Annotated in this window: 116 protein-coding genes and 2 tRNA genes (1 of these 118 only partly in view); 59 read left to right on the plus strand and 59 right to left on the minus strand. The window is 49.0% G+C overall.

The features are described from left to right. Positions 1-1,177, minus strand: partial view of a serine/threonine-protein kinase gene (locus D082_RS08365; protein WP_028948101.1) — the 5' portion only. The gene continues 542 nt to the left of window position 1, outside the view; 1,177 of the gene's 1,719 nt are visible here — the first part of the coding sequence; the start codon lies at positions 1,175-1,177; its stop codon lies beyond the left edge, outside the window. A 291-nt stretch (positions 1,178-1,468) separates the two neighbouring features. Between D082_RS08365 and pheT the strand changes: the two genes are divergently transcribed. Then, positions 1,469-3,913: a phenylalanine--tRNA ligase subunit beta gene (gene pheT, locus D082_RS08370; RefSeq protein WP_028948100.1), complete on the plus strand. Its 2,445-nt coding sequence runs from the start codon at positions 1,469-1,471 to the stop codon at positions 3,911-3,913. A gap of 113 nt (positions 3,914-4,026) precedes the next feature. Here the strand turns inward: pheT and D082_RS08375 are convergent, their stop codons facing one another. The 7 genes from D082_RS08375 to D082_RS08405 all read right to left on the minus strand — a co-directional run bounded on the left by D082_RS08375 (position 4,027) and on the right by D082_RS08405 (position 10,777). Further along, a complete protein-coding gene (locus D082_RS08375) occupies positions 4,027-4,479 on the minus strand; it encodes a BLUF domain-containing protein (protein WP_028948099.1) in 453 nt (150 codons plus the stop codon). A gap of 131 nt (positions 4,480-4,610) precedes the next feature. Beyond that, positions 4,611-5,753, minus strand: a complete 1,143-nt coding sequence (locus D082_RS08380; RefSeq protein WP_028948098.1) for a response regulator — start codon at positions 5,751-5,753, stop codon at positions 4,611-4,613. Positions 5,754-5,947: 194 nt separating this feature from the next. Further along, positions 5,948-6,724: a bifunctional diguanylate cyclase/phosphodiesterase gene (locus D082_RS08385; protein ID WP_238546661.1), complete on the minus strand. Its 777-nt coding sequence runs from the start codon at positions 6,722-6,724 to the stop codon at positions 5,948-5,950. Positions 6,725-7,166: 442 nt separating this feature from the next. Further along, positions 7,167-8,843: an NAD+ synthase gene (locus D082_RS08390; RefSeq protein WP_028948096.1), complete on the minus strand. Its 1,677-nt coding sequence runs from the start codon at positions 8,841-8,843 to the stop codon at positions 7,167-7,169. A gap of 49 nt (positions 8,844-8,892) precedes the next feature. After that, on the minus strand, positions 8,893-9,612 hold the full coding sequence (locus D082_RS08395) for an NUDIX domain-containing protein (RefSeq protein WP_051738778.1): 720 nt from the start codon (positions 9,610-9,612) through the stop codon (positions 8,893-8,895). Positions 9,613-9,654: 42 nt separating this feature from the next. Continuing rightward, complete coding sequence (locus tag D082_RS08400; protein ID WP_028948094.1) at positions 9,655-10,518, minus strand: DNA-formamidopyrimidine glycosylase; 864 nt, start codon at positions 10,516-10,518, stop codon at positions 9,655-9,657. Positions 10,519-10,552: 34 nt separating this feature from the next. After that, entirely contained in the window at positions 10,553-10,777 is a 225-nt protein-coding gene (locus tag D082_RS08405; RefSeq protein WP_028948093.1) for a photosystem I reaction center subunit IV, read from the minus strand. Positions 10,778-11,259: 482 nt separating this feature from the next. Between D082_RS08405 and D082_RS08410 the strand changes: the two genes are divergently transcribed. From D082_RS08410 to D082_RS08425, 4 genes are all read left to right on the plus strand, one after another. After that, entirely contained in the window at positions 11,260-12,378 is a 1,119-nt protein-coding gene (locus D082_RS08410) for a hybrid sensor histidine kinase/response regulator (protein WP_028948092.1), read from the plus strand. 134 nt (positions 12,379-12,512) lie between these two features. Then, positions 12,513-13,562, plus strand: coding sequence for a type 2 isopentenyl-diphosphate Delta-isomerase (gene fni, locus D082_RS08415; RefSeq protein WP_028948091.1), 1,050 nt, complete (start codon positions 12,513-12,515; stop codon positions 13,560-13,562). Between the two features lie 106 nt (positions 13,563-13,668). Beyond that, on the plus strand, positions 13,669-14,577 hold the full coding sequence (locus tag D082_RS08420) for a CoA-binding protein (protein WP_028948090.1): 909 nt from the start codon (positions 13,669-13,671) through the stop codon (positions 14,575-14,577). A gap of 165 nt (positions 14,578-14,742) precedes the next feature. Then, positions 14,743-15,909, plus strand: coding sequence for a sugar phosphate nucleotidyltransferase (locus D082_RS08425; RefSeq protein WP_028948089.1), 1,167 nt, complete (start codon positions 14,743-14,745; stop codon positions 15,907-15,909). Positions 15,910-16,060: 151 nt separating this feature from the next. Here D082_RS08425 and D082_RS08430 read toward each other — a convergent pair whose 3' ends face one another. Further along, complete coding sequence (locus tag D082_RS08430) at positions 16,061-16,726, minus strand: HEAT repeat domain-containing protein (protein WP_028948088.1); 666 nt, start codon at positions 16,724-16,726, stop codon at positions 16,061-16,063. 26 nt (positions 16,727-16,752) lie between these two features. Then, positions 16,753-16,908 (minus strand): hypothetical protein, encoded by a 156-nt coding sequence (locus D082_RS18560; RefSeq protein WP_158506503.1) that lies wholly within the window; start codon positions 16,906-16,908, stop codon positions 16,753-16,755. Here D082_RS18560 and D082_RS08435 point away from each other — a divergent pair. After that, positions 16,901-17,200 carry a 2Fe-2S iron-sulfur cluster-binding protein gene (locus D082_RS08435; RefSeq protein ID WP_028948087.1) on the plus strand — a complete coding sequence of 100 codons (300 nt, stop codon included), beginning with the start codon at positions 16,901-16,903 and terminating at the stop codon, positions 17,198-17,200. The genes D082_RS18560 and D082_RS08435 overlap by 8 nt on opposite strands. Position 17,201: 1 nt before the next feature. On the opposite strand, the gene D082_RS08440 is transcribed toward D082_RS08435, so the two are convergent. Next, on the minus strand, positions 17,202-17,627 hold the full coding sequence (locus D082_RS08440) for an FHA domain-containing protein (RefSeq protein WP_028948086.1): 426 nt from the start codon (positions 17,625-17,627) through the stop codon (positions 17,202-17,204). 307 nt (positions 17,628-17,934) lie between these two features. On the opposite strand from D082_RS08440, the gene D082_RS08445 reads away from it, so the two are divergent. Both D082_RS08445 and D082_RS08450 read left to right on the plus strand, forming a co-directional pair. Next, positions 17,935-19,089, plus strand: a complete 1,155-nt coding sequence (locus D082_RS08445) for an alanine--glyoxylate aminotransferase family protein (RefSeq protein WP_028948085.1) — start codon at positions 17,935-17,937, stop codon at positions 19,087-19,089. 720 nt (positions 19,090-19,809) lie between these two features. Beyond that, positions 19,810-20,589 carry an SDR family oxidoreductase gene (locus tag D082_RS08450; protein WP_028948084.1) on the plus strand — a complete coding sequence of 260 codons (780 nt, stop codon included), beginning with the start codon at positions 19,810-19,812 and terminating at the stop codon, positions 20,587-20,589. Positions 20,590-20,703: 114 nt separating this feature from the next. On the opposite strand, the gene gloA is transcribed toward D082_RS08450, so the two are convergent. Further along, the gene (gene gloA, locus D082_RS08455; protein ID WP_028948083.1) at positions 20,704-21,102 is read right to left on the minus strand and encodes a lactoylglutathione lyase; all 399 of its coding nucleotides are present in this window, start codon (positions 21,100-21,102) and stop codon (positions 20,704-20,706) included. Positions 21,103-21,593: 491 nt separating this feature from the next. On the opposite strand from gloA, the gene D082_RS08460 reads away from it, so the two are divergent. The 3 genes from D082_RS08460 (at position 21,594) to serS (ending at position 24,021) form a co-directional block, all read left to right on the plus strand. Further along, positions 21,594-21,857, plus strand: coding sequence for a TIGR02450 family Trp-rich protein (locus D082_RS08460; protein ID WP_028948082.1), 264 nt, complete (start codon positions 21,594-21,596; stop codon positions 21,855-21,857). 31 nt (positions 21,858-21,888) lie between these two features. Further along, on the plus strand, positions 21,889-22,638 hold the full coding sequence (locus tag D082_RS08465) for a DUF1995 family protein (protein WP_028948081.1): 750 nt from the start codon (positions 21,889-21,891) through the stop codon (positions 22,636-22,638). A gap of 90 nt (positions 22,639-22,728) precedes the next feature. Beyond that, complete coding sequence (gene serS / locus D082_RS08470; protein ID WP_028948080.1) at positions 22,729-24,021, plus strand: serine--tRNA ligase; 1,293 nt, start codon at positions 22,729-22,731, stop codon at positions 24,019-24,021. A 245-nt stretch (positions 24,022-24,266) separates the two neighbouring features. On the opposite strand, the gene D082_RS08475 is transcribed toward serS, so the two are convergent. From D082_RS08475 to D082_RS08495, 5 genes are all read right to left on the minus strand, one after another. Continuing rightward, the gene (locus tag D082_RS08475) at positions 24,267-24,518 is read right to left on the minus strand and encodes a phycobilisome linker polypeptide (RefSeq protein ID WP_028948079.1); all 252 of its coding nucleotides are present in this window, start codon (positions 24,516-24,518) and stop codon (positions 24,267-24,269) included. A 138-nt stretch (positions 24,519-24,656) separates the two neighbouring features. Then, positions 24,657-25,532 carry a phycobilisome linker polypeptide gene (locus D082_RS08480; RefSeq protein WP_028948078.1) on the minus strand — a complete coding sequence of 292 codons (876 nt, stop codon included), beginning with the start codon at positions 25,530-25,532 and terminating at the stop codon, positions 24,657-24,659. 45 nt (positions 25,533-25,577) lie between these two features. Beyond that, positions 25,578-26,399: a phycobilisome linker polypeptide gene (locus D082_RS08485; RefSeq protein WP_028948077.1), complete on the minus strand. Its 822-nt coding sequence runs from the start codon at positions 26,397-26,399 to the stop codon at positions 25,578-25,580. 114 nt (positions 26,400-26,513) lie between these two features. Continuing rightward, on the minus strand, positions 26,514-27,002 hold the full coding sequence (gene cpcA / locus D082_RS08490) for a phycocyanin subunit alpha (RefSeq protein WP_028948076.1): 489 nt from the start codon (positions 27,000-27,002) through the stop codon (positions 26,514-26,516). Between the two features lie 110 nt (positions 27,003-27,112). Next, complete coding sequence (locus D082_RS08495; protein WP_028948075.1) at positions 27,113-27,631, minus strand: phycocyanin subunit beta; 519 nt, start codon at positions 27,629-27,631, stop codon at positions 27,113-27,115. Between the two features lie 819 nt (positions 27,632-28,450). Here D082_RS08495 and D082_RS08505 point away from each other — a divergent pair. The 3 genes from D082_RS08505 (at position 28,451) to D082_RS17725 (ending at position 30,039) form a co-directional block, all read left to right on the plus strand. Further along, entirely contained in the window at positions 28,451-28,714 is a 264-nt protein-coding gene (locus tag D082_RS08505) for a hypothetical protein (RefSeq protein ID WP_051738780.1), read from the plus strand. A 126-nt stretch (positions 28,715-28,840) separates the two neighbouring features. Then, complete coding sequence (locus D082_RS08510; RefSeq protein ID WP_028948073.1) at positions 28,841-29,659, plus strand: hypothetical protein; 819 nt, start codon at positions 28,841-28,843, stop codon at positions 29,657-29,659. Positions 29,660-29,838: 179 nt separating this feature from the next. Next, positions 29,839-30,039 (plus strand): hypothetical protein, encoded by a 201-nt coding sequence (locus tag D082_RS17725; RefSeq protein ID WP_071880788.1) that lies wholly within the window; start codon positions 29,839-29,841, stop codon positions 30,037-30,039. Between the two features lie 222 nt (positions 30,040-30,261). Here D082_RS17725 and D082_RS08515 read toward each other — a convergent pair whose 3' ends face one another. Next, entirely contained in the window at positions 30,262-31,824 is a 1,563-nt protein-coding gene (locus D082_RS08515) for a serine/threonine-protein kinase (protein WP_028948072.1), read from the minus strand. A gap of 76 nt (positions 31,825-31,900) precedes the next feature. Next, positions 31,901-32,344 carry a hypothetical protein gene (locus D082_RS08520; RefSeq protein WP_028948071.1) on the minus strand — a complete coding sequence of 148 codons (444 nt, stop codon included), beginning with the start codon at positions 32,342-32,344 and terminating at the stop codon, positions 31,901-31,903. A 247-nt stretch (positions 32,345-32,591) separates the two neighbouring features. Between D082_RS08520 and D082_RS08525 the strand changes: the two genes are divergently transcribed. Further along, positions 32,592-33,458 (plus strand): aspartoacylase, encoded by an 867-nt coding sequence (locus D082_RS08525; protein WP_028948070.1) that lies wholly within the window; start codon positions 32,592-32,594, stop codon positions 33,456-33,458. 81 nt (positions 33,459-33,539) lie between these two features. Here D082_RS08525 and D082_RS08530 read toward each other — a convergent pair whose 3' ends face one another. From D082_RS08530 to D082_RS08540, 3 genes are all read right to left on the minus strand, one after another. Next, positions 33,540-34,754 (minus strand): M20 family metallopeptidase, encoded by a 1,215-nt coding sequence (locus D082_RS08530; RefSeq protein ID WP_028948069.1) that lies wholly within the window; start codon positions 34,752-34,754, stop codon positions 33,540-33,542. A gap of 49 nt (positions 34,755-34,803) precedes the next feature. After that, positions 34,804-35,463, minus strand: a complete 660-nt coding sequence (locus D082_RS08535; protein ID WP_051738932.1) for a diacylglycerol/polyprenol kinase family protein — start codon at positions 35,461-35,463, stop codon at positions 34,804-34,806. Positions 35,464-35,572: 109 nt separating this feature from the next. Continuing rightward, positions 35,573-36,373, minus strand: coding sequence for an ABC transporter permease (locus tag D082_RS08540; protein ID WP_051738782.1), 801 nt, complete (start codon positions 36,371-36,373; stop codon positions 35,573-35,575). Positions 36,374-36,503: 130 nt separating this feature from the next. On the opposite strand from D082_RS08540, the gene D082_RS08545 reads away from it, so the two are divergent. Then, positions 36,504-37,283, plus strand: coding sequence for a photosystem II S4 domain protein (locus tag D082_RS08545; RefSeq protein ID WP_028948066.1), 780 nt, complete (start codon positions 36,504-36,506; stop codon positions 37,281-37,283). Between the two features lie 136 nt (positions 37,284-37,419). Next, a complete protein-coding gene (locus D082_RS08550; protein WP_028948065.1) occupies positions 37,420-40,221 on the plus strand; it encodes an A-adding tRNA nucleotidyltransferase in 2,802 nt (933 codons plus the stop codon). A 64-nt stretch (positions 40,222-40,285) separates the two neighbouring features. On the opposite strand, the gene phaP is transcribed toward D082_RS08550, so the two are convergent. The 3 genes from phaP to D082_RS08565 form a co-directional block, all read right to left on the minus strand. Next, entirely contained in the window at positions 40,286-40,555 is a 270-nt protein-coding gene (gene phaP / locus D082_RS08555) for a phasin PhaP (protein WP_028948064.1), read from the minus strand. A 341-nt stretch (positions 40,556-40,896) separates the two neighbouring features. Then, a complete protein-coding gene (locus tag D082_RS08560; RefSeq protein ID WP_038530566.1) occupies positions 40,897-44,295 on the minus strand; it encodes a hypothetical protein in 3,399 nt (1,132 codons plus the stop codon). A 355-nt stretch (positions 44,296-44,650) separates the two neighbouring features. Continuing rightward, positions 44,651-44,920, minus strand: a complete 270-nt coding sequence (locus tag D082_RS08565; RefSeq protein WP_028948063.1) for a hypothetical protein — start codon at positions 44,918-44,920, stop codon at positions 44,651-44,653. A 548-nt stretch (positions 44,921-45,468) separates the two neighbouring features. Between D082_RS08565 and D082_RS08570 the strand changes: the two genes are divergently transcribed. From D082_RS08570 to D082_RS08580, 3 genes are all read left to right on the plus strand, one after another. Next, a complete protein-coding gene (locus D082_RS08570) occupies positions 45,469-47,997 on the plus strand; it encodes a glycogen/starch/alpha-glucan phosphorylase (protein ID WP_028948062.1) in 2,529 nt (842 codons plus the stop codon). Between the two features lie 124 nt (positions 47,998-48,121). Then, complete coding sequence (cbiT, locus tag D082_RS08575; RefSeq protein ID WP_028948061.1) at positions 48,122-48,715, plus strand: precorrin-6Y C5,15-methyltransferase subunit CbiT; 594 nt, start codon at positions 48,122-48,124, stop codon at positions 48,713-48,715. A gap of 134 nt (positions 48,716-48,849) precedes the next feature. Next, entirely contained in the window at positions 48,850-49,731 is an 882-nt protein-coding gene (locus D082_RS08580) for a phosphatidate cytidylyltransferase (RefSeq protein WP_028948060.1), read from the plus strand. A gap of 112 nt (positions 49,732-49,843) precedes the next feature. On the opposite strand, the gene D082_RS08585 is transcribed toward D082_RS08580, so the two are convergent. Continuing rightward, positions 49,844-50,353 carry a hypothetical protein gene (locus D082_RS08585; RefSeq protein ID WP_238546662.1) on the minus strand — a complete coding sequence of 170 codons (510 nt, stop codon included), beginning with the start codon at positions 50,351-50,353 and terminating at the stop codon, positions 49,844-49,846. 192 nt (positions 50,354-50,545) lie between these two features. Between D082_RS08585 and cobS the strand changes: the two genes are divergently transcribed. Beyond that, positions 50,546-51,328: an adenosylcobinamide-GDP ribazoletransferase gene (gene cobS / locus D082_RS08590; RefSeq protein WP_028948058.1), complete on the plus strand. Its 783-nt coding sequence runs from the start codon at positions 50,546-50,548 to the stop codon at positions 51,326-51,328. An 83-nt stretch (positions 51,329-51,411) separates the two neighbouring features. Here cobS and D082_RS18565 read toward each other — a convergent pair whose 3' ends face one another. After that, positions 51,412-51,591, minus strand: a complete 180-nt coding sequence (locus D082_RS18565; protein WP_158506504.1) for a hypothetical protein — start codon at positions 51,589-51,591, stop codon at positions 51,412-51,414. Between the two features lie 183 nt (positions 51,592-51,774). On the opposite strand from D082_RS18565, the gene D082_RS08600 reads away from it, so the two are divergent. From D082_RS08600 to D082_RS08625, 6 genes are all read left to right on the plus strand, one after another. Further along, positions 51,775-52,581 (plus strand): hypothetical protein, encoded by an 807-nt coding sequence (locus D082_RS08600; protein ID WP_028948056.1) that lies wholly within the window; start codon positions 51,775-51,777, stop codon positions 52,579-52,581. Between the two features lie 39 nt (positions 52,582-52,620). Then, positions 52,621-53,526, plus strand: a complete 906-nt coding sequence (glyQ, locus tag D082_RS08605; protein WP_028948055.1) for a glycine--tRNA ligase subunit alpha — start codon at positions 52,621-52,623, stop codon at positions 53,524-53,526. Between the two features lie 68 nt (positions 53,527-53,594). After that, positions 53,595-54,455: a mechanosensitive ion channel family protein gene (locus tag D082_RS08610; RefSeq protein ID WP_028948054.1), complete on the plus strand. Its 861-nt coding sequence runs from the start codon at positions 53,595-53,597 to the stop codon at positions 54,453-54,455. Between the two features lie 192 nt (positions 54,456-54,647). Next, a complete protein-coding gene (locus tag D082_RS08615; protein WP_028948053.1) occupies positions 54,648-55,985 on the plus strand; it encodes a cell wall metabolism sensor histidine kinase WalK in 1,338 nt (445 codons plus the stop codon). Positions 55,986-56,097: 112 nt separating this feature from the next. Beyond that, positions 56,098-57,984, plus strand: a complete 1,887-nt coding sequence (gene ftsH4, locus D082_RS08620) for an ATP-dependent zinc metalloprotease FtsH4 (protein ID WP_028948052.1) — start codon at positions 56,098-56,100, stop codon at positions 57,982-57,984. Between the two features lie 62 nt (positions 57,985-58,046). Then, positions 58,047-60,179 (plus strand): ComEC/Rec2 family competence protein, encoded by a 2,133-nt coding sequence (locus D082_RS08625; RefSeq protein ID WP_028948051.1) that lies wholly within the window; start codon positions 58,047-58,049, stop codon positions 60,177-60,179. A 19-nt stretch (positions 60,180-60,198) separates the two neighbouring features. On the opposite strand, the gene D082_RS08630 is transcribed toward D082_RS08625, so the two are convergent. Together D082_RS08630 and D082_RS08635 are read right to left on the minus strand one after the other, a co-directional pair. Further along, positions 60,199-61,077: a lipid kinase gene (locus tag D082_RS08630; protein WP_028948050.1), complete on the minus strand. Its 879-nt coding sequence runs from the start codon at positions 61,075-61,077 to the stop codon at positions 60,199-60,201. A 69-nt stretch (positions 61,078-61,146) separates the two neighbouring features. Beyond that, complete coding sequence (locus tag D082_RS08635; protein ID WP_028948049.1) at positions 61,147-61,722, minus strand: thioredoxin family protein; 576 nt, start codon at positions 61,720-61,722, stop codon at positions 61,147-61,149. Positions 61,723-61,822: 100 nt separating this feature from the next. Here D082_RS08635 and ftsH1 point away from each other — a divergent pair, with 100 nt between their 5' ends. Together ftsH1 and D082_RS08645 are read left to right on the plus strand one after the other, a co-directional pair. Next, complete coding sequence (gene ftsH1, locus D082_RS08640; protein ID WP_028948048.1) at positions 61,823-63,823, plus strand: ATP-dependent zinc metalloprotease FtsH1; 2,001 nt, start codon at positions 61,823-61,825, stop codon at positions 63,821-63,823. A 117-nt stretch (positions 63,824-63,940) separates the two neighbouring features. Continuing rightward, positions 63,941-64,318 carry a hypothetical protein gene (locus D082_RS08645; RefSeq protein ID WP_238546663.1) on the plus strand — a complete coding sequence of 126 codons (378 nt, stop codon included), beginning with the start codon at positions 63,941-63,943 and terminating at the stop codon, positions 64,316-64,318. Positions 64,319-64,480: 162 nt separating this feature from the next. Here the strand turns inward: D082_RS08645 and D082_RS08650 are convergent, their stop codons facing one another. Beyond that, positions 64,481-64,924 carry a DUF6335 family protein gene (locus D082_RS08650; RefSeq protein WP_238546664.1) on the minus strand — a complete coding sequence of 148 codons (444 nt, stop codon included), beginning with the start codon at positions 64,922-64,924 and terminating at the stop codon, positions 64,481-64,483. Between the two features lie 161 nt (positions 64,925-65,085). Between D082_RS08650 and cobO the strand changes: the two genes are divergently transcribed. Continuing rightward, complete coding sequence (gene cobO / locus D082_RS08655) at positions 65,086-65,697, plus strand: cob(I)yrinic acid a,c-diamide adenosyltransferase (RefSeq protein WP_028948046.1); 612 nt, start codon at positions 65,086-65,088, stop codon at positions 65,695-65,697. Between the two features lie 30 nt (positions 65,698-65,727). On the opposite strand, the gene D082_RS08660 is transcribed toward cobO, so the two are convergent. Together D082_RS08660 and D082_RS08665 are read right to left on the minus strand one after the other, a co-directional pair. Further along, positions 65,728-65,943: a hypothetical protein gene (locus D082_RS08660; protein ID WP_028948045.1), complete on the minus strand. Its 216-nt coding sequence runs from the start codon at positions 65,941-65,943 to the stop codon at positions 65,728-65,730. A gap of 96 nt (positions 65,944-66,039) precedes the next feature. Beyond that, positions 66,040-67,320: a SpoIID/LytB domain-containing protein gene (locus D082_RS08665; RefSeq protein ID WP_238546665.1), complete on the minus strand. Its 1,281-nt coding sequence runs from the start codon at positions 67,318-67,320 to the stop codon at positions 66,040-66,042. A gap of 195 nt (positions 67,321-67,515) precedes the next feature. Here D082_RS08665 and D082_RS08670 point away from each other — a divergent pair, with 195 nt between their 5' ends. From D082_RS08670 to D082_RS08685, 4 genes are all read left to right on the plus strand, one after another. Continuing rightward, entirely contained in the window at positions 67,516-68,700 is a 1,185-nt protein-coding gene (locus tag D082_RS08670; RefSeq protein WP_010872566.1) for an NAD(P)H-quinone oxidoreductase subunit H, read from the plus strand. 62 nt (positions 68,701-68,762) lie between these two features. Next, positions 68,763-69,155 carry a hypothetical protein gene (locus D082_RS08675; RefSeq protein WP_028948043.1) on the plus strand — a complete coding sequence of 131 codons (393 nt, stop codon included), beginning with the start codon at positions 68,763-68,765 and terminating at the stop codon, positions 69,153-69,155. 11 nt (positions 69,156-69,166) lie between these two features. Then, positions 69,167-69,511, plus strand: a complete 345-nt coding sequence (locus tag D082_RS08680; RefSeq protein WP_238546666.1) for a hypothetical protein — start codon at positions 69,167-69,169, stop codon at positions 69,509-69,511. 37 nt (positions 69,512-69,548) lie between these two features. Next, a complete protein-coding gene (locus D082_RS08685; RefSeq protein WP_028948041.1) occupies positions 69,549-70,661 on the plus strand; it encodes a YheT family hydrolase in 1,113 nt (370 codons plus the stop codon). A 23-nt stretch (positions 70,662-70,684) separates the two neighbouring features. Here the strand turns inward: D082_RS08685 and D082_RS08690 are convergent, their stop codons facing one another. The 3 genes from D082_RS08690 to D082_RS08700 form a co-directional block, all read right to left on the minus strand. Next, positions 70,685-70,909 carry a hypothetical protein gene (locus D082_RS08690; RefSeq protein WP_028948040.1) on the minus strand — a complete coding sequence of 75 codons (225 nt, stop codon included), beginning with the start codon at positions 70,907-70,909 and terminating at the stop codon, positions 70,685-70,687. Between the two features lie 278 nt (positions 70,910-71,187). Next, entirely contained in the window at positions 71,188-71,478 is a 291-nt protein-coding gene (locus D082_RS08695; protein WP_028948039.1) for a 4a-hydroxytetrahydrobiopterin dehydratase, read from the minus strand. A 137-nt stretch (positions 71,479-71,615) separates the two neighbouring features. Beyond that, entirely contained in the window at positions 71,616-72,122 is a 507-nt protein-coding gene (locus tag D082_RS08700) for a DinB family protein (RefSeq protein ID WP_028948038.1), read from the minus strand. A gap of 142 nt (positions 72,123-72,264) precedes the next feature. On the opposite strand from D082_RS08700, the gene dnaN reads away from it, so the two are divergent. From dnaN to D082_RS08715, 3 genes are all read left to right on the plus strand, one after another. Then, positions 72,265-73,440: a DNA polymerase III subunit beta gene (gene dnaN / locus D082_RS08705; RefSeq protein ID WP_028948037.1), complete on the plus strand. Its 1,176-nt coding sequence runs from the start codon at positions 72,265-72,267 to the stop codon at positions 73,438-73,440. A gap of 137 nt (positions 73,441-73,577) precedes the next feature. Next, positions 73,578-74,372, plus strand: a complete 795-nt coding sequence (gene trpA / locus D082_RS08710; RefSeq protein WP_028948036.1) for a tryptophan synthase subunit alpha — start codon at positions 73,578-73,580, stop codon at positions 74,370-74,372. A 107-nt stretch (positions 74,373-74,479) separates the two neighbouring features. Continuing rightward, positions 74,480-74,929: a pentapeptide repeat-containing protein gene (locus D082_RS08715; protein ID WP_071880790.1), complete on the plus strand. Its 450-nt coding sequence runs from the start codon at positions 74,480-74,482 to the stop codon at positions 74,927-74,929. Positions 74,930-74,990: 61 nt separating this feature from the next. Here D082_RS08715 and D082_RS08720 read toward each other — a convergent pair whose 3' ends face one another. Genes D082_RS08720 through D082_RS08735 form a run of 4 tightly spaced genes read right to left on the minus strand, consistent with a single transcriptional unit; the run spans position 74,991 to position 78,463 of the window. Continuing rightward, on the minus strand, positions 74,991-75,368 hold the full coding sequence (locus D082_RS08720; RefSeq protein WP_028948034.1) for a DUF1622 domain-containing protein: 378 nt from the start codon (positions 75,366-75,368) through the stop codon (positions 74,991-74,993). Positions 75,369-75,392: 24 nt separating this feature from the next. Next, positions 75,393-76,568 carry an LL-diaminopimelate aminotransferase gene (locus D082_RS08725; RefSeq protein ID WP_028948033.1) on the minus strand — a complete coding sequence of 392 codons (1,176 nt, stop codon included), beginning with the start codon at positions 76,566-76,568 and terminating at the stop codon, positions 75,393-75,395. A gap of 42 nt (positions 76,569-76,610) precedes the next feature. Then, positions 76,611-76,910: an SH3 domain-containing protein gene (locus tag D082_RS08730; protein WP_028948032.1), complete on the minus strand. Its 300-nt coding sequence runs from the start codon at positions 76,908-76,910 to the stop codon at positions 76,611-76,613. Positions 76,911-76,957: 47 nt separating this feature from the next. Beyond that, positions 76,958-78,463 (minus strand): UbiD family decarboxylase, encoded by a 1,506-nt coding sequence (locus tag D082_RS08735; RefSeq protein ID WP_028948031.1) that lies wholly within the window; start codon positions 78,461-78,463, stop codon positions 76,958-76,960. A gap of 133 nt (positions 78,464-78,596) precedes the next feature. Here D082_RS08735 and D082_RS08740 point away from each other — a divergent pair, with 133 nt between their 5' ends. The 4 genes from D082_RS08740 (at position 78,597) to deoC (ending at position 81,997) form a co-directional block, all read left to right on the plus strand. After that, positions 78,597-78,980, plus strand: a complete 384-nt coding sequence (locus D082_RS08740) for a hypothetical protein (protein WP_028948030.1) — start codon at positions 78,597-78,599, stop codon at positions 78,978-78,980. 8 nt (positions 78,981-78,988) lie between these two features. Then, positions 78,989-79,321: a hypothetical protein gene (locus D082_RS08745; RefSeq protein WP_028948029.1), complete on the plus strand. Its 333-nt coding sequence runs from the start codon at positions 78,989-78,991 to the stop codon at positions 79,319-79,321. A 63-nt stretch (positions 79,322-79,384) separates the two neighbouring features. After that, on the plus strand, positions 79,385-81,232 hold the full coding sequence (gene cobJ / locus D082_RS08750) for a precorrin-3B C(17)-methyltransferase (RefSeq protein WP_051738783.1): 1,848 nt from the start codon (positions 79,385-79,387) through the stop codon (positions 81,230-81,232). 87 nt (positions 81,233-81,319) lie between these two features. Beyond that, complete coding sequence (gene deoC, locus D082_RS08755; protein ID WP_028948027.1) at positions 81,320-81,997, plus strand: deoxyribose-phosphate aldolase; 678 nt, start codon at positions 81,320-81,322, stop codon at positions 81,995-81,997. Positions 81,998-82,100: 103 nt separating this feature from the next. Here deoC and trpD read toward each other — a convergent pair whose 3' ends face one another. From trpD to D082_RS08780, 5 genes are all read right to left on the minus strand, one after another. Next, positions 82,101-83,153 (minus strand): anthranilate phosphoribosyltransferase, encoded by a 1,053-nt coding sequence (gene trpD, locus D082_RS08760; protein WP_028948026.1) that lies wholly within the window; start codon positions 83,151-83,153, stop codon positions 82,101-82,103. Between the two features lie 138 nt (positions 83,154-83,291). Beyond that, positions 83,292-83,365, minus strand: a tRNA-Pro gene (locus tag D082_RS08765). Between the two features lie 52 nt (positions 83,366-83,417). Next, positions 83,418-84,851 (minus strand): Ycf66 family protein, encoded by a 1,434-nt coding sequence (locus tag D082_RS08770; protein WP_028948025.1) that lies wholly within the window; start codon positions 84,849-84,851, stop codon positions 83,418-83,420. Positions 84,852-85,052: 201 nt separating this feature from the next. Beyond that, entirely contained in the window at positions 85,053-85,289 is a 237-nt protein-coding gene (gene rpmB, locus D082_RS08775; protein ID WP_010871496.1) for a 50S ribosomal protein L28, read from the minus strand. An 89-nt stretch (positions 85,290-85,378) separates the two neighbouring features. Beyond that, positions 85,379-85,966 carry a hypothetical protein gene (locus tag D082_RS08780; protein ID WP_028948024.1) on the minus strand — a complete coding sequence of 196 codons (588 nt, stop codon included), beginning with the start codon at positions 85,964-85,966 and terminating at the stop codon, positions 85,379-85,381. A gap of 133 nt (positions 85,967-86,099) precedes the next feature. Here D082_RS08780 and D082_RS08785 point away from each other — a divergent pair, with 133 nt between their 5' ends. From D082_RS08785 to D082_RS08830, 10 genes are all read left to right on the plus strand, one after another. Then, positions 86,100-86,822 (plus strand): heme oxygenase (biliverdin-producing), encoded by a 723-nt coding sequence (locus tag D082_RS08785; RefSeq protein ID WP_028948023.1) that lies wholly within the window; start codon positions 86,100-86,102, stop codon positions 86,820-86,822. A 216-nt stretch (positions 86,823-87,038) separates the two neighbouring features. Further along, positions 87,039-88,061 carry an oxygen-dependent coproporphyrinogen oxidase gene (gene hemF / locus D082_RS08790; protein WP_028948022.1) on the plus strand — a complete coding sequence of 341 codons (1,023 nt, stop codon included), beginning with the start codon at positions 87,039-87,041 and terminating at the stop codon, positions 88,059-88,061. A gap of 101 nt (positions 88,062-88,162) precedes the next feature. Next, a complete protein-coding gene (locus D082_RS08795) occupies positions 88,163-88,819 on the plus strand; it encodes a Uma2 family endonuclease (RefSeq protein WP_028948021.1) in 657 nt (218 codons plus the stop codon). 27 nt (positions 88,820-88,846) lie between these two features. Beyond that, positions 88,847-89,698 (plus strand): prolipoprotein diacylglyceryl transferase, encoded by an 852-nt coding sequence (gene lgt, locus D082_RS08800; RefSeq protein ID WP_028948020.1) that lies wholly within the window; start codon positions 88,847-88,849, stop codon positions 89,696-89,698. A gap of 53 nt (positions 89,699-89,751) precedes the next feature. Continuing rightward, positions 89,752-90,246, plus strand: coding sequence for a cupin domain-containing protein (locus D082_RS08805; RefSeq protein ID WP_028948019.1), 495 nt, complete (start codon positions 89,752-89,754; stop codon positions 90,244-90,246). 286 nt (positions 90,247-90,532) lie between these two features. After that, a complete protein-coding gene (locus D082_RS08810; RefSeq protein ID WP_028948018.1) occupies positions 90,533-91,006 on the plus strand; it encodes a photosystem I reaction center protein subunit XI in 474 nt (157 codons plus the stop codon). A gap of 81 nt (positions 91,007-91,087) precedes the next feature. Further along, positions 91,088-91,204: a photosystem I reaction center subunit VIII gene (locus D082_RS08815; RefSeq protein WP_028948017.1), complete on the plus strand. Its 117-nt coding sequence runs from the start codon at positions 91,088-91,090 to the stop codon at positions 91,202-91,204. Positions 91,205-91,358: 154 nt separating this feature from the next. Beyond that, complete coding sequence (ldpA, locus tag D082_RS08820) at positions 91,359-92,513, plus strand: circadian clock protein LdpA (protein ID WP_038531508.1); 1,155 nt, start codon at positions 91,359-91,361, stop codon at positions 92,511-92,513. A 175-nt stretch (positions 92,514-92,688) separates the two neighbouring features. Next, complete coding sequence (gene crtH / locus D082_RS08825) at positions 92,689-94,194, plus strand: carotenoid isomerase (protein WP_028948016.1); 1,506 nt, start codon at positions 92,689-92,691, stop codon at positions 94,192-94,194. Positions 94,195-94,256: 62 nt separating this feature from the next. Next, a complete protein-coding gene (locus D082_RS08830) occupies positions 94,257-95,039 on the plus strand; it encodes a D-alanyl-D-alanine carboxypeptidase family protein (RefSeq protein WP_028948015.1) in 783 nt (260 codons plus the stop codon). On the opposite strand, the gene D082_RS08835 is transcribed toward D082_RS08830, so the two are convergent. Then, complete coding sequence (locus tag D082_RS08835) at positions 95,023-95,568, minus strand: gamma carbonic anhydrase family protein (protein WP_193386656.1); 546 nt, start codon at positions 95,566-95,568, stop codon at positions 95,023-95,025. The two genes, D082_RS08830 and D082_RS08835, sit on opposite strands and share 17 nt — an antisense overlap. A 132-nt stretch (positions 95,569-95,700) precedes the next feature. On the opposite strand from D082_RS08835, the gene D082_RS08840 reads away from it, so the two are divergent. Continuing rightward, complete coding sequence (locus tag D082_RS08840; protein WP_028948013.1) at positions 95,701-96,141, plus strand: NUDIX hydrolase; 441 nt, start codon at positions 95,701-95,703, stop codon at positions 96,139-96,141. 59 nt (positions 96,142-96,200) lie between these two features. Here D082_RS08840 and D082_RS08845 read toward each other — a convergent pair whose 3' ends face one another. The 4 genes from D082_RS08845 to D082_RS18570 all read right to left on the minus strand — a co-directional run bounded on the left by D082_RS08845 (position 96,201) and on the right by D082_RS18570 (position 98,476). Beyond that, positions 96,201-96,638 carry an aspartate 1-decarboxylase gene (locus tag D082_RS08845; protein ID WP_028948012.1) on the minus strand — a complete coding sequence of 146 codons (438 nt, stop codon included), beginning with the start codon at positions 96,636-96,638 and terminating at the stop codon, positions 96,201-96,203. Between the two features lie 62 nt (positions 96,639-96,700). Further along, a complete protein-coding gene (gene mdh, locus D082_RS08850; RefSeq protein WP_028948011.1) occupies positions 96,701-97,675 on the minus strand; it encodes a malate dehydrogenase in 975 nt (324 codons plus the stop codon). Positions 97,676-97,712: 37 nt separating this feature from the next. Continuing rightward, the gene (locus tag D082_RS08855) at positions 97,713-97,931 is read right to left on the minus strand and encodes an NAD(P)H-quinone oxidoreductase subunit O (RefSeq protein WP_028948010.1); all 219 of its coding nucleotides are present in this window, start codon (positions 97,929-97,931) and stop codon (positions 97,713-97,715) included. A 386-nt stretch (positions 97,932-98,317) separates the two neighbouring features. Beyond that, the gene (locus D082_RS18570; protein WP_158506505.1) at positions 98,318-98,476 is read right to left on the minus strand and encodes a hypothetical protein; all 159 of its coding nucleotides are present in this window, start codon (positions 98,474-98,476) and stop codon (positions 98,318-98,320) included. Here D082_RS18570 and D082_RS08860 point away from each other — a divergent pair. From D082_RS08860 to D082_RS08885, 5 genes are all read left to right on the plus strand, one after another. Further along, the gene (locus D082_RS08860) at positions 98,475-98,702 is read left to right on the plus strand and encodes a DUF2811 domain-containing protein (RefSeq protein WP_028948009.1); all 228 of its coding nucleotides are present in this window, start codon (positions 98,475-98,477) and stop codon (positions 98,700-98,702) included. The genes D082_RS18570 and D082_RS08860 overlap by 2 nt on opposite strands. Continuing rightward, positions 98,699-99,283: an aminoacyl-tRNA hydrolase gene (gene pth / locus D082_RS08865; protein ID WP_028948008.1), complete on the plus strand. Its 585-nt coding sequence runs from the start codon at positions 98,699-98,701 to the stop codon at positions 99,281-99,283. Before D082_RS08860 ends, pth begins: the two co-directional genes overlap by 4 nt. Positions 99,284-99,348: 65 nt before the next feature. Next, positions 99,349-99,687 carry a 30S ribosomal protein PSRP-3 gene (locus tag D082_RS08870; protein WP_028948007.1) on the plus strand — a complete coding sequence of 113 codons (339 nt, stop codon included), beginning with the start codon at positions 99,349-99,351 and terminating at the stop codon, positions 99,685-99,687. 323 nt (positions 99,688-100,010) lie between these two features. Beyond that, the gene (locus D082_RS08875) at positions 100,011-100,766 is read left to right on the plus strand and encodes a Tic22 family protein (RefSeq protein WP_304413382.1); all 756 of its coding nucleotides are present in this window, start codon (positions 100,011-100,013) and stop codon (positions 100,764-100,766) included. A 235-nt stretch (positions 100,767-101,001) separates the two neighbouring features. Continuing rightward, positions 101,002-102,360 (plus strand): ABC transporter substrate-binding protein, encoded by a 1,359-nt coding sequence (locus tag D082_RS08885; RefSeq protein WP_028948005.1) that lies wholly within the window; start codon positions 101,002-101,004, stop codon positions 102,358-102,360. Positions 102,361-102,381: 21 nt separating this feature from the next. Here the strand turns inward: D082_RS08885 and D082_RS08890 are convergent, their stop codons facing one another. From D082_RS08890 to D082_RS08915, 6 genes are all read right to left on the minus strand, one after another. Further along, on the minus strand, positions 102,382-104,274 hold the full coding sequence (locus tag D082_RS08890) for a sodium:proton antiporter (protein ID WP_028948004.1): 1,893 nt from the start codon (positions 104,272-104,274) through the stop codon (positions 102,382-102,384). Between the two features lie 211 nt (positions 104,275-104,485). Further along, positions 104,486-104,556 (minus strand) — tRNA-Cys (locus tag D082_RS08895). A gap of 34 nt (positions 104,557-104,590) precedes the next feature. Then, positions 104,591-105,433, minus strand: a complete 843-nt coding sequence (gene map / locus D082_RS08900) for a type I methionyl aminopeptidase (protein ID WP_028948003.1) — start codon at positions 105,431-105,433, stop codon at positions 104,591-104,593. Between the two features lie 19 nt (positions 105,434-105,452). Further along, positions 105,453-105,809, minus strand: coding sequence for a ferredoxin-thioredoxin reductase catalytic domain-containing protein (locus D082_RS08905; protein ID WP_028948002.1), 357 nt, complete (start codon positions 105,807-105,809; stop codon positions 105,453-105,455). A 69-nt stretch (positions 105,810-105,878) separates the two neighbouring features. Beyond that, complete coding sequence (locus D082_RS08910; protein WP_028948001.1) at positions 105,879-106,775, minus strand: alpha/beta fold hydrolase; 897 nt, start codon at positions 106,773-106,775, stop codon at positions 105,879-105,881. A gap of 56 nt (positions 106,776-106,831) precedes the next feature. Next, positions 106,832-107,125: a hypothetical protein gene (locus tag D082_RS08915; RefSeq protein ID WP_238546667.1), complete on the minus strand. Its 294-nt coding sequence runs from the start codon at positions 107,123-107,125 to the stop codon at positions 106,832-106,834. Between the two features lie 293 nt (positions 107,126-107,418). Here D082_RS08915 and D082_RS08920 point away from each other — a divergent pair, with 293 nt between their 5' ends. Further along, positions 107,419-108,396, plus strand: coding sequence for a vitamin K epoxide reductase family protein (locus D082_RS08920; RefSeq protein WP_028948000.1), 978 nt, complete (start codon positions 107,419-107,421; stop codon positions 108,394-108,396). 130 nt (positions 108,397-108,526) lie between these two features. Here D082_RS08920 and D082_RS08925 read toward each other — a convergent pair whose 3' ends face one another. Together D082_RS08925 and D082_RS08930 are read right to left on the minus strand one after the other, a co-directional pair. After that, the gene (locus D082_RS08925; RefSeq protein ID WP_028947999.1) at positions 108,527-110,248 is read right to left on the minus strand and encodes a diflavin flavoprotein; all 1,722 of its coding nucleotides are present in this window, start codon (positions 110,246-110,248) and stop codon (positions 108,527-108,529) included. A gap of 125 nt (positions 110,249-110,373) precedes the next feature. After that, positions 110,374-111,123: a PHP domain-containing protein gene (locus tag D082_RS08930; RefSeq protein WP_038530600.1), complete on the minus strand. Its 750-nt coding sequence runs from the start codon at positions 111,121-111,123 to the stop codon at positions 110,374-110,376. Between the two features lie 310 nt (positions 111,124-111,433). Here D082_RS08930 and D082_RS08935 point away from each other — a divergent pair, with 310 nt between their 5' ends. Beyond that, positions 111,434-112,915, plus strand: a complete 1,482-nt coding sequence (locus tag D082_RS08935) for a DUF2779 domain-containing protein (protein WP_238546668.1) — start codon at positions 111,434-111,436, stop codon at positions 112,913-112,915. Positions 112,916-112,950: 35 nt separating this feature from the next. Here D082_RS08935 and ribH read toward each other — a convergent pair whose 3' ends face one another. Further along, positions 112,951-113,451, minus strand: a complete 501-nt coding sequence (gene ribH, locus D082_RS08940; protein WP_028947996.1) for a 6,7-dimethyl-8-ribityllumazine synthase — start codon at positions 113,449-113,451, stop codon at positions 112,951-112,953. Positions 113,452-113,574: 123 nt separating this feature from the next. Continuing rightward, positions 113,575-113,763 (minus strand): photosystem II reaction center protein PsbZ, encoded by a 189-nt coding sequence (gene psbZ, locus D082_RS08945; RefSeq protein ID WP_014407093.1) that lies wholly within the window; start codon positions 113,761-113,763, stop codon positions 113,575-113,577. Positions 113,764-114,013 lie beyond the last annotated feature (250 nt).

Genomic DNA, 114,013 nt, shown 5'->3' on the forward strand with positions numbered 1-114,013 from the left:
TAGAAGCAGGGCGTACCCTTGTGGTGGGGGAATCTACATCTTTAATTCTTTCCCTAGGAGCGTTAGGAGGCTTAGCAGTGCGGGTTTTAATGCCAGTGTTCAAGCTAGTGGAGCTAGGATCCTTTGGGTTAACACTAGTGTTCAATCTTGTGGATGGCTCCCCATAGTCTGAGGGAGAATTATTCCCGGTGCGGATGCCTGTTACCGGCTCATTACCCGCCCCAGTAAGGGTGGTGAAGGGAGTGGAGACCATACCTTGCATCATGCCATCTTCGTAAGGCAACATTTCCAGGGCATCCAACACCTGTTGGGCGCTCTTGTAGCGGTGGCGCACCGAAAGTTCCAACATTTTACGGATGATCTCGGCAAACTTGCTGGAGACAGTGACGTGTTTTTCCCAATCCATTTCCCCCGTTTGACTATTACAATCAATCTCCTTGGGAGTTTTACCAGTTAGTAAGTACAAACAAGTTACCCCGGTGGCGTAAATATCGCTGGCGTAAACGGGGCGCATCGCCATCTGTTCCGGGGGGGCAAAACCCGCTGTTCCCACCGCAAAAGCTGTCAAAGCCGTCTGAGCAGAAGTATTGGAAGCTAGGACTGAATCAATTTGATTTTTCACCGCCCCAAAATCAATTAGCACTAATTTTTGATCTGTCTGACGTCGAATCAGGTTAGCAGGTTTAATATCCCGGTGAATAACTTTTTGGGAATGGATGTAATCAAGAATAGGTAATATTTCCGTTAAAAACTGTTTAACACTGCCCTCGGTAAAGGTGCCATTCTTTTTCACTTCCTGGTGTAAATTATGACCCTTAACATATTCCTGAACTAAATAAAACTGTTGATCATCCTCGAAATAATCCAATAAACGGGGTACCTGGGGATGGTTACCCACCCGTCCGAGGGTTTGGGCTTCCCGCTCAAATAGCTCCTTCGCCATGCGGAATACATTAGGGTCATCAGTTTGGGGGCGTAACTGCTTGACCACGCAAATAGGGGTTCCCGGCAGTCCCACATCCGCCGCCGCAAAGGTGGCCCCAAATCCTCCTTTTCCGAGTAAGCCCAAGGTTTGGTAACGACCGTTGAGCCTCAGACTGCTCCCGCAGGCCTGACACACCTGTATGTTATTGGGGTTTTTGGGATGGGGACAATTGGGATTAACGCAAAAACTCATTCCGGTTCACCAGATGGTGTGATGTTGAGACAAACCTGTGCTTCGTCGAATTAGCTAAATTTTCTAAAAGTTAATTAATTTGAGTTATCAAGATAGTTAGGGCCATTCCATTTTAGGCTAGTTAGCGGGAAACGTTGGCCCATTGAGCCTCCACATCCATAAATTTGTTCCGAAAGGGGTAAAACATCCACTGGATTGGTCTAGGAGAATGCCTTCAGCGATACAATGGATCCCGCTGGCACCCCAGAAAACCAAGCAAGCATCAACGGAAATTAGTAGAAAAGGCAACCCATGCGTATCTCTGTCAACTGGCTCCAATCCCTGGTGAAACTGAATTTATCTCCGGAAGAGCTTGGGGAATTGCTGACGATCGCCGGTTTGGAAGTGGAAGAAATCGAGGACCGTCGGAGCTGGGCGGCGGGGGTTGTGCTGGGGCGGGTGATCTCCCGGGAGAAACACCCCAATGCCGATAAACTCAGTGTTTGCGTAGTAGATATTGGGGCAGAAGAACCTTCCACCATCGTCTGTGGGGCTGCCAATGTGCGTGCAGATATTTTAGTACCTGTGGCTACCCCAGGCAGTTATTTGCCTAAAGTGGATCTGAAAATTAAACCCGCTAAGTTGAGGGGCGTAAAATCCTCGGGCATGATCTGTTCCCTGGCGGAATTGGGACTGAGCAAGGAGTCTGAAGGTATTCATATTTTTCCGGACTTGGACTTATCCCTAGGTAGCCCGGTGGCTCCCCTACTGGGCTTAGACGATGTCATTTTAGAAATTAGTCCCACTGCTAACCGGGCCGATGCCCTCAGTATGGTCGGTGTAGCCCGGGAAGTGGCGGCCCTCACCGGGGGGAAGTTGAGTCTGTCGGAGGTGGAAGAAGTATCGGTATCCACCCAGGATTTACCCATTCAGCTGCAGGACACCCAAGCCTGTCCAGCCTATATAGGCACGGTGATCCGGGGGGTAAAAGTCGGCCCTTCCCCGGATTGGTTGCAACAAAGGCTACTGGCAGCGGGAACCCGTCCCATCAATAATGTGGTGGATGTGACCAATTACGTTCTGCTGGAATGGGGTCAGCCTCTGCATAGTTTTGACCAGGATAAGCTAGAAAGACTAACTGGGGACAATGGGCTCACTTTAGGTGTGCGGTTCGCCAAGGATGGAGAAACGTTGGTCACCCTGGATAACCAGGAACGAACACTGCATACCCGAAATTTATTAGTCACTGCCAATGATCAGCCGGTGGCGATCGCCGGGGTGATGGGGGGAGCGGCCACGGAGGTAGATGAAAATACCCAAAACATCGTGCTTGAATCAGCCCTATTTGACGGGGTAACCATCCGCAGATCCAGCAAAGCAATTAATCTCCGCAGTGAATCTTCCACCCGCTATGAACGGGGCGTTAACCAATGCGAATTGGACGTGGCCCTACATCGGGCGATCGCCTTAATGACAGCATTGGCCGGGGGCACTGTGGTGCGGCAAGGTAAGGCCGATCAACGGCAAAACCTAGGCGGGGCAGTGATTAACCTCCGTTTAGAGCGTCTGCAACAATTGCTAGGCCCCATTAATACCCCCCATGGCATTGGTAACATTACCGCCGTCGATGTGGAAAGGATTTTGTCCGATCTAGGCTGTGGGCTAACCCTACAGTCCAATGGCGACCATCCCGTCTGGGCTGTGACAGTGCCCTCCTACCGTCAACGGGACATTGAGCGGGAAATTGATTTGATCGAAGAAGTGGCCCGGCTCTACGGCTATGACCATTTCTGTGAGCAGTTACCCCCCAATACGATTGCCGGTGGTTTATCCCCCGCTTACCATGCGGAGTTGGCCCTACGGGAAGCCTGTCGAGGAGCAGGTTTGACAGAAGTGGTGCACTACTCCCTAGTGAAACCCCAAGGACCCGAAGTGGTGCTGGCCAATCCCCTCTTTGCTGAATATTCTGCCCTGCGGACTAATCTACTGGACGGGTTAATCACCGCCTTTGCCAATAACCAAGCTCAAAACAACGGCGCCCTCAATGGCTTTGAAGTAGGTCGGGTCTTTTGGCAAAACGACGGGAAAATTTTTGAAGCGGATCACTTGGCTGGAATTTGTGGTGGCCCCCTGATCACCGAGGGCACTTGGCCCCAAGGAGGCAAACCCCAACCCATGGGCTGGTACCATGCCAAAGGCTTGCTAGAAGAAATTTTTCAACGCTTAGGGGTGACCGTGACCTACAGCGGCGATGTCGAAGGCGCCCGCCAAGACCCCCGATTTCACCCCGGTCGCACTGCCCTATTAACCTGTGACGGAAAAGTATTGGGGCGCTTTGGTCAACTCCATCCCCAACTACGCCAAGAAAAGGGTCTGATGGATGAAGTTTACGCCTTTGAAATAGATTCAGCTCCTCTGTACCAAGCCATGGAAACTCAAATTCTTGGTACGCCCCATTTCCGTCCCTACTCTTCCTACCCAGCGGTAGCCAGGGATTTAGCCCTTTATGCTCCCCTGGAATTAACGGTGTCAGAACTGACCCAGGCCATGGTCAAGGCCGGTGGCAATCTGCTCGAACAGGTGGAACTGTTTGATGAATACCGGGGCCAATCCGTCCCCGATGGTCAGCGTAGTCTTGCCTTCAGCCTAGCCTATCGGTTAGGCGATCGTACCCTCACCGATGCCGACGTGGAGCCAGTCCATAACCAAGTCCGCGAGGCCCTGACCCGACAATTTGCTGTCAGTTTACGTAGTTAGGTTAATTTATATTGGTCTATGGTCTAATATTTTTCGCCATGGCAAGAAATTCTGGGGAGGAAAGACCCACGTCGGAATCTTCGATTTGGCGTGGATAGTTGATATGGTGAGCATTAAAGATCAAGGAAGAAGTTGTCGGACAACTCGTAAACTTTGGCAATGTCTAGCAGAAAGCTTAGGCATTGTTCCGGGTCCATGGCACTGGGGCGTAGGGTGGTGAAGCCCGAGTATTTTAGTACCAGTGTCCTGACTTGCTCTGTTGACAAATCATTCACCGTAATGGCTTGCATAGACCAAACCTCAAAGTTTCTTCTTCTGATGGGCACACACTCAATGATCTGGGGTGTGTGGTGGCGTTCATCTTGCACAATACGGTGGTACGTTTCATTGACTTGTTCGCATTCCCCCTCCAATACCTGCAGAAAAGCCGGTTTACTGTAGCAAAGTAGTCCAGTGATACCATTAGCAGGATTATTTCTTTGGGAAGACTCCAAAATATCTTTTAAATCCTGGGGCTGCAAACTAGGAATGCCTTGACTGCTGTAGATTAAACGATACAAACTCATCTTTTGTCTTTGGTTGTTTTATAAGTTGGGATAAAAGTTTTTCAGTTTGCCATCTAGAATAAGTGGTAGTACATTCTTAAACAAGCCCTAACTAGCTTTTAAAATTACCACCAAACAGTCCGAAAAAACTGTTACGAGCCGACTTTGTTGGCAGGAAGCATTTCCTCCACGCGCCCCAGTAGTTCCTGGGGAGTGAAGGGCTCGTTTAAATATCCAGAAGCCTGGCAGAATTTAGTACGAATATTGGTGATTAGATTGTCTCCTTTCCCCAACAGTAAAATTGGCACGTCCTTAAGTTGATTTGACTTACGGCAAAACGAGCAAAGCTGATAGCCGTTCATATCTGGCAAGTCAGTGTTTATGATAATCAGATTGGGGGGAGAATTCAACAAAACCGTCAAGGCTCGGAACGGATCATCCAAGACTGAAGTGCGATAACCTGCTTTTTCCAAGGAATAACCCATCATGCGCTGGTGGGCCTCCCTATGGTCCACATAGGCCACCAACGGGCGATCGTCCATTTGTATTTCCTGGTAGGGGAGCATTTTAATCTCCCCGGTTTTGACCATTGGCTGAAACATCAGTGCTAGCTCTAGCGTGCTTATTTCTAATTGACTAGCGATTTCATACAAGCAATTCAAATTTTCCAGACAGTGGTGGAGACGCTTAAGCCAATGTTGGCCATGGAGATTATTTTTAGCCAGATTTTGCCGTAGGGTTAGCCAATTTTCCACCAGGGGTCGTTGGAAAGGGGAGTTAATGTAGGATCTCAATTCCCACCAATAGCGGATTTTGTGCTTGATGGGGTTAATGGTCCTTTCTAAATCCAAATTTAAAAACAGTTCACTGAGTTCTTTTTCCTGGTTAAAACGATAGGATGCTTTCGGTAAAGAAAGTACCTGAACCAGGGCTTCTTGGGTGGCTTGGGTTAGGATCGAACGGGTTTGCTGGAAAGAAAAAATATCTCTTTTCCACAAATCAGAAAGAAATAGATAATCATCAGCAATTCTTGATGGCAATTCGATGCCTTTTTGCCGTAGAGTGCCGCCGATGAGATAATTCAGCCTTTCCGTACACCCATTGGCACTGTTAGCTAAATGGATGCGACCGTCCCCCAAATACACTTGCCAGTAAACAAATTCGTCGAAAGGGTTCTGCACCACCAGTTTACCACTAGCTTTTTGCTGAACAAGGGCATAAAGAAGTTTGGCGGGAATTGCCTGTTGAATTTGCGAGTTACTTGGGGAAGATAGAGACAAAACTGAGCTGCTCATTATAATGGTTGGGCGGTGGATAGGGAGGTAAGTTAATTAGGCTAGTTAATGGGGACAAAGACTGGGCTATGGTTGATTAGTTAGTTGCCTGTTGATAGTGGGCTGATTTTTGCTAATGTTAGCCAATTTTAGCTGGTAATTACGGGCCCATTAATTACACAATCCCAACGGAGCTGAAGCATCAAAGACACTCTCTAAACCTTCGTTAAGGAGCGCACTTCCACAAAGGATGATTTTTTAAACAGGGCAGTGGCATCCTCACTGTTTAAAGGGCGACTGAAAAGATAACCTTGGCCGTAATCACAGTCCATGGATTTAAGGGCAGCTAATTGTTCTACACTTTCCACTCCTTCAGCAACAATTTTTAATGCTAGACGGTGACCCAATTCAATAATACTTTGGAGAATTACTTGGTTTTTTTCCCTAGTGAGAAGGTCGTCCAAAAAGGATTTATCAATTTTTAGGGTATGGAGAGGCAAGTCTTTCAGGTAGGAGAGGGAAGAATAGCCCACGCCAAAATCATCAATGGCAATTTGTAAACCCATTTCGCTGAGTTGATTGAGCCGCTTAATTGCTTCTCCTGGTTCGTAGAGCATCAAACTTTCTGTTACTTCCAAGGTTATTTTCTGGCAGTTTATTTGGGTTTGTTCAATAATATTTTTTACCTCGGCTACTAAATTTGGTTCTTGTAATTGACGTAGGGATAAATTGACCGATAGTTTAAACGGGGGGATTCCCTGGGAAAGCCAGCGTTGATATTGCAAACAGCTTTGTTCTAGCACCCAATAGCCCATGGGCACGATTAAACCGGTTTGTTCAGCTATGGGAATAAACTCTGCAGGGGAGATAAAACCTAAGCGAGGATGTTGCCAACGAATCAGGCTTTCTACTCCCAATAAATGACCCGTTTTGATCTCAATTTGAGGCTGGTAATTGAGGTGAAATTTGCCCTGCTCCAGGCAACGTGTCATTTCCCAAGCAAGGTCTTGAATCTGATGGTTAAAGTTGGGAGATTGAACAAATTTATTGACGTCATTGGGATGATGGGAGCTGCTGCTAGGATTTGGGGGGCGGAAACTGCGAAACCATCTTGATAAGTCTGCCAACATTTGTTGAGGTGAGGATACAAAGTTTTGATGTTGGTTAGGGAACCAATGGGGGGTTATGGAACCATGGGAAAACAGGAAGTTCATAACATTTGTTTATCACGAAAGTCATGGAAGTTATTGATTTTTGAATGAATGAAAGTCAAGCTATTTTTGACAAAAGTTAGGCTTATACACCAAAGTTTTACAGGGACTTTGGCCTGTTTATATTTTCTTTACACTGACAAATCCTAACTCAGTTCAGGGAAAAAATTCAATGATCACTAGGGCCGGTTTCCCCCTAATAATACCTTCGCTCTGGTAGGGTCTATCGGCTTTGCTGATGGAAGGCTTGGGCAATGGGCATACGCCAACCACTGCCAAAGGCCCGATCTGTGACCTTTAATCCAGGGGCAGCCTGACGGCGTTTAAATTCTGACTTTTGCACTAGCTGACAAATCTTTAGTACGGTTTCCTCCTCAAAGCCCGCGCTGATAATTTCCCGGGGAGATTGGTGTTTTTCGATCAACCCACCCAGGATGCCATCCAAAATGTCGTAGGAGGGCAGGGAGTCAGCGTCTACTTGCCCCGGTTTCAGTTCGGCACTAGGGGGTTTGGTTAAGACGTTGGGAGGAATAACAATTTGCCCTCGATTAAGCCAACGGCAGAGTTCAAATACTTGGGTTTTGGGCACGTCAGCGATCGCCGCTAGGCCGCCATTCATGTCTCCGTAGAGGGTGCAGTACCCCACTGCTAATTCAGATTTATTGCCTGTGCTGAGGAGCAAATGACCGAATTTGTTGGCGATCGCCATGAGTAGATTACCCCGGATACGGGACTGGAGATTTTCTTCGGCAATGCCAAAGGGAGTGTTTTGGAAAAGGGTTTCTAAGGCCCGGTCGTAGGTAGCCATGAGGGGGCCAATGGCGATGGTCTCGGTAGTAATGCCTAAATTTTTTGCCAGGACTAGGGCATCCTGGACGGAATGGTCAGAGCTGTAGGGGGAAGGCATCAAAACTCCCAGCACATTTTCTTTACCTAAAGCCTCCACAGCAATGGCAGCTACTAGGGAAGAATCAATGCCGCCACTCAGACCCAAAATTGCTTTACTAAAACCGCATTTATGGAAATAATCCCCCACTCCCAACACTAAAGCTTGCCATAATTCTTCCGTGCCTACCAGCGGTAAACTAGCCAATTTTTGTCCAGTCAATTCCCTTTGGTTTAAGTCGTAATTTAATAGGGCCAAGTCTTCTTGAAACAATGGCGATCGCCCAACAATTTTCCCTTGATCATTGACAGCAAAACTGCCACCATCGAAAATCAAATCATCATTACCCCCCACCTGGTTAACATAAATTAGGGGTACGTTAAATCTTTTGGCACTGTGGCTCACTAAAGATTCCCGCAGGAGATGTTTGCCGCAACTGTAGGGGGAAGCAGATAAATTAACTACCAAATTGACCCCCTGATCAATTAAATTTATTAAGGGATTAACTTGGTAAAATTTTTGTCCCCAAAACGCCTCATCATTCCACAAATCTTCACAAATGGTAACCCCAATTTTGACATTTTTATAGACAAAATATTCACTCCTTGGCGCTGAGACAAAATAACGGTCTTCATCGAATACATCATAGGTGGGTAATAGACATTTATGAAATCGCTGTTTTATCTGCCCTTTCTCTATTAGTACTGCACTGTTCCATAGCTTTTTTCTCCCCCGGTACTCCTCCTGGTCTTGGGGGCTGACAGTCCCCACCAAAACCGCCATGGAAGGGGGGATTTTTTCCGCCAACTGTTGGAGTTCCCCTTCAAGTTGTTGGACAAAACTAGGATTAAGCAACAAATCCTTGGGGGGGTAGCCACAGAGAGCTAATTCCGTAGTCAACAGTAAATCTGCTCTCCTTGTCTGGGCCTGGAGGGCCGCAGTGACAATTTTTGCCGCATTTTCGGCGATCGCCCCAATGGTGGGATTGAGCTGGGCAAGGGCAATGGTGAGCATGGCTAGGGGGATATTATGGTAATTATTACTTTAATCTAGGGGAGTCAATTCAGACAAACACCAGGGGTTTATCTTTGAGGGGAGCAAAGGCTTTAGCGTCGAAACGGAAGAGGCTAGCAGGACGCCCCACCCCTTTACAAACTTTTTTACCAGTATCTTTAAGAAATCCTAGCTTAAGTAAGCGGGAGCGAAAATTAGAGTAATCAGCAAAATCTTCCCCCAAAACCGTCGTATAAAGTTGGAATAAATCGTTTAGAGTAAACAGTTCCGGCAAAACTTCAAAGGCGATGGGACTGTATTCTAATTTGTTCCGCAGTCGTTGATAACCATAGTCAAGGATTTGGTTATGATCAAAAGCCAATGGGGGAATGGTGGCCACATTATGCCAACTGACTCGATTAAGATTTTTAATCATTAATTGGGCGTCTTCGTAGCGAATTAAAGCAAAATAGCTCACTGATAAATATCTGACTCCGTACTGTTCCGGTGCTTCCCGGGGATCTCGACCAGGGTTACCAAAGGTGTAAAGCTGTTCTAAGTAAAGATTTTCGACGGCAATTTTTTCCGATAAAATTCGGTGGGCTGCCCCCTCTAAAGTCTCCCCCGTTCTCACCAATGTACCGGGAAAACTCCAATAATTTCCATAGGGCTCATCTTCCCGCTTAACCAACAAGACCAATAAACGATGAAGTTGGGTATCGACGGAAAAAATAACGTTATCCACACCCACTTTAAAGTCGGCTAAATAGCTTTGTCGAGGCTGGCCCATAGGATTTTGTGATAATTCGTTTGACCCAATATTGACCGATGCTTACCAGTCTGATTGTGGCTGACATTGGGGACAAAAGTGAGCTGATCGTCCTCCCAATTTAAGTTTGGCGATCGCCGTACCGCAATGGCGACAGGGCTGTCCAGCTCGGCCATAAACCTGGGCCAGGCCACCATAATTGCCGTTAATGCCCGTTACCTGGCGATAATCACTGAAACTAGTCCCCCCAGCGTCAATGGCCGCCGTCAACGTAGCTTGGATTTGTTGATGGAGTCGTTCACAATCTTGGTGACTGACCTGATTCCCTGGGGTAGTGGGGTGTAAACCGCAAAAAAACAACACCTCATCGGCGTAAATATTGCCCAAACCCGCCACAAGGGCCTGATCCAAAAGGGAATTCTTTAGGGGACGGCGGCTAGACTTAAGTTTTGCGTACAAATATTCTGGAGTGAAATCAGACCCAAATGGCTCTGGCCCCAACTTCCCCAGCCCCGTCATCACCTCCACCCAAGGGCGATCGCCGGGAAGGAGCCATACCTTCCCAAAAGTACGAATATCGACAAAACGTAACTCCTTTCCCCCTTCAAACCTAATCACCACCCTGGTATGGAGGGGTCTGTCCCGATTATTTTCCGCCCAGAGCAACTGCCCCGTCATCCGCAGGTGACATCCCAACCATCCCGCTGGAGTCTCGGCTTCATTTCTTCTCAGTTCCCCAAGCAAATACTTACCACGCCGTTGCCAGCTCACGAAACGACAATCGGTAATTCGACTTTGAAAATCTTCTGCAGAAACGGGGTAGGCAAGACTACGGTTAAGTAGCACTTCCCCCCCCTTAATAACCCGGCCGAGGGTCAAACGATTGAGGCCTCGGCATACTGTTTCAACTTCCGGTAGTTCTGGCACAGTTCAACGATGCAAATTTAGTCCACGGTCAAGACTATTTTGCCGCCGCTTGCACCAATTCCAATTCACTTTCAGCAAAGTTGTTGGTGTTTACCCCGGAGGCACTACCGCTGAAACCGTTGTAGTTCACCCGGTCGAAGCGGACAATCACCGGATAGAGGATACCGCTTTTTTCCACACTAGCAACCGTGCCAACATCACCGTACCAGTAGGATTCGGTGCGTTTGATTCTAACTTTGTCACCACGATTTAAGGCCATAATTTAATTCCTTAGATAATTGCGATTTGTAAAAAACTATCCCGTTTGCTGGTGTCCCAAGGAATCCCCGGGCAACGCCCCAGCCCACTTAACGCCAAATTCTACCAGCTTTATTCTGCGTCCTCCCCCTTCCCCCGACTTTCCCAAAACAATTCTTTACATATTACGCAGGGAGCCAGTTAGAATGAGATCCATTGTGCAGCCAAAGAGAGAAACTTTGTTTTCCCCCAAAGGCATGATCCACCATTTCCACAATACCCCCCTGGAAGGGGATGAAAGTACACGGACTGATTTACTCTTTTCCCGATAACCTGTAATGCTTACAGGTTTTATCCAATGCAGAGGAGTGTTGCTGCCGGGAAGATATGACAAAAAATTGGTTTAGATGGTCAAGATAACCAGTGCAAGGAGGACCTAGAAGTTACCATTGCGATGCATTAGTCTGAAAAAATGAGAAGAGTAAATAGAAGTTAAAATGACCTATGACTAAGATTTTGGTGATCGAAGACCAGCCAGAGGTTAGACAGAATATAGAGGACATTCTCTCCCTAGAGGATTATGAAGTTATCTCTGCCCCCGATGGGGAAATCGGTTTGGCTTTGGTGAAGCAACATCTGCCGGATCTTATTCTTTGCGATGTGATGATGCCCAGGGTAACTGGGTTTGAGGTATTAAAGGCCCTACGCCAGGACCCCCATTTGGCGGCTATTCCATTTATTCTTTTAACAGCAAAGGCAGACCACCATGCTTTTCGCCAAGGTATGGAGTTGGGCGCTGACGATTACCTGACTAAACCCTTCACCATCGATGAACTGCTCCATGCCATCGCTACCCGTTTAGATCAGCATCACCAACGCCAGGCTGAAGTCGAAAGCCGCCTGGATGATTTGCGTCAGCAAGTTACCCGTTCCCTGCCCCATGAGCTACTGACTCCCCTGAACAGTATTCTGGGCACATCCGAATTGTTGATTAATTTCTACGATGCCCTTTCCCGGGATGAGGCAATGGAATCGTTTCACGATATCAAAACTTCCGGGGAGAGACTTTACCGGTTGGTGGAGAATTTTCTGCTAATGGCGGATTTGGACCTGCTGGTGGCTAGCCCCGATCGCCTGGAGGTGTGGCAATCCCGTCTAAGTCGATACAGTGAGTTGCCAGCGAGTTTAGCCCAGGCATTGGAAGATTTGGGTCAGAATCGTCCCCGCCGCCAGGACCTGGAAATGATGATTGTCCCCCAGCGGATCAAGGTGGCAGAGCCGGATTTTCGAAAAATTTTGGGAGAATTACTGGACAACGCCTTCAAGTTTTCTCTACCCGGTACGCTGGTGCAGCTGGAAGCTATAATCAGGGACGGCACTTGCCAGTTGACCATCCAAGACCAGGGTAGGGGCATGGCCCAAGAGGAATTACGTTCTATTGGAGCCCACGTGCAATTCCAGCGTTCTAAATTCGAACAACAGGGTTCTGGACTGGGGTTGACCTTAGCCCAAAGATTGACGGAACTCTACGGCGGCAAGTTGGCGATCGCCAGTGTTCCGGGGGAGGGCACCACCATCACCATCACCGGCTGGGAATCGGAACCTATCCAAGCCGACTCCTGAACTATTCTCAAACTAGTGTTTCTAGGGGACACAAAACCCGCTCCCGCCCTAATCCCGCCCCATTATTGGACTGAATTTCCCCGTTCCCCCACGGGTGAGAAGAGTCTCCATCTGCCGGTAGTTTAAGTTACTCAATGGATAGCACCCCCCACCGTAAGGCTGACCATATTCGCATTGTCCTAGAAGAAAATGTATTGGGCAAAGGCATTTCCACCGGCTTTGAAACATTAATGCTGGAACACTGCGCTCTCCCTGCGGTGGATCTAGATGCGGTGGATTTGGGTCTGACCCTCTGGGGTAAATCTTTGACTTATCCTTGGCTGATCAGCAGCATGACTGGGGGGACGCCGGAAGCCCAACAAATTAATCTCTTTTTAGCAGAAGTGGCCCAGGCTTTGGGCATTGCCATGGGACTGGGTTCCCAACGGGCCGCCATTGAAAATCCTGATTTAGCTATCACCTACCAGGTCCGCTCCGTGGCCCCGGATATTTTGCTTTTTGCCAACCTGGGAGCGGTGCAATTGAACTATGGTTATGGTTTGGAGCAGGCCCAACGGGCTGTAGATATGATTGAAGCCGATGCCCTAATTTTGCATCTCAATCCCCTCCAGGAAGCAGTGCAACCCGATGGCGATCGCCTTTGGTCCGGGCTGTGGTCAAAGTTAGAAATTTTAGTGCGGGCTTTGGAAGTACCAGTTATTGTCAAGGAAGTGGGCAACGGTATCAGTGGTCCGGTGGCAAAAAGATTGCAGGAATGTGGAGTCAGCGCCATCGATGTAGCCGGGGCCGGAGGCACCAGTTGGAGTGAAGTGGAAGCCCATCGACAGACCGATCGCCAAGCCAAGGAAGTGGCCCACAACTTTGCCGATTGGGGATTACCCACTGCCTTAAGTTTGCGTCAGGTAGTACAAAACACTAAAAATCTGCCAATTTTTGCCAGCGGTGGTATCCGTTCTGGGGTTGATGGAGCTAAGGCGATCGCCCTGGGGGCAACCTTGGTGGGTAGTGCCGCTCCGGTTTTAGCAGAAGCAACGGTAAACGCCCAACGGGTGTACGACCATTACCAAGCTCGGCTAAAGGAACTACAAATCGCCGCCTTTTGTTGTGACGCGGCCAATCTAGCTCAGTTGGCCCAGGTGCCCCTGTGGGATCGAAAGTCCGGACAAAGGTTAAGCGAAGCTTAAGAGACATTTTGCTCTGGTTGGCGATACAGTGAAGCTTGCACCGCTTGACCTCGATTTGATCAGTGAGGGGATCAAGTTATAGTTTTTCCTCCAAAACTCTTCCCCCATGAAGTGGCACAAAGACAGCAAAGTATTATTGCAAGGAATACACCATCCCCTCGGTTTAATCTATCTCGACCAGATGCGGGCCTGTGGTACCCAATTAGTGGCGGGGGTCAGTCCGGGCCATGGGGGGGAACTAGTGGGGGATCTGCCGGTGTTCGACCTGGTGGACTTGGCCGTCAAAGCCCTAGGCCCCGTGGACATTAGTCTCATTCTCAATCCCCCCTATCGGGTGCTTGATGCAGCCCTAGAGGCGATCGCCGCCGGTATTCGTCAATTGGTAATTGTTTCCGCTGGGGTGCCACCGTTGGATATGATTACCCTCCTGCGGGAAGCCCAAGCCACCCACACTCTGATCCTCGGTTCCGGCAGTCAGGGCATCATGGTGCCCGAACAGTTTTCGGTGGGCACGTTTGACCCCAGTTGTTACTTGCCCGGCCCCATCGGCATCATCAGCCACTGCGATCGCCTCACCGACGACATTGCCCAAACCTTGAGTGCTTCCGGCCTTGGACAATCCATGGTAGTAAGCCTGGGCACCGACGGCCTGAATGGCTCTAACTTTGAACAATGGCTCCAGGTACTGGAGGAGGACGAACGGACGGAAACCATTCTCTTACTCGGTCAACCCAACAGCAATGGGGAAATGCGGGCGGCGGACTATGTGGCTTCCGCCATCGAAAAACCGGTGGTGGCCTATCTAGCGGGACGGGGGGCCAAGATTAAACGACATTTTGGCGATTCCTTGACCATTGTGGCCAATCAACTTTCCCATAAGCGCCCTTTGCTGACCAGCGTTGAACAAACGGTGCAGGCCTTTGAAAAGGCCAATATTCCTGTGGCTGAAGCTCCCTGGGAATTACCTATTTTTCTTCCCCTAGCTATGGAAAGCCGTCATGCAAACGCTGACTAGGAATCGAGGAGCATTTTACTCCCATCTGCCCATCCGTTTTTAGAGCTGGTTAGTTCACTCTTACACTAACCTTTCAGCTATGCTGGTTGGAGTAGCGGGAAGAATCTTGATAGACTGGCGGGAAGCTATGCCAATTTCTGTGATTGAGTTTGAGGAAAATTGTTGATGAAAGCCATGATTTTGGCCGCCGGCAAGGGCACTCGGGTCAGACCAATCACCCATACCATTCCCAAGCCGATGATTCCTATTCTGCAAAAGCCAGTGATGGAATTTTTGTTGGAATTACTGCGGAAACATGGTTTCGACCAAATCATGGTTAATGTGAGCCACCTGGCGGAGGAAATAGAAAGTTATTTTCGCGATGGGCAGAGGTTCGGTGTGCAAATTGCCTATTCTTTTGAGGGCAATATTGTCGATGGAGATCTGGTGGGTAAGGCGTTGGGATCAGCCGGGGGACTGAAGAAAATACAGGAGTTTAATCCCTTTTTTGACGACACCTTTGTGGTTCTTTGCGGCGATGCACTCATTGATTTAGACCTCACCACCGCCGTCAAGCTCCACCGGGAAAAGGGGGCGATCGCCACCATTATCACCAAAACGGTGCCCAAGGAATTGGTTTCTAGCTATGGGGTAGTGGTCACGGATGATAGGGGCAGAATTTTAACTTTTCAGGAAAAACCCGCAGTGGGGGAAGCCCTAAGCACGGAAATCAACACAGGCATTTACATTTTTGAACCGGAAGTAATTGACTATATCCCCTCGGGACAGGAGTACGATCTGGGGGGAGATCTCTTTCCTAAATTGGTGGACAACGGCCTGCCCTTTTATGCAGTCAATATGGACTTTGAATGGGTAGACATTGGTAAGGTGCCGGACTATTGGCAAGCAATCCGGGGAGTATTGTCCCGGGAAATCAAAAACGTACAAATTCCTGGCATTGAGGTCAGACCAGGGGTTTACACCGGCATTAACGTGGCTGCCAATTGGGACAACATTGAAATTCGCGGCCCTGTGTACATCGGCGGCATGACCCGCATTGAAGACGGGGTAAAAATTGTTGGCCCTTCCATGATTGGCCCCAGTTGCTTGATTTGTCAGGGGGCAGTGGTGGATAACAGCGTTATTTTTGAGTATTCTCGGTTGGGCCCTGGTGCCCGCTTAGTGGACAAATTGGTGTTTGGTCGTTACTGCGTGGATAAAACCGGGGCGGCGATCGATGTGCAGGCCGCCGCTTTAGACTGGCTAATTACCGATGCCCGCCATGCCGCAGTGCAATACCCCCAAGACTACCAGCCCCAAAGGGAAATTTCCCAGCTTCTCCAGCCAGAATAGGGCAACCAAGGGCTCACTCAGTTTGGGTAGAGTTCCAACTCGACCTAGATAGCTAGCCAAGTATAGTTGATTTAATTGAAAGTAAGACACTGACTAAAGCTAAAAGCGTCTTTGGTAAAGACTTTGGTCATCTCAATCTTATTTGAATTGACTATAAATCTAGTTTTTGTAGGGAAAGCTGGGCCGCCTGGCACACCTGGGGATGTTCATCCCGGACCATAAATGTCAAGGCAGAACGACTCTGGTCGCAGGGTAAATTACCCAGGGCTTCTGCCAATCTTTGTCGAATTAACCAATCTTCGTGGGAGGCAAAGGCTAAAATTGCTTCCACTGCTTCCACTGCGCCAATTTCCCCCAGGGCGGCGATCGCCGCTTGTTGTACCACGGCCTCATCACTTTTCAGGGCTTCCAGCAAAACTTCTTTGGCCCGGATGTCCTTTAAATTGCCCAAAGCAACCGCAGCGCTGAACCGCACCAGCCATTCTGTGTCTTCATAAAAAGCTCTGCAGAGGGGGTAGAATGCCCGTTCGTCTTCCAGGTAACCTAGGGCCCCCGCCGCATCGGCCCGGATGCCATAATCCTCATCAGTTTCCAACAGCTTAACCAAAATGGGATAACATTCCTCCGTCTGTTTAATGCCCAGGGCAAATACCGCCATGGACCGCACCTGTAACATTTCGTCATCAAGGACTTTTTTGATCAGGGGCACCGCCTCTTCACTGGAATAGGGCCGCAGGGAAGCTAGGGCAATGAGGCGATCGCGGGAGTTGGGACTGTCTAGTTGGCTGGCAATTTGTTCGAGGGTCAGGGCTGACATAGATAGTTTTCTGAGAATTCATGGTGCTATTGTAACAAAACTTTATGAAAGAGCAGGGGCATTTCCCCCTGGCGATCGGTCGGTAAACCCTCCACTGGGAGATTTTCCCCGAGCAACATAATCCCGTAAACTTTCTTAATACAGTTCGTCCCCTGAGGACAGGAGGAAATTGCGGTGACCATCACCTTTGTTAAAGAGCAAAAAGATGTCGTGGTAGCCCAGGGAGCAAACCTACGGGAGAAAGCCCTACAAAATGGGGTTGATATTTATACCCTCAAGGGCAAGTTGATGAACTGTGGCGGCTACGGCCAATGTGGCACCTGTATCGTGGAAATCACAGCGGGCATGGAGAATCTTTCTCCCAGAACTGATTTTGAAAATAGGGTGTTGCGGAAAAAGCCAGAGAATTTTCGTCTCGCCTGCCAAACCCTAGTCAATGGCCCGGTGAGTGTGAACACTAAGCCGAAAGGTTAACTCAGTTAATGATGGTTTCTTTCGCATCCCCTGGATGGGAGCGGCGGGGTTCATATTCTTCTCCGACTTCTTCTCCAGGGATATTTTGTCTAGTTGCCTCCCATGGGGAAGGGCTAACTTCCGACTGCAGTTTGATTTGTATTTTTGGACCAGAACTGGCCAGCCGCAGTACCATGCCATCCTCGAGGGGAAGTTTGTCCACAGTCTTGCTCTCTAGATAAGTACCATTAGCCCCCAGGTTAATCGCCACCCATCCATCTTGTTCCCTTTGTAACTCTAGGTGGTGGCGGGACACCACAGCACTGTAAAGTACCACATCGTTATCCGCTGCCCGACCGACACGAATGGCGGACTCAGACTCAAAAGTCCAACTTTGGACAGGAACACTTTTGCCCGGTAGAAGAAGGGTGAGGGTGATGGCGGACATTCAAGTTATGCGTATCGTTGTAATTGACTTAACCAACTGTTCCCCATTGTACTGTCTGTCCTGCGATTGCATGGGGATATCTTGGGGACATCCGGGATCTCCTTGCCAGTGGGTCACTTTCCCCCAGAGCAAAGGTGATCGAGAAAGTTAAGTCGGGGCCACAGGACAGATTTTGCCAGCGCCATGTTTTGCTAATATGGGAAGCCTGACTATCATGCCCAATACGCCAGGCATTGATAACAATTAACAACAAATTAACCCTAGAAAATTACCTGACTGCGTTTAGCGAAGGGGAGGACTGACCGCGATGGATAATAAGCAGATGTTGATGATTCCGGGGCCAACTCCCGTACCAGAAAAAGTTTTGTTGGCCATGGCGAAACATCCCATTGGCCACCGTAGTGGTGACTTTAGCAAAATCATTGCTGAACTGACAGCAAACCTGAAATGGTTGCATCAAACTGAAAACGATGTGTTGATGCTGACCACCAGCGGTACTGGGGCCATGGAAGCAGGCATTATCAATTTCCTTAGTCCTGGTGATCGAGTGCTGGTGGGCAATAACGGTAAATTTGGGGATCGTTGGGTTAAGGTTGCCAAAACCTTTGGCTTGGCAGTGGAGGAAGTTAAGGCGGAATGGGGCAAAGCTCTCGACCCCAATGATTTTAAAGTTCTCTTGGAAGCGGACAGCAATAAAACCATTAAAGCCCTGATTATCACCCATTCTGAGACTTCCACTGGGGTTTTGAACGATCTAGCCGCCATCAATACCGCTGCTAAAGCCCATGGTGAGGCGTTGATGATTGTCGATGCAGTAACCAGTTTAGGCGCTACTCCCGTGGCGATCGATGAGCTGGGTTTAGACGTGGTGGCATCGGGCTCCCAAAAGGGCTATATGATTCCCCCAGGTTTAGGTTTTGTGTCTGTCAGTGCCAAGGCCTGGAAAGCCTACGAAACCGCCACTATTCCCCGTTTCTATCTGGATTTGAAAAAATATAAGAAGTCCACTGACGAAGACAGCTCCCCCTTTACACCTCCCATTAATTTAATGTATGGGTTGCAAGCGTCCCTGCAAATGATGCAAGCGGAGGGTTTAGAAGCTATTTTTACCCGCCACCAAAGGCATACCAATGCGACTCGGGCGGCAATGAAAGCTTTGAATTTACCTTTGTTTGCCCCCGACAATGCTGCCAGTAATGCCATTACCGCCGTTGCTCCCCTAGGAGTAGAAGCGGAAAAAATTCGCAGTACGATGCGGAAAAAATTCGATATTGCCATGGCCGGTGGTCAGGATCATCTCAAGGGCAAAATCTTCCGTATTGGGCACTTAGGTTTTGTTTGTGATCGGGATATCCTTAGTTGCATTGGAGCTTTGGAAGCTACTTTGATCGAGCTTGGTTATGAAGGGGTAACTCCTGGAGCCGGGGTGGCGGCCGCCGCTGGAATTTTGGCTCAAGCTTAAAATTTCTACTATAGTCAATCAAAGTAAGATTGAGATGACTAGGGTCTTTACCAATGACGCTTTTAGCGCCGGTCAGTGTCTTACTCTCAATTAAATCAACTATAAAAGTCGTCCATTGAGACTGTCGGAGCGACCAATTAATCTCCCTGCATACCCTTTAAGGTTGCCGGGAGAAATTGTCCGTGTTGCTATTTCATGAAACAGTTTGGCTATTCAAAGACTTTAGCTTACGGGCGATCGCCAAACTGGCCCTAAAATATTAAGAATTGTTGCTGTTTCTTGTTTCATCTGTTAACGTGTGCCTTAGAGAGCGAATTCGACCACGCTGAAACAACTTTAGGAGGCGTTTACCATGCTCCCCATTTATGAGTGCCAGTCAAGTCACCACACCTTAGACTGAAGAACTAACTTGGACAATGTTCTGGGGCTTGAGTCAGTAGTTATTCCCCCATTGTCTGGAGCATCTTAGCTCCCTCCATAGCTGGTGATTTTCCCAGTCGCATTTAGAATCAATTACAGTTTTCAAGCAAGCTTGGTCCTCTGGATTGCCTTGGTTCATTCCCCGCTAGCACCTGGAATGCCAAGTGGTTCCTGCGCCATGGAGTTAATGAGACCAGCTATCTCAACTATTTCAACCAATTTAAACAATTCCCCTGTCAACATCCGTTTCGTACCCATCTACAGAGGGGAACACGCCTCATATTCCATAGGAGGTAAGCAATGAATTTACGTAACAAAACCGCTCTAGTGACTGGATCTTCCCGGGGCATTGGCCGGGCGATCGCCGAAGAATTGGCAAAACAAGGCCTAGGCAAAATTATCCTGGTGGCTCGCAATCACAATGCACTCCAAAGCTTGGCTGAAGAACTGGAACAGCGTCATCCCGGGCTAGAAGCCATTGCTTTGCCCCTTGACTTGACCCAACCCGTTGCCGTCAATACGGCGATCGCCAGGACTTGGCGGGATCATGGCCCCATTCACCTATTGGTCAACTGTGCTGGGGTGGCCTATCAGAATCCCTTTCTCCATAGCCGCTTCCCGGATGTTTACCAGGAAATTTCCCTCAACTTAATGGGGTTATATTGCATCACCCGTTGTGTGGCCCGGCGCATGGTTTCCCAAAAAGAGGGCACCATTGTCAACGTCTCGAGCTTAATGGGCAAAGTGGCTGCCCCCACCATGGCTACCTATTCCGCCACCAAGTTTGCCATTCTCGGCTTTAGCCAAGCCCTGCGGGGAGAATTGGCCCGCCATAACATCGGAGTAGTCACTCTGCTACCGACCCTAACGGACACGGATATGGCCAAAGGTCTGCAAAAATTCCGTTGGGTGAGGGCCATGACTGCCGGCCGGGTAGCCCAATCCCTAGTCAAGGGACTAAAGCAAAATCGCAGCGAAATATTAGTGGGTTGGCAGAGCCATCTGGCGGTGTGGTGTCAGCGCTTTGCCCCCCGATTATTGGAGCGGGTACTGCTTTTGGCCACTCCCCAATCGGTTTAAATCAATCCTTAGCTCTTAAAAATTTCCCCAGCATTGCCGAAGCTTTGTTGAGGAGATTTAGGGGACAAATCCAGATTTTTCCCCCATCCCCTTAGACTAACCAGCCGGATAAACCTAACTCTTACTGGCTGGGGCGGTCTGAATTAACTCAATCTTGTAGCCGTCGGGATCTTCCACAAAGGCGATCACGGTGGTGCCGTGTTTCATGGGTCCCGGTTCCCGCACCACTTTGCCGCCCTTTTCTTTAATTTTGTTGCAGGTACTATAAATGTCTTCCACACCGAGGGCAATGTGACCGAAACCATTACCTAAATCATATTTGTCCGTGCCCCAGTTATGGGTCAACTCAATCACTGCATTGTCGGATTCTTTGCCGTAACCAACAAAGGCAAGGGTAAATTCCCCACTGGGATAGTCTTTTTTCCGAATTAAATTCATTCCCAAAATGTCGCAGTAGAATTGCAGGGATTTGTCTAAATCCCCCACCCGAATCATGGTGTGAAGTAAGAACATAGGTTTTAAGTAAGCTGATTTTGGCGAACAAGCAGATCTTAGCAAAGTCCCGGCCTCCGGATTTAGTTATCAAAAGAATGGGTCTAAAAACCCGTACTTTAGGACCACTTGACGAGATATGGATAACTAGACCCCCCAAGACGATGGATTCAGACAGCCTAACGAGCGAAGTCCAGTAAAATTGGAACTGGCGGCGCAGACAAATGGGTAGACTGGGAAAAGAGGATAGGGCAATGGGCAGTCCATCCCTTGAATCAACCAATAACAGTCTTTCTGTTGTAAAAATCGACACTTAAGAACCCCGGGGCTTGGGGGGATAGTCGGGATCGCGAACATAAGACTGTAAAACTCCTTGAGAGTAGAGGCGGTTGCTACGAAGCAGAAACCTAAATCCTGGGGTTTAGGAATCCCTTTCATTTACGGAAGCGAGGATGCCAAATGTTCAGGTAAACATCGTAAAAACTTTGTTGAGCTTTTTGTCAATTTTCTCCATGGCCCGTAAGCAAAAATTTCCCCATCTTCTCGGTTCCAAATGGACAGCCCTACAAAAAACCTGGGGTTGGCGACATTTTCAGGTGGCCAATCGAAGGCAGGAGGGACCATGGGTTTTTGCCGAAATGGTAGCCAGTTGCGATCCTAAAGTGCGCTTTTGGCTCAATGCCCAGCAACTCAAAGATGATCTGCTCTGGCAATCAGGCTGGCAACCCCTCCACGCCATGGAAAGGGATAGGGAAGATCAGATAGCGCTAAAATAGCCTCCGAGTCATTAATCCTCCCTCCATAACCATGTCCCTCCCCGTTCCCTCCACCATTGATGAGGCCATCACCGAGGCGATCGCCGCCACCCAAAGGGCCCTAAATGATGGCTACCGCCGTATCCAGGTGGAATTGGCTGTGCCGGAAATTGCCCTGCAGGCCCAAGCCATTGCTTTGGAATTTAGCCAATTGTTTGCCGATCAAGGATTGGGATTGCGAATCATTTTTCCCGATACCGGAGCGGCGGCCCTGGCAAAAAGGGACTGGGGCGAAGTTCCTTTTCAAATCGGGGATCTGGGCAGTCGTTACACCCCCATCGACCGCAAAATTACCGAGTCTGATCAAGTATTTCTGGTGGTCTCCCCCTCAGCCGTCGAAGTTCAGAGCGTAGAAAAACTCTGTGAATTAGCTGGCGATCGCCCGGTAGTTTTGCTTATTCCCCAACTGGAAGACCTATCCATTGTCGGCATTGGCTATGCAGCTCGGCAACTGCGGCAAAGGTTTTTGAGCACCCTGTTTAGCGCTTACTATTTCCGCCCCCTAGATGAGGCTGTGGTGTTGCGTTCCCACCCTTCCCAATGGCAAGTGTTGCTGGAAAAGGGAGAAGACTATGAACTTTTAACGGAATTGCCTGAAAAGCCAGTGGGGGAAGCCTTGGAGCGCCTACTAATGGAGGGCACTAATCCCCAGCAACTGGGTTCTGAAAGTACTAGCCCCAGTCCTAAACGGGGGGGTATCATGGCCAATCTGAATCGTTTCCTCAAAGCCCTCAGTCAATAGCCCGGTTAGAAGTCTGCCCCGGCGTTTTAAACTGTATAAAGTTGACCGTTAATAATTAAAAAAATTCAGAATTTTAAGTAGAGTTGGTTTGTGTTAGACCTCAAGCAGATTCGTGAAAATCCCACCGCTATCCAAGCTCGTCTCAATCAACGGGGGGACGGGGATAATTATGATCTCCAAACCATTTTGGCGATCGCCGCTGAACAAAAAGTGAAGGAAAGCGAACGGACCCTACTCCAAAGTCGTAGTAATGAAATTGGCAAACTAATTGGACAAAAAATTGGTCAGGGCGCCGATCCTAAAGGTGAAGAAATTCAAGCTTTACGGGAGGAAGGTAATAGTTTAAAAATTAAACTGGCAGACTTAGAACCCCAAGAAAAAGACTTCAAAGAACAGTTGCAGAAATTATTGCTAGAACTGCCCAATTTGCCTTGCGAAACCACACCGGTGGGTCTAAATGAAGCTGATAACGTTGAAGTAAAGCGTTGGGGAGATCAATATCTAAAAACAAAAGAAGAAAGTGCTTTACCCCACTGGGAAATTGGCGAAAAATTGAGCCTTCTCGACAGTGAAAGGGCCGTAAAAGTAGCCCAGAGCCGTTTTATTTCTTTGATGGGAGTTGGAGCTGCTCTAGAACGAGCCCTAATTAATTTCATGTTAGAACGTCACATCGGCGTGGGCTATCAGGAAATTATGCCCCCAATTTTGGTTAACAGTGATTCTCTGCTGGGAACGGGGCAGCTACCGAAATTTGCCGAAGAAAGTTTTCAGTGTCGGGAGGATGACCTCTGGCTCATTCCCACTGCCGAAGTACCAGTAACTAACCTTTATCGGGATGAAGTTTTAGACTTAGAACAACTACCAATCAGACATTGTGCTTACACTCCTTGTTTTCGGCGGGAAGCCGGTAGCTATGGTCGGGATACGAAAGGTTTAATTCGCTTACATCAGTTCAATAAAGTCGAATTAGTTAAATTGGTTAAACCCGAAGAATCCGCCGCCGAACATAAAGCCCTAGTGGCGGATGCAGAAGCTATCCTCCAAGCTTTGGAACTACCCTATCGAGTGGTGGAACTATGCACCGGTGATTTAGGTTTTGCCGCCGCAAAATGCTACGACTTAGAGGTTTGGTTGCCATCGGCCAATACCTACCGAGAAATTTCCAGTTGTTCCAACTTCCACGACTTTCAAGCTCGCCGGGCCAACATCCGCTACAAAGAAAAAGGCAAAAAAGGTACCCAATTTGTTCACACCCTCAACGGGTCCGGTTTGGCGATCGGGCGCACCATGGCCGCGGTTTTAGAAAACTATTACCAGCCCAGCACCGGTCAAGTTAAAGTTCCCGTTGTCCTACAGAATTTTCTCAAACGGGATTACATTTAATCTATTTCCTGGAAGAAATAAACGAAATTATTAAACCATGGGTTAATTAGTTTTTCCCAATACAAAAACGGTGGATCACCCATTCATAAACCACCGTTGCAAGTTTTGGATTCAATTAGACTAGAACAAAAGGGACAGTGGCTATGCTGGGATAAATCACGAAAAGATCAATAAGCCTTTGCCAGTTGAAACCTTTGACAAAATAATTCCCCCCCATTTATCCCCAAAGCTACTAATAACTAAGCCTAGTTTTGCTCATTACTATCGGCTTGATAGGGACGAATATCAACAATAGTCCCCCCTAAACGGGAAATGCGGCGCATTTCTTCATTCATCCGGGCATAGGGTACCTTAATAAAGACACTGCCACTGCGGCGAATATCGTGGGCATTATTTTCACTGGCATCGGTCTGGCGGAGTCCACTAACTTCATAAACAAAGACACGGTTAGCCGCCTGGGTATTGGAATAGCCCACCAAAGAAGATTGACCTAACATGGCGATTCTAAAAACTCCTAAATAATAAAGTTTTAATTTGCAAATCGATCTGCAAACAGAAAAAGAGAAGCGACCCCAAGTTATTCCCCAGAGGGAAAATAAAGTCAAGCCACTTCTCCTCCCGAACTAAATCAAGATCTAGCTCAAGCTAGCAGGGGTAATGCTAGCAACCTTACCCCCCAAACGATTGATTTGTTGCAACGTTTGGTTGAGTTGCTCAAAGGGAACAATCACAGCCTTATTGCTACGACGCACTTTGGGATAACCTGGGGCAGAAATAGCCGTGATCTCGACCCGGAATAGTTTAGTAGCCTGACCAAAAGGAACAGTGCCACCAAGGGCCTTGGCGGGGGTATTACCGGCCCGGGAAGGACGATAGGCCCAACCAGGATTACTGCCGCTGGGGCCAACGATCGCCGAAACGGTGTTTTGCCCCAACTCCGTCGCCAAACGGGTAGCAGTCCGTTCTAACTGTGAACGGTCACTGTTAGCGTAACCACGGTAGAGACGGAACATGCGGGTGAAACCCACGGTACGATCGCCAACTTGGTTATTAAAGCGGTAGTAGGGAACAATGTTTTCCCCAAAATTTTCCTGATATTCGACCGAATCAATGTAAGAATCAATATCCGCATCGAAACCCCGATTTTCATACAGATCAAGGTGGAAAATCACCTCATCTTCACTGAAAGGAGCACGACCCAACAAATGTTTGTAGTTGAGTTCAATTACCCGGGTTTGGAAGTTGTTATAAAGAAATTTCTTCTTATAAAGTTCGGACTTGGCCACGGTACGGACAAATTCCCGTACACTGATAGAACCATTGGTCAAAAGAGACTCAGCACCCTTAAGGCGCTCAGAGTCCATAATGTAATCGTTGCCCAAAACCTGACGATAAACAGCCCGGATTACCATTTTGGCATCGTCAAGGCTGAAATCAGGACGTAATTCCACAGGGCGAGACTCGTTGTAGGGAGCCACTCCCAATCTGGAAGCTGCGGTTGTAATTGCCACTAAATAATCTCCTTTTACTAACTAGGTTGACAAAAAATCTTTATTCTAGGCAAGGGAAATCATTGTGACCGTGTCCCCTTGACGGTTAATTTGTTGCAACTTAGCAGACAAATTATCGTAGGAAACTAGATACTCCGCTTTACCGCGACGTACCCGGGTACCGCGACCGGTAGTCGCCCCTTGAACAACCTGCAAACGATACATTTGGTTACGACTCCCCGCTGAAGTTCCCCGTAGACTCTCCGTCGTAGAACCGGCATATACCGGAGAAGCAGTATTACGTGCCAGCTCCCGTGTTAAGCGAGAACGGGAACCGCCTCCCTGGGAACGATCACTGGTGGCATAACCCCGATACACCTGGAAAGAACGGCTGAAACCAACGGTTTTTTGATTCCGTTGAGTAGCAAAACCCCGGAAATAGGGTACAACCCAATCTCCAAAGCTCTCCGTGTATTCGAGGGAATCAATATAGGAATTGATCTCCGTTTCATAGCCCCTCTGATGATAGAGATCAGAGTGGAACGCAATTTCCGACTGGTCATAGGGAGCACGGCCCAACAAATGCTTATAGTTGAGCTCGATGAAACGAGTCTGGGGATTAGAGTGGAAAAATTTCCGCCGATAGACCTCCGACAAAGCCACTGCCCGCACAAAATCCCTTACGGAAATTTCCCTTGCGCGGAGCAAGGATTCAGCACTGGTCAGTCGCTCCTGGGACATGAGATGGTCGTTGCCCAAAACTTGACGGTAAACCGCCAGGATAACGGCATCTACTTCTTCTTCCGTACTGTGGGAACGAAGTTCAAGGGGAACGGCTTCGTCCACCGCCACAATGCCCAAGCGCTGGGCTGAAACTAAACTAGTCATTTTATTCTCCTAGATACGTGTCAATAAATACGACAAGACCTGGAAAAGCGGAATATTGTCAACCAGTTGTTAACACTTCCCCACCCTTCCAGGCCAGCTAGAATTGAAAACTGACTAGCTTAGAGCATTGATGGCGTAATCGAGGTAGGAGTTAGCTTCGTCACGGGCATCACCACTCAAGCCATGGTTAGCTTTGATATATTTCAGAGCTTCAACATACCAGCTGGGGGAGAGGTCGAAGGTGCGGTTAATTTCATCAATACCGGCAATCAGATACTCATCCAAAGGACCGGTACCACCAGCAACTAAGCAGTAGGTAACGATGCGGAGGTAGTAACCGATATCCCGGGCACACTTGTCTTTACCCCGTTGATCGGCGGCGAAGTTGTTACCTTGGGTTTGGGTAGTGTAGGGGAATTTGTTATAAACAGCTTGGGCAGCACCGTTAACCAAATTCTGAGCATTGTCGGTCAGAGCTTTGGCGGCTTGGAGACCAGCGTTGGCTTGACGTAGACGACCGAAAGCAATTTGCAATTCGGTGCTGCTCAGAAAGCGACCTTGAGAGTCAGCGGTGGAAACGGCTTCAGTTAAAGGGGTTTTCATTGTTCTGGTATCTCCCGTTAGAATGTGAAAATTTTCCTAGATATGTCAGCCTGAGGCTGGATTTTCTCAGGCATAGAGCCCGAGTAAAGTTGGTTTTTAAAATAACCAAACTAGGCTACAGCAGCAGCGGCGCGGTCGAAGTAACCAGCGATTTCAGCAACGATGGCACTGCAATCACCACGGGTAATGCCATTGGGATCGTTAACGATTTCCAAGGCAGCTTCTTTCATTTTTTGAACGCCAGCAGCTACGGAAGCACCGGGAACACCCAGGGCAACATAGGTTTCACGGAGACCGTTCAAGCAACGATCTTCTAAAACGGAAGCATCGCCGGTGAAGGTGGCGTAGGTAACATAGCGGAGGATGATTTCCATGTCACGCAAACAGGCAGCCATACGACGGCTGGTGTAGGCGTTTCCACCGGGTTGGATTAATTGGGGCTGTTCGGCGAACAAGGCACGAGCAGCGTTGGAAACGATAGCGGAAGCATTACCGGTGATGCGGTTAACGGAATCAATCCGCTTGTTGCCTTCAGCAACGGTAGCGCTCAAAGCATCTAACTGAGAACCAGAGAGGTACTCGCCGCGAGCATCAGCTTGGGAAACAACCCGAGTGAATACGTCGAACATTGAATTAATCTCCTACTTGACTTTATGAGTTGGGATTTTCTTAAACACAATTCCCTCGTATTAAGTGAGGGAGTCCAAAGCAGTGACCCCGGAATGATTATGGCTGCTCTCCATAAAACTTTCTTTGGTTACCAAGGGAATTTATGAGAGGCGTTATCCAGCTCAACCCAAGGGAAAGTTACAGACACAGACACAGGGCCAACGGGACGCTCAAACAGCTCAATGCCTAGGCTTGAATGCTTTTGCAATCCCACAGTTAACTTTATACAATGCTGGTGCAACTTCTGTCTGTTACGTCTTGTTAATTTTATTCTTGCTTTTTTGTTAAGCAATGTTACGGAGGTTTCTCAGCTTGTCACCAATTTGTGGAACGCAGAGAGGCATCTCCTGCTAATCTTTTCTCAGCCCGCTGTGTAATTCTTTAACGCCAAAACATTTTCCTTGATGTTCAATGGGAACCTTTTGCCCACTGATGCCCACGGCAAAACAGAAAAGTCGTATGTCTATGGTTGTTTACTTGGGGGAAAGATTTTCCTTTTTCCTCCGAGCAAGCTGCTTAGGGCAAGAGAGGGGGCCATCGTGAGCCCATCCTACAATGAAAGGGGAATGATTTTTGATTTGCTCTTCCGATGGATGTGATAATTTTCCTTGGGGCCCTACTTTTAATTTTCAGTCGTTTCTTAGTGGACAAATCGAGCATTTGCACTGCTATTCGTCTGTGATCTAAATCACTGAGTTGATGTGATAGTTTTCCTGGCAGAAAGATGGAATATGGCGAAAACTGGATCTAGTTAGAGCTATTTCTGCCCATCTTTGACCATGTTTAACTGTACTGTATATTGCCTTAATGAAACTGACAATCTTTTTTTAGAACAGAGAATTGTCGACTTGGAGACGCAACTCAATTCTGTACCGGCTCGGGTGGTGGTGGATCAGGAAACCAGGGCTGAAATTGTCCACTCTGTGGCCAGCCGTATGGGGCGGGTTGCCTATGTCCGTCGGTTGTCGGTTGAACAAATCAAACGGAAATGCTGCTATCGAGCTTGCTCCGGAATGGGAATTCCCTTTTTTTCTACTTTTTAACTGTCTTTTCGTCGAATACTTCCATGTCGACGGGGACTGACATTCCTTTTTCCCTTACCTAATCTGGATTCAGTGGAGGAAAAGTTTCCCCACAACCCATATCCGCAATCAGGTGAGGAAATTAGGATGTTTAATAGTCTTTCGTTATCTAAGCTTCATTGGCAAGCCCGTCGCTCCACTGCTCTGTTGACTTCTGCTTTATTGGTGGGGGGGCTGATTGGTAGTTTTGCTGCTCCTGTGGAAGCCCGCCCCCGTCCCAACCGTGGCAATGCGTCCCAAAATTCCAACCGGTGGAATAATAACAATCTCTCCACTCCCCGTTCTAACTACAACATTGGGCAACTTTACAATGTGGAAGTGCCGGCCCAAACCATGATTCCTGTGGCAGTTGACCAAGGACAGATTACCTTGAAAAGGGGTGAAACCAGGGCGGTCAGTCTCCGCACTACCACAGCCCTACGTCAGTCGGACGGCATGACGATTATTCCCGCCGGCAGTGAAATTATTGGTCAGTTCCGACCGATCGCCAATGGCAATGCGATGCAATTTGTGGCCCAACAATTAGTACTCAATAATGGTGAATATTTACCTATTAACGCCCGTTCTCGGGAATTGGTCGGTTTTCAAACCGTTAATAAGGGAGCTAGTGCCTCCGATGTGATTATGGGAACTTTAGCCGGGGCTGGCACCGCCACGATTATTTCCGGTACCACTGGCGATCGCCGGATTACGCCCTTGGAAGTGTTGGGAGGAGCCGCCGCAGGAGCCCTAGCTGGTTGGGGGTTGCCCAGTGCAGGCATTCTCGGTGGTGGCTCAGAGGAAGTGTTAACCGTTTCTAGCCGAGATTTGACTCTAATGTTGCAATCTCCCCTCCGCATTGGCAACGGTCAGGTACAAACAGTGCCTACCAACAACAATGGCAATTGGCGTACTGCCAGCTGGTAAGTTACCCCAAACCCAATAACCTCGTATGGATTGCCATTCTTGAAATATAGAGTGGCATTTTTGTCAATGAAATTTAAAGATTCTTAAACTATTTTCGACAAACAGTAACATTTGTGACGGTCTGCTCCGATTAAATCCCCTAACGTAACGCTTAATTCATTCACTAAGAATAAATACTCATGAGTGTTTTGTCCGCAGAAACCTGTCCCGTATGTGGTGTCACCATCGAAAATGGCTCCAAGGTAGTTTTTTCTTCCGGGCCAGCAGGAACAAGGGCTCGACTTTGGGCCCGAGTCTGCAATTTTGCTCGCAATACTAGTTGTATCAATCAAGATGAAGCGGCGATCGGCAATGTTTCTAGCCGAGATTATTACGACTAACTTCTACAATCGACTGAAATCACAGGGAAGACTAACTCCACCAAGTCGAGGGGCAAAGGTTATAGCCTGTTCCAATTATTCTATTGCAGGCCAGTGCTCCGCCCGAAATTACCGAAAATGATTGGCTGATCGCCTTGGTGGGTTTCCCAAGCAAAATTAAGAGCAAAAAAATAGCATAGCAGAGCTCGAGGGAGGTATAGCTCCCGGCACTAGGCAATCGGGCTATAGCCCCGACACTTCCTTATTGAAAGATGGTTTAACCTGGGACAATTTTGCCTCAATTTTAGGTTTAAGCCGGTCCAATTCTTGCTTGAGCAAACGCTTAGTTACCTGGGGTTTGCCACCGGGCATAGCTTGACTGGTCTGGGCCCACTCCTTAAGCAACTTACACTGATTGGGGGCAACGGTAGCGGTCAACACATGCTGACAACGGGTGGGGTTTTCCAGCGCAAAAAACAGTAACCAATAGGTACCAGACTCCCCCAGCATTTGGGCAAAACTCTGACCCGATTTAGTTTTCAAGTCCAGGTAACAGGGTAACCAACGAGGACCATACTCCCGGTGGTATAGCACCGTTATCCACAGCACCATGGGATGGGGGGAAGTCATCAACAAAAATTGGTTATAGCGGATGCTGGACATGCGGGTGAGAATATCTTCTTGGTTGAGCATCACCCATAGGCTAGCCAACTTTCCCTCTGCGGCGTTGAGGATATGGGGAAAAACAATCTTTTGTTTGGGTTTATCGGGGGGCCACTCCAACTGCTTACACAGTTCCCCCACCGGGGGTAACGACGACGGCTTTTCTTGGGTACTCCGGGGAGCCACCATGGTAGCTTCGAGGTCGCTGTTGAGCAAATGGGGCGCAATCTGGGTTTTGTCGTTGTCGGAAATGGGGGGAGCTTTGATTTCCGCTTCAATGACATCGAGGGCCCGAATAATTACATCCACCGACTGGGGGCGGCCCTTCGGACTTTTGGCCAAGCAATTCATCACCAAGGCTTCCAGGGAAGCGGGAATTTTATAACGGGGAGAAAAAGGATGGGGCTTAGTATGGTGATGGGCCTCGTACCAACCGCCAAAGGATGAATTGTCAGGGAATAGGGGCATTTCCCCCGTTAACATTTCGTACATCATCACCCCCAGACTGTAAATGTCCGAACGGCTATCCAATTCTTTGCCTTCCATTTGTTCCGGCGAACAGTAAGCCAAGGTGCCCATGAAAGCTTGGGTTTTCGATTCTTCAGCGGCTTGGACCAACTTAGCAATACCAAAGTCGAGGATTTTTACCAGCTCCCCCAAGGCCGGATCCTCCACTAAAAGCACATTGCTAGGCTTGATATCTCGGTGGACAACGGGGCAAGCTTCCCCCTGGTAAATGATTCCTTTGTGGGCACAGTCCAAGCCAAAGCAAATTTGCCTAGCTATTTTTATGAACCGGTCCACCTTGAGGGGGCGGTACTTGATGACGTCACTGATATTTTCCCCTTGTAGATACTCCATGACGTAGAAGGGGATTTCTTTTTCATCCAGGCCATAGTCCCTTACCCGGACAATATGGATACTTTTTTCCCCCAACAGGGCGGAAATGGTGGCTTCCCGCTCAAATCTCTCCTTCATGCGAGGATTGAGCAGGGCTTGGGAGAGAAACTTGACTGCTACGGTTACTCCTCCCAAGAGTTTGTCTTCGGCTCGGTAGACTTGACCCATAGCGCCACTACCCACCAACTCAACCAGTTGATAGCGATTGGCTAATAGTCTGCGATGGCGGGAGTCAGGGGTCATGGGGTAAATATCTCGGCGACGAGCGTGACATTAATTTTCGAGCAACGGACGGCAAGTATGGTTTGGATCTCCGGCATCAGCCCTGTTTTTCCAGGGTGGCTTCCATTGTACTGTTCAGATAGTGGCCGGTGAGCATTCCACCAGCTAAATAATAACGGCGATCACTAAACTGGTAAAAGGTTTCAAAGCCACTCTGTCGTTGGCGATCGCCAAGGACCCAATAACGCTGGACAATGGCATGGGGAGAAATCCAGCCTTCCCCTTCTACCCGCCCCAGTTGACTATGTTGCAAAATGTAGGAGTATTGACACTCTTCCCTGTTAAGGCGCCCTCGGTATTGACAGGATATGTCTTGGTTGTCGCTGCCGGGGAAACTTAACTTGGTCACCATGGTAAACCAGTCTTCTTGATTCCAGGCTACCAGGGCTCTCCCTTTGATCTCCACAGGGGGATGATTGCGTTCCAGCCAAAAGCCTTCTAGATGCCATCGGCCTGGCTCCAATAGGAAAGTGTGGGACAAGGTGCTTTTCTCCTGCTCCGTATGGCCTTATTGTCCCTAATTCTGGCAGTGCCCCAGGAAAATTTTACAAAAAATCCACACTACAGTTTGCTTTGCTTCTGCAGGCTGCCAACGGTGGGCCATGGCCCGGGGGAGCTTGGTTAAAAACTGTTAAAAACGACAATTCTATTGTTTTAAAACAGTAGTCAAAGTTACAATATAAGAACATTTTATTGAATTTTAAGCTGTCATAGGACTACGTGGGGTGATGATAAATTCAGCAGTTCGCTCCTTGGCCATTGTGGGGGGAGTGCATGGTAATGAGCGCACTGGGGTGGAGGTGGTGCGTCGGTGGCAACAAAAAGATTTTGCTCGTTATTTTCCAGGGTTGAAGTGTCATTATTTCCTGGCTAATCCCCGGGCGATCGCCGCCAACCGTAGATACATCGACCAGGATTTGAACCGTTGTTTTCGCCGTCAGGACCGAAAAAATCCCTACCTGATGGGTTACGAGCAGTTGCGGGCCCGCCATTTAGCCCATCAAATTTCCCTGGCAGGCATTGAGTTTATTGTGGACTTGCACACGACAACTGCTGCCATGGGCACCACTTTGATTTTAAATTGTCCCCATCCTTTACTCCTCAACCTAGCGGCCCATCTCAGTGCCCAGGATGAAGAAATTCGGGTCTTGCAATATGCCCAACAAAAGGATTTACCCTATATCCGGGGACTTTGTGAATTGGGGTTGACCATTGAGTTGGGTCCAGTGCCCCAGGGGGTGTATGACAAAGCGGCGATCGCCAAAACCCAACGGACTTTAGCCAGAATTTTGGCCTATCTCCAGGCATCGGCCTCTGGTAACGTGCCCTCAGCGGATAATTGCACGGTCTACCAGCAAATTGAAACCGTTGATTATCCCAGGGATGAGCAGGGGAAAATTGTGGCAGAAATTGCACCCCACATTCGGGATTACGAGGCCATTAAACCAGGTACCCCATTGTTTTATCATCGCCGGGGCAGCATTACTCCCTACCAAGGAGTGTCGACGGTTTATCCCGTATTTATTGGTGAAGCGGCATATGTTGAGAAGGGCATTGCCATGGCCCTAACCCAGCGCAAAACCATTGTCATCTGAGGGGAGCGCTAACAAAACTGAGGGGTTTGGGTGAAAAAATTTAAATAGCTGCTCCGTTATTGCCCCTGGGGCCACAGGCGGTTAGAGATGGCAAAACTTTTCTACACAGCGGACGAATATTTCTACTCCCACGGGTAATACGGCTTCGTCAAAATTAAACCGGGGATGGTGATGGGGATAGTCCAAACCCAAATCACTGTTGGCGGAGCCCAAAAAGAAATAACAACCTGGCACTGCCTGGAGGAAAAAGGACATATCTTCCCCTGCTAGGGTTTGATAATCTGGCTGTAAATGGTTGGCGGTGAGTAGTACATCCGCCGCCGCTGATCGCACCAAATCCACTAACCGGCGATCGTTAACCACAGGAGGATAGATATTTTCATAGGTGAACTGGTAGTTAGCTCCGTGGCTTTGGCAAATGCCCTTGATAATTTGCTCGATGCGCTGGGCAAAATATCCAGCAAAATCGGGATCAAAATAACGCACAGTTCCCCGGAAATAGGCATTGTCGGGAATAACGTTGAATGTTGTCCCCGCCTGTAATTGACCCACGGTGACCACCGCCGACTGGAGGGGATTGAGATTACGGGCCACAATGCCCTGCAAGGCCATGACAATCTGGGCACTGATCACCAGGGTATCCACTGTTTGGTGGGGCATAGCTCCATGGCCCCCCTGTCCCAACACCTGACACTCAAAATGCTCCACCGCCGCCATCATTGGCCCTGCTTTAATGCCCACTTGGCCGACGGGCAGATCGTTCCACAGATGTAGTCCTACAATGGCATCCACCGCCGGATTTTCTAGCACTCCCGCTTCAATCATAGGTTTGGCTCCACCGGGGCCCTCCTCTGCTGGTTGGAATATAATTTTTACCTGCCCCCGGAAGCTATCTCGATGTTGAGCTAAATACTGGGCCGTACCTAGGGCGATCGCCGTGTGACCGTCGTGGCCGCAGGCATGCATTTTACCGGGGTGACGGGAACGGTAATCCACTTGATTTTCTTCGGTTACTGGTAAGGCATCCATATCGGCCCGGATTGCCAGCACAGGACCCGGTTTACCACTATCAATCACTGCCATAATGCCAGTTTGAGCAATGCCTGCAGTATGGGGAATACCCAATCTAGTCAGGGTTTGGGCAATGTGGGTGGCCGTTAACTGTTCTTGAAAGCCCAATTCTGGATATTGGTGAAATTGCCGTCTCCATTGGATCAGTTGACCGTGTAATGCTTGGATTGCTAAACGGACATTGGTGGCCGGTAGGTTGATCGTTTGGGGCAGGGTAAAAACCATATGTAGAAAACCAAGGTGGTCTTTGTATTGTAACCATTGCTTCCAGGGATCAATTCAACCAAAAATAACTACCAGCAAAAGCAATTAGAGCGCTGACAATGGGAACTGTCAGGTTATCAATGCCCCAGCGGGAAAAACTTTCTAGCCCAGCCCCGGTGATCGCCACCATAACGGCAAGGGCAAATACCGTGGCAGTGAGCCCAAAGCTGTAACCCAGAAGCAAAACTGTGACTAAAAAACTGGCTAACACCATGGTGGTGGTACCTTCCCAACTTTTACGGAAGCCAAACACTTTATAGGGATGTTTGCCCCACCGCTGTCCCACTAGGGCCGCTAGCCCATCTCCCCAAGCCATGACCAAAATGCCGATCGCCGCAAATACCGGTAGCCCAGCGGAGAAAAATCCCCCCACCAGTAAGCCGATGCTGATGGCATAAAACAGGGTGCCGTAACTATGGCGGCCAACGCTCTCCAAGCTAGGCAAAATTGGCAAACGGTAGGAAAGAACCGCAATCAAAGCGGCCAAAAGACCGGCGATCGACCCCACCCAACCGGGAATGCCCAACCACCAGGCAATTAAAACCACTTGTCCAGCCCCAATATGGACGATTTTACGGGTCACTTCCGCTGGACTGGGGGAAAGACGATTAAGCAATTCCGCCGATAGAATGATTGCCCCCAGATAAATTGCAGCCATCGCCACCGCCATCCAGAGGGGCACTGCAATGGCACTATTGGGACTAACTTCAGTTAAAAAAGAAAACAATGATCAAGGCCTCAAGTTTAACGCCCTAGTTATTTCTAGTTATTTTTAACTATTAATTCCCCATCAGCACCGCCCCGGAACCACTGCCCTGGAACATTATCCAAGACATAAAAAAGTTACTAACAAAAATTGCTAACAGAGAAGTTACCACCGCCGCTGTGGTGGATTCCCCCACTCCCTTAGCTCCCCCTCTAGTGGTTAAGCCCCAGTTGCAACCAATGATGGCAATTAAAACGCCAAATACCACCCCCTTAACGGGACCACAAAAAATGTCCCAGGGGGTAACAAAGGTTTGTATGGACTCAAAAAACACTTGGTTGGCAATGCCATAAACGTTGCTGGAAATTATTGCTCCCCCCATCATGCCGGTTACTAAAGCCAGCACACTCAAAGTGGGCACCATAATGCAACAGGCCAACAGTCGAGGAATCACTAAATATTCCACTGGGTTAGCGTTGAGCATATAGAGGGCATCAATTTGTTCCGTTACCCGCATGGTGCCAATTTCTGCGGCAAAGGCTGAACCGACCCGGCCCGCCACCACCACCGCTGTCATAATTGGGCACAGTTCCCGCCCCAGGGCCAACATTAAAATTCCCCCCACTGCACTGCCTGCCCCAAAAGCCAAGAATTCCCGGGCTACCTGGATGGTGAAAATCATACCGATGACGGCGGCGGTAATCAGGGTAATAGGTAAGGAAGCGGGGCCCACAAACATTAACTGTTGGGTGGTATTGCGCCCATCAATTCTGCCGGTAAAAAGCTGAAAGGTAGTATTGCCCAACAATAAAATTGCTTGTCCCGATCGCCGCAGCCAGGAGCCTAATTCTGCCAAGATAATTGATTGGGTCATTGCCAGGGGTTGAAGAATGGACCAGTAACTGTCTCTGTCTTGGGGGAAGAACCGATACGCGAATTGTAGCCCCTTGACAAACCGATCACCAAAGTTACCACAATGATTTGTCAGCTCATTGCATTGTTCGATGTTGCCAAGAGAAGCTTTGTTAAAGGGAGCCCCAGACCGGGAGACGATCGCCAGAGTAATTGACCAGGGGGAACAGGCCCTGCGTACCTGGGAAGTGGTGGTGACGGATTTTTGTGCGCCGACCCTGATTGCGGAAATTCAAACCCGTTTTGGTTCCCTCACAGAATTGCATTTTTTAGCCTGGGGGGGCTATCCCCAAGCGGAACGGCAGAGGTTAGCCATTGCCAGGGCAGAAATCCCGCTGGAAATAGAGCACATTCCCCTCACGGCATTGGATGTGGCGGGTAACTTTCTTTTCGATCCCGCTAGCCATCGGGATTTTTTAGGGGCTCTCTTGGGCACTGGGTTAGTGCGGGAAAAGGTGGGGGACATTATTTTGTTGGGAGAACGGGGAGCCCAGGCGATCGTGGTGCCGGAGGTGGCAGAATTTATCAGTCTCCATCTAACCCAGGTGCGGACCGTCCCCGTCAAAGCTAAAGCCATTACCCTGGAAGAACTAAAAATTCGCCCCCCCAAAACCAAGGAAATGACCACGGTGGAAGCTTCCCTGCGCTTGGATGCCATTGCTTCGGCGGGGTTTGGTTTGTCCCGCAGCAAAATGGCCGATGCAGTCACCCAGGGCAATGTCCAGGTTAATTGGAAGCCCATTACCCAGTCTAGCTATGCTCTCAAAGCGGGGGATTTAGTTACCTATCGAGGTAAAGGTAGACTAGAAATAGGCGAAATTACAGTCACTAAAAAAGAACGTTATCGCATCCAATTAACCCGATATATCTAGCTTGTTCCAATTTGTTCCAACAAATACTTACGGGGATGGCACGGCCAGTAGGTGGGGCATCAAATTCATCCCACCGTCGCTGGAGGCAAAAGGCCATGTTGGTCTTTGCTTGTGATCAAAGTTTTCCTAGAAAACCATGGATTTAATCCTTTGTCACCAAACCGCTGATTTTGATGTGTTGGGGGCGGCGGTGGGCCTAGCCAAACTCCATCCCGGCAGTCGCATTGTGATTACTGGGGGTTCCCATCCCACGGTGCGGCAATTTTTAGCTCTCCATCGCAACGAATTTCCCCTCATTGAACTCCGTAGCGTCAACCCCGACAAAATCCGTTCCCTCTACATTGTCGATAATCAACAAGGCGATCGCCTTGGCAAAGCGGCCGCTTGGTTAACGTTATCCCATTTGCAACGGGTTGCCATTTATGATCACCATCTCAACGGCCCCCGGGATATTGAAGCGGACATTTTAGAAGTAGAAGCGGTGGGGGCCAGTACAACTTTAATTGTGGAGAAGTTACAAAGGACAGAAATTAGCCTTTCCATGGTGGAAGCGTCGGTGATGGCCCTGGGCATCCATGTAGACACGGGCAGTTTAACCTTTGCTCAAACCACAGTGCGGGATGTCAAAGCCCTAGCTTGGTTGATGGAACAGGGGGCCAATTTACGTTTAATTGCGGAATACACTGACCACGGATTTCCTCCTCCTCTACAATTTTTATTTGCCGAAGCCATGCAAAATCTCCGCAAGGAAATGGTCAGGGGCTATTGGCTAGGTTCAGTTTTATTAACCACAGAAAGCTTTGTGCCGGGGCTATCCCACCTCACAGAAAGGTTATTGTCCCTGACGGAATGTGACGCCCTACTACTGGGTCACGTTTATGACAAGGGCAAAGATAAACCGAGAAGCGATGGGTCACAGGACAAAACGGGGGTAAGCAATAACCAACGGTTTTCCCTCATTGGCCGCACCCGTATTCCTGATACCGATTTAACCCAACTGCTGGAACCCTATGGTGGTGGGGGCCATGCCCAGGCGGCGGCGGTTAATTTACGGGATGTTGAGCCAACGGAGGTAATGGCGGACATTTACCAAGGTTTACAAAGACAAATTCCCAAACCTTTATTGGCCAGGGATTTTATGTCTTCCCCAGTGCGGACTATCCGGCCCCACACCACCATCGAACAGGCCCAACGGATTTTGTTTCGCTACGGCCATTCCGGCTTAACAGTGGTGAATCAAGAAGAAAAATTGGTGGGTATTATTTCCCGACGGGATTTGGATTTAGCTCTACACCACGGTTTTAGCCATGCGCCGGTGAAAGGTTATATGACCCGCAACGTTAAAACCATTGACCCGGACACTCCCTTACCCCGCATTGAAGCCATTATGGTGGCGGACGACGTGGGCCGCTTACCGGTTATGGACGGAGATACCCTGGTGGGTATTGTCACCCGCACCGACGTGTTGCGCCAATTATTACAGGATAAGCAAGAACAATCGGGACGGTTTGGCGATCGCCAGACTGGTGCTGGTCAAAACTTTAGCCAAGGAAATTTACTGCAACTGCTAAAAACCCATTTACCATCGGCCACTTGGCAATTATTAACTACGGCCGCCCAACAAGCCCAGGCTAGGGGTTGGCATTTATATCTAGTGGGGGGAGCAGTGCGGGACCTATGGCTGCGCCATTCCCAGGGGACAGAAAAACATCAAAACATTACCTTTCAAGATATTGATTTGGTGGTGGACGGTTTCCATGCCACGGCTGATGTGGGAGCTGGGGTTGAGTTAGCCCAATCTTTGCAAGGGCAATATCCTGGGGCAAGGTTATCTATCCATGGAGAATTCCAAACGGCGGCGTTGCTCTGGCATAAAGATCCCCAATTGGATTCCCTTTGGGTGGACATCGCCACTGCCCGCACAGAGTTTTATCCCTATCCAGCAGCCAACCCGGAAGTGGAAGCTAGTTCCATTCGCCAGGATTTATACCGGCGGGACTTTACCATCAACGCCCTTTCCATCCGCCTAACCAATCCCAGTCCGGGTAAATTATTGGACTTTTTTGGCGGCATGAACGACCTGCAAAGCCAACAGGTAAGGGTATTACACGCCAATAGTTTCATTGAAGACCCCACCCGTATTTATCGAGCAGTGCGATTTGTAGTGCGCCTGGGCTTTGAACTGGAACCTCAGACGGAAGCCTATATCCGCTATGCGATCGCCAGTGGAGTTTATGAGCGTTGGCGGCTAACGGAACATCCCATCCCGGCCCTAACTACCCGCTTAAAGGCAGAATTGTCCATTATTCTCAAAGCTCCCTATTGGAAAGGGGCGTTAACCTTACTGGCGGATTTAGATGCCCTTAAATGTCTCCATCCGGAGCTAAAGCTAACGGAGCAATTATGGTGGCAAGTGCGCTGTCTCTCTCGCTGGTTACGCTGGCTAGATCCGGAACGGCAGTTGGAGCATTGGTTGTTGCGTTTGAGTATTTTACTGGCGACTTTACCCCAGCAGGAAAGGGTCAAAATTGCGACAGGATTACAGTTGCCCAAGACCGCCATTGATGGGTTAGCCCGTCTGGAAACCATGGAAACGGCGATCGCCAAAGGTTTAGGTTACCAAAAATGTCCCAAGCCTAGTGTTATTTACCAAACGTTGAAGGATTATGATCGCTCTAGCTTATTTTTAGTGGCCGCTAGGGGAAATAGAGTGTTGAGAAAGCAAATTTGGTTTTATTTCAGCCAGCTATGCCAAGTATCACCGTTTTTGACTGGCCACGACCTCAAAGCCCTAGGTTACAAGCCGGGGCCCCAATTTAAGCAAATTTTGACCGATTTATTAAACGCTTGCCTAGATGGTAAATTGGGCGATCGCCAAAGGGAAGAAGCCTGGTTACAAACCCATTACCCACTGTCAAGGTCTTTGACGCAAAGGTAATGTGGCGACCGGATCGTCTAGCTTACCCGCCAATGGCGATCGTTCCTGTTGCCCTGGTTAGAACCTAGTTAGCTGGGACCGGTTGTTGCCGCAGGGCTTGGAAGTAGTTATCCCAAAATTGTTTTTGGGCATCAATCATCATTGTGGTGGATTTTTCTTGGGCTTCGAGATAACTTTTAACCATTTCCTCCTGTAGTTTCAGACTCGTTTCAAGGGTATCTGTTAATTTAATCTCAGCGGTGCCTTTTGGCAGACTTTCCATCCAAGTATTAAAAAATTTCTTTTGCCAATCCAGTAACTGGGTTTGATATTCTTCAAAAAACTGGGTGTTCATAGGGCTAAAACCGCTAATATCCCTAAACCATCAGAGCTTAAGGGGAAGCAGGGCGGTGCAGACCACTTCCAATGGATATCGGTATCGCACGTCTCTATTATAGTGATTGCCCCCAGGCCACCGACCAGAAATTGCTGGCTACTATATCAGCAAAGTCTGACATCTTCCTGGCATTCTTCGCCCTAAATAATTAGGCTTCAGACCCATTTTTTCCGGTGAGATTTTGCTCCAATATCAGGATGGCGATCGCCATTTAAGCAAAAAACAGTATTTTTGATTAAGAAAAGCAATATTCCCATCAACTTATTTATTGACGGGAATATGAGTTATTGATTATGGATTTAGATAAAATTTACTCCAAAAGTTGGCTGTAGAGCCTGTGCCTGGGGAGAGTCAATCGCAAAAACATCCGATGAAACCCAGTTCCAGTTACTATCGGTGTTCCAAACAGCAGCCTCGCCAGTACCAACATTTTGCCAAAGGACTTGATTAATACCATCAACGGTTTCCGCTGCTAAACCCTGCCAATTACCAAAAGTTCCAGGGACAAAGGCCTCACCTAAATACTTAATGGGCTGAGTAATATCATCGACCGTTTGAACATGATAATAATCAAATATTCCTTGTAAAAAGACGGTACAACCTTGATTTTCGACAATGGAATAGCTATCGCCTAAAAGGTCATCATTATTGATGTCAGTTTGGAAGGTAACCTCTGCTTGAAGAGTTTTAGGGGACTCAGTGGGCCAGACTTCTGAAGATACCCAGTTCCAGTTACTATCGGTGTTCCAAAGACCAATTTCGCCAGTATCAAAATTTTGCCAAAGCACTTGATTAATACTGTTAACGGTTTCCGCTTCAACAGCTTGCCAATTACCAAAGGTTCCACTGACAAAGGGTTGATTGTTGTATGAAAGATTGATTTCATTACCGTTGGCTAACTGAACGAAGAATAAATCATTCCTGGTTGAAATACTGACATTGTTATCGGGTACATTTGGAGAATCATCATTGATGATCGTACTGATGACAGAAGCAGTGGTGTCAATGGTATAGCCCATGCCATTATCTAAGGTCAACACCACTGTATTGTCCGGCTCGACGGTGGTATCAGCGGTGGGGTTAATGGTGAGGAAGGTGGTGTTTGATCCGGTGGCAAAGGTAATGGTTTTCCCATTTCCTGGGGTAGCACCAGTGTAGTCAAACTCGTTAGCGGTGCCGCAAATGTTGTAGTTGACTATCAGAGGACTGGTTAAGTCTCCAGTACGAGTAAAGGTATAGACCAAGTTGGTGTTACCATCTTCAGTCACATTGTCGGGACTAACAGCGAGACTGATGCTGGGAGCCATTGGGTCAGGGATAGCATTGACTGTGATAGTGTCACCATCTTGAACAGGAACAGTTAAAGCATTACCTGCCACATCCTCAACTACCCCACCGGTGGGAATACGAAGATTGATAGTACCTGTGCTGGTGGGGGTGACTTCAACGGTAAATATTCCTGCGGAAGTTTCAGTAATTGTCCCAATCCCAATGGTCGCCGTGCCGGCATTGTTAAAATCAAAGGTACTGACTGTGCTGGCATTGATGTCTTCACTAAAGGTAATGGTGTAGGTCAGCATCTCCCCAACGGTAACTACATTGTCTGCTTCACCATCGTCAATATTTACGACTGTCGGAGCTATTGTGTCGGGGTTGGGGTTAGCATTAACTGTGATAATTTCACCATCTTGAACAGGAACAGTTAAAGCATTGCCTGCCACATCCTCAACTACTGCACCGGTGGGAATACGAAGATTGATAGTACCTGTGCTGGTGGGGGTGACTTCAACGGTAAATATTCCTGCGGAAGTTTCCGTAATTGTCCCAATACCAATGGCTGCCGTGCCGGCATTGTTAAAATCAAAGGTACTGACTGTGCTGGCATTGATGTCTTCACTAAAGGTAATGGTGTAGGTCAGTATCTCCCCAACGGTAACTACATTGTCTGCGTCACCATCATTAATGTTTACGACTGTCGGAGCTATCATGTCGGGGTTGGGGTTAGCATTAACTGTGATAATGTCACCATCTTGAACAGGAACAGTTAAAGCATTACCTGCCACATCCTCAATTACCGCACCGGTGGGAATACGAAGATTGATAGTACCTGTGCTGGTGGGGATGACTTCAACGGTAAATATCCCTGCGGAAGTTTCCGTAATTGTCCCAATCCCGATGGCTGCCGTGCCGGCATTATTAAAATCAAAGGTACTGACTGTGCTGGCATTGATGTCTTCGCTGAAGGTAATGGTGTAGGTCAGCATCTCCCCAACGGTAACTACATTGTCTGCGTCACCATCATCAATGTTTACGACTGTCGGAGCTGTTGTGTCAATTAGGTTGGCAGTTGTAAATGTGCCATCAGCAAATTGGAAATTTTCAACAGTGGTAACGGTGTCAGTTCCATCTGGAGATCCTCCCCTTTCATCAACAATTGTGTATGTACCGCCGCTTAATGTGATGGTGTAGTTACTCCGATCGCCAGAATATTTTAGGGTATCAGTCTGACCGCCACCATCTATGATGTCATTGCCACCTCCCCCGATGATGGTGTCATTGCCATTACCACCATTGAGGCTGTTGTTGCCATCATTCCCCATGATGACATTGTCGAACGCATTGCCTGTGCCGTTGATATTGCCTGTTCCTGTTAAGGTTAGATTCTCAACGTTGGCGACACCAGTCAGATCAAAGGTAACGGAAGATTGAACCGTATCGGTTCCTTCTGCTGGTGCTTCGGTAATTATGTCAGTTGTGCTGTCTACCACATAGGTATCGTTGCCAACACCGCCAACGAGGGTATTGATTCCATCACCTCCGTCCAGGGTGTCGTTACCAAGATCTCCGATTAAAAGATCGTTGCCTGCGCCTCCAGTAATGTTGTCATCCCCTAAACCTCCATCGACTGTGTAGTCACCCGAAGCTGTTGGCAGAATAGTAATAACATCGTTGCCTGCTCCGGCATTGATGAAATTGCCAGTGCTGGCAGTTGAGGCTGTGATAATGTCATTCCCTGACCCCGTGGTAATGATTTGCTTACCCGCATTGGAGGTGGCGTTCACAATAACGTCTTCTGTACTAGTACTGGTGACGATCTGAGAGCCTCCAGCCGATGTTGCATCGACAAATGTAAGGTTGGCACCATTACCACTGTTGTCACCAATTATCTGTGCTCCTGCTCCCGTCGTGGTGGCAAAGACTGTATTAAGGCCGATACCTTTAATGTTTAGGCCACCAGCATCGGACTTTGCGTTGACAGTGGTTCCTCCTGAACCGGTTGTGATTGTTTGGGCGCCGGCGAGGGATGTGGTGTTGAAGGTTGCCTCCCCCGTAAACGAAGTGGCATTTAGGGTAATTGCTCCTGCCCCAGCAGTTGTCGTAGTTAGTTCTACGCCCAGGGGAGCAAAGGCGGCCTCAAAATTCTTCCCCGTCGTAATCGTTTGGGCACCATCTTTTGTCGTATTGATAACGACCTTTTCAATATTGCTCAGATTAGCCCAGAGAGCATCGGGCGGTGTGATTGCCCCCGCTGCCTTGTGATCAATAAACAAGGTATCTATACCATCGCCACCATCGAGGGTATCGCCAGAATCGAACTTATCTTGGCCTGGAACACCATCATAGGTTCCATTAAAAATGTCGTCGCCATTGGTCCCAAGTAAGGTATCGTTATTTTTCGTTAGATCGAAATTAGCCATGGTCGTTTTTCCAGTTAATTTTTATGTGCTGTTTCGGTACTCAGAATCAAGCCATATCAATAATTTGTTTTTACCGGTACGCACCCCCAAGCTTGACCAATAGATGGTTTATTTCTAGTTTTATTTAGGTGAATTGCTTGAAAAGGATTAAAAAAAAATTATTCTGATTCCAAGATTGTGAAAAAAGTTGGGACAAAAGGAAATTGTGGAAAGACTAAACACCATACCCCGTAACAAATTTAGACTAACTACTGCCTAAATATTTCCAAAAGTTAACCCCCACAGAACCGGAAGGCTCCCTAGGGGCAGTTTTTAAACTTAGCTTTAATAAATTGACTGACAGTAACTAATTAAACTAATTAACAGGTAAGGGTTGTTGCCGCAGGGACTGGAAGTAATTATCCCAAAATTGTTTTTGGGCATTGATCATCATGGTGGCGGATTTTTCTTGGGCTTCCAGGTAAATTTTGACTATTTCCTCTCGTAATTTAAGGCTGGTTTCAATGGTATCCGTCAATTTAATTTCAGCGGTGCCTTTAGGCAGACTTTCCATCCAAGTGCTAAAAAATTTCTTTTGCCAGTCCAGCAACTGGGTCTGATATTCTTCAAAAAACTGGGCATTCATAGTGCTAAAACCGCTAATATCCCTAAACAATCAGGGTTTAAGGGGAATAAGGGCGGTGCAGACCACTTCCAATGGATATCGGTATCGCACGCCTCCATTATGGTGATTCCCCCTGCCTCACTGGTCAGAAAATTCGGGTTAATATCACCAAAATTTGACATCTTGCTTCGATACCTTTTCGCTAGCAAATGCCAACGCTGCCGGGCAATTACCATCACCGTAGGTTTTTAACCAGAATCAACGACGGCGATCGCCTTGGGTTAAAAAGAACTACTTATCCCCTGGGCTGATGGCCCACCGACTGCGGACCAGCGCTTATTTTTTCTCTGTGTGTCAACTCTCCCTAACAATGCTGGAGGAAGGTGGGTGTAGAGTTTTGGTAGAGACCTTACACTACTCTACAGTGAGCATCAGTTAGCATTGCCGTTGTGGGCTAGGATTGCTCGAGTGGCCCTTGTGGCTATGGGCGGCGGCTAAGCCCCTATATTTTGAGCTAGCGTCGGCTAGCCTGGGTGACATCACCCCGACTTTTTCATCAGGAACAATCAATGATTGATCAATCTACCCTAAACACTTCCCCTCAACCCACTGTCAAAATCGAAGATGACCGCACAGGTATGAGTGTGGCTACCCTGAAGCGGGCTTTTTTGGATAATCTTTTTTATCTACAGGGGATTGATCGTTCCCAGGCGACCCTTTACGACTACTACGTTGCCTTGGCGTACACCATTCGGGATCGCCTATTGCATCGTTTCATCAAAACCGTAGCCACCTATAAGCAAGAAAAGGTAAAAGTAGTCTGTTACCTGTCGGCGGAATTCCTGATGGGAAGGCATTTGGGCAATAATCTCATCAACCTGGGGCTGTACGACAAAATTGACCAGGTGATGAAAGAATTTGACCTGGATTTGAACGAAATTATTGAACAGGAGCCAGATCCCGGTTTAGGGAATGGTGGTTTGGGTCGTTTGGCCGCCTGTTTCCTCGATTCCCTCGCTTCCCTGGAAGTGCCGGCGATCGGTTATGGCATCCGCTACGAGTTTGGAATTTTTCACCAGCGCATTCAGGACGGCTGGCAAGTGGAAGTACCCGATAATTGGCTCAGGTTTGGTAACCCCTGGGAAATTCCCCGAGCCGATGAATCGGTGGAAGTCAAACTGGGAGGCCATACGGAAATTATTCACAACGAAAAGAACCAACCCAAAGTGGTCTGGATTCCCGAAAGGACTATTCTCGCCATTCCCTACGACACTCCGGTGCCTGGTTACCAAACTAATACGGTCAATCCCCTCCGGCTCTGGAAAGCGGAGGCTAGTGAAGAATTTAACTTTGAAGCGTTTAATTCTGGCCTCTATGACCGGGCAGTGGCGGAAAAAATCGATGCGGAAACCATCTCCAAAGTCCTCTACCCCAACGACAACAGCCCCGCCGGTCGGGAATTGCGCTTGGCCCAACAATATTTCTTTGTCTCCGCTTCCCTGCAGGATTTAATCCGCCGCCACCTCCGTAACCATGACAACCTAGATACTTTCTACGAACTCACTGCCATTCAGCTGAATGATACCCACCCCGCCGTGGCGATCGCCGAGTTAATGCGTCTGTTTGTAGACCGTTACGACTATGACTGGGACAAAGCCTGGGATATTACCCAAAAAACCTTTGCTTACACCAATCACACCCTGATGCCGGAAGCTCTGGAGCGCTGGTCAGTGGAGCTATTTGCAAAACTACTGCCCCGTCATTTAGAAATCATTTACGAAATTAACCACCGCTTCCTAACGGGGTTACAAACCTGGTTCCCCAACGACGAAGCCCTGGTGAGCAGTCTTTCTTTGATCGAAGAACACCACGGCAAAAAAATCCGCATGGCCAACCTCGCCTGTGTGGGAAGCCATGCCATTAATGGGGTAGCCGCTCTCCACACTGAACTGTTGAAAAAAGACACCCTGCGGGACTTCGCCAAACTGTGGCCCCAGAAATTTTTCAACAAAACCAATGGGGTAACCCCCCGCCGCTGGATTTTGCTCAGTAACCCCGAACTGTCTGCCCTAGTAACGGAAAAAATTGGTGATGGTTGGCTGAAAAACCTCGACGAAATGCGGCAGATCGAAAACTTTGTCAACGATCCGGAATTTTGTCGTCGCTGGCGGGAAATTAAACAGAATAACAAACGCAATCTCGCAGCCTATCTGCTCAAATACCGCAACGTGGAAATTGACGTTAACTCCCTGTTCGATGTGCAGGTAAAACGGATTCACGAATATAAGCGTCAGCACCTAGCTGCCCTGGAAATTATCCATCTCTACAACCGCATCAAACAAAATCCCCAAATGGAAATGGTGCCCCGTACCTTTATTTTTGGGGGCAAAGCCGCTCCGGGCTACTTCATGGCTAAGTTAATCATCAAATTAATCAATGCTGTCGGGGAAGTGGTCAACAATGATCCCGATGTGCGGGGTCGGCTCAAAGTTGTTTTTGTCTCTAACTTCAACGTTTCCCTGGGGCAAAGAATTTACCCCGCCGCTGACTTATCGGAGCAAATTTCCACCGCGGGGAAGGAAGCCTCCGGCACAGGCAACATGAAATTTGCCATGAACGGTGCCCTCACCATTGGAACCCTAGATGGAGCAAATATCGAAATTCGGGAGGAAGCAGGGCCGGAAAACTTTTTCCTCTTTGGCCTCACCGCCGAGCAAGTGTATGCCATGAAGGAAAATGGTTACCATCCCCATACCTACTATGACAACAACTTTGATCTAAAAGCTGTGATTGACCGCATTGCCCATGGTTATTTTTCCCCGGGTAACCCGGATTTGTTCCACCCCATTGTGAATTCCCTACTCCACCACGATCCCTATATGCTCCTGGCGGACTACCAAGCCTATGTGGACTGCCAAGATGAAGTGAGCAAAGCCTATGCTGACCAGGACCGGTGGACAAGAATGTCTATCCTCAACTCCGCCCGCATGGGTAAGTTTTCCTCTGACCGCACTATCCGGGAATACTGCAAGGAAATTTGGGATGTCCCTCCGGTAAAAATTTCCCTGGATGAATATCATCCCGAACAGGATAACTAGCCCATAGTCCCAAAGGTACGAATACTAAGCCAGCGGGAAACTAAGATTGTATCGGCCATCATTTATCTCCCGAAGAAAATGGGGAGACAATGGTGGCTTAATTGTCAGCGGAGAAATTAAACCCATGCTATGGCCCTATAAAACCCCGGGAATTACGGATAGCTTATTTGAACGATTGCCGGGGATTCCCCTTAGTAAAAGAGAAGTACGTCTGTTGATTATTTCCGCTTTGCAACTGAGGGAAGAGTCAATTATTTGGGACATTGGGGCCGGCACTGGCACTATTCCGGTGGAACTAGGTCTACTTTGCCCCCGGAGTAACATTGTCGCAGTGGAAAGGGACGAAGAAGTAGCTGCTTTAATTCGACGCAACTGTGAACAATTCGGAGTGACCAATGTTACTGTCCATGAGGGGAGTGCTCCGGATTGTTTGCCCCAGTTAATCCCCCACCCTACCCATATCTGCATTGAAGGGGGTCGCCCCATTAAGCAAATTTTGCAGGAAACCTGGGCCCATTTAGCCCCGGGGGGTCGCTTGGTGGCAACGGCCAATAATTTGGAAAGTCTCTATGGCATTTCGGAAACGTTGTCGGCATTACAGGTGCGGAATGTGGAGGTGGTGCAAGCGGGGGTAAATCGTTTGGAAAAACGAGGGTTACAACAGGTTTTTGCTGCCGTGGATCCCACCTTTATTCTGGCGGGGGAAAAATTGTCCTAATGGAGAAATGTCCGGACAACCCTGGTGGTTTGCTTCTGCTCTACAATGAAAACTAAGGAAAGGTTAACAACGGCGGCTTTTGTCCCATACAGAGTTAACACTTTTCCTCGTTTTTGGTCTTTTTTGCCGTTACCATGCCTACCCAGCGAATTATTAGTGCAGTCATTGGCATTGCCCTGGCGTTTTCCCTGTTGATTTTGGGGGGCTGGTATTTTAGTGCGGCGATCGCCTTAGTGATTTATCTGGGACTGCGGGAATATTTCCAAATGGTGAGGGCCAAAGGCATTGCACCGGCCGCCAAGACTACCATCGTTTTATCGCTGGTCCTTTTGCTCTCTGCTACGGTAACGCCCCACTTGACCGACGCATTTTTTCCTTTGACGGGGGCATTAATCTGTTTTTACCTGCTTTTTCAGCCGAAAATGGCCACCATTGCTGACATTTCCACCTCATTGCTCGGCCTGTTTTACGGTGGTTATTTGCCCAGCTATTGGGTGCGTCTGCGATTAGGGGATGGAGCTATTAATCCCATGGGACTGCATCTGCCCCTGAACGGTTTTTGGCCTGAATCCTGGGACCATCCGGAAAATTTCCCCACGGGATTATTGGTAACTATCTTGGCCTTTGCCTGCATTTGGGCGGCGGACATTGGTGCTTACATTATGGGGAAATGGTTGGGGCGCACCCGTCTGTCGGACATTAGCCCCAAAAAAACTGTGGAAGGTTCTCTCTGGGGCGTGGGGGGTAGTTTATTGGTGGGGGTGCTGGGAGCTTGGTATTTACAATGGCCCTACTGGGAAGTTACAGGAGCCTTGCTGGGCCTGTTAATTGGCATAGTCAGTTTGTTGGGGGACCTAACGGAATCAATGATGAAAAGGGATGCTGGGGTGAAGGATTCCGGACAGTTAATCCCTGGCCATGGAGGAATTTTAGACCGCACCGACAGCTATGTTTTCACCGCTCCCCTAGTCTATTATTTTGTCGTTTTGCTGTTGCCAGTTTTGAATACCCTGTGACAGCCTCAACTGCTCCCCCTGGGCTAAGACTAAGAAATTGCATTGACTCACAATGACAAAACTAAATCTTCTGAAGCCCCCAAAGTGAGGATAGGAAAAGTAACAAATCGAATCAATATTCCTGCTGATCCCTCTGCACGTCCAGTCGGGCCGCCAGGACCTCTGCCACGGCTTCCTCTAAATCCAGAGCCATAAACTGATGACAATTTTCCTTGGGGCTGGGCCAATCGCCCAGGGGCACCAACCTCAACTGGCGACTTTCTTGCCACAGGTCAACAATGGTTTTTCCCTGGTGGTCTAGGCTAATTTCCAAATAATCGAAGCTGTTAACGTTTAGATAGAGAGATTGGTTAATGACGATGGTGGCCTGTTGACCGTCGCTGAACACGTCGAGGATCCAGCCTTGACCCTCCGCTTGGGATTTCCCGTCCAATTGGTAGTAGTAATTAACTTGTCCTAAATCGTTAAGGGCCCTTTGCATATCCTCTTTGTTAACCAAAATACCCTGTTCAATTACACAGGGAGCCGGCAGGGGGAGGGGGTGAAATTCGTGATTCATGGTGGTGGTGGCGGGGTAAAAAGCTTGGTTGGTCAGCCAGAGATGAATATTTACGTTGATCAATTCCGCCGGAGTTACTAACGAAAATTACGCAAAAGGATTAGTCTAGATGGGGAATTTTAGCGTTGGTTTGCCAAGTTATGGGTGGAGCGACTTAATTGATCCCCGCTTTGCTTTCGATCTTAGCCCAAGAATTCGTAACCAAATTTTAAGTTTTTGCGGAGTGTAAACTCCTGACCCTTGGTATGGTGATTTATGAAATTTTGGCGTCGTTGTTATTTTCTCTGGGGGGGTGACAGTGTGGGGGGGGCGGTCTTGTTTTATACCCGTTTGCCATGGCCCCCGGCTTTGCCAGTAAATTTTGCTCGCATCGCCCGCTGGATTACTCTGATGGGGTTATTGCTGTCCCTAATTTTGCTTACGGTGAGTCAGCTTTTGCAATGGTTGGGCACGGGGAATTTCTTACAGTCAGCAATTGTGGTTAGTCTGTGGCTCGGTTTAACAGGGGGACTTCACCTGGATGGGGTGGCGGATACGGCCGATGGTTTAGCGGTGACTGACCCTAGCAAACGTTTGGTGGTGATGCAAGATAGTCAAACGGGGGCCTATGGGGTCATGGCGATCGCCATGGTGATGTTGTTGAAAACCATTGCCTTAGCTAGTTTTAGTGACCATGATTTAGCAAGCTGGGCTTTAGTCATGGCCATGGGTTGGGGCCGTTGGGGCCAACTATTGGCGATCGCCTTTTACCCCTACCTGAGGGAAAATGGTAAAGGTGCCATGCATAAAATGAATTTGCAGCCAGGGCCGGATTTACTACTCGGTACGGGAATTATTCTAATGGGGGGAACTGGGGTAGGTTATGCTCTGGCCATTGATCCCTGGTGGATATTAGCCGGCACTGGAGGATCCGCCCTGATTGCTTGGGCCGTGGGACGTTGGTTTGCCTGGCAATTGGAGGGTCACACGGGGGATACCTACGGCGCAGTGGTGGAATGGAGCGAAGTGTTAATTTTGGTAGCTCTATCCTTACTTTAATGGCTTAATTTAAATGCCATTTCCTCTGATTTTGCCCCGCCATGGGATTATGACCAGTGTTAGCGCAGGCACCGATAATTGTCCTAAATTTGCAAGGAGCAGACATTGGCAGAAAAACGGAAAAAACGGCGATCGTCCTCTTCTTTATTTGGAAAACCCTTATTGGGTTTGGTAGGATTAACCCTAGCGCTATATTTGTTGAGGGGCTGGGGGATTATTACCTTTTTACCAGGGGGAATCTTCCTAGGGATGGCCGGGCTCACGGTCTTTGTAGCCCTACTGTACGGCTGGGAATTAACTAGCCGTTAGGTCAGTGTTGGTAATGCTGGGGTAAAATTTGAGCCGCAAACTGTTGTAATTATTGCCGCAGATTTGTTCTTTTTGCCTAACATTTGACTCTGTTTCCGATTCGATTGATCTAAATCTGGTTTAATTGCTGAGTTGCCATGACTGGAAAAGTTGCTGAAAGTGATCCCAAAGGACTGTTAATACTAATTCTGCCCCTGGCCGTGGCCATGGTTTTCATCTATAAAACCTGGCGCTGGATTTTGTTGGGCCTGACCCTGGCGATCGCCTGGGTAGCGTGGGATACCTACCAATGGCAACAGAAATGCGTAGCAATTGACCCTTTATTTAACCAATTGGTGCAAAAAAATCAGGGCATCATCACCAAAGCAGATTTGATAGAGGCGGGCATTGCTAGGGGTCGGGCGGCCGAACGTTACCTCGATGACAAAATCAAAGAGTATGGCCCCTACGAAAAAAAGGTAGGGGAGGCAAAGGTTTACTATTTCATCTCCTCCTCCACCCTGGGTAATATTTTTGATGACAGCGAACCACAAACGGAGGAACCCGCCATTGTTTCTCCCCAGTTAACCGCCGCCACTGCCCCAGTGGTTGACCATCCCTTAGTACCGCCCCAGGAAGAGTTGATGGCTACCCCCGTAGGGCAAAGTCCTTTTTCCCAATTGGCAGAGATTAAAGAAGCCCGCAGGCAAGAGGAAGAAGAAAGGACCACTTTAGGGGAGGTACGGGCAGAATCTACCGCAGAAACCATGGAGGAGTCCCCCACCATTACCAGCCCAGCTTTGAGCTTAATCCAATCGGAATTGGCTAAACGTTTAGATACCACCTCTAGTACCCTGGCCCGTCGCAAAAATGAAGATAATTTTGCCGATTGGAGCCAAACCAGGGATCCCGATGGCCTGGCCTGGAGCTATGATCCAGAATCCAAATTGTTTATCACCATCTAGTCACTTACCAATCTTTTACCATCAAGCTTTGGGCTTTCTATGACCATTACTTTCCAAGCTGTTATCGCCAAATTAAATGAGTTTTGGGCTAACCAAGGTTGCCTTATTGCCCAACCCTTCGATACGGAAAAGGGGGCCGGGACCATGAATCCCCACACATTTCTACGGGCGATCGGGCCGGAACCTTGGTCGGTGGCCTACGTGGAGCCTTGCCGTCGCCCCACCGATGGCCGCTACGGGGAAAATCCCAACCGGGTACAGCATTATTTTCAGTATCAAGTGCTGATCAAGCCATCCCCGGACAATATCCAGGAAGTGTACCTTGATTCCCTACGGGCCCTGGGCATCCATCCCGAAGATCACGATATTCGGTTTGTGGAAGATAATTGGGAATCCCCCACCCTCGGGGCTTGGGGCGTAGGTTGGGAAGTGTGGCTTGATGGTATGGAAGTGACCCAATTTACCTACTTTCAGCAGTGCGGGGGCATCGACTGCCGCCCCGTTTCCATTGAAATTACCTACGGCCTGGAAAGGTTAGCCATGTATCTGCAAAACGTAGAGGCGATCGACCAAATTCAGTGGAATGACAAGCTCAGCTATGGTGATATCTTCTGGCAGGGGGAAGTGGAGCAGTGTACCTATAACTTTGAAGCGTCCAATCCCGATTTATTGTTTCAACTGTTTGCCCTTTATGAGCAGGAAGCGGGACAGTTAATCAAACGGGGTTTGGCTTTGCCCAGTTTGGAGTATGTGCTGAAGTGCTCCCATGCATTTAATTTGCTAGATGCTAGGGGGGTGATTGCCGTGACGGAACGCACCCGTTACATTGGTCGCATTCGTAACTTAGCGAGGGAGGTGGCCCATATTTACTTACAACAGAGGGAAGCCCTCGGTTTTCCTTTGGGTAAAAAAGAAAGTGCTCCCGTCGCCCTTGTTCAGGCTTAATATCGGCTAATCTTTTGCCTTTTGCCTGCACCGTTGATGGTGACTTGCCGTTGTTTTTCTTTTCAGTTATGCCTTTTTCTACAAACAATATTTTTGGCTATGACAAACAAGCCATTGTTGATTTATTCATTACTACTTCCCTTAAAGTATTATTTGCCTTAGCAATTTTATTACTTGGCTTTTGGTTATCAAAAAAACTACAAAAGCTGATTATTAGAGCACTGAAGAAGACGAATTTAGAACCCACATTTGTTTCTTTCGTCGGCAACATCAGTTACTACGTCTTACTGGTGGTTTTTTGTGTACTCTGTTTAGCTCAATTGGGCATTCAAACCAGTTCCCTGGTAGCTTTGTTGGGGGCTTCCACCCTGGCGATCGGCTTAGCTCTGCAAAGCTCCCTGTCTAACGTAGCTGCGGGCATTCTCTTGGTTTTATTCAATTACTTCCGAGTGGGGGAAATGATCGAAGTAGCCGGCATTGAGGGGGTGGTGGAATCTATCGAAATCCTCTCCACAACCATTTGCACCTATGATAATCGTTTAGTAACTATTCCCAACAAACAAATCATTGAAAATAATATCATCAACCATGTGGGCAAACCCCTGCGTCGCATAGATTTAGTAATCGGAGTTGGTTATGAGGAAAATATTGACCATGTCCGGTCATCGTTACAATGGGTTCTTGATCAAAATAGCGAAGTTTGTTTAGAACCAGCGCCGGCGATCGCCTTGGGGGAATTAGGGGAAAGCAGTGTCAAATTTTATGTACGTCCTTGGGTGAAATCGACAGATTATTTCCGTCTTAAATTGCAGTTAACGGAAGCAATCAAACGAAAACTAGATGAAGAAAATATTTCCATTCCTTTTCCCCAGAGAGATATACATTTAATTCAACCAGAAACAAAAGAGTTGGATGTTCAAGCGGCATGATCACTTAACCAAAAGAAGCCAATTTATTATCCTTTTCCTTACACTAATTTTAAATTAGTTAAATAGTATTTGAAAGTCCCTTGAGCCCCCAAGTTTTGGAAGGGATTAAGTCAGTCAAAGCTCCCAAATATTGCCGGCCCTTTGGGTCAGTGTAGAGGGCAAAATAGGATTTTACAAACAGGCTCTAATGTCATGTTTCAGGCTACCCGTCAGCGTTTGGCCCTTTGGTACACATTGGTAACAGCAATACTACTATTACTGTTTGCCAGTGGGGTTTATTTCTATGTGCGTCAAACCCTAGTGGAAAGGATTGACGACACCCTTAAACATGTGGTGGAAGTGGTTAATCGTTCCCTAGTCGTACAGGGCCTAGACCAGGCGGAATATGGCCTCAACGTATCCGCTAGTTTCCAGGATAATGATGCCTCTGTGGACGATGACCACATTGATTTGGAGTGGTTTAGCGCCCAGGGGCGTTTGCTTTGGTCCACCATGGGCAATAATTCTCCTCTGTCCCTTACTAGCCAAACTAAAGCAGAAACGGTTTCTTTTTCCGGCGATCGCCAGTTGCGTCAGGTAACCAAAAGGATTGAGGAAGGGGGCGTGGTGTTGGGTTATCTGCGGGTGAGCCATCCTTGGTTTGAGGTCACAAAACCGATTCAACAGTTGGCTTGGGATTTAAGCGTAGGGCTGATTATCATGGTGAGCAGTGCGGCGGCCATTGGCTGGTTTTTATCGGGGCTAGCCATGGAGCCGATCGCCGAATCTTACCAGAGCTTAAAACAGTTCACCGCCGATGCCTCCCACGAATTGCGGAATCCCATTGCGGTGATTCAAACCAACGTGCAACAGGCCTTGGAATATCCAGAGGCTGATCTCCAACAACAACGGCAACAACTCCAGGTCATTGAGCGACTCACCCAACGGCTGGGCAATTTGGTTAATGATCTTCTGTTCCTGGCCCGTTCCGACAGCGGCACCCTAGGGCCCACTGGGCAAACGATTCCCCTGGACGCCCTTTTGATTGAGGTCATTGAAGAACAAAGGCTCACTGCAGAGCAACGGGGAATTTTTCTCTGCCTGAGGATTGAAAGCGAAGACGATACCCAAGGGGAAAACCAGGAAGAAGATTTTACTGTTTGGGGCGATTGGGACCAGTTAGCCCGTTTGTTTACCAACCTAATCACCAACGCCTTTGACCATAGTCAACCCCAGGAATCAGTGGAACCATCCGTAGCCCTTACCCTCGAACGCCTTACCTCGGAGCACTCCGCCCTACGACCTAAGCAACCCACCTTGCAAGTTACGGTGGCGGATAATGGTGGAGGCATTGCCCCAGAGCAAATTCCCCATTTATTTGATCGCTTTTTTCGGGCTGATTCTTCTCGATCGCCGAATCAAGGAGTAGGTCTAGGGCTGGCGATCGTAGCGGCCATTGTGCAACATCATCAAGGCAAAATTACCGTCACCAGTTCCCCCCAGGGCAGTCAATTTCGGGTGCAGCTCCCTGGCGCTATCTCCTCCGCCTAAACCAGAGAAAAATGCTCAAATTGTTGTCCCCGCTGGCCTTGGGGATATGATGGGAGAAGGTAAATTTACCTGATCGCCGGATTTTCCTTGTTCAGTTACTTCCCAAAAGCCCATGGCCATTAAACCCCAACCCCAATGGCAACGCCGTCTTGGTAGCATACTGCTCTGGGGTGCCACCATTTACCTATTGGTGAATCTTTTTGCCCCTGCATTATTCGCCGCCCAACCTCCCCAGGTCCCCTACAGTCTTTTCATTGACCAGGTGGAGGGGGGTAAAGTGGCCAGTGTTTACGTGGGACAAAATGAAATCCGCTATCAACTCAAGCCGGAAGAAGGGGATAGCAACAAAGAAAAAGCCCCTGAGGGACAAATTTTAAGAACTACGCCCATTTTTGATCTGGAACTGCCCAAACGCCTGGAAGCCAAAGGTATCGAATTTGCGGCGGCTCCCCCGGCTAAAAATTCTTGGTTTGGCACCCTTTTGAGTTGGGTCGTTCCGCCCCTGATTTTCGTCGGCATTTGGTCCTTTTTCCTCAATCGCAACAATAACGGCGCCCCCGGCGGTGCCCTGGCTTTTACCAAAAGCAAAGCCAAAGTTTATGTGGAAGGGGACTCCACCAAAGTTACCTTTGATGACGTGGCTGGGGTAGAGGAAGCCAAAACAGAACTGAGCGAAGTGGTGGACTTTCTCAAATTTCCCCAACGCTACACTGCCCTGGGAGCGAAAATTCCCAAAGGTGTACTGCTGGTGGGGCCTCCAGGCACAGGGAAAACTTTGCTAGCTAAAGCTGCCGCTGGGGAAGCGGGGGTACCGTTTTTCATCATTTCCGGTTCTGAATTTGTGGAACTGTTTGTGGGGGCTGGAGCGGCCCGGGTGCGCGATTTGTTTGAGCAGGCAAAAAAACAAGCCCCTTGTATTGTTTTTATTGATGAGTTGGATGCCATTGGTAAGTCCCGGGCCAGTGGAGCTTTTATGGGGGGCAATGATGAGCGGGAACAAACCCTCAACCAACTTTTAACCGAAATGGATGGGTTCAGTGCGGCGGGGGCCACGGTGATTGTGTTGGCCGCCACTAACCGTCCCGAAACTTTAGATCCGGCCCTTTTGCGGCCCGGTCGGTTCGATCGCCAGGTATTGGTAGACCGGCCAGATTTAGCGGGGAGGCTGAAAATTTTGGAAATTTATGCCAAGAAAATTAAGTTGGACAAAGAAGTAGAACTGAAAAATATTGCCACCCGTACCCCTGGGTTTGCTGGCGCTGACCTGGCTAATTTAGTTAACGAAGCGGCCTTGCTAGCGGCCCGCAATAAGCAGGAAACCGTTACACAAGCAGATTTCCGCGAGGCGATCGAACGGGTGGTGGCCGGTCTGGAAAAGAAAAGCCGGGTGCTGTCGGAAAAAGAAAAGAAAATTGTCGCTTACCATGAAGTGGGCCATGCCCTAGTGGGGGCAGTGATGCCGGGGGGAGGTCAGGTGGCAAAAATTTCCATTGTGCCCAGGGGGATGGCGGCTTTAGGCTACACCCTACAAATGCCCACCGAGGACCGATTTTTACTCAACGAGTCGGAGCTGCGGGATCAAATTGCTACCCTGCTAGGGGGTAGGGCGGCCGAGGAAATTATCTTTGACAGCATCACCACCGGGGCAGCCAATGATTTGCAACGGGCCACGGATCTGGCGGAACAAATGGTCACCACCTACGGCATGAGTAAGGTGTTGGGCCCCCTAGCGTACGATAAGGGGCAACAGAACAATTTTCTCGGCCCCGGCATGGGCAACCCCCGCCGTATGGTCAGTGATGACACCGCCAAGGAAATTGACCTAGAAGTGAAGGAAATTGTCGAACAGGGCCATAGTCAAGCCCTAGCTATCCTTAACCATAATCGGGATTTACTGGAGGCGATCGCCGAAAAAATCCTCGAAAAAGAAGTTATTGAAGGGGATGAACTACATCAGCTTTTGGGACAAGTCCAAGCCCCAGCTATGGTGACGGTTTGAATGCCTCCCCGAGAGAAATTCAGCGGGGAAAAATACCAGTGATTTGATACGGAGTTCGACGGATGCGCTTCCATCCCCTAGCACTGATTTGTCTCAGTTTCATTGCGGGATTGTTGGCGTCGGGACTGGACTTTGGCTGGTTCAATTTCCATCAAACTCTTTCTTTGGCCCTATTCTGGTGTCTAGCCACGGCGATCGCCATTATTTTTGTCTCTCCCCTCTGGCGACGGGGTCCTACAAGATGGCAATGGTTACTGGCGGGAATGATTGCTCTTGTCGCTGGCTATTACGGCATTTGGCGCACTCCCCAACCGGGAGTAAACGATATTAGCCTTTTGCTAGACCCACCGGCCAAACCTTTTCAAACCATCACGGCGATCGGCACGTTGGACGCTGGAGGTCGGGAAAATGCCCAGGGTCAACGGCAATTTTTGTTGACCGTAGAGCAGTTACAACGGCCACCGGAAAAGCAATTTCGTCCCCGCTCTGGCACCGTCTACCTCACCCTACCCGGGGGAAACAATACTTGGCAACAATGTCAGCAAATTCGGGTAACAGGCTTGCTTTATCGTCCCAGTGCCCCCCAAAATCCGGGCGCGTTTAATTTTGCCCAGTATTTAGCTCGCCAGGGCATTTTTGCCGGTTTAAAAGGGGAAGAGGCCATGGTGGTAGGGGAAAAGTTTTGCGGTCTTAATGCTGTACGGCAAAGGATTGTCAACGCTCAAACCGCTTGGCTACCCGCCCAAGGGGAAGGTAAATGGCCTGGGCTATTGATTAGCTCTATTGTTCTAGGAGCTAAGGCTGTTAATTTACCCACAGAATTACGCAATCTTTTTCAACAGGTAGGGCTTTCTCATTTTCTTGCCGCTTCCGGTTATCAAGTTTCCCTACTGGTGGGGACAGTGTTACTACTGGGTAAAAAAATTGGCGTCGGTAATAAACTGGCGATCGCCGTTGGTTTGATAATACTGGCAGTCTATTTAGGTTTAACCGGACTGGAGCCTTCGGTAATCCGGGCTAGTTTACTCTGGGCCGGGGTAATGACGGCCCTGGCCAGCGGCCAAAAATTGAACACAGTGGGGGCGTTACTGGCCATCGCCACCGTGATGTTATTGGTCAATCCGGTTTGGAGCCAAGCCTTAGGTTTTCAACTGAGTTTTTTGGCTACCCTAGGCATTGTGGCGATGGTGCCCCCCTTGCAAAGGCGACTGGATTTTTTGCCCGGGAAAATTGCCGGGGTGATAGCGGTCCCCTTAGCGGCCAGTATTTGGACAACCCCCATTCTCCTGCAACAGTTTGGTTATTTTATCCCCGCCGCTCTGCCCCTAAATATTCTTATCACTCCCCTGTTGGGGGTTTTAAGTCTGGGGGGAATGGTCAGTGCTCTGTTTGCCCTTATTTTTCCTCCTTTCGGCAGTGCCACCGCCTGGTTATTGGCATTCCCCGCCCGTTGGTTAATGGCGATCGCCGCTCAATTTCAACAATTTCCCAGGGTGGCGGTGGGGGAATTGGGGCTGGGTCAAGTAGTGGTCATCTACGGTGCCTTTTGCTTAATCTGGGCCTTTCCCTGGTGGCGGCGACGTTGGATTTGGATCGCTCTATTTTTACTGGCAACGATTATTGTGCCCCTAATTTTTGCCCTGCAAACTAGGGTGGAACTGACTATTTTTGACAGTAAAGAATTTCCTATTCTTGTGGCCCAAGCTCCTAATTCAGTAACTACCTTTGCCAGAGCAGGAGATCCAACTGGAGCAAGATTATTGACTCCGTTCCTTGCCCAAAAAGGGATTAATGAGGTTGACTGCCCACTGAATATAAGCCCTGCCATGGTAGGACAACCATTACCACCATCCTGTGGGCATCTGCTGTGGGTAGAAAGCAATCCGGCAATTTTGCAACTGGAATTTGGCCGGCAACGCTGGTGGATTTTTCTCCAAGTTCCCCCCCAAACCCAAGCTCCGCCCCAATTACCGTTGGATAAACGACCCCACACCATTATCTGGGCTGGCCAATTTTTCCCCTACGCCTGGCTGGATGGTTTGCGTCCCCCGACGGCGATCGCCATTGCCCCCTATATCAGCCGGAATTTGAAAGAAGAAGTAGAAAAGTACCAGGGGCGATTGTGGGTGACCGGAGCACACGGAGCCGTACAATGGAGACCCCATCAGGGTTTCAGTGCTTCAATCAATCCTTAGGGCCTTGTTAACCGAAAAGCTAACGTTGCAGCGGAACAAAAACAGAAAGGGCTTGGGGGATCACGGTGAAGCGAGCTGGAGTTTCGACGATAATTTCGCCATCGGTGTTAATTTTTCGGGGACGGGAAGTTTTGATCTCAATGGATTCCGCGCTAACTGTTCTCACCCACGGTAAAAGATGTTGCTCCCCCGCAGGTAAATGGATGAGCAGATCAAAAATTTGCCACCAATGCCTAATCTCCAAACTGTACAGATCCAAGCGATTGTCATCGATAGTGGCATCCTTGGCGATCGCCATACCGCCGCCATAATAACGGCCATTCCCAACCGCAATTTGCAGAGTTTTAACCACTTCAGATCGGCCATTGTGGGTAATAGTGGCATGGAATAAACGGGCCTGTCTGAGAACTTGTAGGGCCGTCAACCCATAGGCAAATATTCCCCAACGTCTTTTGGCTCCCCTGGTTAACTTGGTGGTGATTTCCACACTTAATCCTAGGCTGGATACATTTAAAAAATATTGACCATTCACACAACCCAAGTCAATTTGCTTGCGGTGCCCCTGATTAATCACATCACAGGCTTTGACAATATCGTTGGGCAAATTGAGGGTACGAGCTAAATCATTGGCAGTACCCATCGGTAGAATGCCCAAGGGGACTTGATGTTTGGCCAAGCTGTTAACCACGGCGTTGAGGGTACCATCCCCTCCCCCAGCAATAACCATATCCACGGAATTGATATGTCTATCAACATAGTTCTCCAGGGATTGACTATATTGGGCTGGCACCGTAACCAATTCAAAACCCAGATTATCTAGGTAGTCCACTGCTTGGGCAAAACCGATTTGTCCCCGACGGGAGTGGCGGTTGATGATCAATAAAGCTCGTTTACCCATGGGGATTATTAGGAGTGGGAGTTTTGACCAAAAATATGGCGTAAAAATCTTGGCGAATTATAAATCTTTTCAATATGTTGGCTCATTACCGGGTTTCCATTTGATATTGCAGCCAATGCTTGGTTTTTGTTCCCTTGGCACAGGTTTGCCGGCCAGCACTAAGTCCATCGCCTGTCTTAAATCTACCCCAGTGACTGGCAAACCATTACTGGGACGGCTGTCGTCTAACTGGCCTCGGTAGACCAATTTGCCCTGGCCATCAAAAAGGAAAAAGTCGGGGGTGCAGGCTGCTCGGTAAGCCTTGGCGATCGCCTGGGTTTCGTCATACAGTACCGGAAAACGATAGTCCCAGTCTTGGGCCATTTTTTTCAAACTGGAGGGAGCATCGTCGGGGTATTTTTCCGCATCGTTGGCGCTGATGGCCACCAGGGCCAAACCGGAATTTTCATAATCTTTGCCCAACTGACTCAATTGAGCCTGGATGTGCTTGACAAAGGGGCAATGACAACAAATAAACATCACCAGCAAGCCTTGTTCTCCCATGGTATCCCCTAGACTAAGGGGCTGCTCCGTCGTTACATCCGGCAGGGCAAAGTCCGGGGCTTGGGTTCCAAGGGCGAGCATGGTGGAAGGGGTTAAAACCATAGTTAAAGTGGTGCGTTACGTTTTGTTAATTAAAGACCCAAGCTATCATGGGGGTTGGAGTTTGTCCCCGCCGCTGGAATTTTTTTAGTTTAAAACGTCCATGAGTCATCGCCCCCGTTCCGATCGCCATAGTTTCTCCAGCCCTAGCCGCTTTTGGCACCGCTTGGCAATGGGTTTGCTGGTGACCACCACTACTCTGGCTTTGCCCCTATCAACATTGGCCCAGGAAGGGAAAGAAGGGACACCACCTCAGGCTAGTCCTAGCCCAGCCCAATCGACCATTCCCAGTAATGGAGGGGAAACACCCCGCTCCTTTTTTAGTGCTGGCTCTTCCCGTTCCTCTGAACCCCAAATGAATTATGGGCAGTTGATCGATGCCATTAAGGCTAATCAGGTGGCCAAAGTGGAAGTAGATACTAATCGCCGTCAGGCGATCGTCACCCTTAAAGATGCCCCACCGGGGTCGAAGCCCCAAACGGTACAATTGTTGGACAATAATCCTGAGTTACTCAATCTCCTGCGGAGCCGTTCTGAAACCATTGATTTGGACATTAACCGCACCCCGGACAATTCGGCGTTGTACGGTCTGTTAACCAATTTAATCATTGTGGCTATTCTGATTGGTTTGGTAGTGATGGTGGTGCGAAAGTCCGCCAATGCCTCTGGTCAAGCCATGAGTTTTGGTAAGTCCAAAGCCCGGTTCCAGATGGAAGCGAAAACCGGTGTGGGCTTTGATGATGTGGCTGGCATTGACGAAGCGAAAGAAGAATTGCAGGAAGTAGTTACTTTCCTCAAGCAACCGGAAAAATTCACCGCCATTGGAGCCAAAATTCCCCGGGGAGTTTTACTAATTGGCCCTCCCGGTACAGGCAAAACCTTATTAGCTAAGGCGATCGCCGGGGAGGCTGGGGTACCGTTTTTCAGCATTTCCGGCTCGGAATTTGTGGAAATGTTTGTTGGGGTGGGGGCTTCCCGGGTGCGGGATTTGTTCAAAAAAGCCAAGGAAAATGCCCCTTGTTTAGTGTTCATTGACGAAATTGATGCGGTGGGCCGTCAGCGGGGAGTAGGCTACGGCGGCGGTAACGATGAACGGGAACAAACCCTGAACCAATTACTCACAGAAATGGACGGCTTTGAGGGCAACAGCGGCATCATTGTCATTGCAGCCACTAACCGGCCCGATGTACTGGATTTAGCCCTTTTGCGCCCAGGGCGTTTTGATCGTCAGGTAACGGTGGATTATCCCGATGTGCAAGGCCGGGAATTGATTCTGCAAATTCACGCCCAAAATAAAAAGTTGCACGAAGAAGTCCAGCTAGCGGCGATCGCCCGCAGAACACCGGGATTTACGGGGGCAGATTTGGCCAATGTGTTAAATGAAGCGGCCATTTTTACCGCTCGACGGCGCAAAGATGCTATCACCATGGCAGAAGTCAACGATGCCATTGACCGGGTGGTGGCGGGGATGGAGGGTACGCCCCTGGTAGATAGTAAAAGTAAACGCTTAATTGCTTACCATGAAGTGGGCCATGCTTTAATTGGCACCCTCTGTCCTGGTCATGATCCAGTGGAAAAAGTTACCCTCATTCCCCGGGGCCAAGCCCAAGGTCTAACCTGGTTCACCCCCGATGAAGACCAGAGTTTGATGACCCGTAACCAAATGATTGCTCGCATTGCCGGATTGTTGGGCGGACGGGTAGCGGAAGAAGTAATTTTTGGCGAGGATGAAGTCACCACCGGGGCCGGCAATGACATTGAGAAGATCACCTATCTGGCCCGACAAATGGTAACTAAATTGGGCATGTCTTCCCTCGGTTTAGTGGCCTTGGAAGAGGAAGGCGATCGTAACTTTAGTGGCGGAGATTGGGGCAAACGTTCTGAATATTCCGAAGATATTGCCGCCCGCATTGACAGAGAAATCCAAGCCATTGTCACCGCCGCCCACCAAAGGGCCACCCGCATCATTGAAGAAAATCGTAACTTAATGGATTTACTGGTGGATGCCCTCATTGACCAAGAAACCATTGAAGGAGAGCACTTCCGGCAATTGGTGGAGAGTTACCAACAGTCCCGGAAACAACCGGCTTTAGCGGGTAAATAATCCCTCCCTAATTCAATTTGCATAATGTCTGATCTTCCTCCATTCCATTTCAAGCTTACAAGCCTTGATAAATCCCCAAATTTGGGCACACTTCTGGGGGGATTACTATTATTGACTGTGCTTAGTGTCATTCCAATCCAGGGCTGTGCCTCTACCGAGCAAGATTTATCTTTAGATAACCAACTTGTTTCCCCAGGCCAGTCCCAATCGTCTTCCCCCACTCCCTTAATTTCCCAATCTCCCATGCTCCCCCAGGCGATCGCCGATAAAGTTTTAAATGACTTAGCCCAAAGTACTGGTGAACCTGTTAGTACTTTCACGATTCAGTCTTCAGAAAATAAAACCTGGCCAGACAGTTGCCTCGGCCTAGCCCAGGAAGGACAAATGTGTGCCCAAGTCATGATCCCCGGCTGGCGGGTGGTGGTGGAATCGGGGTCGAAAAAATGGATTTACCGCACCAATCAAAACGGCCGCACCATTCTACTGGAATCCTAGCGCCCAAAAGTTATTTCTATTGACTTTATTAAGACTCACCAGTGATTCTACGGGAAATTTTCGTCCCAGCTGGGCATGGTAGATGGATTAACGAATGTTGAGGATTAAACCAGGCTGTGCAGTTTACCAACCATACCCCAGTAATTGAAAAAATAATTTAGTTCACTCTTCGTCTTGGGGATTTTGGTGGTCTTCGGCGGAATCGGGGTCCAGTTCCCAACGATGTTGATCCCTAGCCCCAAAGTTTCTCACCGTGGCCACCGGGCGGCCGTCCACACTGGCAATGCCCATGGATTGCAACAATCCTTCCGTCACATTCTGGTCGGGAGTTGGATTGTCACCGCCCACCGCTTCTTCCCCTACCACTTCCGCTTGATACCAGTTGTCATCGGGGTCACCACCACTGAGATTACCATTGTCTAGATGGGGCATTCTCATTAATCTGACTACATGGCCCAACCCTGTATCCCGGTCAATTAAACCATCAAAAAAAATGTCATTTTCCTCGGCTCCAGTTAGATCAGCCAGCAAAAGTTCTTCAGAGCTATTTTGCTCAGAATCGAGATAATCATCACTACAATTAGCGAAATATTGGCTAATATCCATTTTTACAACCTCTCTATTGCTAAAGCTTTTTCGCAAAGATTAAGTTTTTTATCTATTCTGATCGTAAATAAAAATGGGGATCATCGTCTTTTTCACAACAAATTCTTAACATTTGTCCCCTGAAAGAGTTAAAATTTTTGCAGAAATTCTTAACAGTTACCATGGCCAATTCCCTGTCGGATGAGCAGTACAAAATTAAGATGCAAAAGCGCAAAGCTTTACAGGATGAGCGCATTGCGGGGGCCAAAGCAGAAAAGGGTTTAATTATTGTTAATACGGGTAACGGCAAGGGCAAAACTACGGCGGCCCTGGGCATGGTGTTGCGCTCCCTGGGCCATGGTTATCGGGTGGCCATTATTCAATTCATTAAAGGGGCCTGGGAACCGGCGGAAAAAGAGGCCTTTACCCCCTGGCAGCACCAGTTAACTTTTTTAGCCCTGGGGGAAGGCTTTACCTGGGAAACCCAAGATCGACAACGGGACCAGGCGATCGCCCATGAAGCGTGGCAAAAAGCCCTGGAGTATATCCGCAACCCTGATTACCAACTAGTGCTACTGGATGAGGTAAATGTAGCGCTGAAACTGGGCTACCTGGAGGCGGAGACGGTGCTGGCAGGCTTAGAAGAAAAACCGGAATTCAACCACGTCATTTTGACGGGGCGGGGGGCCCCCCAGCCATTGATCGACCGGGCCGATTTAGTCACAGAAATGACCTTGATTAAGCATCCCTTCCGGGAACAAAACATTAAGGCTCAACCCGGCATCGAATTCTAAAGAAGGGTTTGAAGAAAAATTTCAGTCTAACTAGCTCAACTCTTCGGTGGAACGACTGAGCATGGTTTCTTCCATGTGTTTTTCCTGTTGTCGCTCTTCTGCCAGCAATTCCCGCGCTTTTTCGTCCAATTCTTCCGCCACGGTCAGGTCTGTTTCCGTTGCCCGGGCAACCATATTTTCATTGAGTTGGTTTTCCTGTTGACGCTCTTTGGCCAGTAGTTCACGAGCTTTATCTTGGGTACTCATAATTTTATGGGGGGGTGAGAAAACTGAAATCAGAAAATTGACTTGTAACTGCCTATACTGTATCGCCAAAGCGGGAGCGTCCGGGCAAGTAATCCCTCAGTTTTTTAACACCACCCGGGCCACTTCCACCCCGGGATAGTAACGGTTGAGGATTTGCTGATAGTTATAACCTTGGCGGGCTAGGTCGTAGGCTCCGTATTGACTCATACCTTTACCCTTATGAACTCGGGCGACAATCTCATCGGTGGAGGCATAGAGGGATTCCACCACCCCACCGTTATGGCTCAACACTTGTCCTAAAGTAGCAGTAACGGCATTGTGGGAAGGGCCCTGTTCACTGCCAATGCCCTTATAAACTTGCCAGCGTTGGGTGTCACCCAAATCAAACCATTGACTGGCGGGGCGCACCATGTGCACCAAGGCGTAGGAACGGGCGGCGATCGCCTGGGCTTTGAGGGCTTCAGTGGGGGCAGTGGAGTGCATTTCGCTACCGACCACGCTGGTCAAATAATGCTCCAAATTGACGTAGTTAACTGCCAAAACTTTATCACCCCGGGGCACCAATAATACCCTTCCCCTGTACCAACGATCACCTACGGCTAAATAGCCATTGGCATCGGTAGTGAACCAGACCACCCCAGGAACGGAACGACCATTGATCAGCAAACTATTGCCCTGGGCCATGACGTTAATGCTTTGGCCAGAACTGAGGCTCATTAACCCCTGGCCCTGGCGATCCTGCAGATAACCCTGGCTCGAAGCGGCGATCGCCACACTTGGTACGTCCCGCTGAATACCAACCCGAATTTCCAACGGCGGCGGAGTGTAGTCCACTGGGGTGGCCGTGGGGGGCGGCAGTGGAGCTGTTTGGGCAATGGTGGAGGCTGGAGCGCCCAGGGCAGATGGAGCCGGGGCAGGATTTTGAACGGAGACCCTGTTCCCAGTTGTCGGGGATGTAACAGCGGGACTTGAAACATTACCCGCTAGCCCAGTGGGGGTTTCCGGAGCGCTTTTAGCTAAACTTTCGGCGGTGATGGGACGGGGACTTTTTAAGCCCGAAGCAGAGGAGCTAGGAGGGGATGGAATTTGGCTTAGGGGCGGCAGAGTTTTAATCAATTCTTCCCCAGCCATATCGGCAATCACCTCAGTGTTGTTAATTTGACCCTTGGCGATCGTATTACCATCTTCCCCATAGCCACTCCAGGCTAACAATAGAGGGATACTGCCAATGGAAGCTAGGGGGATTAACATCAAAGCCCACTTTGGGGAAACGCCCCAACGGCGAGCCAGGGTAACAGGGGAAAGTCTTTGCAGGGATTTAAGCGACGGGAAAGGAAAAGAAGTTAATTTTTTCATGCCACCGGAAAAATTTTTCAAACCGCACTCCGCCCCAGCATATCGGAGCCAAAATAACAAAACTTTGAATATTGTAGGCCGGTTTCTGCCAAAAGGCCGTCGATACTAGCTTCTCCAGGGAATGCCTTGCCTCCCCAAGGGCCATGTCATATCATCTTCTAAAGAGATTTTTTCGTTCGACCACACCACATCCCTGCCGATAGCAGTTAACCGGGTATGACCAAGATTGAAACCAGAACTGAACCAATGGTGCTCAACATGGGCCCCCACCATCCATCTATGCACGGGGTGTTACGTCTGATTGTCACCTTGGATGGGGAGGACGTGGTCGACTGTGAACCAGTGATTGGCTATCTCCACCGAGGCATGGAAAAAATTGCCGAAAGCCGCACCAACATTATGTATGTGCCCTACGTCAGCCGTTGGGACTACGCCGCCGGCATGTTCAATGAAGCCATCACCGTTAACGCCCCCGAAAAATTGGCAGACATCGAAGTACCCAAGCGGGCCCAGTATATCCGGGTGATTATGCTGGAGTTGAACCGCATTGCCAACCATTTACTCTGGCTTGGCCCCTTCATGGCGGACGTGGGTGCCCAAACTCCCTTCTTTTATATTTTCCGAGAACGGGAAATGATTTACGACCTGTGGGAAGCTGCTTCCGGTATGCGGTTGATTAATAATAACTACTTCCGAGTCGGCGGGGTAGCGGTGGATTTGCCCTACGGTTGGAACGATAAATGTGAAGACTTCTGCGATTACTTCTTACCCAAAGTTGACGAGTACGAAAAACTGATCACCAACAACCCTATTTTCCGTCGTCGGGTAGAGGGCGTAGGCACTGTAACCAGGGAAGAAGCCATTAACTGGGGCTTGTCGGGCCCCATGCTCCGGGGTTCCGGGGTGAAATGGGATTTGCGTAAGGTGGACCATTACGAATGCTACGACGAGCTTGATTGGGAAGTGCAGTACGAAACCGCTGGGGATTGTTTCGCCCGTTACTTGGTGCGTATCCGGGAAATGCGAGAATCGGTCAAAATTATTCGTCAGGCTTTAAAAGCAATGCCCGGTGGCCCCTACGAAAATCTGGAAGCCAAGCGACTCCAAGAGGGCAAAAAATCCGAGTGGAATGATTTCCAGTACCAGTACATTGCCAAAAAAGTTGCCCCCACCTTTAAAATCCCCGCCGGGGAACATTACGTTCGGCTAGAAAGCGGAAAAGGGGAACTGGGTATTTTCATCCAGGGTAACGATGATGTTTTCCCCTGGCGTTGGAAAATTCGCTCTGCTGATTTCAATAATTTGCAAATTTTGCCCCACATTCTCAAAGGGGTGAAAGTGGCGGATATTATGGCCATCCTCGGTAGCATTGACATTATCATGGGATCGGTGGACCGTTAATTGGCCCCGGTTAGCACTGCTAGATTCTGAGAATTCCGAGCCAGTTTTTCTTCCCATTTCCCATGCCTAATAAGGTCGTCAAAGCTAAGCGCCGATTCGATTTCGGTGATTTTGTTGCCAGCCCCCTAGCCCTATTCTTAGGGGTGTTAGCCTGTATGGGGGCAACGGCTTTTGTTAGTTACAAATTGGGGGATGAAGCTCTGGAGGGAGTCGTGCAACCCACCAGTAATCCCATGGAACAGTTCATTATCGCGCCCAAAGAGGGAGAAAAACCTGGGGATGGGGCAGAATCCGCCGGTAAATTTGTGCCCGTCAATATCCAGCAGGTATCCAAGGAAACGAGGGAATATATCAAGGAGCAAAAGAAATTGCCCAAGGGGAAAAACAACTCTGCCAGTGCCGATCAGACAGAGGAAAAATCCGAGGCGGAGACTGATACGGAAAAAAAGTCTTAGATGACAGTGCTGTGACTTCTCCTATCAGTGGAGAAAACCAGGGGGTAATAATGCGGGTGGATGACATTGTACAGGATGGCCGCCGGCTCCAGTTGTCGGTTAATTTGCAAAATAATAGTGCCGAGGAAGTAGAGTTTTTATACAGTTTTCTGGAGGTCAGGGATCAGGATAATAACCTGTTGAGTTCCTTTGCTGATTCTTTGCCCCCTTCTTTACCCGGCGATCGCCAGGTGTATAACGGCACCATCGAGCTATTTGGCCCGTTGCCGGATTCGGTGCGTAGTGTCTCGATTCGTTTAGCCAGCTACCCCGATGAAAAGGTTAAATTGCAGATTGATGCCATCCCCATTCCTTAGCAGCTTGGATTGCACCGCCCTTAACTAACTTCAATTTATGCGATCGCCCCTGTTGGCCCCGTCCGAAAAATGTCAAGCTTTTCCCCAGTTCACTCCCCCGTGGTATCTGTCATCGGGCTTGGCTATGACCCTCTACACTGCCTTTGTGGCTAATCAGCGTTGCTTAAACTCAGCCCAGGGTGGGGAACCTAAATACGTTAGCCAGGTGATGACCGGCGCCCAGGGAGTCCCCCTCCACGTTTGGCGATCGCCAATTCCGCCCCAGGCCAAAGGAACATTAGTTGCCACCTATGGCATCACCGGCTCCCTGGAAGACCAGGGTTTTTTACGGCAATGGGGACGCTGGGCCTATGAACGGAACTATGGCGTAATTTTGTTTGACTGGCGAGCCCACGGTAAAACGGCGGAACTTTCCCCCACCCTCACCTCCGATGGTTTATATGAAGGGGAAGATTTTGTCTATTTAGCTGCCCAAGCTAAAGCTTTAGGTTATCCCGGTCCCTTTTGGTTTGGGGGTTATTCCCTTGGGGGTCAGCTTTCCCTCTGGGGGGTTTACAAGGGCCAAACCATGACAGATTGGGCTAACGATGATGCAATTTTAGTTTCCCTTTCTCCGACAGACATTGGCGGAGCCATGGCCATTTGCCCTAGCCTCGACTCCCAACGCTCTCTCAGTTATTTAATCAGTCATCCAGTGGGACGGCACTTGGAAAAGGCGATCGCCAAAAAGCTGAAGGAATTAGCTTGGCAATTGTACCGTTACCATCCGGGGGCGTTGGACCCCCAAGCCATTGAACAAGCCCAGAGCATTTGGGGCTTTGACCACAACTTGGTCATCGATTGCCTCGGATTTACATCTGTGGAAGATTATTACGAAGCTAGTAGCGCCTTGTCCCTGTTGAGTAAAATCGTTAAACCCACTCTGTTGCTCTACGCCGCCGATGATCCAATGTTTCACCCGGCCATTGCAGGGGAATTGCTCGCTTTACAAAGGCAATTTACTGGAGTGGATTTACGGTTAACTGCCAAAGGTGGCCATGTGGGCTACATTGCCAATGCTCGCTGTCAGCAGGCAAACCATGACCCTGACGAAAACTGGGCGATCCACCGCACCTTAGATTGGTTAGACCAACAAAACCCACCCAACTAGGGTCGAAATTTGATGGCCAAGTTCTAATCCAGAGGGGTGTTCTGATTCATGCGGTAAAATCTTTCCACACCAAAGGGAACTGCGGCTAAGCTCAGCTTTAAAGCCCAGGGGGCAAAAAAGAGAGTGACCAAAATGGATAACACTGCCACACAACCCAACGAAGCGCGAACTACGTCTTCCTGCACGGTAAAGCAAAGAAAAGCAGAGAAGGAGGCCAAGGCCAGGGAAAGTATGGAAAGTACCAGCATAAAGCAATGAGTTTGAGTATGCGGAGCAACCAAGACCGCGCCACAATTTGATACCAGTGGCAGGCGATCAGTGCTGGGAAATAGAACCGGCAGAACCAAACCACGGGGGATAAATCCATGGGTAAATGTCAATGCTCTGCTGCCGTGTCCGAGTATAGCACAAACCTTTGGTGGACCACTTCCCCCTAACAAATCAAAGAAGAATCTACCCACATAGAGGTACTTTCCATCCCGGAGAATAGCGAGTCCTAGAACCCAATTTTTCAAAAAGGTCAAAATCAGTCGGCGAAACTATTGGCTTCAGTGGCAAATTTGACATCCAATTCTGTAATGCCACCAGCATCATGGGTAGTCAAATCGATGGTGACCCGATTGTAAACATTTGACCATTCCGGGTGATGGTCAAGGGTTTCCGCCACCAACGCTAAACGGGTCATAAAACCAAATGCTTGATTGAAATTAGCAAACTTGAATTGGCGATGTAGTTTATTGCCCTGTAAGCTCCAACCACTAAGCGCCTCCAGGGTTGTTTGGATTTCCGTGTCAGTTAAACGTCTAGGGGTAGCCATGGTGAAATTTGTCTAGATTGTCTAGATCGGAGATTTTGATTGGATGCTACCACTATCCATTGCCCGACTCCAGTTTTACACACAAACTAGGCTGGGAGACAAGTGCCAGCGTTACGGACGATGGTTTTCTCCCCGGGCTAGCCCACAAGAAACTGGGGCATAAATGGTATGTCAGTGCTCCCAAAATCCATTCCCAATTGGGCAAGCATTGTGGTAACTTGACCCCTGTGATGGGTTTGATGGTTGAACATATGGGTGACCAAAACCCACCTGGGAACAGTCCTGAACTTTCCATCCACTTTGCTCTGGTAAGTCTGAGTAACTGCTAACCAATCCGATTGCAAGGATTTTGTCCAGTCAATGATCCGCAGGTCCAGCATCTCTCTTCTGCTTTTTAGTGTACTAAAAGTCGGCGCCAGTTCCTCGCCCAGCTCTGGAACTTCCTCTGGGTCCCCCGTGAAACGGGATAAGAATGCCAAGTCACCGTACATAATGTGGTTGAGCGTTAGGAAAATCGAGCTAAAAAAAGCCTTGCGATCAAGCTTTAGCTCATATTCCGATAAATTTGAGCACACTTGATAAATATTTGAGTTCATCCATTGATTGTATTCCGCCAGCAGTAGAAAACGTTGATTATCAAGCATCCCAGTCCTCCCTCAGCCGTAACACCTGTCCCATACTATCCAAGCTGAATCATTCTGTCCAAGCAATTCCCAGCTATGGAAAAATCTTTCCTTAACTTCTTTAAAATGGTAGGGTTTCTTTCCCCCCTTTTGCTGTGCGTATATGAAACTCATCTGTCGTCAAAGTGATTTAAGCAGTGGTCTGTCCCTTGTCAGTCGGGCTGTTTCCTCCCGTCCCACCCATCCCGTATTGGGCAACGTGCTCCTGGAGGCCGATGCGGACCACAACTATCTGCGCTTAACTGCCTTTGACCTCAGCCTTGGTATCCAGAGTAGTTTTACCGCTGACGTACAACAGGGAGGGCGCATTACCCTGCCCGCTAAATTACTCAACGACATTGTTTCCCGTTTGCCCGACGGTGACATCACTCTGGTGATCGATCCTGATAGTGAAGCCGGAGATAGCCATTTAACCACCATCACCTCAGAATCAGGACGATTCCAAATTCGGGGTCTTGATGCCGACGATTTTCCCGCTTTGCCTACGGTGCAAGGGGTCAAACCATTACTATTGCCGGTGGCTACCCTCAATGAAGGGTTACGGGGAGCGTTGTTTGCCGCCAGCACCGACGAGACTAAACAAGTGCTGACGGGGGTGCACATTAAGGGCAGTAGCGATAGTTTGGAATTTGCCGCCACCGATGGTCACCGATTAGCAGTGGTGGAAGCCCCCACCCAGATTGAAAATGATGAGGGGGAAGCGGTGGTTACGGGCAGTGACCTGGCGGATTTTGCTGTTACTATTCCGGCCCGGGCCCTGCGGGAATTGGAAAGAATGGTGGCCAGCCAGGGTAACAGTGATTTAGTTTCCCTCGTGGTGAATGATACCCAAGTAATTTTTGAATTAGGAAATCAACGGTTGACCAGCCGTAAATTAGAGGGGGCCTATCCCGCCTACGGGCAACTTATTCCCCGTCAATTTAGCCGCACCGTCACCATGGACCGAAAACGCTTAATCAGTGCCTTGGAGAGGGTTTCTGTGTTGGCAGATCAGAAAAATAATTTGGTCACTTTTACTTTGCAAACCCCCACTAATCAGCTGCAGTTGGCGGTAGAAGCCCAGGACTTGGGCCATGGGGAGGAATCCATGGGGGCGGAAATTATTGGCGAAGGGGGCCAAATTGCTTTCAACATCAAATATTTAATGGATGGTCTTAAAGCTCTGCCCAGCAATGACATTCAAATGCAACTCAACGAGGGTAATCAGCCAGTAATTTTTACTCCCTTGGGAGGGTTGAAAATGACCTATTTAGTTATGCCGGTGCGTCTGGTGAATTAGGTTGAGCAAATCCTTTAGGGATTGGCCATGGGACTGTGGCAAAATATGTGAGGCCCAGACCACTGCTTATCCTTAGTTGCTCTGTTGGTTATAGGGAAATTTCCCAATTCCACCTTCCTTTTTGTCCTAGCCTGCCCATGAACGCTGTTGCCGCTTGTTTTACCGCCCTTCGTCAACGGGGGCAATGTGCTTTGATTCCTTTCCTCACAGCGGGGGATCCGGATTTAGCCACCACAGCCGAGGCGTTGCGAATTCTAGACCGGGCGGGGGCAGATTTAATTGAGCTGGGGGTGCCCTATTCTGATCCTTTAGCCGATGGCCCTGTTATTCAAGCGGCGGCCACTAGGGCGTTACAAAAAGGGGTCAAACTGGATGATGTACTTGCCATTGTCCGAGAAGTTCACCAAGATATTGCCGCTCCAATTATTTTATTCACCTATTACAACCCTATTTTTTACCAAGGTGTGGACGTTTTCCTCGATAAAATTAAAGCCGCTGGGGTGAAGGGTTTGGTGGTGCCAGACTTACCCCTGGAGGAGTCCGATCGCCTATTGGAAGCCACTGCCGAAAGGGGATTGGAGTTAATTTTGTTGGTGGCCCCCACCAGTTCTCCAGAAAGACAAACGGCGATCGCCAAAAAGTCCCAGGGGTTCGTTTACTTGGTCAGTGTGACGGGGGTAACGGGGGCAAGAACGGAAGTTGGGGCCAGGGTAGAAGAATTGCTGGCTGGGATGCGGCAGGTGACCGATAAGCCCATCGGAGTGGGTTTTGGCATTTCCCAACCGGAACAGGCTCAACAGGTTAAAGCTTGGGGCGCAGATGCGGTAATTGTAGGAAGCGCCATGGTTAAACGTTTAGCGGAAGGAACCCCGGCGCAGGGATTGCAAGCTTTGGAAACTTTTTGCCGAGAACTGAAAGCCGCCATCAGTTAAAAACAAGCGGAAATCCCCATCCCCCAGCTAAGTTAGCCCATTTGGGTGAAGACAGCCCGGGGGTTTTCCCTCTATTGTGGGATTAACTGAGCGAGAGGAGAAGAATTATGAAAAACATCAAAAGCCCGTTAATTGCCCTAGGTATGGTTCTTGCTAGTCCCTTCGTCTGGAGTGGAATGGCGATCGCCGAAAATGCGGATCAAGTTCAACAATTGCTAGAAACCAATGCCTGTATGAACTGTGATTTATCCGGGGTTGACTTGTCCGGAGCCCATCTGATTGGGGCCGATTTACGTAACGCCAACTTGTCCGGTACTAACCTCAACGAAGCTAACTTGGAAGGGGCCGACTTGACCGGTGCCAATCTGGAAAACGCTGACCTGCGGGGGGCAATGGTCACCAATGCTACCCTAAACCGGGCTAATTTGACTTCGGCTAACTTTGCCTTTGCTAAACTCTACGACGTGGATGTGACTGGTGCCACCGTTGACGATATGAACATCCAAAATGCGGAAATTTACAACACCGGCATTGGTATTGGTGGTGGCGACGATTAATGGCCTTTACTGAAGTTGAGCAGGGAAAAGGCGATCGCCATGGATCAATATGGATCAATGGTTAACGGCCATATTCCTGTCTTTCCTGTTCAGTTTCCATTCTTATTTCCGATTCCAGTTCTTTGCCAAGAAAATAGTTTAAAAAAGTCCTGATCACAGCAATTAGCCCCAGTTTGCTCAAGCTTTCTAGGGTGGGAGCAATGGTGGTGGAGAGGATGTCTGCCCCCAATTGGAATTCCAGCGCTAAAGCTAGCCACAGACCGAATTGCAAACGAATACTGTTAAAAAATTTGGGCGTGTTCATAGTGCGGCGATCGCCAGCCCAGACCATTTGCAAAGTTTTCACTAGGCCGAGAATAATACAGAGCACAGAAACGCTTTCCAGTACAAATTTGGTAACACTGACTAAATTGCCCAGATAATGATCTAAAAGTTCCATGGTTTTATTCCCTTTCCTTTCAATTTAGTTTTGGTTAAGAAATTGACCAATTTTTTGGGCCGCCGTGGCTAGAATGGCCGGCTCCTGTACCAAAGCAAAACGTACATAACCTTCCCCCCCTGGACCAAAGCCAGACCCAGGGGAAAGGGCTACGCCGGTTCTGGCCACCAGTTTTTGACAAAATTCCAAGGAATTGCCAGACCAAGTGGGGGGTAACGGTGCCCAAACATACATGGTGGCGGTGGGTAAAGCCACATTCCAGCCAATACTTTGCAGAGCGTCAACCAATGTGGCCCGGCGTTGGGCAAAAATTTGCACCGTTTGTTGCACAATTTCCGGGGGACTTTCCAGGGCGGCGATCGCCCCTTGAAGAATGCCTATGTATTGATTGAAATCCACCACCGCCTTAATTTTTTTCAGGGCAGAAATTAATTGGGTATTACCAATGGCGAAACCGATGCGAAAGCCTCCCATATTGTAGGATTTAGAAAAGGTAAAAAATTCAATGGAACGGGATTTTTCGGGATCGGCCAGCAGTATGGATGGGGGCAGTTCCGTGCCATCAAAAACCAGATCCATATAGGGAAAATCGTGTACCAATACTAAATTATAATCCTGACAAAATTGCACCGCTGTTTGAAAAAAATCTAGACTGGCAATCGCCGTGGTGGGGTTGTGGGGATAGCTGAGCACCATCATTTTGGCTTTGGCTAAAATCGCATCGGGAATATCTGCAAAAACTGGCAAAAATTGGTTTTCTGACCGCAACGCCATGGGATAAATTTCCCCTCCCGCCAAGTGCACGCCCCCCATGTGGGAAGGATAGCCGGGGTCCATTAACAGAGCCACATCGCCTGGATTCAACACTGCTAACGGTAAATGGGCTGTGCCTTCCTGGGAACCAATTAGAGGTAAAACTTCCGTTTCCGCATCCACCGCTAAGCCAAAACGTTTTTCATACCAAACGGCGATTGCCTCTCGTAACGGTAGGGTTCCTTGATGCAGGAGGTAACCATGGGTTTGGGGATCATCCAACGCTTTGGCGATCGTGGCCAAAATTGGGGCTGGAGTAGGTAAATCCGAAGAACCAAGGGAAAGATCAATGATGGTTTGTCCCTGGGCCCTAGCCTGGGTTTTAGCCAGATCCATATCGGCAAAAACATTACCACCAAAGAGATTGAGACGATCAGCAAATTGCATAAAAAAACTAGGGCTATTAACTATTGAGAACTGAGAACTTGGTCAGCGTTCGTAACAGCTAATAAATTCCCTAATTACCCAACCCCAAACTCGATAACGACCCTGGTAATAACCAGCAACCTTTGCCCAAGGGCGACCCTGTTGGTCAAAATCAGTTTCTAGGATTTCCACTTCTCGATTATTTCTTAAAGCATTAATAACTTTGCCATTGGGACTGTCCCTAACATTGAGAGGAGTGCCGGTGGGATCTGTCACTTTACAAATTTCCTTTGCTTGGGAGGGTAATGTAATTAACGTCAAGCAAAAGATGCTGGTTAACAATGCATTTTTAAAATAATTCATTGCCAAAAATCACTATTTATTCAGGAGCTTCTTTAACTAAGATTGTCTCACACGTCATAACCAAACAAATTGGGATTAACTTCCGTTAAATTAATGTCCCCCAAACCATATTCTTTCCAGCGTTGGCTAACCTGTTCCGCCATGGCCAGATCCGATTCCAATACTTTGCCCCATTCATGATCCGTTTCCGGGGGAATTTTGGTGGTGGCATCAATGCCCATGCGGCCCCCCAAACCAATCTTTTCGCTGGCAAAATCGAGGCTGTCAAAGGGAGTTTCCGGCAAAATAAATACATCCCGCACTGGATCGACTTTGGAACTGATGGCCCAGACCACCTGCCGGGGATCACGAATATTAATATCCTTGTCCACCACAATGACAAATTTTGTGTAGGTAAACTGGGGCAGGGCGCTCCAAAAAGCGAGGGCGGCCCGCTTAGCTTGTCCCGGATAGGCTTTATCAATGGAAATAATGGCCGCTTTATAGCTCAACGCCTCCATGGGCAAAAAGAAGTCGGTAATCTCGGAAACCTGTTGCCGCAAAATGGGGGTATAAATCCGGTTCAAGGCGATCGCCATCATCGCTTCTTCTTTGGGGGGACGGCCGCTAAAGGTAGTCAAATAAACGGGATTTTTCCGATGGGTCAGACAATGGAACCGCACCAAGGGAGAATCTTCCACGCCACCGTAATAGCCCATGTGATCTCCAAAAGGCCCATCGGGTAACATTTCGCCAGGGGTAATGGTCCCTTCCAGGACAAATTCCGAGTCCGCTGGCACTTCCAAATCAACGGTTTTACATTTGGCCAACGCCACTCCCGAACCACCGTATAGACCGGCAAACAGCCATTCTGACAAATCCACTGGGATCGGTGTGGCCGCCGCCATAATAATTAACGGGTCTACCCCTAAGGCGATCGCCACTTCTAATTTTTTCCCTTGTTCCGCTGCTTTGCGTAAATGCCTAGCCCCCCCCCTCACGGAGAGCCAATGGACAGTCATGGTGGTTTTGGACTGTAATTGCAAACGGTAAACCCCCACATTAGGCGTGCCCGTTTCACAATCCTTGGTGATTACTAAACCGAGGGTTATAATTTTGCCCGCATCACCGGGGTAGGGCCGGATCAGGGGAATTTGGTTTAAATCTAAATTTTCACCATCGATGACTACTTCTTGGCAGGGGGGAAAGAAGTTACGGCCCGGTTTAGCCTTGAGCACATCAAACAAAACTTTGCCAAAATCAATGGCCTGGGAAATTTTCTTGGGGGGTTTAGGCTGTTGCAACAGGGCCAACTTTTTGCCCAAATCCTCCAACTCCAGGGGATGCTCCATATTCATGGCCCAGCAAATACGCTCCACTGTCCCCATCAAATTCACCGCTACGGGGAAGGGGGAGCCTTTAACATTTTCGAATAACAGCCCTGGACCACCGGCCTGCAACATGCGGTTGGAAATCTCCGCCACTTCCAAATCGGGATCCACCTCAGCGGTAATGCGACGCAACTGCCCCCGTGCTTCCAACAACTGGATGAATCCCCGTAAATCTCTGGCCATGGCTGATGTCTAAACAAATACGCTCTCTAGCTTAACGGGTTTAGCCTTGCCAGGATGGCGATCGCCAACGGGAATTTGCCGCTATGCTAGTGGTTAGCGGTTGCAAACACCCAAGGAAACGGAGTATGAATTTGTGGATATTTCAATTGAGTTAACCAGGGGTTTTGAGCATGATCTTCAGCATTTAAGCCCAGAGGAGAGAACTGAAATAGAAAGTAAAATTGATAGTTGTGCTAGTCTTTTTTTCACTGATCCGGCCTTAATGTATCGCAGTCTCGATTATCTTCCTTTCCCCAGCAAGTTAGACGCATACGATTCTTCTTTATATGCTTTCAGCGTTACCCCAGATCTACGAGTAATTTTAGCCATTGATGAAGATCCTATTTTTGACCAAGTTATTTTTACCCTTTTTAGGGTAGTGGAGTGGGAGCATTTACATAAAGCACATCAAGCTGTAGCTGAATCATTGTATGAAGAAATTATTGGTCAACAAAATCAATCGGCTCTCCTTGTCTAGGCATATTTATGGCAAAAACATTGACCCTTGTTGATGAATATGGCATTATTCTTCAGGCATTAAAAATTTTGCCTAACGAGTTCAAAGTTAGTTTTCTAGAGTCATTGGCGGAGTTGGAAGATGCTGAATGTCACCGGACAAGGAAATTTCCAAAAACAAGATTGCATAAGGTGAAAGCGATTAAACAAGTGATCTACAGGGCTGATATTGACAAGATTTCTGGCTGGCGAGTTCACGTTCAATATGTTAACGGACAGATCCACCTCAAGGATATTATCGAAGGCAAAAAACATGATGATGTTTTAGATATTATTAAGTTTAAAAAATCCCGGTATCAGTAGTAATAAATTCACAAAGATCACTACTGTAAATCAATAAAATAAGTTTTAATTTAGCTAAAATTGTTGAAAAATTTCCATCCCCTCACGGCGATCGCCGTCACCCCCCAAGCCGCTAGGTTACTTCTGCCCATAGTGGAAATGTTAACGGGAAAATTACTTCTATCAGAATCCTTGGCTCAGGAATTAGAGCTGGGTAAAAACTCCGTAGTGGAAACCTACAGCAATTCTTTAGCAACGGCTGTGCAAGAAAGATGGAACAACCATCAAGCCTTTATTTTCGGTTTAGCCACGGGGGCCGTAGTCCGTTTAATTGCCCCTTTGTTGCAAGGTAAGCAAAGTGATCCGGCGGTACTGGTGGTGGATGCCATGGGCCAATCGGTGATTAGTTTACTCAGTGGGCACCAAGGGGGTGGCGATCGCCTAGCGCAGATAGTGGCGGAACAGTTGGGGGGACAAGCAATTCTCACCGGCGGGGCCAATGGGTTGGGACAAATAGCGGTGGATTGTTTGGGGGTTCCCTTTGGTTGGCGCAGGGGTAAAGGGGATTGGACAGGAGTCAGTGCGGCTTTAGCTGCTCAAAAATCAGTGGCGGTTCAACAAACAGCAGGGTCAACTCTATGGCAAGGCCATTTACCAAACGGCCATAGTTTTAACTTTTCTGGAACTGGGGCAGCGGTAGCAACTTTATCGATTACTGTTCAGGAAAGGGATCTGGAACAACAGAATAAACCCAGGGTTCAATGGCATCCCCGACTATTATGGATTGGTCTAGGCTGTGTGCGGGGTACGAATTTAGCTTTGTTAGAACAGGCTTTGCTAGGAGTTTTAGGACAGGAAAATTTAAGCCCTTTGGCGATCGCCGGCCTGGCCAGTGTGGATTTAAAAGCCGATGAAGTGGGCATTCAGCAATTGGCTAGCAAATATGAGTTACCCTTTTTTACCTTTGCCCCGGAACAGTTAACTTGCCAGTCGGTACCAAACCCTTCCGATGTGGTTCGTCAAGAAGTGGGTACTCCCAGTGTGGCGGAAGCGGCGGCCCTAACGGCGGCCCAGGTTTATGGTCGAGGCGGAAAACTAATTGTCGAAAAAGTCATTGTCAAACAGGATCAGCAAGCAGTAACAGTGGCGATCGCCAGGGGAGAGCGGGAATATATCGGTAAACAGGGGCAGTTATGGTTGGTGGGCACTGGGCCGGGAGAGTTAAATCAAATTTCCCCGGCGGCCCGCACGGCCATTCGAGAAGCGGATGTGCTGATTGGTTATGGACTTTACTTAGATTTGATTGACCCCCTCAGGCGACCTGGACAAATTTGCGAAACCTTTCCCCTCACCCAGGAACGGCAACGCTGTCAGCGGGCCATTGAGTTGGCCCAATGGGGGTTAACCGTAGCGGTGTTATCCTCCGGGGATTGCGGCATTTACGGCATGGCGGGGCTGGTGCTGGAAGAATTGGAAAAATTAAATTGGAATGGGCAAACCCCCGCAGTAGAAGTTTTTCCCGGCATTAGTGCCTTTCAAGCAGCGGCGGCCCGGGTGGGGGCTCCCCTGATGCACGACTTTTGCGCCATTAGCCTCAGCGATTTACTTACCCCCAAAGAAAAAATTCTGCAACGGTTAACGGCGGCGGCCCAGGCGGATTTTGTCACCGCTTTGTACAACCCCAAATCCCAAAAGCGCACTGTGTTGATTGAGCAAGCCCAGGCTATTTTCCTACAATGGCGATCGCCAACAACTCCGGTGGCCCTAGTGCGTTCTGTTTATCGCCAAGACGAAAGTATTATGCGTACCACGTTAGCTGAGATGCTGAACTTTCCCATTGATATGCTGACAGTGGTGCTCATCGGCAACAGCAACACCTACAACTATCAAGATTATTTCATTACCCCCAGGGGCTATTACGCCAATGCTTAGAACCCTCAGTTGATATTGGGACCGACGGAGCAGATCCCCAGTAATAAAATTATCGATAGCCCATGCAGCCCAGATTTTCAGGAAACTATGCAAAAATCCCGCCAATTAGACCTCGCTTCCTACATTGACCATGCCGCCCTAGACCCTGCCACCACCAACGAGGCGATCGCCGCCTGCTGTGCCCAGGCCCTACACCATAAATTTGCCGCAGTGTGCCTCTACCCCAGTGCTCTCCCCCAAGCGGTTGAATTATTGAGGGGAAAAAAGGTGGAAATCTGTGCAGTGATTGGTTTTCCTTCTGGTGCGAGCACCAGCAGTAGTAAGCTTTACGAAGCCCAAGAAGCAGCAGAACTAGGAGCCACTGAATTAGATGTGGTAATTAATCTAGGCTTGCTCAAATCCGGTAACACTGAAGCTGTTTATAATGACATCGCCCCCATTGTGGAATCCACGGGGCTAACGGTCAAAGCCATCCTAGAAATGGGCCGACTAACAGAACCAGAAAAAAGATTAGCAGCGGAGATTTGCTTGGATGCAGGGGTACAATATCTTAAAACCAGTACAGGCTTGGGCAAAGGGGCCACCGTTGCCGACGTACGACTGTTGCATCAAATTAGCCAAGGGCGGGTGGGCATTAAAGCTTCTGGGGGCATCCGCACCGTTGAGCAGGCTATAGAACTAATTGAAGCAGGGGCTAACCGTTTGGGCACTTCCCGGGGGGTGGATTTAATTCAGCAACAACGGCAATTGTGGGAGCAAAGTTAAGCCCATCAAACTCTATTTATAGTCAATCAAAGTAAGATTAAGACGACTAAAGTCTTTGCCAAAGACGCTTTTAGCCCTGGTCAGTGTCTTACTTTCAATTAAATCAACTATAACTTTGCAAAAACGTCACCAATTGTTGCAATTTATCCCAGCCTGCTCCTTGACTCAAAATATCCTTTGCAAGGCTAATACCCTGGCCATGGTCTCCCCAGGGGACGGCATTGCCCACCTGAAAAGCTAAAGACGCATTCAAGGCCACCGCATCAATCTGAGCTTGGGTTCCCTTTCCCTGCAAAACTTGGCTGAGAATGGCCACATTTTCCGTCACATCCCCTCCCTTTAAGGCTGTCAAAGGGGCCAGGGTTAAGTCATAATCCTGGGGGTCTAATGCTTGGGTGATTACATCTCCTTCGTTGAAACTGGCCATGTCTGTGGGGGCCCCCAATCCTGCTTCGTCCAATTTTTCCCGGCCATGAAGTACAAAAGCCTTAGTGCAGCCCAAATTCTTCAAGGCGATCGCCATGACAGTAAGAAAATCCGGTGAATAAACACCAATCACCTGGCCCGTAGGACGGAGGGGATTAACCAGGGGACCCAAAAGATTAAAAACCGTGCGGACTTTAAGGGTTTTGCGAATTGGGGCCACGCTTTTTAAGGCTGGATGCCAACCTGGGGCAAATAGGAAAGTAATGCCCACTTCTGCCACTGCCGCCGCCACTTGATCCGACTCGGCCTGGAGATTGACCCCCAAGGCTTCTAAAACATCGGCCGAACCAACTTTACTAGATGCTGAACGGTTGCCATGTTTAGCGACCTTGACTCCCCCTGCGGCCACCACAAAAGCCACCGCTGTGGAAATATTAAAAGTGGAAGAACCATCTCCCCCAGTGCCACAGGTATCTACCAAAGTTCCCAAGGGCGGATAGGCTTGGATTTCTTGGGATTGTTCCTGAAGCACCTGGGCCATGCCTGTCAGTTCTTCGGGATCTAATCCCTTGGCTTGAATTGCCGCCAGTATGGCTCCGGAAAGAGCCGGTGGAATGTCCTCATCGAGCCAACCCTGCATCAACTGCACCGCCTGCTGACGGGTGAGGGATTGTCGATCCAACAACTGTTGGAGAAAAAGGGGCCAATGGGGGAGAGCCGCGGTATTCACAAAAATAAAAAAAATACGAGAAAACCAATTTCAACCCATTTTACCTTGATGTTGAAAGAAGACCCCAACTCCGCCCCGTAGCATCGGATAACAAAGTATGTCGCCGTACAAGTAAGATCTTTAGAAGTTTTAGAGGCATCGGGATGACAGGATTCGAACCTGCGGCCCCTTCGTCCCGAACGAAGTGCGCTACCAAGCTGCGCCACATCCCGCAATGAAGCTTCACAATCCTAGCATAGGACATATCCTTTCAGAGTTACCGCTTTAACCATCAGCCCAATTTTGCTTTTCTTGGGTCGGCTCTTCCTCTTCATTCTGGGTTTCTTCTTCCTCTACGTTGTCTGTATTGACCGTAGTTTCGTCGCCATCAGTCGTTTGCTCTGGAACCTCTTCTAGCTCACTGGCGATCGCCTCACCAATTTCTCTAACTTCTTCTGGTTCTGTTTCGATTTCATCAAGCCCGTTGAGGTCTATGTCTTGCTCAATGTTGATTTCGGGGTGGGGGAGTTCTTCCACCGCCGTTGCCTCAGCAATCGGAGCAATAACCTCATCTACTACTATTTCCTCCTGGGTTATTTGATCCTCCTCGGTTAAAGCAGCTGCCAGCGTTTCCTCTGTATTTGTATTTTCTGAATCGGGTAACTCAATTAAGCTAATTTGCTGTTTAATTTGCTTAATTTGCACCGTTTCCACCACAGCAATTACCTTGGTCTCATCATTTTCTTGGTTATCATCGGTGACTTCATCGGAATTTTCCACAACAGGACTAAAGTTTTCTGTCGATGGTGGATCCTCGCCCCAATCTTCGCCATCATCCCAGTCATTGTTTTGATTGGTGGAACTCTCTGGCTCAATACTTACTCTCTGCTCCACCGTTTCCGGCTGGGATTGTTTGGGCTGTGCCGGCGGAACTGCTGCCTTTTTGCGGCCAAATAAACGTTGGAATAGTTTGGATTTGGGTTTTTTGAGCAGAGCCTCTTCTGATTGCGATTGATCAGGGGCAGGTTCAACCGTTGGGGTTTCCGGCTGATCGGGGGCTAGTGGAGCCATTTCTGTGATTTTTGTCACTGTTGCTTCGGCTTTTTCCACCAGCTCTTCAGCGACGGTTTCAGCGGCATCATTCAGCTCTTCCACCAATGTTTCCGCCGTTTCGATCACACTTTCTACTTCCGCCGACAGGTCGGCATGGGCCTGTTCCTGGTCAATGGCTTCAGGAACCCTTTCCGCCACTGGGGCAGAATCTGCAACCAACTCCGGTTTTTGAACAGTTTCCGGCAAGTCCTGCTTAACTGCCTCTACCACAGGTTCAACTTCAGGGTTGTCTTTATCTTTTGTTGGAGTCTTTTGATCGTCAACGGTGACGGGAGTTTTAACCTTGGGTTTACGTTGCAAACCGCCAGCTAGCCAATCCAACAGGGAAAAACTAGGAATTTCGACAATGGCATGCTTGGCGATCGCCGCCCGGAGTCGTAGGGTTTGCCAGGCAAAGGCCAGCACCAATACTACCGCGGCCGCTTGTCCGAGAAGGATAGCTCCAGTAAAACGCTGGGCACAGTTCCAGAGCACTAGGCCGTAGAAAAAGCCCACGCCACTCCAAAGAAAATCGTCCTTGCGATGCAGTTTGGGAGCAAAAAATGCCGAAAAGAAAAAAGCTAGACTGGCTAAGACCACTGCACCGGATAGCATCAACGCCAACATCGGAAGTTACTCCATCGAGAAGTTCACCTTTCCATTCTGCGTTATCTTGACCGTCCTGTTAAATTATCGTCTCCTTCATAACCCAGTGGTTTTACCCCCCCAATGGTAAGGAGCGGGGACCATAATCGGAGATTCCGCCCCTCTTTTGATTTGTCCATGGGAAGCTGTCTGGGATGCCAACAAAAACTACAGCCAGGGGCCCTAGAATTTATTCAAGTTGATGCCCGCTTCCTTGGCCATGGCGTTGATGCCTTTGGATTCCAAAGTTTTAATGGCAGTGGTGGAAAGACGCAGACGTACAAACCGATTTCCTTCGGGCCACCAAACCCGTTTCCATTGCAAATTCGCCTGTTGTAATTTCTTGGTGCGACGGTGGGAGTGGGATACGGCAAAACCGTTATTAGCTTTTTTCCCAGTTAGTTGACAGCGACGGGCCATGGCAGGTCTCCTTATGATCAGATAAAGTCCGATCTAACACTATATCAGAGGATTATGGGCGGGCGATCGCCTGGGTTAGGCTAAATGGCTTAGAATTTTATGCCACTGGGTTTGTCCAGGGTGGCCACAATGCGGTGGCAACCGGAATTGGGCTTAGCCCATTGATATTGATATTCCACAGGATTACCCCAACAAATACCGAGAAAAAGCTCCTGTTGGGTGGAGTCTAACTCAGCCCATTCCCCCTGTTTCCAAAGTTCCACCAAAGATTCCCGCCCCAGGGGTCGGTGCCGATGGGCCATGAGCCAATAACCTAACTGCTGGGTGTGCCGTTGCCAAAATGCAAATATTTCCTGCTTAACAGCCATTAACTTTTCCTTGTCCCCTTCCACTGCAATTAATTGGTTATGCAGCTCGGGAAACCAGATGGATTCCCCCCGGAAATGGCATTGGCGCCACACCAGCCCTGAAACATTATATTGCCGCTGATATGCGTGGATTTGCTCACGAAAATCTTGGTAGGCAAACACCTTCCCCACTTGGTCGAGGTTAATGGCCTTAGCCATGATCGGATTATCCAGGCGATCGCCAGGGGAGAGGAGCACCCGTTTACCTTGACAAGTGGCCCGTAGCTCCTGGTCCAAAATCTCTAGCAATTGCTGGGTGGTGTAGGTCATGGGGGCAACGGGCGTTAAAAAAACTTAATGGTACGACTCAACGAATCCGTTTAGGCTAATAAACTAGGCATATTTTTATCTTCCTTAAACAGCCAGTTTTTCATTCAATCCAAGATATACAGGTATTTTTAGCATGAGCGTCAACTTAGCTTCCCAGTTGCGTGAAGGGACCAAAAAGTCCCACTCCATGGCGGAGAACGTCGGCTTTGTCAAATGTTTTCTCAAGGGTGTTGTCGAGAAAAATTCCTACCGTAAGCTGGTTGGCAACCTCTACTTTGTTTACAGTGCCATGGAAGAGGAAATGGCTAAGCTCAAAGATCATCCTATCCTCTCCCACATTTACTTTCCCGAATTAAACCGTAAACAAAGTTTAGAGCAGGATTTGCAATTCTATTACGGCTCCAACTGGCGTCAAGAAGTGAAAATTTCCACCGCCGGCCAGGCCTATGTGGACCGAGTGCGGGAAGTGGCCGCCACTGCCCCTGAATTGTTGGTGGCCCATTCCTATACCCGTTACCTAGGGGATTTGTCCGGTGGTCAAATTCTCAAGAAAATTGCTCAGAATGCCATGAATCTCCACGATGGCGGCACCGCGTTTTATGAGTTTGCCGACATTACTGACGAAAAGGCTTTCAAAAATACCTATCGTCAGGCCATGAATGACCTGCCCATTGACCAAGCTACAGCAGAGCGAATTGTGGAAGAAGCCAATGCCGCCTTTGCCATGAACATGAAAATGTTCAACGAACTCGAAGGCAATCTAATCAAGGCGATCGGCATTATGGTCTTTAACAGTCTCACCCGTCGCCGCAGTCAGGGCAGTACCGAAGTTGGTTTAGCTACCTCCGAAAGCTAGATTTGCCTAGCGACACAACTTATCCAGGGAAAACTGGTGATTTTAGGGAACCGAATCGACCTAGAGTTGCCAGTTTTTCTCCGTCTGTTTAGAACTCATTTGAGTGGCTCCCCTAGCCCTCCAATTATGGAGGGGATATCGAACCAAAACTCTCCTAGATTGGCGAATTCTGGGGTAACTTCAGATTTTTCATTCATTTTTTAAACAATCTCCACCATGACCGTCTCTCCCACAACCCAGCCCCAAACTAATCATTCTTTGCCCCCGGCGGACGCTAAACAGCGGGTCAGCCAATTCATGCAAACCCTTCAAGATGAAATTTGTCAGGGGTTAGAAGCCCTAGATGGCAAGGGCAAATTCCAGGAAGACAGTTGGCAGAGGGAAGAAGGAGGGGGCGGCCGATCCCGGGTGTTGGCCGATGGAGATTTTCTGGAACAGGGGGGAGTTAATTTCTCGGAGGTTTGGGGCAAATCCCTACCCCCTTCAATCCTGAAGCAACGCCCCGAAGCGGAAGGCCATGAATTCTACGCCACCGGCACTTCCATGGTGTTGCACCCGAAAAATCCCTACATTCCCACGGTGCATCTCAATTACCGCTACTTTGAGGCGGGGCCCGTGTGGTGGTTCGGTGGGGGAGCCGATTTAACTCCCTACTATCCTTTTGCCGAAGATGCGGCCCATTTCCATCACACGTTAAAAAATGCCTGTGACCAAACCCATGGGGAATTTTACCCGGTGTTTAAACGCTGGTGCGACGAGTATTTCTACCTCAAACATCGCCAGGAAATGCGGGGTATTGGCGGTATCTTTTTTGATTACCAAGATGGCAATACTCCCCTTTACCGAGGGCCCGATGCCAATGGCCCAGCGGCCCAATACAGTAACCAACTAGCCCCCATCGAACCCCTGGGTTGGGAGGATTTATTTAGCTTTGCCCAACGCTGTGGCCGGGCCTTTTTACCCGCTTACAGTCCCATTGTGGAAAAACGCCGCCATACCGAATACGGCGATCGCCAACGGCAGTTCCAGTTATATCGCCGGGGCCGGTATGTGGAATTTAATTTGGTCTATGACCGGGGCACCATCTTTGGCTTGCAAACCAATGGCCGCACCGAATCCATTTTGATGTCCCTACCGCCCTTAGTACGCTGGGAATATTGCTATAGTCCCGAAGCCGGTAGTCCGGAAGCGGAATTGACAGAAAAATTCTTAGTTCCCCAGGATTGGGCCAATAGTTAATTGATTATTTCCCTTTGTTTCTGTCCTAGGTCGGTTATCCATACTGACCCAGGGCAAAGGGGTCATAATGGGGACTAGCCGTATTGTAAGGAAGAAGAGCCATGTTGCTAGCCCTAGACCGTATCAGTGTACTTCCCGGCCAGACCTTGGTTTTGCGGGATGTAGATTGGGATGAGTTTGAGGTCTTGTTAGATGAACTGGGGGAAAACCGTGGTTCTCGCATTGCCTACTACCAAAAACAATTGGAAATTATGGCTCCCCTGCCTGAACACGAAATTGATAAAGAATTAGTCGGTGACTTAGTCAAAGCTTTGTTAGAAGAGCTGGACATTGAATTTTATCCTTTAGGTTCAACCACTTTTAAAAATAAGTTGCTTGGATTGGGCTTAGAGCCGGATAGCTGTTTTTATATTACAAACGAAGCAAAAGTTAGGGGTTTAAAACGTTGGGATGCAGCCATTGACCCCCCGCCGGATTTAGCGCTCGAAGTGGATCTAATTTCCCGTACCCATTTGGATATTTATGCCCAGTTGGGAGTGCCGGAAGTGTGGCGTTTTAAACGTAGACAATTGGAAATTCAATGCCTAGAACAAGGGGAATACCGCCAAAAGGAAGCTAGCACAATATTTCCTGACTTTGACCTCAAGCAAATTATTCCCGCCTATTTGCAAAGAATTGACAATGAAGGTCGCAACAAAACCATCAAAGCTTTCCGCGCTTGGGTAAGATCCCAAATTAATGGTAAAGATAATGGGTAACAGTTTGGGATAGCGGCATAGAAGCTGATGATTGAGCAAATATTTTTAGGACAATTCCAGTCCCCCGGGCCGGTGATGTTCCAGGTGGGGAGTTTTGCCCTACGTTGGTACGGATTTTTGATTGCCTCTGCGGTTATTATTGGCTTAAATCTCTGTCAGTGGCTGGGACAAAAACGGGGCATTAACCCAGATTTATTCAACGATTTAGTCATTTGGCTAGTGGTGGCGGCCATTCCTTCCGCCCGCTTATATTACGTTGCCTTTGAATGGCCCCGCTACGCCCAGCATTGGTTAAATATTTTTGCCATTTGGCAGGGGGGCATTGCCATCCATGGAGCTTTAATTGGCGGCACGATCGCCATTCTTGTTTTTAGTCGTTACCACCAGTTATCTTTCTGGAATTTGCTCGATGTTCTCGCTCCGGCAGTTATCCTCGGCCAGGCTATTGGACGGTGGGGTAACTTTTTTAACTCCGAAGCTTTTGGGGCTCCCACCAATTTACCCTGGAAGCTCTATATTCCCTTTGGTAATCGTCCGCCTAATCTAACTAGCTATGCCTATTTTCACCCTACTTTTTTATACGAATCCCTATGGAATTTAGGCGTTTTTGCCATTTTAATTTCTTTGTTTTTCTATGGTTTGAACAATCCTGAAAAAATCAAAACAGGAACTGTTGCTTGTGTTTATCTAATTGGTTACAGTCTTGGTCGGGTTTGGATTGAAGGTCTAAGATTAGACAGCTTGATGCTTGGCCCCTTAAGAATTGCCCAGGTGGTTAGCATTACCCTAGCTTTATTGGGGACAGTGGGAATTTTCTGGCTATACATTGTGCAGAAAAATTTACCGGATTGGTCGGGGCGAAAATTGTCCAAAAATTGAATTGCCTTACCTATCCGTCAATTAGATTAATAGAATATCTAGGGGAAACTTTTATGGAAAGGGAAATTAGCTATTGGGTAGAAAAACTGGCTTTACTGCCCCATCCCGAAGGGGGATTTTATAAGGAAACCTATCGATCGCCGATGCAGGCAAATTTTAATGGTTTTGATGGTGACAGAAATTTAGTCACAGGCATTTATTTTTTATTGACTAAAGATAACTTTTCTGCTTTCCACAGGATTAAATCCGATGAAATGTGGCATTTTTATGCCGGTGATAGCTTGGAAATTTACTGGCTTTCGCCCCAAGGAACATTGACAGTAATCAACCTAGGCTTGGATTTAGAAAAACGAGAAGTACCCCAAGCAGTGATTCCTCGGGATTGCTGGTTTGCCTCTAGGGTTAAAAGCGGGGGAGATTACGCCTTGGTGGGTTGCACCGTTGCTCCCGGCTTTGATTTTCAAGATTTTGAGTTGGCAAACAGAGAAGATTTACTCAATATGCATCCCCAATCCGCCGACATTATCCACCAGCTAACGAGGCAATAGCCCAAAAGTCTTGAAGCCGCAAACTGTCCTGTTGTCCAACCGTCTATCTCTAAGCTGAGGCATAGTGCCCACTGCTCACCTACGTTAACTTGGGGATTCAAATTTAGTAAAAATTGGAATCTAAATCCTGCCCCCAGAACTATTTTGAGTGGTTGTTGATAAAACTTAATGAATTTTTTTGAAGCTGAATGGCTTTTTCCTCGCAAAAGTGCCCCCCGTGCGTAAAATGGGGACTAAAGTTTTGTCATGTCCTGACGAAATTCGCTAACAGGAGAACTCAATACCAATGGCTGAATCTAACCAAGTTGTACAAGCCTACAACGGCGATCCTTTTGTGGGGCACCTTTCCACCCCCATTTCCGATTCCGCTTTCACCCGCACTTTTATTGGCAATTTGCCCGCCTATCGTAAAGGCCTTTCCCCCATCCTCAGAGGTTTAGAAGTGGGTATGGCCCATGGCTATTTCCTCATCGGCCCCTGGACTTTACTTGGTCCCCTGCGGGATTCTGAGTATCAGTACATCGGCGGATTGATCGGGGCTTTGGCGTTGATCCTAGTGGCCACCGCCGCCCTGAGTAGCTACGGTCTAGTTACTTTCCAGGGGGAACAGGGTACGGGAGACACCCTCCAGACTGCCGATGGTTGGAGTCAGTTTGCCGCTGGCTTCTTTGTTGGTGGCATGGGCGGAGCTTTTGTTGCCTACTTCCTATTGGAAAACCTCAGCGTTGTTGATGGGATTTTCCGGGGTCTATTTAACTGAATAACCTTTAAACTGTTTTGACTTTGCCGTTCAATCACGGCCCAAGCTTACAATCACTCAATAAATAAGGAGTATTAACTCATGGACGGTTCCTATGCTGCATCCTACCTGCCTTGGATTCTCATTCCCATGGTGGGTTGGTTATTCCCCGCTGTGACTATGGGGTTGCTTTTCATTCACATTGAGAGTGAAGGTTAGTTAGCAAATTTGAAGACTAATTAATTGTCTTTTGTTTGAAAATGCCTAACCATCTCTGGGTGGGTCAGGATTTCTCCGTTATGGCGGAGAATTGGGCATTTTAATTTGTTACTCCACCATTGGGTGGGGTATTTTTTTAAGGATAAAGTTTGGCATGGTGAATTGTTCTGTTAGCTCTAATCCCAAACAATCCCTGGAGCGGGGCCAGTGGGTGAAACTAATTTGTGGGGCTAGTTATCAAGATTTAACTGCCATTCGCAATTTGGCCTTGGTCTACACGTTGGTGGGAGTGGATTGCATTGACTTAGCGGCGGACCCGGCCGTGGTGCGGGTGGCCCAGGAAGGCATTGGAGTGGCCTTGTCCCTGACCCATTCCTCTGAGTCTTCCGAATACAGAATTGATAAATGTGACCATTCGATCCAAGCTCCTTGGTTAATGGTGAGCTTGAATGACGGGGAAGATCCCCATTTCCGCAAAGCTCAGTTTGATCCCCAACTCTGTCCCCCCGATTGTCCCCGGCCCTGTGCTCAAGTTTGTCCCGCTTGGGCGATCGCCAGTGACGCTGATGAGGTTGCTCCGGCGGGGGTTTGGGCGGAAAAATGTTATGGCTGTGGCCGCTGTTTACCCATTTGTCCCCAGGGAATTATTACTACTTATTCTCATCAAGCAACGGTTGCTGGCCTCTTGCCTTGGCTAGAGTCGGGGGAAATTGCCGCTCTGGAAATCCATACCCAAGTGGGCCATGGACAAGAATTTCAACAGCTCTGGCGTAGTCTGACTCCCATACTGCCTCGACTCCAGGCGATCGCCATTAGCTGTCCCTACCATGGGGAAGCGGTGGAGTATTTGCAGACCATCTCTGTCTGGCTGAGGCAATTAAATCAGCCTTTGATTTGGCAAACCGATGGCAGGCCAATGAGTGGGGACATTGGCCGGGGCACCACCCATCTTTGTCTGCATTACGCTGATCAGATTTTGCAATCTTCCTTGTCAGGGTTCGTGCAATTGGCCGGGGGAACCAATGGCCACACCATCACTAAATTAGGCTCCCAAGGCTTTTCTGTTCACCAGCATAAAAGAATGGTTAATGGTGTTGCTTTTGGCAGTTGTGCTCGCACCCTCATTGCGCCAGTATTGCAGTCAGCAGAGGCTAGACAGAACAATCCCCTTGCCCCGCTCCATTTGGAAGACTATCCCGATTTATTGGCTAGGGCGATCGCCTTGGCCCGGTCTTTGGTGCAACCCTGGAAAGAACGTCGGACATTTTCAGAGAATATCTCCAACAATATTGACAATATTTTGCATTAATCTCCATTAATCTGTATAGTGATTTCATAGTGTTCTCTTCTCAAGGATTCAGTAGGGGGTGGCTCGGCGATCGGGTGCTCCCTGTTTTTTTTGCGGCAAAACCTTAAACTGATTAGTTGGATTGCTCCGTGTCCATCGTTAACTTTTTGCCCTAACCCATCCTGACCAAGAGACTATGACTGCTACCCCCTCCTACGACGCGATAGTGATTGGCTCCGGCATTGGGGGATTGGTCACCGCCACCCAGTTAGCTGCCAAAGGCCTGAAAGTTTTGGTGCTGGAGCGTTATCTGATCCCCGGGGGAAGTGCGGGTTATTTTGAGCGGGAAGGTTATCGCTTTGATGTGGGAGCGTCAATGATTTTTGGCTTCGGCGATCGGGGTACTACCAATTTATTAACCAGGGCCTTGGCCACTGTGGGACAGAAAGTGGAAACCCTCCCCGATCCAGTGCAAATCCATTACCATCTGCCAGGGGGTTTAGACCTCAAAGTCCATCGAGATTATGAAGCATTTTTAGGGGAATTAATTGCTAAATTTCCCCACGAGGCCAGGGGCATCCGCCAGTTTTACGACGAATGTTGGCGGGTTTTTGATTGCCTCAACACCATGGAATTGCTTTCCCTAGAAGAACCCCGTTACCTAATGCGGGTGTTTTTTCAGCACCCCGGCGCTTGCCTAGGCCTAGTGAAATATTTACCCCAAAATGTGGGGGACATTGCCCGTCGCTATATCCATGACCCAGATTTGCTCAAATTTATTGATATGGAATGTTATTGCTGGTCAGTGGTGCCAGCGGACTTAACCCCCATGATTAATGCGGGTATGGTCTTTTCCGATCGCCATTATGGGGGCATTAATTATCCCAAGGGAGGCGTGGGGCAAATTGCTGAAAGTTTAGTAACCGGACTGGAAAAATTCGGGGGTAAAATTCGCTACGGAGCTAGGGTAACCAAAATTGTCAAAGACAGCGATCGGGCGATCGGGGTGGAGCTAGCCAACGGAGAAAAAATTTATGGCCGCCGCATCGTTTCCAATGCTACCCGTTGGGATACATTCGAAGCATTGATGGCCGATCAACCCCTACCTGCTCGGGAAAAGCGGTGGCAAAAAAATTACCAACAGTCCCCCAGTTTCCTCAGTTTGCACTTGGGAGTGGAGGCGGATTTATTGCTCCCCGGAACAGAATGCCATCATATTTTGCTGGAGGACTGGAACAATTTAGAAAAAGAACAGGGGACTATTTTTGTTTCCATTCCCACCCTCCTAGACCCTAGCCTGGCTCCAGCAGGTCATCACATCATTCACACTTTCACCCCCAGTTGGCTCGAACCCTGGCAGAATCTTTCCCCGAAGGAGTACGAGGCGAAAAAGGAAGCCGATGCGGGCAAGTTAATTGATCGCCTGGAAGCCATTTTCCCTGGACTGGATCGGGCGTTGGATTATATGGAAATCGGCACTCCCCGCAGTCACCGCCGCTTTTTGGGGCGCCAAAATGGCACCTATGGCCCCATTCCTCGCAATCGTTTGCCGGGTTTATTGCCCATGCCCTTTAACCGCACCGCTGTACCGGGGCTATATTGCGTTGGGGATAGCACTTTTCCGGGACAGGGCCTTAACGCGGTTGCCTTTTCCGGTTTTGCCTGTGCCCATCGTCTAGCGGTGGATTTGGGGGTACGGTGATGGTCGCCAACATTCTCTGGCACAATGGGGCCAGGCATTGAGCTGCAACGATCGCCAACTGCATGGCTAACAAACCGAAATCCTCCTTTAACGTTAACCAAGATGACATCCCGGAAGTGATTCGGGATAATCCGCTGACGCCTTCCCATTCCCGCCCGCCTGCTCTAATCCCCCTCAAGCTAGTGGCCGCTGGTTTGGGGCTAATTATTCTCGTTTTACTGTCTTTGTTGGCATTATGGCCTAAGCCCCAATCTGAACCGGAGGTAGTGACGGAACCTAGTCCTACTCCCACGGAAACCCCCATTGATAACCTATTGGGACATTTGCCCTATGAGGAAGCTCCACTGGGGGAACTGAAAAATATTACCCCCGATGGCCGATTAAAACTCCGCCAAGCTGCCGCTGACCAATTTTTGAGGATGCAACGAGATGCCCAAGCCCAAGGCATTTCCCTAGCGCCCATTTCTGCTTTTCGCACAATAAAGGAGCAGGAACAACTTTTCTTCGACATCAAACAACAACGTAATCAGGAAGCTCGTCAAAGGGCGGAGGTTAGTGCGCCCCCCGGTTACAGCGAACACCACACCGGCTACGCAGTGGATATTGGCGATGGCAGCAAGCAAGGGACCCATTTGAGCGAAACTTTTGCCCAAACCAAAGCCTTTAATTGGCTCCAAAACAACGCGGCCAAATACAGTTTTGAACTGTCCTTTCCCCCCAACAATCCCCAAGGCATTGCCTACGAACCTTGGCATTGGCGTTACGTCGGCGATCGCCAAAGTTTGGAATTGTTCTACAGGGCACGCAATTTACCACAACCATCCCCCACTAACCCTTCAAACTAGACGCACCTGGCAATACCCCAAAACCTTGGGCGGCATGGGCTTTGGCAAGGCGGACATAGTGTAGTCCGTGGTCTAGCAGAGCTTGAGCCTGGGCTTCGCTGACCTCTTTGATGATTTTTGCCGGTACTCCCATAACCAAAGACCGGGGGGGCACATCCTTAGTTACCACCGCCCCCGCGCCGATGATGCTACCAGTGCCAATGCGGACATTATCCAAAATAGTAGCGCCAATGCCGATCAAACTACCCGTTTCAATGTGGGCGGCGTGGATCACAGCCCGGTGCCCAACGGTGACCCAGTCTTCCAGCACTGTGACAATGCCGGGATCGCCGTGGAGTATGGCCCCATCCTGGATATTGGCGCCTTGACCAATGGTGATGCTTTCCAAGTCTGCCCGCACCACTGCTCCATACCAAATACTACAATCCTTACCCAGACTAACTTTACCGATTACTGTGGCATTAGCCGCCACAAACGCCGCTGGGGATAAATCCGGTCGGGTAAGGTAAATGGGAAAGTTTGCTTCCATAACAACTCTCAAGGTGAACACCAAGACCATTGTCGATGGTTTTTTGCTCCTTCCATCTGGTATCTGCGGTTAAATTCCGGGTTTTTGGCACAATGATGGAACGCCATTGAAATAATTCCAGGCATACATAACGTGACTTTTCGCAACCCAGCCCCCACCGTTGATTTGATCATCGAAATGATTGATCAACCCCGTCGCCCCATTTTATTGATTGAGAGAAAAAATCCTCCCCACGGTTGGGCGTTGCCCGGGGGCTTTGTGGATTATGGTGAAACTCTGGAAGCGGCGGCTCTGCGGGAAGCAAAGGAGGAAATCTCCCTTGACGTAGAGCTGATTGAAATGTTTTATGCCTACTCTGATCCCCGTAGGGACCCCCGGCAGCATACCCTGAGTGTGGTGTTTTTGGCAGCAGCCACGGGCAGACCAGAGGCGGCGGACGATGCTAAAACCGTTGGCTTTTTTGATCTTTGGGAATTTCCCGACCCAGTTTGTTTTGACCACGGGCAAATTCTGCGGGATTATCGTCGCTATCGTTATTACCACCAACGTCCAGACCCCCACCGTAACTATTAGAGCCGCGGAGATAGTCAAACAAACCACTTTTACAGATCAATTCAGTTCGTCTCACAAGTTCAATGGTGGACTGGTTCTCCACCAGTAGTGTTGATGAATTTCACCCCTCCCTCTTTGGGCATTAGTTCCTGTAAATAAAAGTCCACCGTTTCATTTATTTCATTGGCCACCAACACTTTAGCCCTGTGTCCCGTTCGCAGTACTTCAGCCCGATCACACAATTCGTAGGCAAAAATAATCAGGCGATCGCCGGGTTGACAGAGTAGAGCAGCTCCACCATTGGGACAAATCTCCTTGGAGTGGGCTTGACCAGGCAACACATAGGTGGAAAAACGATTGCCATTGCTGAGATTGATAATATCCACCTCTTCTAAAGGCAACAGTCCCACCCGCCCCAACATGACAGGATCAATGGTGATACTGCCCACATAATCCACATTGGCCTCTGTGACACAGACCCGATGCAGTTTTGCGTGCATTAAACGAATGCTCCCCATTAACCCCTAACCTCAGTGAAAAAACGGCCCTATCTTGATTTGGTTATTCTGCCAGTCCATTATTAACTGTTGCTAACCATGGCCAACGCCACATCAATATTACGGCGAACCGCCTCAGCGGAAAGATGGAGAGCGTCTTTTTCCTCCGAAGTCAACTGTACTTCCAAAATATCCTCCACGCCCCGACAGCCCAAACGGCAGGGTACGCCCAGGAAAATATCCTTCAACCCATACAGGCCGTCTAAATAAGTAGCGGCGGGCAAAATCCTCGATTGATTGCGTAAAATTGACTCCACCATCACCCCGGCGGAAGATGCGGGGGCGTAATAGGCGGTGCCCGTTTGTAACAGAGCTGCAATTTCTGCACCACCGTTGCGGGTACGTTCCACTAGCTCAGCAATAGTCTGGGGCGGCATCAACTCGGTAATGGGAACCCCACTGACGGTGCAATAGCGGGGCAAAGGCAACATTAAATCACCGTGGCCCCCCAGCACTAGAGTGTTGATGTCCGAAGGGCAAGCCCCCAATTTCATGGCAATGAAGGCTTTAAGACGAGCGGAATCCAACACCCCGGCCATACCAATGACCCTTTGGGAAGGTAACCCCGTCACTTTCCAGGTTAAATAGGTCATCACGTCCAGGGGATTGGTGACCACAATCAGAATGGCGTCGGGAGAATAGCGTAGGGCTTCCTGGGCGGCTTGGGCGACAATATTGGCATTTTTGCTCAACAAATCGTCCCGACTCATGCCTGGTTTTCGGGGCAGTCCAGCGGTAATTACCACCACATCGGAACCGGCGGTGGCTTCATATTCATTGGTGCCGATGATTTTGCTGTCGTATTCCTCTACGCTTTGGGCAGCCATCAAATCTAAGGCAATGCCCTGGGGTAATCCTGGCACAATGTCCAACAAAACCACGTTAGCGACGTTCTGTTGCACCAATCTTTGGGCGAGGGTACGCCCTACATTACCGGCACCAACCACCGTCACCTGGGAAGACTGACAGGCGATGGGGAAATACTCCAGACTCTTCATGGCACCCTCCGGGGTGTTGACGATGGAGGAAAGCAACCTAGGCTAGGGCTTCAAGTTGGTCTAAGCGAAGCCAGACATTGGGGGTAGGGACGTAAAAGCGCACTAGGGCATATTCTTCGTTTAAATCCAATACTTCCCCTTTGCTATGGAAAAGGTAGTCGGGTAAACGGCGATCGCTGGCTTGGGCTTCAAGGCTGTTTTCCAATTGTTCGCGGACAACCCGCACTAAACTGCCCTTTTTCATTTTAGCGGCCATGGTTTTGCCCTCGTTGGGAAATTAGGAAATTAACTCTAAATTGTTACATAACGCCAAAATTTTGTAATTCTTATTTTTTGCTGGTTTCTCCCCAGACCATTCCCCAGGTTTTCCCCAATCATTCCCCTATCCATCGGGTTTTATCCCCAGGAGGTTAAGGCTTTTTCGCTGTTTCTTAACCCTGATTCGGCCGTGGGCACTCTAGGGGTGGGGGAATTTTTTCAGGTTTTGACGCTAGGGATAGTAGGCAAATTTTTCTGGCGATCGCCCCCTGGGGAATCCGATAAAAAATTAGAGAGAGTTCCTCACAAGGCTGTTTTTGTTAACTTAAGTTAAGTCAAAATGGCTAAAATGCCTATAACTTCGTTGACAAAAATGAGAAATAGTCACCGGAGCAAATTTTTCCGCCATTGACAGTCGGAGGAATTCCCCGATAAAACTATTGGGCACACAGCAGAAAAACTTTGGGTGCGAGGGTCGTAATCTTCGCTCGGCCCGGTTATTCCCCAAAGCAGTTCCGCCCCTTTGACAGAGAGAAGAACCATGGATACCTCCGTTAGTGTTTTTGCTGAAATCCCCGAAGACCTACACGAATCCCTCACCACCTATCTGGACAAGCACCCCCATTGGGACCTAGACCGGGTGTTTTCTGCCGCCCTATCCCTATTCCTGTTGCAGAATGAGGGGGGCTATGGCACCAAGCCCATGTCCGCCAGTTACAAAGCCTGTGCCCGGGTTTATCTAGAAACGTTATTGCAAACCGCCGAATGATTCCCAAATTAATTGTGGGTTTGGGTAACCCTGAGCCGAAATATGATCAAACCCGCCACAACATTGGTTTTGCAGTCCTAGATGCTTTGGCGATCGCCTGGCAATGTTCTTTGTACGACCATAAACGCTTCCAGGGCTGGTTCGGCGAAGGGCTAATGGCAGGGCAAAAAACCTGTTTACTCAAGCCCCGTACCTATATGAATCGCTCTGGTCAGGCCGTGCGCGCAGTGGTGGATTGGTACAAACTGGAGCCGGAGTCGGTGCTGGTGGTCTATGACGATATGGATTTGCCCCTGGGTCGGTTACGCCTGAGACAAACGGGTTCCGCCGGAGGCCATAACGGTATGAAGTCCTTAATTAGTCATTTGGGTACCCAAGACTTTCCCCGCCTCCGTTTGGGCATTGGCAAAAGTGATCACAGCAAAGACACCATCGCCCACGTGCTGGGAAAATTTAGCCCGTCGGAATTACCTATCGTCGAGAAAAGTTTGGACCTGGCCACCGAGGCGATCGCCCATAGTCTGCACCATGGCATTGCCAAAACCATGAGTTTATTCAACAATCGCAACGTTACCGACTAGGAAGCGTTGTCAATGGGTTACAATGACAAGTTGGCAAATTATTACATTTCTTGGGAATTTCGCTTGTGACTACAGCCGAAGCAGCATCTACCATACACACCAGTTTCATTCTTAAAGTCCTCTGGCTTGATCAAAACGTGGCGATCGCCGTGGATCAAATTGTGGGCAAAGGCACTAGCCCCCTCACATCCTACTTCTTCTGGCCCCGGGCGGATGCTTGGCAACAACTCAAAGATGAACTCGAAGCCAAACACTGGATCGCTGAAGCTGACCGGATTAACGTGCTCAACCAGGCCACTGAGGTGATTAACTTTTGGCAAGATTTGAAAAACCAGAATAAACAAATCTCCATGGCCGAAGCCCAAAGCAAATTCCCCGAAGTAGTCTTCAGTGGCAGTAACTAGTATTAACTAGATTTACCCATGGCTCACCCCTAGGGTGTAGAGAAAGTACCTACCCAGTCTTCCTGTGCTGTGAAGAGAAAACCGTTGCCCTGGGGACAGTCACAAAACAGCACTGTGTCCCACCCCGTCCGTCTCAAAAAATCGATATGCTACCCTGAAGTCGAGGGGAACTTCCCCATGGCCAGACTGTCATAGCCTCTGGTTTGGGGGGTGACTGTAACCCCGGCTAACTCCCCACCGGCGATCGCCATAGCCCCTGGCCGACAGACATTTTAAAAGCAAGATTTTCGTGAAGATTAAATCAATATTTTTATTGTCATCACTTGTCATTACTTTTTGAGGCGACAGCAGCAATGAAATCCTTACTCCGTATCGGTGCAACCCTCGGTCTAATTGGCACCACCGCCGTTGGTGTTTGGCTAGGCACCACCCTCCGGGCATTAGCGTTGCCCACTGAGGAGATTGTTAAAATTCTTCAAGGGGTACCGGTTTTTACCATCGTCGATGCCCAAGGAGCCCCCCTTGTGGCGGTGGGTAATGACAATGAAAAAGTCACCGGAGTTTTCATTAGCCAACAGGAAGCCAATGGCTTTTTGCAGGAGTTGAAGAAACAAAAACCTGATGTGGGCTCCCAGGTGAGCGTTCAGCCCGTTTCCCTTGGGGAAGTGGTAAAAATTGCCCAGGCCAATGCTAACCAGCCCGATCCCCTGGGATTTGCCTATGTTCCCATTCCCTCCCAGGTACAGGCGGCCCAGCAGATGCCAAATTCTGAATACCAGGGGGGGGTGCCCCTCTTTGTGGCTAGGGGAGGAGAAGACCAAGGGTATCTCACTATCCAGCAAGAGAATGAGCAAATTATTCCCTTTTTCCTCGAAGCTAGCCAGATTCAACAAATGGTGGAACGGTTTAAACAGGAACAGCCCGCCATGGCCAACAGCATTGTCATTGATGTAATTGCCATGGAAAATGTCATTTCCACCCTACAAACCAGCAATGACGAGATGCTCAAACAGATCCGCATTGTTCCCACCCAGGAAGCAATTCAATTTATCCGTTCTCTATCCGCCCAACAACCCTAGTATTCCTTGCCCCCTGACCCCCAAACTTGGGGGTTAATCGTGTAAAAATTCCTCAGTATTGAAAAAAACTAAAACTTGACCAACGAACTCTAGGCTATAAAAAGCAGTGGGTTTTATCCATCTTCCCAAGCAGAGGGAAAAGTGATAAAAAGCAACGGCGATCGCCAATTTGCTTATATCGATAGAGTTATCAAACTGGGTTGCCGAACAGACCATCGCTAATTATATTTAACCCATGGATAACCTTGTGGGAGATTTTTTCAGGATGCGTCTATTTTGGCCCCAGTCCCGTCGTCGGTTAACGGCGATCGCCTTGAATCTAGCCCTTGCTGGCACTACAGCCGGACTAATGTTCGCCTGTGCTGAGCCCGAGCCTTCCCCTGGGGATGGGACTGACCAGCAGAGTACCGGTGGGGAAGGGGGAGCCCTCAAACTGGGAGCTCTATTGCCAGCCACGGGGGATCTATCTTCCATTGGGCAAAATATGCCCCTGGCGGTGCAGTTGGCAGTGGATACCATCAACGCCTGTGGCGGGGTTAACGGGCAAAACGTCACTGTCATTATCGAAGACGACCAAACCGATCCAACGGCCGGAGTTTCTGCTATGACTAAATTGGCAGAAGCGGATCAAGTTGCTGGCGTGGTGGGTTCCTTTGCTAGCAGTGTTTCCAGTGCAGCGGTACCCATTGCGGTCAGAAATAACATTATGATGATTTCCCCGGGAAGCACTAGTCCCGTATTCACAGAACAGGCCAAGAAGGGGGAATTTAAAGGTTTTTGGGCCCGTACTGCCCCCCCCGACACCTATCAGGCTCAGGCCCTGGCAGCCCTAGCTAAAAAGCAAGGCTTCGCCGATGCCGCCACCGTTGTTATTAATAATGACTATGGTGTGGGCTTTGAAAAGGTATTTGTGGAGTCCTTTGCCAAGGATGGCGGTAATGTAACCAATAAAGATAACCCGGTGCGCTACGATCCCAAAGCAGCAACGTTGGATACGGAAGCGGCCCAGGGCTTTGCCAATAGTCCTGATGCGGTGGCGGCCATTCTTTATGCTGATACGGGCAGTGTGTTAATCCAGTCTGCCTACCGTCAAGGCTTGACGGATGGAGTAACCCTACTGTTAACGGATGGTGTCTATTCCCCCGATTTCGTCGAAAAAGTCGGCAAAGATGCCAATGGAGTTTCCCTTTTGTCTGGGGCCCTGGGCACGGTGCCTGGTGCCGATGGCAAATCCCTGGAAGCCTTTACTGCCCAATGGAAGGATGCCACCAATGGTAAGGATGTGACGGCCTTTGTTCCCCACACCTACGATGCCACCATTCTGATGATACTGGCCGCGGAGGCCGCTAAATCTAATACTGGGACAGGGATCCAGAGCAAAATTCGAGAAGTTGCCAATGGCCCCGGGGAAGAAGTGACCGATGCCTGTGAGGCGATCGCCATGGTGCGGGAAGGTAAAGATATTAACTACCAGGGCGCCAGTGGTAATGTGGACATCGATGAAAATGGTGATGTGGTGGGTAGTTACGACATCTGGACGGTGAAAGGGGATGGGAGTTTGGAGGTAATTGATAAGATTACCCCCGGTTCCTAACTATGTGAATGGGGGATGGGCCTAGATAGGCACCTCCTCCACCTCGGCCAGGGGCTCTGGAGTTAACACATCGGGCGATCGACTGCCGGAAAGTTGTTTTAACAATTGGGGGCGTGGGTCGTGGAGTAGGTAGAAAATTTCATCCCCAACTTGGGTATTCTCAGTGGTCTTAGCCAATCTTAAATTTCCATCCCGTTTCAGCATTAAGGGCAGTAATTCCCCAGATCGGATTAGGGCTTGGGTGTGGGCCTGTTGTAAGGCTAAACCAGTTTCCTTAAACAGGGTTTTGCCCAATTTGATCTGTCCGTCCTTGATGTACTGATTCCAGGTTTTAAAAGTTTTTTGCTCCATAAAAATCTGTACCCCTTTATTTTTCAGCAGGGAATTACTTTCGGGTAAATTATCCGGTGCAATTACACAAACCCTTGGGGGATCAAATTCATTGATGGTGTTTTGGGCCAGTACCAAATTTACTTCTCCATTATTAGTTAGGGCCATAAATGCTCCCATCTCCTCAATGCCGGCCTTTTCCAAGGCATGGGAGTCTAACGCACTGGTTTGAATGGCGGTTAAACCTTCGGCGATCGCCGTCCCACAGGCCTCTGGATCGCTATCAATCAAGACGACCGATTCCCCTTGGGCTGTAAATAAACGGGCCACTAATCTCCCCAGGGGAGTACAACCAATGATGACTGCACCGGTGGTGTGGGTGTCGGTGATCCGCAGTAGTTTGGCTAAGGGTTTAGCAGTTAACCCTTGGATAAACACCGTCATCATAATGGTGAGAAAAACAATTGACTTGATGGCATCACCACCATTAATACCTCGTTCGGTCAACAGTAGGGAAAATAGGGAAGCAACGGAAGCAGAAACAATGCCCCGGGGAGCAATCCAAGCCACAAAAAGTTTTTGTCGCCAGTTAAAAGCGCTAGTCCAGGTGCAAATGGCAATACTAATGGGACGAATGACTAACATCAACACTGCCACAGTGAGTACACTGCCCCAACCCAAAGCCCCAAAGCTACTCAGGGATAATTCCGCCGCCAGTAAAATAAACAACACGGAGACGCAAAGCAGGGTCAATTTACCCTTGAATCTACGCAAAAGACGATTATCCGGCAGAGCGGAAGAGTTTAAGTAGATACCCATGGCAACGGTGGCCATCAATCCTGATTCACTCAGGGAAGCTTGGGCTGCCCCAAATACCCCCCAAACCCCTGCCAGTACCACCAGATTGCTAACATCTTCCGAAAGAAAACTGGCCCGTTTTAAAAAGCTACTTAACAGCCAACCGCCTCCCACTCCGATCGCCAGGCCGGTGCCGAGACGCAATATCAAGCCTATGACAATTTCAAGAATGTCGGTTTCTACGTTGACATTGGTGTTAAAAATCGTTTCCAGCACCACCACCGCTAGAATGGCTCCCACGGGATCAATCAGCACCCCTTCCCCTTCCAAGAGAGTGGCAACGGATCTTTGCACCTGGACCTGTTTAATTAGGGGACCTACCACCGTTGGCCCAGTTACCACCACCAAAGACCCGTATAAGAAAGCTAAATACCAAGGAAACTCCGCCAACCAATGGGCCGCTAACCCCCCTCCGATCAGGGTAATCAGGGTGCCAATGGTGACTAGATTACGCAGGCTACCGGAAACCTGGCCCAATTCCCGCAGGCCTAAATTTAAACCCCCCTCAAATAAAATAATCGCCACGGAAAGGGAAACGATTACCTCCAAACCATCCCCAAAGTTGGCTGGCTGAATCCAATGCAAGCCACTGTTGCCCAGGATGACACCAAAAATGAGCAAAAAGACAATGCTAGGCAGTTGCAGTAAAGCCGCCAACACCTGGGCCCCAATGCCAAACAGGACAGTGAGGATAATCTGGAGGGTAAGGGAAAATGATCCTTCCATAAGGCTCAAGGGAATGGGGTCTGCCCATAGGTTAACGGTAAATTATTGAGACGATTAGGCTTTTCTACTCAAAGACCAATCTCTCTCCAAGGTAGGTTAACCCAGAATCGAGCTGGGAGTTTTCCTCAGTGGAATGGTTTACCGACCTGAAATCTATAGCCAATTCCCTCTAATTTTGGAAAATTTGTCGGTGGAAAAATTTAAAAAACGAAGGCGGCACCCAGATTCGAACTGGGGGTAAAGATTTTGCAGACCTCTGCCTTACCACTTGGCTATGCCGCCATATCCGGACAACCATTATAACAGAGTTAGCACCTTAGACCAAACGGCGATCGGTCAGCAACTCATAGCCCGTGGCCGTTACCAGCACCGTATGTTCAAATTGGGCAGAAAGGGCATTGTCCACCGTGACCACGGTCCATCCGTCCCCCAGGGTGCGGGTAAAACGGGAACCAGCATTGATAATCGGCTCGATCGCCAGGGTCATGCCCGGTTTGAGTTTGACGTTGGGCAAATCCCGGCAACGGACATTAAACACATGGGGTTCTTCGTGGAGTTCCTGGCCCACCCCATGGCCGGTAAACTCCTGCACAATGGTGTAACCGGTGGGCTTAACGTAATCTTCAATCGCCCCAGCAATGTCCATGAGATAGTTACCGGGTTTGACCTGTTCAATGCCTGCGTACAAAGCTCCTTCTGCTACTTCCATGAGCCGCTGGGCCTGTGCAGGAATTTTTCCCACTGCAATGGTGATGCAGGAATCGCCATGGTAACCCTGGAAATAGGCTCCGGTGTCCACCTTCAGTAGATCTCCGGCCCGGATTTTTTTACGGCGGCGGGGGATACCGTGGACCACTTCACTATTGACACAGGCACAAATGGAACCAGGAAAGCCGTGGTAGCCCTTAAAGCTAGGGATTGCCCCCAGGGAGCGAATTCGTTCCTCGGCTAATCGATCTAAATCGGCGGTGGTCATGCCCGGTTGCACCGTTGCCTCAATCTCCTTCAACACCTGGGCGGCGATCGCCCCAGCTTGGCGCATTATGGCAATTTCTGCTGGAGTTTTAATTTGGACTCCCCGACGGGAACGCTTCTTTGCCCCAGGGGTAGGGGAGGACACAGGGGAAGGGGGGGTAAACAGTTGACTGAGTAAATTCATAGGATAGAGTGCTCAAAACCTAAGCCATGCTGGCTTTGACTTCCTCCAATATTTCCATGGAAATATCCTGGGCTTCCCCGGCAAAGTCGTTATCTGGGGTTAAAAACAACATACAGTGACATTCTTTGCGTTCCCGCATGGGCACACAGGGGCAATTCCAAAAGGTATTTTTCACTTCCGCTTCCTTGTCTTCATAGTGGCGGCAGGGACACAGGGGGGAACCCAATTCTTCTTTGTGGCGAGCTAAACCCTCGATAACAACGGCGGTGACGGAAAGATCACTACAGAAATAGGTATCTGTACGTTTGGCGTACTGTTCCGCAAAATTCTTCATTGCGGCCAGTGTTTTGTTGTTTTGGGTATCACTGCTGGTCATAGATTCTCAAGGGAATTGGATTGTCGGCACAAAAGCCAATTTTGCCGTCGGTGTATTTATCTTGACACACTATTGGAGCAGGGCCAAAAACCGACGAATCACCCCAATTGTTACCCCAGGCAATTCCAAATGGGGGGTTAGACCCACATCTTTAACTTCTACAAAAGCCTTCACAACATCGGGGTTCAACGCGGCTAAACGACGACCGATCGCCGGCGGAGTAAATTGGGCGTATTCTCCCCAGAGGATGGCCGTGGCAATGGTTAAATCGGGCATAAATTGGGCCAGATCAAAGCATAAATCCCCCCGCACAAAGGACAGGGCCGCATATTCCGCCCTAGGTTGGGTGGCAGACTCCAAATAGGCATCAATAATTTCGGGATAAATGCGCCGGGCTTGGGCAAATTGCCGTTGTTCCAAAAAGTTCATAATGCCCGCTGTGTTGGCAATGCCGGTGGTGTAGATAAAGCGATCCAGCACGGGAACGCTCACCAGTTGGGCAAAAAAGTTACTACGGTAATCTTCACCAAAATCCGACAGGCCAGTGGGGGTAGCCAAAATTAGCCCGGCGAATAACTGTGGATATTGCACCGCCGTCCGCACGGCGATCGCCGCCACCAGGGAAGAGGCAATCACCATCACAGGCCTGTCGCAGGTTTGTTGCAAAAACTCCTGAATAACCTGGATATAGTCCTGGGGGGTGTAATTTTTGACGGGATGATCGGAGCGGCCCCAGCCCAACAAATCCGGCGCCAAAACTCGATACTCACTGGCAAAGGCCGGATACACCTTCGACCATTCGTAGGCGGAGGAACCACCACCAAAGCCATGGAGAAATACTAACGTTTGGCGATCGCCGGGGGAATCTGTCACCTCTATCCAGGGAGCTTCCGTCGGTTCGTAGTAAACAATGGTGCCCAGGGACGTAACCAGGGAGTTGCGGGTAAAGCCAAAGGGTTCAATCATACTTTTTCCTAATGGTTATGGCATAGAGCAAAGCTGCCGGCCCTCTCCAGTATGGTTTAGTTTTTTTGCCCATGGCGGGATTTAGGACCAGAAATCGAAGTGCTAGCCTTTCCCCCCCGACCCAATAATCTCTGCCCCCAGTGGGGATATAAACTCAGATAGATTAACAAATTGCCCCAAAATAGCGCCCCCAGCAGTAGGTAAGTTTTGAGCCAAAAATTACCCTGGAAATCCTCCATAATACCCACACTGGCAAAGCTAAAAGCTAGAGTTAAAACCACTAACAGTAAACGTTTGGGGATTTTCCCTTGCCGTTTTCGGGAGGATTGACTACTCACAGGTTTTGCCATGGATGGAACTAGAGAAAATGGTTGGGAATTTGGGGCGGAGGTTTTAAGGGACGTTTAAGAAGTCTCCCTAAATCCCTCAAGTTTGGGAAGAAACTAGATCAAAATCCCCCAGTATTGCGGTCGGTTTAGGGAACAAAGTAAAACTTTGCAAACAGGCTCTTAGCCATAGAATGGTGCGGGCTAGTCAAAGACACATTGTTCTTGGTCGCTATGAATGATTAGCCCTAGTTTGCCCAACGTAGCCATGGCGGGTTTTTGCTAACCTGGTTGTAAACCAATTGACTATTTAAATTATGGTTCGTCGTCGTTCGGTTCCCTGGATCCACCGCTATTCCCGTTTTATTATGGGGGCGATCGCCGTCTTGGGGATCTTGATCACCTCCTACCTAGCCTATATTTCTTTCACTGGGGGAGAAGCCCTTTGTCCCGTGGACCAGGCCACTGGTAGCTCCAGTTGTGACCTAGTGTTACAGAGTGCTTACGCCAAAGTGTTTGACATTCCCCTCAGTGTTTTTGGGCTGGCAGCTTATCTGGCCATGGGCATTGCAGCCTTAGTACCCTTTTTGGTCAGTGAGGAAAGCAACAAAAAACAGCGTAACTCCCTGGAAGATCTCACCGGGAAATTTCTCCTGGTGGGGGGCACATCCATGGCGGTGTTCAGTGGCTATTTGATGTACATCTCCTTTTTCCGGCTCCAGGAAGCTTGCTGGTACTGTCTGACTTCTGCTATTTGTTCTTTACTGTTGTTCATTTTGGCAATCATCGGTCGGGAGTGGGAAGAAGTGGGTCAAGTATTTTTTACGGCCATTGTGGTGGCCATGGTAACCATTGTCGGCACCCTTGGTCTTTATGCCACTGCCGAAGGCCCCAAAGCTGGAGCTGATGGAAAAATTCCCATCCCAGCCATTGTCGGCCAACCTAAACCCCCCAGTGGTTGGCCCATCACCACCCAATCGGGCCCAGCGGAAATTGAATTGGCAGAATTCCTCACTGCCAAAGGCATCCTCAACTATGGCGCTTTCTGGTGTCCCCACTGCTATGACCAAAAACTGCTCTTTGGTAAAGAAGCGTTTGAAAAAATCACCTATATCGAGTGCGATCCAGCGGGGAAAAATCCCCAAACCCAAGTCTGTGTGGATACAGGCATTCAGTCCTTTCCCACCTGGGGCATTGATGGAAAACTCAATCCAGGGGTTAAAACGTTACAGGAATTGGCAGAGCTAACCGGCTATGAGGGCAATATGGACTTTAAATATGGCCTGAGAAATTAGCGTCTAACCAAAGGGAGATTATTGGGTAAATGCCCTTCCTCCATATCCTCAAAGAGATTAATTGCTCAAAAAAATTCCCTCAAGCCTTAACCGACCTGGGGGGATTTCTTTTAAGCATTCTGGAATTGATTTAGTAATAGTTGCCCACTTTACGGTGATGGACAGCGGTTAAACCTTCTGCTTTGGCCACTCGACCATTGCTGACTTGACTGTAAACAATCCAGTGGTCACTGCATTCCATACGGCTGCTAACTTCGCACTCCAAATAGGCCAAAGCGTCGGTCAAAATGGGAGAGCCATTGCCAGCGGTTTGGGTTTTTACCCCGGCAAAACGATCGGCTCCCGGGGGAAAACGTTTGAGGAAATGTTTCATCAAAACTTGGTAATTGCCTTCCTCCAAAATATTCAACACAAAATGATCGCCGACTTGCATGAGGGACTCAATGGCCCGGTCTTTAGCCACAGCAACGGTGAAACCAGGGGGACTAAAACTGGCTTGGGAAACCCAGGAGGCAAGCATTGCCCCTTTAACCTCTCCCTTTTGGGCGGTGATGATATACAGCCCCCCACTGATGCGACCGATCGCCTTTTCCAGGTCGCTATCGAGGGACTTAAGTTGTTTGATTTTGGCCGCCTGGGCCAGGTTTTGACCCAAATCGGTACCGGATTCTTCGCACAGCTGATAAATGCCTTCGCTGGGGGTGTCCTTAACTTTGATGACAGTGAAGGCTTCCCGCAAACCCAGGTCTAGAAATTTGGTGCGGAGGGGATCAATGGGTTCGTCATCACCACCGTAGGATTCGTATAAACCAAAGACCTGTTTAGGTTGCATGGCCGCCAACACCGCACCGAAATTATTGCTCAGGTCAGCGCTGGCCTGTAATGGCGGCATTCCCAAGACCACCCCACTGGCATGGCTCACCAATTCCTGTACTTCCTGGGGATCGGCGGTGCTTAAATCCACCATATCCACTCCCACGCCGGTTTTGGTAATGCCCTTGGCAATGGCCTGGGAAAGGCGATCGCCATAACCGTAATCCGCCACATAGAAAACCACCACGGTTTTTTCTGCTTTACTTTGGGACTCGCTCCAATGGCGGTAGCGGTGCAATAGTTCGCCGACGTTATACCGCAGTAACGGACCGTGGCCATTGGCAATGATGCTAATGGTACCCAGATTATCCATCCGTTTCATCGCGGCGAGGACAGAGCGGGCATTGGGGCCCATCAAACAATCGTAATAAAACTGATAATCCGGCTCAATTTTGCCCAAATCTTCATCAAACAAGACATCGGAGCAGTAGTGCATACCGAATACATCACAGGTAAACAGAATCTCCGTGGCGGGATCGTAGGTGAGCATGGTGTCCGGCCAGTGGAGGTTAGGGGCACTGACAAATTCCAAGTTATGTCCTTGGCCCAAATCCAGGCGATCGCCACTTTTAACTTGAATACGCTCAAAGGGTTGATGAACAAAATTGTCGAGAAATTGCAGCGCAACTTTGGTGGCTACCACTGTAATTTGGGGATTGAGTTGCAAAATATCTTTCACCAACCCACTGTGATCCGGCTCCGTGTGGCTGACAATCAGGTAATCAATGCGCTGGGGAGCGATCAATCCCTGTAATAGATCTAGGTACAATTGGCGGAACTTTTCGTGGGAGCTATCCACCAGGGCCACCTTATCCCCCTGGATCAAGTAGGAATTGTAGGTGGTGCCGTTTTGCAGGCCGAATTCAATGTCAAACCGGTCCCGGTCCCAGTCCAAGGAACGAATGGCAGTAATATCTTTGGCGATCGCCTCGGTTTGGGTGGAAAGTCGTTTTTGGGTGGCGAGGGGGGTAGTGACCATGCCGTACTCCTAGGACTTGGTTAAGGGAAAACTATCTGTTTAGTGTATCCCAGGGGCCAGAGCCGGGGAAAGTTAACAAACATTGATATTTCTAAACCAACCGATTACGATTCTTCGTAGAGACTTCACAGGCGATACATAATGCTTTCGCCATGACTATCGGTGCCACAGGTGCGGAACAGATTGTATAAGTCCCCCAGGTAGCAAACCTCCTCCATTTGGGGCACTGAACTTTGCCAAGGCTTGGGGTTGCCGTAGGCATAAAACGCTTCCACCCCATCAATGCCATGGCGGGCCGCCGCTGGAATTAACTGACTGGCGGGCTGACGATACCGAGCCGGGTGGGCCAATACAGCTAAACCTCCGGCATCATGGAGGGCCTTAATAACTTTGGGCGCTTGGCCATAATAACCATCCGGGCGATCGCCAGTTAAGTAGGGGTCCAACACCGACTGAGTCGGATCAAAATCATAGCCGAGGATATGGACTTCGCTTCCTTCCAAATTAGCGGTGATCTCAATGCCAGTCCAAAGTTGAGGTCGGGGGCCGGGGTAATGAAAATGCTCCGTAAGCCAACGCTGGGCCCGGTAGTAGCCTGCCACAGAATGGTGGTCAGTAATGGCTAAACCTAATAACTCTTGGTGTACAGCCTGTTCGATCAAACTCTCTGGGGTCATCTGGCCGTCGGAACATTGGGTGTGGAGGTGAAAATTATAAAACTGGGGGCAACTGGCGGGGGTCAAGGACTGCCACACGGTTGTAAGTTGGCGCTCCATCTGTTGAGACTGCGGAGAAATAAGGTCGTTAACCATGAATAAATGCCATCCTGACAACGGGTTGGTGCTGGATATAAATACATCCCACCTTTTTTCCACAATAACAAAACTTTACATAATTGGCTTTTTCCCATCGTCCAGTCCCTAGGGGCAAAAGTTCCCCACCGTTGACCATTACTTTTCCCCTGTCAAGTCATCATTAATTCATTGACAACAACCAGTCCAAATGAAAGCCGAAAAGAATCACAGCGCCCAGGCTGGGTTACATTAGGTGGAGATCGGAAATTATTTTCTTCCAAAGCTCATGGGGGAATGGTTTGAGCATAACATCGGTAGAGTGAACCCCGTCCATTTTTTCCTCTGCTCAGAACCTGCGTTTTAAGGTTGGGTTTCTATGGAGTCGACCACCATGTCTTTTCCCATCAGCAAGACCTACTTTTTGGCAGGGTTGCACTGTCCAAAGCGTTTGTGGTTATCCATTTGTCGCCCAGAAGACGCTTCCCCTATGTCCTTGGCCGCAGAGCAAAGAATTAAACAGGGCCGGGCCATTGGGGTGGCAGCCAGGGAATCCTTCAAGAATGGCATCCTAGTGGACGGAACCCTCAAACATTGCCTGGAAAAGAGTTGGGAATTGACAATGGTGGGGGCAGGGGGAGGAGTGGAATGTTTATTTGAGCCGGCGTTTTTATATGATGATATATTAGTACGCTGTGATGTGTTGCGCCGCTTGCCTTCGGGAAATTGGGAAATTATTGAAGTAAAATCGGCCACCAAGTTGAAAGACGAACACATTGCTGATTTGACGCTACAACATTACGTACTGGAAGGTCTGGGATTAACCGTCGAAAAAACCAGCCTCATGGTGGTCAATCCCATGGCGAGAAATTGGAGTGTGGTACGGGACCGATTTTGTTACCAGGATGTAACTGCGGCGGTGGTGCGCTGGCGCCAACAATTGCCCCAAAAACTAGACGAGTTTCGCAATTTATTAACAGAATCCACTGCCCCCCAGGTGCCCATTGGCAGCCATTGCGACCGCCCCTACCGTTGTCCCTTTAAAGATACTTGCTGGCGGAATGTGCCACCGATTTCGATTTTAGATATTCCCCTGCTGAAGCAGGATAAATTGCAACAACTCATGGAGTCGAATATCTGGAATTTGGAGGATATTCCGGCGGACTTTTCTCTCACCCAAAAGCAGAGGGCTTTTATTGACAGGATGATTGAGGGAAAACCCCGGGTAGACCATGATCTACTCCAACGATTGTTGGCCCAGATCCAACCCCATCAACCGCTGTACTTTTTTGACGTGGAAACCCACAGCGGTGCCATTCCCCGTTTCGCCGGTCTTCATCCCTACGAACGTTGTACTTTTCAGTACAGTTGTCATCGCCTTAATCCCGATGGTTCCCTGGAGCATTTTGAGTATTTACACATGGAGGATTCCGATCCCCGGCTGCCCCTACTTATTTCCCTGCTTCATCACATTGGCGATCGGGGGTCAGTGGTGGTTTATAGTCAGTCCTTTGAAAAGGGAGTATTGCAACAGTTGGCGGCGGCCTATCCCAGCTATGGAAACAAGATTAATCAGATTATCGATCGCCTGTGGGACTTACAGGTGGTGTTTAAAAAAGCATATTTCCATCCTGGCTTTCAGGGTTCCTATTCCCTCAAAAAAGTTTTGCCGGTGATGGTGCCCCACCTCTCGTACAGCAATCTTACCATCAAGTCCGGTGACGAAGCGCCCCTGGTGTGGGAAGCACTGTTGGAGTGTACCGTCCCGGATGAGCAAAAACAGATGGCCCAACAACTGCGGGAGTACTGTTGTCTGGATACCCTGGGCATGGTCGAAATTTATCGGGTTTTAGAACGGGAGTTAAGGGGGGACTAGGACATTTTGTCCAAGGACTAAATTGCCATTGCTTATTACGATTTGACTCCAGTCAGGGGAGCCATGGCCCGCATCAAACTAGCCATCTCCAATGCATTCATGGCATAGCCCCAACCGTGGTTACTCTTAATGCCCGCCCGTTCCAGGGCTTGTTGCATGGTATCGGTGGTTAAAATGCCAAAAATTACCGGCACCCCCGTCTGGCTGGCGATCGCCGCAATGCCCTTGGCCGCTTCTCCGGCCACAAAATCAAAATGGGGAGTCTGCCCCCGAATCACTGCCCCTAGACAAATAATCGCATCGTACTGCCCCGACACTGCTAACTTACGGGTCACCAAAGGTATTTCAAAACTACCCGGTACCCAAATATAATCCACCTGGGTTCCAGTGGGGTCCACATCAATGCCGTGACGTTTGAGGCAGTCCTGGCAACCGGAAAGTAATTTTTCCGTTACCAAATCATTAAAACGGGCAATTACAAGGGCAAAACGAAAGGGCCGGGCCGGAGGAGTAAACGACCCTTCATAAACTGTCATGGTGTAATTCCCTAGATCGGGTTAGCAATAAATCGAAGCTTGAACGAGTCGTCCTCCACAGCATGGGTCCGTTAAAAGCCAGGCCATGGAGGAAAATTACCGGGGTGATGGCGATTGCCTCCCCTAGACGACGAGGAAGTTCAACAGGGCCACTACGATGACCAAAATGGCCCAAATGCCAGAACCTAGATATAACAAAGGCTTAGAACGATCCCAGTTTTGGGGAGAAGCATAGGCCACCGGCACCCCCACTACCATCACGAAGGAAAAAAGCACCAGGGCCGCCAACGCAATCTGAAAAACAATGGACATTTTAGAGTTTCTCCTTATAAATTGAGCAAGACTGTCCCCGGCTGAAATCCTCGACAGTCGCTGATATGGGCAAATATTATCGTTGAATCTTTCCCTAAGTAAGCTACCAAAATATGTGCCCTGAGGGAAGCACATTGCTAGATTGCCCAAGGGCGATTGCCTCCCCTGTTCGCCCATTGTCAACAACCTAGGATCAGGGGAAAATCGAACCCAAGGCACTCCTAGGAATGGGGAAAAAATTTAATCGTGT

This window comes from Synechocystis sp. PCC 6714, assembly GCF_000478825.2.
GTDB lineage: Bacteria > Cyanobacteriota > Cyanobacteriia > Cyanobacteriales > Microcystaceae > Synechocystis.

Coding starts and splice junctions, on each gene's coding strand:
- pheT (WP_028948100.1), top strand. CDS start 1,469: ATGCGTATCTCTGTCAACTGGCTCCAATCCCTGGTGAAACTGAATTTA.
- D082_RS08375 (WP_028948099.1), bottom strand. CDS start 4,479: ATGAGTTTGTATCGTTTAATCTACAGCAGTCAAGGCATTCCTAGTTTG.
- D082_RS08380 (WP_028948098.1), bottom strand. CDS start 5,753: ATGAGCAGCTCAGTTTTGTCTCTATCTTCCCCAAGTAACTCGCAAATT.
- D082_RS08385 (WP_238546661.1), bottom strand. CDS start 6,724: ATGACACGTTGCCTGGAGCAGGGCAAATTTCACCTCAATTACCAGCCT.
- D082_RS08390 (WP_028948096.1), bottom strand. CDS start 8,843: ATGCTCACCATTGCCCTTGCCCAGCTCAATCCCACCATTGGGGCGATC.
- D082_RS08395 (WP_051738778.1), bottom strand. CDS start 9,612: ATGGGCCAGCCTCGACAAAGCTATTTAGCCGACTTTAAAGTGGGTGTG.
- D082_RS08405 (WP_028948093.1), bottom strand. CDS start 10,777: ATGGCCTTAAATCGTGGTGACAAAGTTAGAATCAAACGCACCGAATCC.
- D082_RS08410 (WP_028948092.1), top strand. CDS start 11,260: ATGACTAAGATTTTGGTGATCGAAGACCAGCCAGAGGTTAGACAGAAT.
- fni (WP_028948091.1), top strand. CDS start 12,513: ATGGATAGCACCCCCCACCGTAAGGCTGACCATATTCGCATTGTCCTA.
- D082_RS08420 (WP_028948090.1), top strand. CDS start 13,669: ATGAAGTGGCACAAAGACAGCAAAGTATTATTGCAAGGAATACACCAT.
- D082_RS08425 (WP_028948089.1), top strand. CDS start 14,743: ATGAAAGCCATGATTTTGGCCGCCGGCAAGGGCACTCGGGTCAGACCA.
- D082_RS08430 (WP_028948088.1), bottom strand. CDS start 16,726: ATGTCAGCCCTGACCCTCGAACAAATTGCCAGCCAACTAGACAGTCCC.
- D082_RS18560 (WP_158506503.1), bottom strand. CDS start 16,908: ATGGTCACCGCAATTTCCTCCTGTCCTCAGGGGACGAACTGTATTAAG.
- D082_RS08440 (WP_028948086.1), bottom strand. CDS start 17,627: ATGTCCGCCATCACCCTCACCCTTCTTCTACCGGGCAAAAGTGTTCCT.
- D082_RS08445 (WP_028948085.1), top strand. CDS start 17,935: ATGGATAATAAGCAGATGTTGATGATTCCGGGGCCAACTCCCGTACCA.
- D082_RS08450 (WP_028948084.1), top strand. CDS start 19,810: ATGAATTTACGTAACAAAACCGCTCTAGTGACTGGATCTTCCCGGGGC.
- gloA (WP_028948083.1), bottom strand. CDS start 21,102: ATGTTCTTACTTCACACCATGATTCGGGTGGGGGATTTAGACAAATCC.
- D082_RS08460 (WP_028948082.1), top strand. CDS start 21,594: ATGGCCCGTAAGCAAAAATTTCCCCATCTTCTCGGTTCCAAATGGACA.
- D082_RS08465 (WP_028948081.1), top strand. CDS start 21,889: ATGTCCCTCCCCGTTCCCTCCACCATTGATGAGGCCATCACCGAGGCG.
- D082_RS08475 (WP_028948079.1), bottom strand. CDS start 24,518: ATGTTAGGTCAATCTTCTTTGGTGGGCTATTCCAATACCCAGGCGGCT.
- D082_RS08485 (WP_028948077.1), bottom strand. CDS start 26,399: ATGACTAGTTTAGTTTCAGCCCAGCGCTTGGGCATTGTGGCGGTGGAC.
- cpcA (WP_028948076.1), bottom strand. CDS start 27,002: ATGAAAACCCCTTTAACTGAAGCCGTTTCCACCGCTGACTCTCAAGGT.
- D082_RS08495 (WP_028948075.1), bottom strand. CDS start 27,631: ATGTTCGACGTATTCACTCGGGTTGTTTCCCAAGCTGATGCTCGCGGC.
- D082_RS08505 (WP_051738780.1), top strand. CDS start 28,451: ATGTTTAACTGTACTGTATATTGCCTTAATGAAACTGACAATCTTTTT.
- D082_RS08510 (WP_028948073.1), top strand. CDS start 28,841: ATGTTTAATAGTCTTTCGTTATCTAAGCTTCATTGGCAAGCCCGTCGC.
- D082_RS17725 (WP_071880788.1), top strand. CDS start 29,839: ATGAGTGTTTTGTCCGCAGAAACCTGTCCCGTATGTGGTGTCACCATC.
- D082_RS08515 (WP_028948072.1), bottom strand. CDS start 31,824: ATGACCCCTGACTCCCGCCATCGCAGACTATTAGCCAATCGCTATCAA.
- D082_RS08525 (WP_028948070.1), top strand. CDS start 32,592: ATGATAAATTCAGCAGTTCGCTCCTTGGCCATTGTGGGGGGAGTGCAT.
- D082_RS08530 (WP_028948069.1), bottom strand. CDS start 34,754: ATGGTTTTTACCCTGCCCCAAACGATCAACCTACCGGCCACCAATGTC.
- D082_RS08535 (WP_051738932.1), bottom strand. CDS start 35,463: ATGGCGGTGGCGATGGCTGCAATTTATCTGGGGGCAATCATTCTATCG.
- D082_RS08540 (WP_051738782.1), bottom strand. CDS start 36,373: ATGACCCAATCAATTATCTTGGCAGAATTAGGCTCCTGGCTGCGGCGA.
- D082_RS08545 (WP_028948066.1), top strand. CDS start 36,504: ATGTTGCCAAGAGAAGCTTTGTTAAAGGGAGCCCCAGACCGGGAGACG.
- D082_RS08550 (WP_028948065.1), top strand. CDS start 37,420: ATGGATTTAATCCTTTGTCACCAAACCGCTGATTTTGATGTGTTGGGG.
- phaP (WP_028948064.1), bottom strand. CDS start 40,555: ATGAACACCCAGTTTTTTGAAGAATATCAAACCCAGTTACTGGATTGG.
- D082_RS08560 (WP_038530566.1), bottom strand. CDS start 44,295: ATGGCTAATTTCGATCTAACGAAAAATAACGATACCTTACTTGGGACC.
- D082_RS08565 (WP_028948063.1), bottom strand. CDS start 44,920: ATGAATGCCCAGTTTTTTGAAGAATATCAGACCCAGTTGCTGGACTGG.
- D082_RS08570 (WP_028948062.1), top strand. CDS start 45,469: ATGATTGATCAATCTACCCTAAACACTTCCCCTCAACCCACTGTCAAA.
- cbiT (WP_028948061.1), top strand. CDS start 48,122: ATGCTATGGCCCTATAAAACCCCGGGAATTACGGATAGCTTATTTGAA.
- D082_RS08580 (WP_028948060.1), top strand. CDS start 48,850: ATGCCTACCCAGCGAATTATTAGTGCAGTCATTGGCATTGCCCTGGCG.
- cobS (WP_028948058.1), top strand. CDS start 50,546: ATGAAATTTTGGCGTCGTTGTTATTTTCTCTGGGGGGGTGACAGTGTG.
- D082_RS08600 (WP_028948056.1), top strand. CDS start 51,775: ATGACTGGAAAAGTTGCTGAAAGTGATCCCAAAGGACTGTTAATACTA.
- glyQ (WP_028948055.1), top strand. CDS start 52,621: ATGACCATTACTTTCCAAGCTGTTATCGCCAAATTAAATGAGTTTTGG.
- D082_RS08610 (WP_028948054.1), top strand. CDS start 53,595: ATGCCTTTTTCTACAAACAATATTTTTGGCTATGACAAACAAGCCATT.
- D082_RS08615 (WP_028948053.1), top strand. CDS start 54,648: ATGTTTCAGGCTACCCGTCAGCGTTTGGCCCTTTGGTACACATTGGTA.
- ftsH4 (WP_028948052.1), top strand. CDS start 56,098: ATGGCCATTAAACCCCAACCCCAATGGCAACGCCGTCTTGGTAGCATA.
- D082_RS08625 (WP_028948051.1), top strand. CDS start 58,047: ATGCGCTTCCATCCCCTAGCACTGATTTGTCTCAGTTTCATTGCGGGA.
- D082_RS08630 (WP_028948050.1), bottom strand. CDS start 61,077: ATGGGTAAACGAGCTTTATTGATCATCAACCGCCACTCCCGTCGGGGA.
- D082_RS08635 (WP_028948049.1), bottom strand. CDS start 61,722: ATGGTTTTAACCCCTTCCACCATGCTCGCCCTTGGAACCCAAGCCCCG.
- ftsH1 (WP_028948048.1), top strand. CDS start 61,823: ATGAGTCATCGCCCCCGTTCCGATCGCCATAGTTTCTCCAGCCCTAGC.
- D082_RS08650 (WP_238546664.1), bottom strand. CDS start 64,924: ATGGATATTAGCCAATATTTCGCTAATTGTAGTGATGATTATCTCGAT.
- cobO (WP_028948046.1), top strand. CDS start 65,086: ATGGCCAATTCCCTGTCGGATGAGCAGTACAAAATTAAGATGCAAAAG.
- D082_RS08660 (WP_028948045.1), bottom strand. CDS start 65,943: ATGAGTACCCAAGATAAAGCTCGTGAACTACTGGCCAAAGAGCGTCAA.
- D082_RS08670 (WP_010872566.1), top strand. CDS start 67,516: ATGACCAAGATTGAAACCAGAACTGAACCAATGGTGCTCAACATGGGC.
- D082_RS08675 (WP_028948043.1), top strand. CDS start 68,763: ATGCCTAATAAGGTCGTCAAAGCTAAGCGCCGATTCGATTTCGGTGAT.
- D082_RS08685 (WP_028948041.1), top strand. CDS start 69,549: ATGCGATCGCCCCTGTTGGCCCCGTCCGAAAAATGTCAAGCTTTTCCC.
- D082_RS08690 (WP_028948040.1), bottom strand. CDS start 70,909: ATGCTGGTACTTTCCATACTTTCCCTGGCCTTGGCCTCCTTCTCTGCT.
- D082_RS08695 (WP_028948039.1), bottom strand. CDS start 71,478: ATGGCTACCCCTAGACGTTTAACTGACACGGAAATCCAAACAACCCTG.
- D082_RS08700 (WP_028948038.1), bottom strand. CDS start 72,122: ATGCTTGATAATCAACGTTTTCTACTGCTGGCGGAATACAATCAATGG.
- dnaN (WP_028948037.1), top strand. CDS start 72,265: ATGAAACTCATCTGTCGTCAAAGTGATTTAAGCAGTGGTCTGTCCCTT.
- trpA (WP_028948036.1), top strand. CDS start 73,578: ATGAACGCTGTTGCCGCTTGTTTTACCGCCCTTCGTCAACGGGGGCAA.
- D082_RS08715 (WP_071880790.1), top strand. CDS start 74,480: ATGAAAAACATCAAAAGCCCGTTAATTGCCCTAGGTATGGTTCTTGCT.
- D082_RS08720 (WP_028948034.1), bottom strand. CDS start 75,368: ATGGAACTTTTAGATCATTATCTGGGCAATTTAGTCAGTGTTACCAAA.
- D082_RS08725 (WP_028948033.1), bottom strand. CDS start 76,568: ATGCAATTTGCTGATCGTCTCAATCTCTTTGGTGGTAATGTTTTTGCC.
- D082_RS08730 (WP_028948032.1), bottom strand. CDS start 76,910: ATGAATTATTTTAAAAATGCATTGTTAACCAGCATCTTTTGCTTGACG.
- D082_RS08735 (WP_028948031.1), bottom strand. CDS start 78,463: ATGGCCAGAGATTTACGGGGATTCATCCAGTTGTTGGAAGCACGGGGG.
- D082_RS08745 (WP_028948029.1), top strand. CDS start 78,989: ATGGCAAAAACATTGACCCTTGTTGATGAATATGGCATTATTCTTCAG.
- deoC (WP_028948027.1), top strand. CDS start 81,320: ATGCAAAAATCCCGCCAATTAGACCTCGCTTCCTACATTGACCATGCC.
- D082_RS08770 (WP_028948025.1), bottom strand. CDS start 84,851: ATGTTGGCGTTGATGCTATCCGGTGCAGTGGTCTTAGCCAGTCTAGCT.
- rpmB (WP_010871496.1), bottom strand. CDS start 85,289: ATGGCCCGTCGCTGTCAACTAACTGGGAAAAAAGCTAATAACGGTTTT.
- D082_RS08780 (WP_028948024.1), bottom strand. CDS start 85,966: ATGACCTACACCACCCAGCAATTGCTAGAGATTTTGGACCAGGAGCTA.
- D082_RS08785 (WP_028948023.1), top strand. CDS start 86,100: ATGAGCGTCAACTTAGCTTCCCAGTTGCGTGAAGGGACCAAAAAGTCC.
- hemF (WP_028948022.1), top strand. CDS start 87,039: ATGACCGTCTCTCCCACAACCCAGCCCCAAACTAATCATTCTTTGCCC.
- D082_RS08795 (WP_028948021.1), top strand. CDS start 88,163: ATGTTGCTAGCCCTAGACCGTATCAGTGTACTTCCCGGCCAGACCTTG.
- lgt (WP_028948020.1), top strand. CDS start 88,847: ATGATTGAGCAAATATTTTTAGGACAATTCCAGTCCCCCGGGCCGGTG.
- D082_RS08805 (WP_028948019.1), top strand. CDS start 89,752: ATGGAAAGGGAAATTAGCTATTGGGTAGAAAAACTGGCTTTACTGCCC.
- D082_RS08810 (WP_028948018.1), top strand. CDS start 90,533: ATGGCTGAATCTAACCAAGTTGTACAAGCCTACAACGGCGATCCTTTT.
- D082_RS08815 (WP_028948017.1), top strand. CDS start 91,088: ATGGACGGTTCCTATGCTGCATCCTACCTGCCTTGGATTCTCATTCCC.
- ldpA (WP_038531508.1), top strand. CDS start 91,359: ATGGTGAATTGTTCTGTTAGCTCTAATCCCAAACAATCCCTGGAGCGG.
- crtH (WP_028948016.1), top strand. CDS start 92,689: ATGACTGCTACCCCCTCCTACGACGCGATAGTGATTGGCTCCGGCATT.
- D082_RS08830 (WP_028948015.1), top strand. CDS start 94,257: ATGGCTAACAAACCGAAATCCTCCTTTAACGTTAACCAAGATGACATC.
- D082_RS08835 (WP_193386656.1), bottom strand. CDS start 95,568: ATGGAAGCAAACTTTCCCATTTACCTTACCCGACCGGATTTATCCCCA.
- D082_RS08845 (WP_028948012.1), bottom strand. CDS start 96,638: ATGGGGAGCATTCGTTTAATGCACGCAAAACTGCATCGGGTCTGTGTC.
- mdh (WP_028948011.1), bottom strand. CDS start 97,675: ATGAAGAGTCTGGAGTATTTCCCCATCGCCTGTCAGTCTTCCCAGGTG.
- D082_RS08855 (WP_028948010.1), bottom strand. CDS start 97,931: ATGGCCGCTAAAATGAAAAAGGGCAGTTTAGTGCGGGTTGTCCGCGAA.
- D082_RS08860 (WP_028948009.1), top strand. CDS start 98,475: ATGGATACCTCCGTTAGTGTTTTTGCTGAAATCCCCGAAGACCTACAC.
- D082_RS18570 (WP_158506505.1), bottom strand. CDS start 98,476: ATGGTTCTTCTCTCTGTCAAAGGGGCGGAACTGCTTTGGGGAATAACC.
- pth (WP_028948008.1), top strand. CDS start 98,699: ATGATTCCCAAATTAATTGTGGGTTTGGGTAACCCTGAGCCGAAATAT.
- D082_RS08885 (WP_028948005.1), top strand. CDS start 101,002: ATGGATAACCTTGTGGGAGATTTTTTCAGGATGCGTCTATTTTGGCCC.
- D082_RS08890 (WP_028948004.1), bottom strand. CDS start 104,274: ATGGAAGGATCATTTTCCCTTACCCTCCAGATTATCCTCACTGTCCTG.
- map (WP_028948003.1), bottom strand. CDS start 105,433: ATGAATTTACTCAGTCAACTGTTTACCCCCCCTTCCCCTGTGTCCTCC.
- D082_RS08905 (WP_028948002.1), bottom strand. CDS start 105,809: ATGACCAGCAGTGATACCCAAAACAACAAAACACTGGCCGCAATGAAG.
- D082_RS08910 (WP_028948001.1), bottom strand. CDS start 106,775: ATGATTGAACCCTTTGGCTTTACCCGCAACTCCCTGGTTACGTCCCTG.
- D082_RS08915 (WP_238546667.1), bottom strand. CDS start 107,125: ATGGCAAAACCTGTGAGTAGTCAATCCTCCCGAAAACGGCAAGGGAAA.
- D082_RS08920 (WP_028948000.1), top strand. CDS start 107,419: ATGGTTCGTCGTCGTTCGGTTCCCTGGATCCACCGCTATTCCCGTTTT.
- D082_RS08925 (WP_028947999.1), bottom strand. CDS start 110,248: ATGGTCACTACCCCCCTCGCCACCCAAAAACGACTTTCCACCCAAACC.
- D082_RS08935 (WP_238546668.1), top strand. CDS start 111,434: ATGTCTTTTCCCATCAGCAAGACCTACTTTTTGGCAGGGTTGCACTGT.
- ribH (WP_028947996.1), bottom strand. CDS start 113,451: ATGACAGTTTATGAAGGGTCGTTTACTCCTCCGGCCCGGCCCTTTCGT.
- psbZ (WP_014407093.1), bottom strand. CDS start 113,763: ATGTCCATTGTTTTTCAGATTGCGTTGGCGGCCCTGGTGCTTTTTTCC.